The organism is Mammaliicoccus sp. K-M42, assembly GCF_022386375.1.
Taxonomy (GTDB): domain Bacteria; phylum Bacillota; class Bacilli; order Staphylococcales; family Staphylococcaceae; genus Mammaliicoccus; species Mammaliicoccus fleurettii.
Map to the genome: position 1 here is coordinate 115,344 of NZ_JAJNIS010000002.1, position 115,343 is coordinate 230,686.

104 protein-coding genes and 2 pseudogenes (2 of these 106 cut by a window edge) are annotated in these 115,343 nt (G+C 31.1%); 13 read left to right on the top strand and 93 right to left on the bottom strand.

Annotation, left to right across the window (positions count from 1 at the left end):
* The 3 genes in view from thrB to LQ668_RS01970 are tightly spaced (at most 1 nt apart) and all read right to left on the bottom strand, a layout consistent with a single transcriptional unit that may run on beyond the window.
* Positions 1 to 244, bottom strand: the 5' portion of a protein-coding gene (gene thrB, locus LQ668_RS01960; RefSeq protein ID WP_078356311.1) for a homoserine kinase. It extends 668 nt beyond the left edge of the window; only the first 244 of its 912 coding nucleotides appear in the window; the start codon lies at positions 242 to 244; its stop codon lies beyond the left edge, outside the window.
* Positions 241 to 1,305 carry a threonine synthase gene (gene thrC, locus LQ668_RS01965; protein ID WP_115337496.1) on the bottom strand — a complete coding sequence of 355 codons (1,065 nt, stop codon included), beginning with the start codon at positions 1,303 to 1,305 and terminating at the stop codon, positions 241 to 243. The genes thrB and thrC overlap by 4 nt, the downstream gene beginning before the upstream one ends.
* A gap of 1 nt (position 1,306) precedes the next feature.
* Positions 1,307 to 2,584, bottom strand: a complete 1,278-nt coding sequence (locus LQ668_RS01970; protein WP_078356309.1) for a homoserine dehydrogenase — start codon at positions 2,582 to 2,584, stop codon at positions 1,307 to 1,309.
* A 197-nt stretch (positions 2,585 to 2,781) separates the two neighbouring features.
* Here LQ668_RS01970 and LQ668_RS01975 point away from each other — a divergent pair, with 197 nt between their 5' ends.
* Complete coding sequence (locus LQ668_RS01975; RefSeq protein WP_078356308.1) at positions 2,782 to 4,155, top strand: aspartate kinase; 1,374 nt, start codon at positions 2,782 to 2,784, stop codon at positions 4,153 to 4,155.
* Between the two features lie 287 nt (positions 4,156 to 4,442).
* Here the strand turns inward: LQ668_RS01975 and LQ668_RS01980 are convergent, their stop codons facing one another.
* The 4 genes from LQ668_RS01980 to LQ668_RS01995 form a co-directional block, all read right to left on the bottom strand.
* Positions 4,443 to 5,036, bottom strand: a complete 594-nt coding sequence (locus tag LQ668_RS01980) for a hypothetical protein (RefSeq protein WP_203154089.1) — start codon at positions 5,034 to 5,036, stop codon at positions 4,443 to 4,445.
* An 81-nt stretch (positions 5,037 to 5,117) separates the two neighbouring features.
* Complete coding sequence (locus tag LQ668_RS01985; protein ID WP_107510199.1) at positions 5,118 to 5,447, bottom strand: nucleoside triphosphate pyrophosphohydrolase family protein; 330 nt, start codon at positions 5,445 to 5,447, stop codon at positions 5,118 to 5,120.
* A 4-nt stretch (positions 5,448 to 5,451) separates the two neighbouring features.
* Positions 5,452 to 6,336: an NAD(P)-dependent oxidoreductase gene (locus tag LQ668_RS01990; protein WP_239775867.1), complete on the bottom strand. Its 885-nt coding sequence runs from the start codon at positions 6,334 to 6,336 to the stop codon at positions 5,452 to 5,454.
* Positions 6,337 to 6,484: 148 nt separating this feature from the next.
* Complete coding sequence (locus tag LQ668_RS01995) at positions 6,485 to 7,024, bottom strand: N-acetylmuramoyl-L-alanine amidase (RefSeq protein WP_239775868.1); 540 nt, start codon at positions 7,022 to 7,024, stop codon at positions 6,485 to 6,487.
* A 129-nt stretch (positions 7,025 to 7,153) separates the two neighbouring features.
* On the opposite strand from LQ668_RS01995, the gene LQ668_RS02000 reads away from it, so the two are divergent.
* The gene (locus LQ668_RS02000; protein ID WP_078356375.1) at positions 7,154 to 8,077 is read left to right on the top strand and encodes a diacylglycerol/lipid kinase family protein; all 924 of its coding nucleotides are present in this window, start codon (positions 7,154 to 7,156) and stop codon (positions 8,075 to 8,077) included.
* A 141-nt stretch (positions 8,078 to 8,218) separates the two neighbouring features.
* On the opposite strand, the gene LQ668_RS02005 is transcribed toward LQ668_RS02000, so the two are convergent.
* From LQ668_RS02005 to LQ668_RS02020, 4 genes are all read right to left on the bottom strand, one after another.
* Positions 8,219 to 8,422 carry a TM2 domain-containing protein gene (locus LQ668_RS02005; RefSeq protein ID WP_078356303.1) on the bottom strand — a complete coding sequence of 68 codons (204 nt, stop codon included), beginning with the start codon at positions 8,420 to 8,422 and terminating at the stop codon, positions 8,219 to 8,221.
* Between the two features lie 185 nt (positions 8,423 to 8,607).
* Positions 8,608 to 8,817 carry a hypothetical protein gene (locus LQ668_RS02010; RefSeq protein ID WP_078356302.1) on the bottom strand — a complete coding sequence of 70 codons (210 nt, stop codon included), beginning with the start codon at positions 8,815 to 8,817 and terminating at the stop codon, positions 8,608 to 8,610.
* A gap of 196 nt (positions 8,818 to 9,013) precedes the next feature.
* Entirely contained in the window at positions 9,014 to 9,754 is a 741-nt protein-coding gene (locus LQ668_RS02015; protein ID WP_239732828.1) for a sulfite exporter TauE/SafE family protein, read from the bottom strand.
* Positions 9,755 to 9,801: 47 nt separating this feature from the next.
* On the bottom strand, positions 9,802 to 10,290 hold the full coding sequence (locus tag LQ668_RS02020) for a GNAT family N-acetyltransferase (protein WP_078356300.1): 489 nt from the start codon (positions 10,288 to 10,290) through the stop codon (positions 9,802 to 9,804).
* Between the two features lie 131 nt (positions 10,291 to 10,421).
* Here LQ668_RS02020 and LQ668_RS02025 point away from each other — a divergent pair, with 131 nt between their 5' ends.
* Both LQ668_RS02025 and LQ668_RS02030 read left to right on the top strand, forming a co-directional pair.
* Complete coding sequence (locus tag LQ668_RS02025; RefSeq protein ID WP_078356299.1) at positions 10,422 to 10,901, top strand: MepB family protein; 480 nt, start codon at positions 10,422 to 10,424, stop codon at positions 10,899 to 10,901.
* A 365-nt stretch (positions 10,902 to 11,266) separates the two neighbouring features.
* A complete protein-coding gene (locus LQ668_RS02030; RefSeq protein ID WP_239775869.1) occupies positions 11,267 to 11,830 on the top strand; it encodes an Ltp family lipoprotein in 564 nt (187 codons plus the stop codon).
* Positions 11,831 to 12,006: 176 nt separating this feature from the next.
* Here the strand turns inward: LQ668_RS02030 and glnA are convergent, their stop codons facing one another.
* The 4 genes from glnA to hflX form a co-directional block, all read right to left on the bottom strand.
* Entirely contained in the window at positions 12,007 to 13,347 is a 1,341-nt protein-coding gene (glnA, locus tag LQ668_RS02035; RefSeq protein ID WP_078356297.1) for a type I glutamate--ammonia ligase, read from the bottom strand.
* 18 nt (positions 13,348 to 13,365) lie between these two features.
* The gene (locus tag LQ668_RS02040; protein ID WP_016912283.1) at positions 13,366 to 13,722 is read right to left on the bottom strand and encodes a MerR family transcriptional regulator; all 357 of its coding nucleotides are present in this window, start codon (positions 13,720 to 13,722) and stop codon (positions 13,366 to 13,368) included.
* A gap of 87 nt (positions 13,723 to 13,809) precedes the next feature.
* Positions 13,810 to 15,057 carry a methionine gamma-lyase family protein gene (locus LQ668_RS02045; RefSeq protein ID WP_107509959.1) on the bottom strand — a complete coding sequence of 416 codons (1,248 nt, stop codon included), beginning with the start codon at positions 15,055 to 15,057 and terminating at the stop codon, positions 13,810 to 13,812.
* Between the two features lie 11 nt (positions 15,058 to 15,068).
* Positions 15,069 to 16,307, bottom strand: a complete 1,239-nt coding sequence (gene hflX, locus LQ668_RS02050) for a GTPase HflX (protein ID WP_078356295.1) — start codon at positions 16,305 to 16,307, stop codon at positions 15,069 to 15,071.
* Positions 16,308 to 16,415: 108 nt separating this feature from the next.
* Here hflX and LQ668_RS02055 point away from each other — a divergent pair, with 108 nt between their 5' ends.
* The gene (locus LQ668_RS02055; RefSeq protein ID WP_078356294.1) at positions 16,416 to 16,889 is read left to right on the top strand and encodes a glutathione peroxidase; all 474 of its coding nucleotides are present in this window, start codon (positions 16,416 to 16,418) and stop codon (positions 16,887 to 16,889) included.
* A 67-nt stretch (positions 16,890 to 16,956) separates the two neighbouring features.
* On the opposite strand, the gene hfq is transcribed toward LQ668_RS02055, so the two are convergent.
* From hfq to LQ668_RS02145, 18 genes are all read right to left on the bottom strand, one after another.
* The gene (gene hfq, locus LQ668_RS02060; RefSeq protein WP_239732829.1) at positions 16,957 to 17,184 is read right to left on the bottom strand and encodes an RNA chaperone Hfq; all 228 of its coding nucleotides are present in this window, start codon (positions 17,182 to 17,184) and stop codon (positions 16,957 to 16,959) included.
* Positions 17,185 to 17,197: 13 nt separating this feature from the next.
* Positions 17,198 to 18,127: a tRNA (adenosine(37)-N6)-dimethylallyltransferase MiaA gene (gene miaA, locus LQ668_RS02065; protein ID WP_078356292.1), complete on the bottom strand. Its 930-nt coding sequence runs from the start codon at positions 18,125 to 18,127 to the stop codon at positions 17,198 to 17,200.
* Entirely contained in the window at positions 18,120 to 19,067 is a 948-nt protein-coding gene (locus LQ668_RS02070; RefSeq protein ID WP_158079015.1) for an alpha/beta hydrolase, read from the bottom strand. Before LQ668_RS02070 ends, miaA begins: the two co-directional genes overlap by 8 nt.
* 175 nt (positions 19,068 to 19,242) lie before the next feature.
* The gene (locus LQ668_RS02075; RefSeq protein WP_078356290.1) at positions 19,243 to 20,919 is read right to left on the bottom strand and encodes a glycerol-3-phosphate dehydrogenase/oxidase; all 1,677 of its coding nucleotides are present in this window, start codon (positions 20,917 to 20,919) and stop codon (positions 19,243 to 19,245) included.
* A 116-nt stretch (positions 20,920 to 21,035) separates the two neighbouring features.
* A complete protein-coding gene (glpK, locus tag LQ668_RS02080) occupies positions 21,036 to 22,529 on the bottom strand; it encodes a glycerol kinase GlpK (protein ID WP_107509961.1) in 1,494 nt (497 codons plus the stop codon).
* 26 nt (positions 22,530 to 22,555) lie between these two features.
* A complete protein-coding gene (locus tag LQ668_RS02085) occupies positions 22,556 to 23,374 on the bottom strand; it encodes an MIP/aquaporin family protein (protein WP_078356288.1) in 819 nt (272 codons plus the stop codon).
* 196 nt (positions 23,375 to 23,570) lie between these two features.
* Positions 23,571 to 24,104, bottom strand: coding sequence for a glycerol-3-phosphate responsive antiterminator (locus LQ668_RS02090; protein ID WP_239749502.1), 534 nt, complete (start codon positions 24,102 to 24,104; stop codon positions 23,571 to 23,573).
* Positions 24,105 to 24,113: 9 nt separating this feature from the next.
* Entirely contained in the window at positions 24,114 to 26,114 is a 2,001-nt protein-coding gene (gene mutL / locus LQ668_RS02095) for a DNA mismatch repair endonuclease MutL (protein WP_107509963.1), read from the bottom strand.
* A 14-nt stretch (positions 26,115 to 26,128) separates the two neighbouring features.
* Complete coding sequence (gene mutS, locus LQ668_RS02100; protein WP_239775870.1) at positions 26,129 to 28,654, bottom strand: DNA mismatch repair protein MutS; 2,526 nt, start codon at positions 28,652 to 28,654, stop codon at positions 26,129 to 26,131.
* A 117-nt stretch (positions 28,655 to 28,771) separates the two neighbouring features.
* Complete coding sequence (locus LQ668_RS02105; RefSeq protein WP_078356284.1) at positions 28,772 to 29,203, bottom strand: YlbF/YmcA family competence regulator; 432 nt, start codon at positions 29,201 to 29,203, stop codon at positions 28,772 to 28,774.
* The gene (gene miaB / locus LQ668_RS02110) at positions 29,204 to 30,739 is read right to left on the bottom strand and encodes a tRNA (N6-isopentenyl adenosine(37)-C2)-methylthiotransferase MiaB (protein ID WP_107510019.1); all 1,536 of its coding nucleotides are present in this window, start codon (positions 30,737 to 30,739) and stop codon (positions 29,204 to 29,206) included.
* Positions 30,740 to 30,835: 96 nt separating this feature from the next.
* Positions 30,836 to 31,345 carry a GNAT family N-acetyltransferase gene (locus LQ668_RS02115; RefSeq protein WP_107510020.1) on the bottom strand — a complete coding sequence of 170 codons (510 nt, stop codon included), beginning with the start codon at positions 31,343 to 31,345 and terminating at the stop codon, positions 30,836 to 30,838.
* Positions 31,346 to 31,357: 12 nt separating this feature from the next.
* On the bottom strand, positions 31,358 to 33,202 hold the full coding sequence (locus LQ668_RS02120; protein ID WP_078356281.1) for an ABC transporter ATP-binding protein: 1,845 nt from the start codon (positions 33,200 to 33,202) through the stop codon (positions 31,358 to 31,360).
* Entirely contained in the window at positions 33,199 to 34,923 is a 1,725-nt protein-coding gene (locus tag LQ668_RS02125; RefSeq protein ID WP_107510022.1) for an ABC transporter ATP-binding protein, read from the bottom strand. Before LQ668_RS02125 ends, LQ668_RS02120 begins: the two co-directional genes overlap by 4 nt.
* A gap of 127 nt (positions 34,924 to 35,050) precedes the next feature.
* Positions 35,051 to 35,341: a thiamine-binding protein gene (locus LQ668_RS02130; protein WP_078356279.1), complete on the bottom strand. Its 291-nt coding sequence runs from the start codon at positions 35,339 to 35,341 to the stop codon at positions 35,051 to 35,053.
* 74 nt (positions 35,342 to 35,415) lie between these two features.
* Positions 35,416 to 36,282, bottom strand: coding sequence for a 2-oxoacid:ferredoxin oxidoreductase subunit beta (locus LQ668_RS02135; protein ID WP_107510023.1), 867 nt, complete (start codon positions 36,280 to 36,282; stop codon positions 35,416 to 35,418).
* The gene (locus LQ668_RS02140) at positions 36,283 to 38,040 is read right to left on the bottom strand and encodes a 2-oxoacid:acceptor oxidoreductase subunit alpha (RefSeq protein ID WP_107510024.1); all 1,758 of its coding nucleotides are present in this window, start codon (positions 38,038 to 38,040) and stop codon (positions 36,283 to 36,285) included.
* Positions 38,041 to 38,145: 105 nt separating this feature from the next.
* Positions 38,146 to 38,937, bottom strand: a complete 792-nt coding sequence (locus LQ668_RS02145) for a TIGR00282 family metallophosphoesterase (protein ID WP_078356276.1) — start codon at positions 38,935 to 38,937, stop codon at positions 38,146 to 38,148.
* 172 nt (positions 38,938 to 39,109) lie between these two features.
* Here LQ668_RS02145 and LQ668_RS02150 point away from each other — a divergent pair, with 172 nt between their 5' ends.
* On the top strand, positions 39,110 to 39,328 hold the full coding sequence (locus LQ668_RS02150; protein WP_078356275.1) for a hypothetical protein: 219 nt from the start codon (positions 39,110 to 39,112) through the stop codon (positions 39,326 to 39,328).
* Between the two features lie 63 nt (positions 39,329 to 39,391).
* On the opposite strand, the gene LQ668_RS02155 is transcribed toward LQ668_RS02150, so the two are convergent.
* The gene (locus tag LQ668_RS02155) at positions 39,392 to 41,698 is read right to left on the bottom strand and encodes a CDP-glycerol glycerophosphotransferase family protein (RefSeq protein WP_239775871.1); all 2,307 of its coding nucleotides are present in this window, start codon (positions 41,696 to 41,698) and stop codon (positions 39,392 to 39,394) included.
* A 234-nt stretch (positions 41,699 to 41,932) separates the two neighbouring features.
* Positions 41,933 to 42,094: a hypothetical protein gene (locus LQ668_RS02160; RefSeq protein WP_157946511.1), complete on the bottom strand. Its 162-nt coding sequence runs from the start codon at positions 42,092 to 42,094 to the stop codon at positions 41,933 to 41,935.
* Between the two features lie 166 nt (positions 42,095 to 42,260).
* Between LQ668_RS02160 and LQ668_RS02165 the strand changes: the two genes are divergently transcribed.
* From LQ668_RS02165 to LQ668_RS02175, 3 genes are read left to right on the top strand one after another with little or no spacing between them, the layout of a single operon-like run.
* Positions 42,261 to 42,587, top strand: a complete 327-nt coding sequence (locus tag LQ668_RS02165) for a hypothetical protein (RefSeq protein WP_239775872.1) — start codon at positions 42,261 to 42,263, stop codon at positions 42,585 to 42,587.
* Positions 42,574 to 42,984 (top strand): YolD-like family protein, encoded by a 411-nt coding sequence (locus LQ668_RS02170; protein WP_239775873.1) that lies wholly within the window; start codon positions 42,574 to 42,576, stop codon positions 42,982 to 42,984. Before LQ668_RS02165 ends, LQ668_RS02170 begins: the two co-directional genes overlap by 14 nt.
* A gap of 27 nt (positions 42,985 to 43,011) precedes the next feature.
* The gene (locus LQ668_RS02175) at positions 43,012 to 43,533 is read left to right on the top strand and encodes a GNAT family N-acetyltransferase (protein WP_239775874.1); all 522 of its coding nucleotides are present in this window, start codon (positions 43,012 to 43,014) and stop codon (positions 43,531 to 43,533) included.
* Positions 43,534 to 43,654: 121 nt separating this feature from the next.
* Here LQ668_RS02175 and LQ668_RS02180 read toward each other — a convergent pair whose 3' ends face one another.
* Both LQ668_RS02180 and LQ668_RS02185 read right to left on the bottom strand, forming a co-directional pair.
* Positions 43,655 to 45,814 (bottom strand): bifunctional glycosyltransferase/CDP-glycerol:glycerophosphate glycerophosphotransferase, encoded by a 2,160-nt coding sequence (locus LQ668_RS02180; protein ID WP_239775875.1) that lies wholly within the window; start codon positions 45,812 to 45,814, stop codon positions 43,655 to 43,657.
* Between the two features lie 25 nt (positions 45,815 to 45,839).
* On the bottom strand, positions 45,840 to 47,327 hold the full coding sequence (locus tag LQ668_RS02185; RefSeq protein WP_239775876.1) for a glycosyltransferase: 1,488 nt from the start codon (positions 47,325 to 47,327) through the stop codon (positions 45,840 to 45,842).
* A gap of 442 nt (positions 47,328 to 47,769) precedes the next feature.
* Here LQ668_RS02185 and LQ668_RS02190 point away from each other — a divergent pair, with 442 nt between their 5' ends.
* Positions 47,770 to 48,831, top strand: coding sequence for a type I restriction endonuclease (locus LQ668_RS02190; RefSeq protein ID WP_115337514.1), 1,062 nt, complete (start codon positions 47,770 to 47,772; stop codon positions 48,829 to 48,831).
* An 84-nt stretch (positions 48,832 to 48,915) separates the two neighbouring features.
* Here LQ668_RS02190 and LQ668_RS02195 read toward each other — a convergent pair whose 3' ends face one another.
* The 56 genes and pseudogenes from LQ668_RS02195 to ylqF form a co-directional block, all read right to left on the bottom strand.
* The gene (locus tag LQ668_RS02195) at positions 48,916 to 49,707 is read right to left on the bottom strand and encodes an HAD family hydrolase (RefSeq protein ID WP_239710365.1); all 792 of its coding nucleotides are present in this window, start codon (positions 49,705 to 49,707) and stop codon (positions 48,916 to 48,918) included.
* Positions 49,708 to 49,875: 168 nt separating this feature from the next.
* Positions 49,876 to 51,435, bottom strand: a complete 1,560-nt coding sequence (gene rny / locus LQ668_RS02200) for a ribonuclease Y (protein ID WP_078356186.1) — start codon at positions 51,433 to 51,435, stop codon at positions 49,876 to 49,878.
* Positions 51,436 to 51,651: 216 nt separating this feature from the next.
* A complete protein-coding gene (gene recA, locus LQ668_RS02205; RefSeq protein ID WP_237687696.1) occupies positions 51,652 to 52,692 on the bottom strand; it encodes a recombinase RecA in 1,041 nt (346 codons plus the stop codon).
* A 211-nt stretch (positions 52,693 to 52,903) separates the two neighbouring features.
* The gene (locus LQ668_RS02210) at positions 52,904 to 54,052 is read right to left on the bottom strand and encodes a CinA family nicotinamide mononucleotide deamidase-related protein (protein ID WP_239775877.1); all 1,149 of its coding nucleotides are present in this window, start codon (positions 54,050 to 54,052) and stop codon (positions 52,904 to 52,906) included.
* Between the two features lie 57 nt (positions 54,053 to 54,109).
* The gene (gene pgsA / locus LQ668_RS02215; protein ID WP_078356183.1) at positions 54,110 to 54,691 is read right to left on the bottom strand and encodes a CDP-diacylglycerol--glycerol-3-phosphate 3-phosphatidyltransferase; all 582 of its coding nucleotides are present in this window, start codon (positions 54,689 to 54,691) and stop codon (positions 54,110 to 54,112) included.
* A gap of 64 nt (positions 54,692 to 54,755) precedes the next feature.
* The gene (locus LQ668_RS02220; protein ID WP_107509944.1) at positions 54,756 to 55,151 is read right to left on the bottom strand and encodes a helix-turn-helix domain-containing protein; all 396 of its coding nucleotides are present in this window, start codon (positions 55,149 to 55,151) and stop codon (positions 54,756 to 54,758) included.
* Between the two features lie 21 nt (positions 55,152 to 55,172).
* A complete protein-coding gene (locus tag LQ668_RS02225) occupies positions 55,173 to 55,988 on the bottom strand; it encodes a YmfK family protein (protein ID WP_239710374.1) in 816 nt (271 codons plus the stop codon).
* A gap of 16 nt (positions 55,989 to 56,004) precedes the next feature.
* A complete protein-coding gene (gene ymfI, locus LQ668_RS02230) occupies positions 56,005 to 56,709 on the bottom strand; it encodes an elongation factor P 5-aminopentanone reductase (protein ID WP_203153588.1) in 705 nt (234 codons plus the stop codon).
* Positions 56,702 to 57,991: an EF-P 5-aminopentanol modification-associated protein YfmH gene (yfmH, locus tag LQ668_RS02235; protein ID WP_239775878.1), complete on the bottom strand. Its 1,290-nt coding sequence runs from the start codon at positions 57,989 to 57,991 to the stop codon at positions 56,702 to 56,704. Before yfmH ends, ymfI begins: the two co-directional genes overlap by 8 nt.
* Positions 57,984 to 59,258, bottom strand: coding sequence for an EF-P 5-aminopentanol modification-associated protein YfmF (gene yfmF / locus LQ668_RS02240; RefSeq protein WP_239775879.1), 1,275 nt, complete (start codon positions 59,256 to 59,258; stop codon positions 57,984 to 57,986). The genes yfmH and yfmF overlap by 8 nt, the downstream gene beginning before the upstream one ends.
* Positions 59,259 to 59,337: 79 nt before the next feature.
* Positions 59,338 to 60,051, bottom strand: coding sequence for a GntR family transcriptional regulator (locus tag LQ668_RS02245; RefSeq protein WP_239775880.1), 714 nt, complete (start codon positions 60,049 to 60,051; stop codon positions 59,338 to 59,340).
* Positions 60,052 to 60,060: 9 nt separating this feature from the next.
* Positions 60,061 to 62,349 carry a DNA translocase FtsK gene (locus LQ668_RS02250; protein ID WP_239775881.1) on the bottom strand — a complete coding sequence of 763 codons (2,289 nt, stop codon included), beginning with the start codon at positions 62,347 to 62,349 and terminating at the stop codon, positions 60,061 to 60,063.
* Between the two features lie 89 nt (positions 62,350 to 62,438).
* Positions 62,439 to 64,112 (bottom strand): ribonuclease J2, encoded by a 1,674-nt coding sequence (gene rnjB / locus LQ668_RS02255; protein WP_078356175.1) that lies wholly within the window; start codon positions 64,110 to 64,112, stop codon positions 62,439 to 62,441.
* A gap of 146 nt (positions 64,113 to 64,258) precedes the next feature.
* Positions 64,259 to 65,476, bottom strand: a complete 1,218-nt coding sequence (locus LQ668_RS02260) for a M16 family metallopeptidase (RefSeq protein WP_239775882.1) — start codon at positions 65,474 to 65,476, stop codon at positions 64,259 to 64,261.
* A gap of 69 nt (positions 65,477 to 65,545) precedes the next feature.
* Positions 65,546 to 67,660, bottom strand: a complete 2,115-nt coding sequence (pnp, locus tag LQ668_RS02265; RefSeq protein ID WP_107510130.1) for a polyribonucleotide nucleotidyltransferase — start codon at positions 67,658 to 67,660, stop codon at positions 65,546 to 65,548.
* 121 nt (positions 67,661 to 67,781) lie between these two features.
* Entirely contained in the window at positions 67,782 to 68,051 is a 270-nt protein-coding gene (rpsO, locus tag LQ668_RS02270; protein WP_078356172.1) for a 30S ribosomal protein S15, read from the bottom strand.
* A gap of 105 nt (positions 68,052 to 68,156) precedes the next feature.
* A complete protein-coding gene (ribF, locus tag LQ668_RS02275; RefSeq protein ID WP_239775883.1) occupies positions 68,157 to 69,110 on the bottom strand; it encodes a riboflavin biosynthesis protein RibF in 954 nt (317 codons plus the stop codon).
* 12 nt (positions 69,111 to 69,122) lie between these two features.
* Positions 69,123 to 70,034, bottom strand: a complete 912-nt coding sequence (gene truB / locus LQ668_RS02280) for a tRNA pseudouridine(55) synthase TruB (RefSeq protein WP_275583884.1) — start codon at positions 70,032 to 70,034, stop codon at positions 69,123 to 69,125.
* An 85-nt stretch (positions 70,035 to 70,119) separates the two neighbouring features.
* On the bottom strand, positions 70,120 to 70,743 hold the full coding sequence (locus LQ668_RS02285; protein ID WP_239775884.1) for a hypothetical protein: 624 nt from the start codon (positions 70,741 to 70,743) through the stop codon (positions 70,120 to 70,122).
* 4 nt (positions 70,744 to 70,747) lie between these two features.
* Positions 70,748 to 72,100 (bottom strand): sensor histidine kinase, encoded by a 1,353-nt coding sequence (locus LQ668_RS02290; protein WP_078356168.1) that lies wholly within the window; start codon positions 72,098 to 72,100, stop codon positions 70,748 to 70,750.
* A gap of 4 nt (positions 72,101 to 72,104) precedes the next feature.
* Positions 72,105 to 72,782: a response regulator transcription factor gene (locus tag LQ668_RS02295; protein WP_078356167.1), complete on the bottom strand. Its 678-nt coding sequence runs from the start codon at positions 72,780 to 72,782 to the stop codon at positions 72,105 to 72,107.
* 12 nt (positions 72,783 to 72,794) lie between these two features.
* Positions 72,795 to 74,174, bottom strand: a complete 1,380-nt coding sequence (locus tag LQ668_RS02300) for an SLC13 family permease (RefSeq protein ID WP_115337523.1) — start codon at positions 74,172 to 74,174, stop codon at positions 72,795 to 72,797.
* Positions 74,171 to 75,355, bottom strand: a complete 1,185-nt coding sequence (locus LQ668_RS02305) for a glycerate kinase family protein (RefSeq protein ID WP_115337524.1) — start codon at positions 75,353 to 75,355, stop codon at positions 74,171 to 74,173. Before LQ668_RS02305 ends, LQ668_RS02300 begins: the two co-directional genes overlap by 4 nt.
* Before the next feature lie 207 nt (positions 75,356 to 75,562).
* Complete coding sequence (gene rbfA / locus LQ668_RS02310; RefSeq protein ID WP_078356164.1) at positions 75,563 to 75,907, bottom strand: 30S ribosome-binding factor RbfA; 345 nt, start codon at positions 75,905 to 75,907, stop codon at positions 75,563 to 75,565.
* Between the two features lie 138 nt (positions 75,908 to 76,045).
* Positions 76,046 to 77,035, bottom strand: coding sequence for an alpha/beta hydrolase fold domain-containing protein (locus LQ668_RS02315; RefSeq protein ID WP_239775885.1), 990 nt, complete (start codon positions 77,033 to 77,035; stop codon positions 76,046 to 76,048).
* A gap of 77 nt (positions 77,036 to 77,112) precedes the next feature.
* Positions 77,113 to 77,679 carry a dihydrofolate reductase family protein gene (locus tag LQ668_RS02320; RefSeq protein WP_239775886.1) on the bottom strand — a complete coding sequence of 189 codons (567 nt, stop codon included), beginning with the start codon at positions 77,677 to 77,679 and terminating at the stop codon, positions 77,113 to 77,115.
* 87 nt (positions 77,680 to 77,766) lie between these two features.
* The gene (gene arsC / locus LQ668_RS02325; RefSeq protein ID WP_115337527.1) at positions 77,767 to 78,174 is read right to left on the bottom strand and encodes an arsenate reductase (thioredoxin); all 408 of its coding nucleotides are present in this window, start codon (positions 78,172 to 78,174) and stop codon (positions 77,767 to 77,769) included.
* 20 nt (positions 78,175 to 78,194) lie between these two features.
* Positions 78,195 to 79,483 (bottom strand): annotated as a pseudogene (gene arsB / locus LQ668_RS02330) (arsenite efflux transporter membrane subunit ArsB).
* Positions 79,480 to 79,801: pseudogene (locus tag LQ668_RS02335) on the bottom strand (ArsR/SmtB family transcription factor). Before LQ668_RS02335 ends, arsB begins: the two co-directional pseudogenes overlap by 4 nt.
* A 167-nt stretch (positions 79,802 to 79,968) precedes the next feature.
* Positions 79,969 to 82,068 (bottom strand): translation initiation factor IF-2, encoded by a 2,100-nt coding sequence (gene infB, locus LQ668_RS02340; protein ID WP_239775887.1) that lies wholly within the window; start codon positions 82,066 to 82,068, stop codon positions 79,969 to 79,971.
* A gap of 4 nt (positions 82,069 to 82,072) precedes the next feature.
* Positions 82,073 to 82,399 carry a ribosomal L7Ae/L30e/S12e/Gadd45 family protein gene (locus LQ668_RS02345; protein ID WP_078356157.1) on the bottom strand — a complete coding sequence of 109 codons (327 nt, stop codon included), beginning with the start codon at positions 82,397 to 82,399 and terminating at the stop codon, positions 82,073 to 82,075.
* Positions 82,396 to 82,680 carry an RNase P modulator RnpM gene (rnpM, locus tag LQ668_RS02350; RefSeq protein ID WP_078356156.1) on the bottom strand — a complete coding sequence of 95 codons (285 nt, stop codon included), beginning with the start codon at positions 82,678 to 82,680 and terminating at the stop codon, positions 82,396 to 82,398. The genes LQ668_RS02345 and rnpM overlap by 4 nt, the downstream gene beginning before the upstream one ends.
* A 16-nt stretch (positions 82,681 to 82,696) precedes the next feature.
* Positions 82,697 to 83,764, bottom strand: a complete 1,068-nt coding sequence (gene nusA, locus LQ668_RS02355; protein WP_078356155.1) for a transcription termination factor NusA — start codon at positions 83,762 to 83,764, stop codon at positions 82,697 to 82,699.
* Positions 83,765 to 83,782: 18 nt separating this feature from the next.
* A complete protein-coding gene (gene rimP / locus LQ668_RS02360) occupies positions 83,783 to 84,250 on the bottom strand; it encodes a ribosome maturation factor RimP (RefSeq protein ID WP_078356154.1) in 468 nt (155 codons plus the stop codon).
* Between the two features lie 121 nt (positions 84,251 to 84,371).
* Complete coding sequence (locus tag LQ668_RS02365; RefSeq protein ID WP_411818291.1) at positions 84,372 to 88,691, bottom strand: PolC-type DNA polymerase III; 4,320 nt, start codon at positions 88,689 to 88,691, stop codon at positions 84,372 to 84,374.
* A gap of 97 nt (positions 88,692 to 88,788) precedes the next feature.
* Positions 88,789 to 90,492, bottom strand: coding sequence for a proline--tRNA ligase (locus tag LQ668_RS02370; protein ID WP_115337530.1), 1,704 nt, complete (start codon positions 90,490 to 90,492; stop codon positions 88,789 to 88,791).
* A gap of 17 nt (positions 90,493 to 90,509) precedes the next feature.
* Positions 90,510 to 91,796: an RIP metalloprotease RseP gene (gene rseP / locus LQ668_RS02375; protein ID WP_078356151.1), complete on the bottom strand. Its 1,287-nt coding sequence runs from the start codon at positions 91,794 to 91,796 to the stop codon at positions 90,510 to 90,512.
* A 2-nt stretch (positions 91,797 to 91,798) separates the two neighbouring features.
* Positions 91,799 to 92,929, bottom strand: coding sequence for a 1-deoxy-D-xylulose-5-phosphate reductoisomerase (gene dxr / locus LQ668_RS02380; RefSeq protein ID WP_239772690.1), 1,131 nt, complete (start codon positions 92,927 to 92,929; stop codon positions 91,799 to 91,801).
* A gap of 15 nt (positions 92,930 to 92,944) precedes the next feature.
* Entirely contained in the window at positions 92,945 to 93,727 is a 783-nt protein-coding gene (locus LQ668_RS02385; protein WP_078356149.1) for a phosphatidate cytidylyltransferase, read from the bottom strand.
* Positions 93,728 to 93,738: 11 nt separating this feature from the next.
* Positions 93,739 to 94,491 carry an isoprenyl transferase gene (locus LQ668_RS02390; protein WP_078356148.1) on the bottom strand — a complete coding sequence of 251 codons (753 nt, stop codon included), beginning with the start codon at positions 94,489 to 94,491 and terminating at the stop codon, positions 93,739 to 93,741.
* Between the two features lie 140 nt (positions 94,492 to 94,631).
* Entirely contained in the window at positions 94,632 to 95,186 is a 555-nt protein-coding gene (frr, locus tag LQ668_RS02395) for a ribosome recycling factor (RefSeq protein ID WP_078356147.1), read from the bottom strand.
* A gap of 17 nt (positions 95,187 to 95,203) precedes the next feature.
* Positions 95,204 to 95,926 carry a UMP kinase gene (gene pyrH, locus LQ668_RS02400; protein ID WP_078356146.1) on the bottom strand — a complete coding sequence of 241 codons (723 nt, stop codon included), beginning with the start codon at positions 95,924 to 95,926 and terminating at the stop codon, positions 95,204 to 95,206.
* 84 nt (positions 95,927 to 96,010) lie between these two features.
* Positions 96,011 to 96,898 (bottom strand): translation elongation factor Ts, encoded by an 888-nt coding sequence (gene tsf, locus LQ668_RS02405; RefSeq protein WP_174221880.1) that lies wholly within the window; start codon positions 96,896 to 96,898, stop codon positions 96,011 to 96,013.
* 93 nt (positions 96,899 to 96,991) lie between these two features.
* Positions 96,992 to 97,768 carry a 30S ribosomal protein S2 gene (gene rpsB, locus LQ668_RS02410; protein ID WP_078356144.1) on the bottom strand — a complete coding sequence of 259 codons (777 nt, stop codon included), beginning with the start codon at positions 97,766 to 97,768 and terminating at the stop codon, positions 96,992 to 96,994.
* Positions 97,769 to 97,924: 156 nt separating this feature from the next.
* Positions 97,925 to 98,698 carry a GTP-sensing pleiotropic transcriptional regulator CodY gene (gene codY / locus LQ668_RS02415; protein WP_078356143.1) on the bottom strand — a complete coding sequence of 258 codons (774 nt, stop codon included), beginning with the start codon at positions 98,696 to 98,698 and terminating at the stop codon, positions 97,925 to 97,927.
* Between the two features lie 18 nt (positions 98,699 to 98,716).
* A complete protein-coding gene (hslU, locus tag LQ668_RS02420; RefSeq protein WP_481817218.1) occupies positions 98,717 to 100,099 on the bottom strand; it encodes an ATP-dependent protease ATPase subunit HslU in 1,383 nt (460 codons plus the stop codon).
* Between the two features lie 36 nt (positions 100,100 to 100,135).
* Positions 100,136 to 100,678: an ATP-dependent protease subunit HslV gene (hslV, locus tag LQ668_RS02425; RefSeq protein ID WP_037560086.1), complete on the bottom strand. Its 543-nt coding sequence runs from the start codon at positions 100,676 to 100,678 to the stop codon at positions 100,136 to 100,138.
* 13 nt (positions 100,679 to 100,691) lie between these two features.
* On the bottom strand, positions 100,692 to 101,570 hold the full coding sequence (xerC, locus tag LQ668_RS02430) for a tyrosine recombinase XerC (RefSeq protein WP_107509531.1): 879 nt from the start codon (positions 101,568 to 101,570) through the stop codon (positions 100,692 to 100,694).
* A 64-nt stretch (positions 101,571 to 101,634) separates the two neighbouring features.
* Positions 101,635 to 102,936, bottom strand: a complete 1,302-nt coding sequence (gene trmFO, locus LQ668_RS02435; protein ID WP_078356141.1) for an FADH(2)-oxidizing methylenetetrahydrofolate--tRNA-(uracil(54)-C(5))-methyltransferase TrmFO — start codon at positions 102,934 to 102,936, stop codon at positions 101,635 to 101,637.
* A 184-nt stretch (positions 102,937 to 103,120) separates the two neighbouring features.
* Positions 103,121 to 105,193, bottom strand: coding sequence for a type I DNA topoisomerase (topA, locus tag LQ668_RS02440; RefSeq protein ID WP_078356140.1), 2,073 nt, complete (start codon positions 105,191 to 105,193; stop codon positions 103,121 to 103,123).
* 79 nt (positions 105,194 to 105,272) lie between these two features.
* A complete protein-coding gene (gene dprA, locus LQ668_RS02445) occupies positions 105,273 to 106,172 on the bottom strand; it encodes a DNA-processing protein DprA (RefSeq protein WP_239775889.1) in 900 nt (299 codons plus the stop codon).
* Positions 106,173 to 106,440: 268 nt separating this feature from the next.
* A complete protein-coding gene (locus LQ668_RS02450) occupies positions 106,441 to 107,343 on the bottom strand; it encodes a nuclease-related domain-containing protein (protein WP_115337535.1) in 903 nt (300 codons plus the stop codon).
* Between the two features lie 178 nt (positions 107,344 to 107,521).
* A complete protein-coding gene (sucD, locus tag LQ668_RS02455; protein WP_078356137.1) occupies positions 107,522 to 108,430 on the bottom strand; it encodes a succinate--CoA ligase subunit alpha in 909 nt (302 codons plus the stop codon).
* A gap of 17 nt (positions 108,431 to 108,447) precedes the next feature.
* The gene (gene sucC, locus LQ668_RS02460) at positions 108,448 to 109,614 is read right to left on the bottom strand and encodes an ADP-forming succinate--CoA ligase subunit beta (protein WP_078356136.1); all 1,167 of its coding nucleotides are present in this window, start codon (positions 109,612 to 109,614) and stop codon (positions 108,448 to 108,450) included.
* A 103-nt stretch (positions 109,615 to 109,717) separates the two neighbouring features.
* Positions 109,718 to 110,494 carry a ribonuclease HII gene (locus LQ668_RS02465; protein WP_107510132.1) on the bottom strand — a complete coding sequence of 259 codons (777 nt, stop codon included), beginning with the start codon at positions 110,492 to 110,494 and terminating at the stop codon, positions 109,718 to 109,720.
* The gene (gene ylqF / locus LQ668_RS02470; protein ID WP_078356134.1) at positions 110,475 to 111,359 is read right to left on the bottom strand and encodes a ribosome biogenesis GTPase YlqF; all 885 of its coding nucleotides are present in this window, start codon (positions 111,357 to 111,359) and stop codon (positions 110,475 to 110,477) included. Before ylqF ends, LQ668_RS02465 begins: the two co-directional genes overlap by 20 nt.
* 72 nt (positions 111,360 to 111,431) lie before the next feature.
* On the opposite strand from ylqF, the gene LQ668_RS02475 reads away from it, so the two are divergent.
* The 3 genes from LQ668_RS02475 to LQ668_RS02485 all read left to right on the top strand — a co-directional run.
* Positions 111,432 to 112,361 (top strand): glycosyltransferase family 2 protein, encoded by a 930-nt coding sequence (locus tag LQ668_RS02475; RefSeq protein ID WP_239719571.1) that lies wholly within the window; start codon positions 111,432 to 111,434, stop codon positions 112,359 to 112,361.
* A gap of 25 nt (positions 112,362 to 112,386) precedes the next feature.
* Positions 112,387 to 114,981 (top strand): YfhO family protein, encoded by a 2,595-nt coding sequence (locus LQ668_RS02480; RefSeq protein WP_115337538.1) that lies wholly within the window; start codon positions 112,387 to 112,389, stop codon positions 114,979 to 114,981.
* Positions 114,982 to 115,135: 154 nt separating this feature from the next.
* A protein-coding gene (locus tag LQ668_RS02485) for a YfhO family protein (protein ID WP_239775890.1) crosses the window boundary here: on the top strand, positions 115,136 to 115,343 show its 5' end (the start). The gene runs 2,360 nt beyond the window's last position; the window shows 208 of its 2,568 coding nt (coding positions 1-208); the start codon lies at positions 115,136 to 115,138; its stop codon lies off the right edge, out of view.

The following is a 115,343-nucleotide window of genomic DNA, read 5'->3' on the forward strand; positions in this document are numbered from 1 at the left end:
AATTTAAAGCGGGCATACTTTTAGAAAACTTTGCTGTTGCAGTTTGAGCAATTTTTGTAATATAGTGTTGCTCATCGTTTGGTAATCCTTGTAAATGTGGACCAATGTGTTCAAAATGCCATTGTTTATCTTCTGATAGATGCGCTTCAACTTCTAAATATTTATCAAGAGCCATTCCTATAGAATCAAAGCCAACTCCTAAATTAGCTGTTGATGCTGGTACTTTAAGCTTTAATTTCTTCATTTTAATGCACGCTCGATATAATCTATAATTGCTTGTTCATCATTCTCTAATGGCGTGATTGGAGAGTCTAACAAATCGATTGCAGTATCAGGATCTTTTAATCCATTACCAGTTAATATAGCAACAACAGTTTGATTTGGCTCTAATTTACCTTGCTCATGTAACTTTAACAAACCAGCTATCGATGCATTACTTGCAGGTTCACTAAATACACCTTCTTTGCTTGTCATAAGCTTGTATGCTTTTAAGATTTCATCATCTGTCACACTATCTATTAATCCATTAGATTCATCTCTTGCCGCTTCAGCTAGTTTCCAGCTTGCTGGATTACCAATTCTAATAGCTGTAGCTACAGTTTCAGGATTTTTAATAACTTTACCTTGAACGATTGGTGAAGCTCCTTCAGCTTGGAATCCACACATTACAGGTAAACCTGATTGTTTTAAGTTATCAAATTCTTTGAAGCCTTTCCAATATGCAGTAATATTCCCTGCATTTCCAACTGGTATAGCAAATAAGTCTGGTGCTTTACCATCAAGTTGTTCAACAATTTCAAAGGCACCTGTTTTTTGTCCTTCTATTCTATATGGATTTACAGAATTAACTAAAGCAATTTCGCCTTTTTCTGCTACTTTTTTAACAATATTTAATGCTTCATCAAAATTACCTTTAATTGAAACAATTTCTGCACCATACATCACAGCTTGAGCTAATTTACCAAGCGCGATTTTACCCTCTGGAATAACCACGATCGCTTTCATTCCAGCTCTAGCAGCATATGCAGCAGCAGATGCTGAAGTATTACCTGTAGAAGCACAAATAACTATCTTCTTGCCTTCTTCTTTAGCTTTTGCAACTGCCATTACCATACCTCTATCTTTAAATGATCCAGTAGGATTAAGACCTTCAAATTTAGCAAATAAATTAATATTTAACTTATCCGACAAATAGGGTAAATGTATTAATGGTGTATTTCCTTCATTTAAAGTTAATTTAGGTGTACCTTCATTTACAGGTAAATATTCTTTATAATTGTGAATTAATCCTTGCCATCTTCCCATTCTACTTGTCTCCTTCTATTGGATAATATTTAACAATATTTATACCATTTTCTCTTAATGTCTCAATTGGTAATTCATCAATACCTCTAATAACGACTCCATAAGTATTTTCTGTACGCTGTTCTACTTTTACACTTCTATGAAACTCTATAGCTTTTTTAATCTCATCTCTTAATTCATCTTCTTCTTTGTCATTTTCAACAATTATGAAGTGGCTGCTTTTTAATGGGAATTTAACAACTTCTTCTTCAACGATTTCTTTAGTTTGCTCAGTTTTCAGTTCAAAATGCGGAGGCAAAGTATGTAAATCAGATTCAAATTGTAAGGCTACATTTAATAAATCAGAAACTACTGCACTACCTGTAGCTAGACTACCTGCTCCTTTACCATAAAACATTGTATCTCCAACTGCATCACCAATAACGTATATTGCATTATACTCATCTTCAACATGCGCCATTTGATGGCTATTTGGAAGTAATGTAGGTTTAACACTGGCTAAGACTTTACCATTTGCATATTTACCTTGCCCTATTAATTTTATTTTGTAGCCTAATCTTTCAGCAACTTTAATATCTTCTATTTCTACGTCGGAAATACCTACTCTTTCAACATCATTCAACGATATAACTCTATTAAATGATAAATAACTCGTAATCACAACTTTACGAGCTGCGTCTACACCTTCAACATCATCTGTTGGATCTGCTTCTGCATATCCTAAATCTGTTGCAAGTTGTAAAGCTTCTTCATAAGATTTTCCTTCACGAGTCATTTGACTAAGAATGAAATTAGAAGTTCCATTAAATATACCCATAAACTGATTAATGTTGTTTGCATTCAAACCGTTATTAATCGCATTTACAATTGGTATACCTCCAGCAACGCTTGCTTCATATTTTAGTGCAACTTTATTTTTTTCTGCTAAGTCTTCCAATACTCTTAAATGTACTGCTAGCAAATCTTTGTTTGCTGTAATGACATGAATACCTTTTGATAAAAATAACTTTAACCATTCAACAGTAGGTTCTATTCCACCCATTACTTCAACGACGATATCTAATTCATCGTCATTTAATATATCGTCTATATTGTCAGTTAAATGATAACTAGAAGTATTAATTGCTCTTTTCTTGCTAACAGAGTTAACAAGAATATGTTTAATATGTATAGATTTACCTATTGTGTCTTCTATTTGCTTTTTATTTTCTTCAACAATCTTTACGACGCCTGTTCCCACAGTGCCGAGACCTAATACTGCTACATTTAATACTTTCATTTTCTCACTCACCTTAAATATATTGTTCTTGTTAAAAATACAAATGTCTACTTGAAATAGACTCAACTTTATTATAGTATAAATTCATTAAAGTTTTTTGTAAAGTTTGAATAATTAGAATTAATAGTAATATTATCATTATTTCTGGCTTTGTAAAGAGCTACAATTACATTACCCCCAGTAAAAGGACTGATAAAATGAAAGTTTCAAAATTTGGCGGAAGTTCCGTCGCAAACAGTGAACAGATTAAAAAAGTATTAAACATCATCAATTCTGATGATGAAAGAAAAATTGTTGTGGTATCTGCACCCGGAAAAAGATTTAAAGAAGATGTAAAAACGACTGACTTATTAATACGCTTATACGACAAAGTAATAAATAAATTGGATTATTCAAACAAACTACGCCAAATTATCGAACGTTATGAGGAAATTGTTAAAGAGTTGGAAATGGATTATTCTATTTTAGATGAGTTGAAAAACGACTTAGTATGTTTAATAGACACATACAACAATCAACCTGAAAGATTATTAGATGCATTAAAAAGTTGTGGAGAAGATTTTAACGCCCGTATTATCGCTCAATATAATAATCAATTGGGGTTCCCCACTCGTTATTTATCACCTAAAGAAGCAGGCATTATCGTTACTGATGAACCTGGAAATGCAATGATATTAGAATCCTCATATGAACAGATTTATCAATTACGTCAATATGATGAAACACTTATTATTCCTGGATTCTTTGGCTATTCTGAAAACAATGATATCGTAACATTCCCTCGTGGTGGTTCTGATATTACAGGAGCTATTTTAGCAAGGGGTATAAAAGCTAGCCTTTATGAAAACTTCACAGATGTATCAGGTATTTTCCGTGCAAATCCAACAGTCGTTTCTCAACCGGAAGTAATTCCAGAAATTACTTACAGAGAAATGCGTGAGTTATCATATGCTGGATTTGGTGTTTTCCATGATGAAGCTTTAGAGCCATTATATAAAGATCGTATACCTGTCGTTATAAAAAACACAAATAGACCGACTGATACAGGAACATATATTGTCAGTGAACGAGATGTATCAAACTTATCTCAAATCGTATCAGGAGTGAGTTGTGATAAAGGTTTCACTATTATAAATGTTAAAAAATATTTAATGAACAGAGAAGTTGGCTTCACTAGAAAAATATTAAGTATTTTAGAAGATGAAAATATTTCTATCGAACATATACCATCTGGAATTGATAATTTGAGTATTATCATGAGAACAACACAAATACATGGAAAAGAAGAACGTGTTTTAAACAAGATTAGAGAACAAATTAAAGTTGATGAACTAACTATTGACTATGATTTAGCAATATTGATGATTGTTGGAGAAGGGATGAATAAAGCAATTGGTACAGCAGCCGGAGCAGCAGCTGCTTTAAGTAAAAATAAAATTAATCTTAACATGATTAACCAAGGATCATCAGAAATATCAATGATGTTTGGAATTGATCAACAATATTCTGATATCGCTGTTCAAGCAATATATAACGAGTATTTTGTTAAAGAAACGACTCAAATTATATAAGCTAATGATAAGAGCTTGGAGCATATTTCCTAACTCAAAAAAATAAGCATGTCACGTAACTGATTTTTAAAGTTTACAGTGATATGCTTATTTTTTTATAAAATTCCACGATTTTGTTCGTGCATGCTTGCCTAGGGTATGGTTCGAGCCTGTAGTCTCTCACGCATACTTTTCCCTCAGGCGTCAGCACTTTACAAAATCGCACTCAATATCTATTTTTTTATAAAATTGTTATAATTATCCATATAAATACAAAAAATAAAACATGACCCAAACAATGGTGCCATTTATGTATCTGATAATATAATTTGATTAACCTTTTCTTTGCCTATTACTTTTCTTAGCATAAAAAATTGATAATAGCTTAAATGTTGTATTAGTCTTTGATATTTATAAATATCGTCTTGTCTAAGTTCATGATATAGTTTATACATCATTTGGATCTCTGGACGTAAATATTTAATATCTTTTTCTAGACTATGAAAATATATTTTATAATCTTCAACTTCTATATTATGATCGTGACTAAATTGCCATTTCTCATCTTTCGTTTCATAAATATAAACTTTAATGATCTTACATTGTGCTTTTGTATCATAAACATAATATTTTTTATAATTATAAAGTTCTTCAAGGGATATTTCTTCCAGTTCATCTAATGGTGTTTTGACTACCAACTGATATTGGTGTTTTAAAAAATAATTGGATAGTATTTCCACTTCTTCTCTGCTTACCGTAATACTCATTATTTCTTTTGTATATGTGTATTCATTTAGAAATAAATCAATAGCACATTGTCCACAAACAATATATTGTAATGGGTAGTCAGACATTATCTGCTTTATTTCATCTATTGATAAATATTGTTCGTTTCCTTCCAATTCAGTTACCTCCTAAGAAAGCGTTTTCACTCCTTTTCATTTTATCAGTTTTGTAATAATTATCCAATAGATTTTTATCCTTTATTCTTTACGATTTAGTGAATCTTCTTTTGTAAAACCATTTGGGTAACGTTCTTTTAATTTTTCTATATTGGCTACACCTATTTCATTTAAATCTATATTAAGTGCTGATGCACAACAAGCTATATACCATAGCACATCTCCAAGTTCTTTTTTTAATTCTTGCACATCTAAATCATGACCATGAAACTGATGTTTTTTGATTATATCTGCAACTTCTCCCGCTTCTCCAGTTAAGCCTAAAGCACCGTTTACTAAGCTTTGTTCAGGATCATTTTTGATATCCGACATCGTTCTTAATGCAAGTTCTTGATATTTATTTAATTCCACTTTATTACCCCTTTTTAATTTGATTTTTTAACATCTGGATGACAGATTGCGTCCCATTATCATCGAATCCCGATTTACTTAGTGCATCATAAACTTCTTTAGCCTTTAGTAATCCTGGCATAAATAATTCCATTTTTTCACTTTCTTCAATCGCAATTTTCATATCTTTAATAAAATGTTTAACATAAAATCCCGGCGCATAATCTTCTTTGACCATTCTTGGTCCTAAATTAGATAATGACCAACTACCTGCCGCACCATGTTCAATTGAAGCAAATACTTTATCTATATCCAAACCTGCTTCTTCTGCGTAAATTATTGCTTCTGCTACACCTAACATGCCAGCTGCAATTGCTATTTGATTTGAAAGTTTAGTATGTTGACCATTACCACTTTTACCTTGATATACAACATTTTTACCAATCACATTGAAGATATCCTCAACTTGACTAAACGCTTCTTCATCTCCACCTACCATGATTGTTAATGTAGCATTTTTAGCGCCAATATCACCACCAGAAACAGGGGCATCTAAACTTTTAACATTATGCAATTTTGCTTCATCATATATTGTTTTGGCTAACGCTGGACTAGAAGTAGTCATATCAATAACTATACTTCCTGCCTTAGCATGATTTAAAATACCATCTTTATTTAAATAAATCGATTCTACATCTTTTGGATATCCCACTATTGAGATTATGACATCACTTTTCTCTGAGAGAACTGCAATACTTTCACACCATTTAGCACCTAACTCGACTAGTGAATCTGCTTTAGATTTCGTTCTATTAAACACGTTAACTTTATATCCATCTTGTATTAGATGTGCTGCCATAGATTTCCCCATAACACCAGTACCTACAAAACCAATTGTTTTTTTATTCATCTAAAATGCCCCCTACTTTTTTCTAATACAATCATTATACCTATTTATCAGAAAAATCTAAAATATCGAGTTTTCTACTTCCCATATAACGATTAGAGGCTGAGACAATTAATTTGTCCCAGCCTCATTATAGAAACTTTTTTACCATTTAATTCAACATGTATTGCTTGATTTGAATTATGAAATAGTCTTTTAAATCATTAATGACCCATTCATCTGGTATCCCATCAACTGTTGTCTTCCAATTAGTATGAATTTCAAAAGAACGGTGTGGACATTCTGTTTCACTGAATTCAAGATGTAATTTCACCGTGTCTCTATTTGGTTCTAAATTATAATCTATCATATCTGAAGCTATAACTCTAAACGTTTCCTGTTCATTTAATAAAAATTCTTCGTCCGTACTTGAAAGAGATTCTAACACTTCATAACCTAAATATTGTTCATTGCCTATTTGATTTGCAGTGTGCCAAGCTATATTTTCAGTATCAATTGCTTGCCATTGCCCATTTCGATCAATATAATAATGCGCAATTCCTTGCACGTATCTTTCTTCAGGTGCATTTATTAATACTTCTCGCCATTCATTTGCATTCAATTCACTTGCATCATTATGAATAACAACACCAAGTAAAGGTTCGGTTCTTTTCTGCATTTCGTAATTTATATAATCATTTTCTGATGCCATCGTTATCCTCCCCTTTTTTATATAAACTTTTATTTATTTTAACATAAATAATTAATTAACTTGAAACTGTTTATACTACGCAATAAATGGTAATGTAATACTAGGAAGATAACAGGAGGTTGTATGTATATGACGCATCATTTTCATAAAGGAATTTTATTTTATCACGAAGCAGCTGGACAGGGTAATATTTTCAAAGAACTTGGACAAGTTACTGAAAACTTAACACAGCTTTGTGATGACTTAACTATAAAATTAAGTAAAGAAGAAGGACAAATAAAATCATTTTGTAAAGAAATAGCTGAAAATAATCACGTAAGTACCTATGATGTACTTTTCATTTTAGGTGGAGATGGAACATTAAATGAACTCATAAATGGTGTTGTAGAAAATAATCTTCAAATACCAATTGGAGTCTTACCAGGAGGGACTTTTAATGATTTTACAAAAACATTAAACCTTTCTCAAAAACCAATGCAAGCTTCTCAAGATTTATTAAATAGCCAAATAAAATCATTTGATATTTTAGATGTAAATGGTACATATGCACTCAACTTTGCTGGAATCGGATTAATGGTACAAAATGCTGAGAATGTTCAATCCAACCAAAAAGAATTATTAGGCAAGTTCAGTTATGTATTTTCTACAATAAAAACAGTATCAAATCCCGAAATTTATAAATATAAATTAACAGCAGATGGAAAAGAATATTCAGGAGAAACTTCAATGATATTAGTAGCCAATGGCCAAAATGTTGGCGGCAGTAAAATACCATTAGAAGATTTATCTCCAAATGACGGTAAAATGAATATATTTATCTTCGACAATCAAAACTTTAGTATTATTAACGACTTTTTCAAAGTTAAAGATAGCATGAATTGGAATGAAATAAGTGACAGTATTACACATATTTCTTGCGAATCAGCAACTTTAGCAACAGATCCAAATGCAAAGTTAGATATAGATGGAGAAATTCTATTTGAAACACCTGTAAATATCAAATTATTAAAAGACCAAGTTAAACTACTTTATTTAGATATCAATAATCAGTAATTCAAACTATATTTATAAGCAATTTCTTGCTAAAGTGCTTATAACACAGCTATGAAACTAAGATTGATAACAAAAAAAAACAGTAGCAATTCATTAGTTCATGAATTGCTACTGTTTTTTAATTAATATTTCAAAAACTTATTAAACCTGAATATTTCCTTGCTCATCTGCTGGTTTAAGTAGCGCTAAGACAGCACTAATAATTGCTATTACTTGTGGGATTCCCGTCCAACAAAATACTAAATGTAGCAAACCAGAAATAGGTTTTTGTGCATAAAATTTATGAACACCAAAGTTACCTAATAATAAAGCTAACGCTATATATATCCATTTATTAACTAACATAATAACCCTCCTTCAACTATAAGAACATTATATAATCTATATTATATTAATACCCTAATAAAACCTAACAATATCATGTGTTAAGTGACAATTTTGTAACATACATAATTTTAAAATCTAATTTTTGGATTTCTATATAACAAAAAAAGCCACCGACTTTGTCGACAGCTTTTTATTTAATTTCCCTAGTTCCCTAAATAATCGTTAAATTCAGCTATAAATTGTTCTTTATCATTTGATGATGGATATTGTAAACCACCTAATATAACTGACTGGCTACTTACAGTAATAAAATCATAATCAATAGAATGTTTCAAAAATATATTTTTTGCATCTTCTTGATTGTATTCATTCTCTAGGTTCTCAAATACTATAATCTTCTTATCAAAAAACATGACTGCCTCCAAATAAAACTTAATATATAAAGCTTACAAAACAATATTAAGTGAATCTAGGGTTAATTGATGTAAATTAATACTCAATTTGTTTATATATATTTTAAATGTAAAATAACAAAACAAATTTAAATGTTTTTTAATGATTATGGCCGTTTATGATTTATTAATGTATTTTTCACACTAGTTGTTCACATTATTTTATAATCATAACAATACCAAAACAAATTAATAAAATATATATATACTTTATTAATACTTGTTGATTAATCTTAGTGTTAATAATATGTCCTACCCACAAAGTTATAATAAGTAATGGTAAAATCATAATGAGTAAATACAATAAAGAGCTCGACCAAAACCCAGAAACACCATGACTAAATACTATAAAACACCCCGTAATGAAAAAGTGAACTTGAGAAATATTCTTTAAATCTGTTACATGCCATTTTTTTAAAGTACCGTAAACAATAATGGGTACACCATGACTATTATATGCACTACCTAAGATACCTGAAACGAGTCCTGCTATATAATCATATAACTTCGGTATTTGTTTATTTATTTGATAGATGTTTCTATAATGATTGATTAAGTTTATGGTTCCGTACAATAAGATGAAAATACCTAATACTTTAATAATGACATCTTCATTTGCCCATTTAACGATTAATATACCAACTGGAGCACCAATAATTGAACCAACCAACAATCTTCTTACAATTGACCAATTGAGATTTCTTCTGCTCTTAATAAATACAGGAAATGCTACCAACAAACCAACAATTGCAACAATCGAAACTGATAATTTAAAATCAATACTAAAAAGTGACAATAATGGCATAGTGACTAATGCTTCACCAAAACCAAAAATACTACGCACTAATGCGCCTAATAGTATTGATACGATAACTAATATCAAAATTGTAAAATCCATAATATCCCCTTTATTAATACACTATTAAAAAAACACTATATTTCAGCTTATTTCAATAAAATTTGATAAAAGGCTAAATCCAGCCATTTATCAAATTTATAACCTACTTTTTCAAGTGTACCTATATGTTTAAAACCTTTTTGCTTATGTAAATGTATACTACCTTCATTAGATGAATCAATACCCGCAACCATTGTTTTATAGCCATCAACTTTCGCAAGTAAAATTAAATGATCTATTAATTGTGTAGCAATACCTTGCCTTCTAAATTTAGAACTTACATAAATAGAATGTTCAATCGTATATTGGTATGCTGCCCAATTTCTAAACGGACCATATGAGGCAAACCCAGCAATCTCATTATCCTTTTCATAAACTATAACAGGTAAACCAGATTCTACTTTACTATAGAACCATTTTTTTCTTTCCTCAAGATCTGTCTGTTCATAAGTATATACAGTTGTTGTATTTAAAATAGCATCATTATAAATATCTAAAATAAACTTCAAATCATCCTCAGTTGCATTTCTAATCATGACTTGACCTCCATCGCACCTCTAATTTATTTAATCATATCAATCCAACATGAAAAGTAAAGAGCTTATTATAATAAATGATATACTTATAAATATTAAAATATAACAAAATAATTAAAGGACTTGATGAGTTGTTTGAATCAATTACATTAACAGAAGAAATATTAAAGGAACTACACCTTATTGAAAATATGAAAATAGAACCATTAAATATTGAATATGAGAGTTGTCATTATCAAATAAATGATAAAACATATAGAAGTAGACGCGCAAAAAAGACACCAAATAAACAGGGTTACTTTGTAGTATTTTGGATAAAAGACGAAAATAATAAAAATAGACCTTACACATATGAAGAAACATTAGATAAACTTATCGTTACAATAATTGATGAAAGAAAAAAGGGGCAATTTGTTTTTCCTAAGGATCTATTATACAAGAAAAAAATAATTAGCAGTAACAACATAACAGGAAAAATGGCTATGAGAGTATATCCAACTTGGGAGGATAACTTAAACAAAACCGCTTCTCAAACACAAAAATGGCAAAAAGATTATTTTATAGATTTATCAGATAAAGTTGATATTAGAAGATTAACTGAATTATATTAGTAATTGTTATTCATGATGGTACCTTCAATTTGTATAGTTTATTTATGTTTTCTATAACTATATTTAGTTAAAATATTATTAAATAGCTTTAAATTTTTATTGCCTTTTTATGTAAGTAGGGTTATTATAATTATATATTTTAAGCGATAACAAACATATAACCATGTAAAAGTAGACTTTGAATATAAGAACTAACATTCATAAAAACATCAATAATTAATTATATATATTACATAGTAAAAAGAGAGAAAAACTTGTTGTTAAGACATGGGGTTCTCTCTTTTGTTTTTAAAAAACTTTATTTAAATTTAATTAATTACTCTACAGAGTATTAATATAAAAAATTATAAAGGAGAAGAAGTACGATGGGAAAATATAATAAGGATGAAGTATTATATAACGAGAAAGGAGAACGTGTAATCATCAAAGGTAAAAAGAAAAATCCTTTTCTAGTTGGTTGTTTAGGTCTAATCATATTAATTATCATTATTAGTGCTTGTGCCGCAGCATTAGGTGGTAAAAATAACGATAAATCTATGGAAGATAAAGTAGAACAAAAGCAAGATAATAAATCTAGTGATAATCAAAGTGAGTCATCTGATAAAGAAAGTAAAGATAGTCCAAAAACAACTAGGGAACAAGAAGCAGCTTTGGAAAAAGCAAAGACATATGCTAAAACATTACATATGTCTAAAAATGGTATCTATAATCAACTTACTTCATCAATAGAAGGCTTTAAACCTGAAGACGCTCAATACGCGATAGATAATTTAAAAGTCGACTATAATAAAAATGCCTTAGAAAAAGCGAAAGATTATGCTAAAACTATGAACATGTCTAACGATGCAATTTATCAGCAATTAATTTCAACTGTAGAAGGCTTTACTGCTGAAGAAGCACAATATGCAATAGATAATCTGAAAAAATAAATACTTTATAAAAACAATAGGATTTTAATAAAAACATCCTATTGTTTTTATTTATGTTTTCTATAACTATTTTAGTTTTATACATTCAAATTAGTAAATAAAATTGTTATCCAATTAATGATCGACAAAAATATAAAAAACCCCCTCAAAGCATTGAGCTTTGAGGGGTTAAGCAATTAATATTGCTTCATATATTGTTCTCTTTCCCATTCAGATACTTGGGTACGGTAGTAATCCCATTCTAATGATTTAGATTGTATGAATTGGCGATAGATATGATTTCCTAATGCTTTTTTAACAACTGGATTTTCTTTCATTGCTTTAACAGCTGTATAAAGTGTTGAAGGAAGATCTTGAACGCCTACTGATTCACGTTCTTCTCTATCCATTTCATAGATGTTTTGATCTACTGATTCTGGAGGTGTTAATTTATTTTTAATTCCATCTAATCCAGCTTCTAAAATTGTAGCTAATGCTAAATATGGATTAGCTGCTGGGTCAACTGATCGAATTTCAACACGAGTTGATAATCCGCGTGACACTGGAATTCTCACTAATGGTGAACGGTTTTGTCCACTCCATGCAATATAACATGGTGCTTCATAACCTGGAACTAAACGCTTGTATGAATTTACTAATGGGTTACATACTGCTGTAAACCCACGCGCATTTTTCAAGATACCTGCAATAAAGTGGAAAGCGTCATCTGTTAACTGCATTTCTCCATTTGGATCGAAGAAAGCATTTTCTTTACCATTGAATAAAGAAACGTTAAAGTGCATTCCGCTTCCGTTTACACCAAATAATGGTTTTGGCATGAATGTTGCATGCAAATTATGTTTACGAGCGATTGTTTTTACAACTAATTTGAATGTTTGAATGTTGTCACATGCTGTAATTGCATCAGCATATTTGAAATCTATTTCATGTTGACCTGGTGCTACTTCGTGATGACTTGCTTCGATATCAAAGCCCATATCTTCTAATTCTAATACGATATCACGACGACAGTTTTCACCTAAATCTGTTGGTGCTAAGTCAAAATAACCACCATTATCATTTAATTCTAATGTTGGTTCTCCTTTTTCATCTAATTTGAATAAGAAGAATTCTGGTTCAGGTCCTAAGTTGAAATCTGTAAATCCTAACTCTTCCATTTCAGCTAATACACGTTTTAAGTTTGTACGTGGATCACCAGGGAATGGATTACCGTCTGGACTATAAATATCACAAATTAATCGTGCTACTTTTCCTTTACCTGCTGTCCATGGGAAAATTACCCAAGTATCTAGGTCAGGACATAAATACATATCCGATTCTTCAATTCGCACGAATCCTTCAATTGAAGAACCGTCAAACATCATTTCATTGTTTAAAACTTTTTCTAATTGTGAAATTGGTACCTCTACGTTCTTGATTGTTCCTAAAATATCAGTAAATTGTAATCTTAAATAGCGTACGTTTTCTTCGTCAGCAAAACGAAAAATATCTTCCTTTGTAAATGTTTGTTTAGCCATGTGATTATCCTCCAGTTTTTATTTAAAAAATCTTGATAAATCTCCACGATTAAGTGGTCCTTCTGTTTTAGAAGTTCCTCTAATTACACGTTCTCTCATCTTCAGTTCTTCATCAGAAAGGTCATTTTGTTCTTGTAAAAGAATTTGTTTTATACCTTTCATATTAAATCCCTTTTCGATAAGATTTTTAATTTCAAGTAATCGCTCTAAGTCATTTAAAGAAAATAACCGTTGATTACCTTCAGTCCTTTTGGGTGAGACTAGTTCGTTGCTTTCGTAATATCTGATTTGTCTTGCTGTTAGCTCAGTTAACTTAATCACTACACCAATGGGAAACACGGCCATGTTTCTTCTAATTATGTCTCTAGACAGCACGACCGCCTCCTTCATTTAAGAACTTAAAATAAATTTAGCACATAAATTTTCAGAAAACAAATAAATGTTAGAAAACCTTACATAAAATTAAAGTTTAACAAGTTGACTGTTTATTAAATTTTCTACCGCTCTTTTAATTGCAATTTTAACATGTTCATATGTTAATCCACCTTGTATATATGCTTCATATGGCGCTCTAATAGGACCATCTGCAGTTAATTCAATTGATGATCCTTGTATAAATGTACCTGCTGCCATAATGACATCATCTTCATAACCTGGCATATAACTAGGCAAAGGACTAAAATGCGCATTGATTGGGGATGCATGTTGAATCGACTGACAAAATGCTATCATTTGTTCTTTTGTTTCAAAAGTAACGGACTGTATAATATCTGTTCGCTTATCTTTATAGTGTGGTGTTGTTGTCATTTTTAATTTCTGTAATAATAGTGAAGTAAATAGTGCACCTTTTAAACTTTGACTGACTACATGTGGCGCTAGAAAGAAACCTTGATACATATCTGGCAAGTTTCCTAAAGATGCACCCGCTTCTTTGCCGATTCCTGGTGCTGTTAAACGATATCCACAACGTTCGATTAATTCTCTTTTACCTGTAATGTACCCGCCTATTTTTGCTAGTCCGCCACCTGGATTTTTAATAAGCGATCCTGCCATAATATCAGCACCTATTTCAATAGGTTCTCTATCTTCAACAAATTCTCCATAACAGTTGTCTACAAATATAATCATATCCGGATATTTCTTTTTTATATGTTTTATTGCATATTCAATTTGATCGATTGTTAATGAAGGTCTAGAGCTATACCCCTTTGATCTTTGGATTGCAATAACTTTTGTACATTCATTTATGCTTTTTAACACAGAATCTATGTCTATTTCATTATCTTTTAAAGGAACTTCATTATATAAAATACCTTGCTCCAAGAAACTTCCGATTCCGTTTCCATTAACGCCAATTACTTCTAACAGCGTATCATATGGTGTACCTGTTATATATAACAACTCTTCACCATATTTAAGCTGACTATTAAGTGCTAATGTGATAGCATGTGTGCCTGAAATAATTTGAGGTCTTACTAAACTATCTTCAGCTTTAAATACCCTACTATAAACATCTTCTAAATGATCCCTACCAATATCATCATAACCATAACCAGTTGTACCTACTAAATCAGATTCAGTAATTTTCACATCATGAAACGCATCTAATACTCTCTCTTGAGCAATTAATGCATTTTGTTCTATCTTATCAAAATATGGTCTTAATTCTGTTTCTACATCTGTAATTAAATTGTTTAATTTTTGTTCCATTTTTCAACCTCTTATTTCTGTTTATATCCTTTAACAAGATATGAATTTGATGCTTCATCAAAATCCATTGTCTCAACTAAAGTATGTGTTCTTTGCCAATATAATTGATCAGCATTTGATGACGGAATCGTCATTTCATAATATTCCATTGTTTCTTCTATCATTTGTACTAATTTTTCTTTCATTATAACTTTATCTTGAACATTTTTTGCAGAAACAAAAATTGAATGTTCTGAAACAGCTAAATGCGCTCCTTGAACCATATCTTTTTTATTAAATACAACGAGCATTGGGATATGTCCCATCTCTAACTGATTGACTAATGACATAACTGTTTCATATTGCTCCATATGATGTGGATGACTTGCATCAACTACATGAATTAACAATTGAGCATATTTCGCTTCTTCTAATGTTGATTTAAAAGCTGCAATAAGTGTCGTTGGTAACTTTTGAATAAAACCAACCGTATCTGAAATTATCACATTAAATCCATTATTTATTGTAATTGCTCTTGATTTTGGATCTAGTGTTGCAAAAAGCAAATCTTGTTCAAACGTTTCGTCATTAGATAACTGATTGAACCATGAAGACTTACCAGCGTTTGTATACCCTATAAGTGCAACTTGATATGCTTGATTGTGCTGTCGTCGCTCTCTATATCTTGAGCGGTGTGAAACAATAGTTTCTAATTGATGCTTTATTTCATTCATTCTAGTCCGTATATGTCTTCTATCAGTTTCTAATTTTGTTTCACCAGGTCCTCTTGTGCCTATCCCTCCACCAAGTCGAGATAAACTTTTTCCGTGACCTGATAACCTTGGTAGCAAATAATCTAGTTGGGCTAACTCAACTTGTAATTGCCCTTCTCTACTAGATGCTCTTTGAGCGAAAATTTCTAGTATAAGCTGCGTTCTGTCGATTATTTTCGTATTAAATAACTCATCTAAATGTTTAGATTGTCCAGTTGTTAACTCGTCATTTGCAATTATGGCATTAACATTTAAGTCATTTAATTCTATATATTCAATCACTTCTTCAATTTTCCCTTTTCCAAAATAATACTGTTGGTCCGGTCTGTCTCTTTTTTGAGTGAATATTTCTATCACTTCAAGTTTACTTGTAGCCGCTAAAGATTCTAACTCATCAACTGTTGATTGAAAAGTAGCTTCATCAATTCTTTTATCTTGAAATGCTAATAAGATTACCTTCTCAGTATCATGTTTAGTAGATTTCATATCATTCTTCATTTTATCACGCTCTCTTTAATTATATTTTAACATATAAATCAGTATGCATATTGATATGACTTTTATAAATTTACGACTATAATGGAAATAAGAAAAGGAGTGATTGCAATGTCAATTTATGACTTCGAAGTTGCGAAAACAAACGGTGAGAGATATTCATTGTCTGAATATAAAGGGAAAGCAATTTTAATCGTTAATACTGCTAGTGAATGTGGTTTCACTCCACAATTTGAAGGATTAGAAGAGCTTTATCAAGATTATAAAGATAAAGGCTTTGTCGTACTTGGTTTCCCTTGTAATCAATTTGGCAATCAAGAACCTGGAGACTCATATGAAGCTTACCAAAACTGTAAATTAAACTTTGGTGTAACTTTTCCAATGCATGAAAAAATAAAAGTAAAAGGTTCTGAACAACATCCACTATATGAATACCTTACGCTTGCGAAAAAAGGTATATTAAATGGAGCTATTAAATGGAACTTTACTAAGTTTTTAGTAAACAAAGATGGTGAGGTCGTTAATCGCTTTTCTCCACAAAAAAGTCCAGATCAATTAAGAAGTTCAATAGAAGAATTATTATAAATTTAAGAGGTTCTAAGATAGTATATTAAACTACTATCTTAGAACCTCTTAATTACATCACAGGACTTTATTCATTGTCTTTATTTTCTTCGTCTTGTGTATCTACGAAAGTTGAAATAGCATGTTTGTAAATTAGATTTTCTTTCCCTTGAATATCTAAAAGTACAACATTATCGTCAAAGTTGACAATTTTGCCTTTCATTTGAAATCCATTCAGTAAAAAGACTATTAATTCAGTACCATCTGATTTGAATTTCTCCAACAATACTTCTTGAATATTTTCTTTCTCTGCCATATGACTTTCCCCTTCACTTGGATAATTGGATTACGTTGTCTGCGATTTCTGATAAAGACTGTTTATCCCGTTGAAACCAAGTAACATTCATTTTATTTTTAAACCATGTCATTTGACGTTTGGCATATCTACGTGAATTTTGCTTAATTTGTTCTTTTGAAGTTTCTATATCTATTTCTCCCTTTACAACAGGTATTAATTCTTTGTATCCAATTGCTTGCATACTTTGAGAATTTTCATACCCTTTCTCAACAAGATTAGACACTTCTCTTAATAATCCTCGCTGCAACATCATGTCTACACGCATATTAATTCTTTCATATAATATTTCGCGCGACATTTCTATCCCAATTAATATTGTACTATATTTTCCAGAAAATGTCTGGCTTTTCTTTCGTTCACTTAAAGTTTTTTTTGTTTTTAAGTAATATTCAATTGACCTTTCAACTCTTTTGCGATTGTTTGGATGCACTGTTGACGCAGTTTCTGGATCAATTTGATAAAGATAGTCATGCAATTCATTATTTTTGAAATTAGATAATTTATTTAATTTATTATTTATAATTTCCATTTTTTCAGAACTTATTTCTTCTTCTTCAAGCTGATAATCATATAATACTGACTGAACATATAGCCCAGTTCCACCAACTAATATAGGTAACTTACCTCTATTATGAATATCCTCAACTACTTTTGTAAAATCTTGTTTAAACTTGTAGACAGAATAAGGTTCATCGGGTTCATAAACATCAATTAAATGATGGACTACACCCTCTTTTTCTTCTTCTGTAACTTTGGCAGTACCAATGTCCAAGCCTTTATATATTTGAAAAGCATCACCATTTATAATTTCACCATTTAAAGCTTTAGCCAATCTAATACTTAATTCAGTTTTCCCTACAGCAGTTGGTCCAACTATTGCAATTAATGGTTTATCATTCATTTGAAGATTCCTCTTTTTCTAATTGTTTAATTTGTAAATTCAACCAATTATATAAATGTTCATAAACGGCGTATTGATTCGTTTCAAATAAAACTTCATGACGTTTATTCTTATATAGTTGCACTGTGACATGTTTAACACCTGAACGTTTATAAATAGATGCTAATTGTTTAATACCTTGTCCAAAACCACCAAAATGATCTTCTTTACCTGATACAAGTAATATAGGCATATTTTTATTTTGCACCTTTATGAAATTTGATTTTTTAGTTTGGACTGTAGCTCTAACTGTCTCTAAAAGGATTTTGTGTGATACTGGAAATCCTGCAAATTTATCTTGCTCATATAGTTCACGGTTCTCATCACTTTGACTAATCCAATTATTATCTTTGTTTAAATCTTTATGTTGACGGTTAGTAGTTTTGAATGCAATATTGTTAATAAATTTAGACTTAGTACGACTTCCCAAAAATAAATTCACTACTTTTAGAGCGTATAAGTTCATTTTGCCGCGTAAATTCGAATAAACTACAGTACCAGATAAGATTAATATATCAACATCATCTGGGTAATCATGTACGAATTTTCTTGCAATTAGTGAACCCATTGAATGACCTAGTAATATATAAGGTAAATCAGGATTCAATTCATTTTTAAATGTATCTCTTATTTCTTTAGTATCATCAACTAAATCTTGTAATGAATTGAAATGACCTCTCGTTGATTCTTCAATGTTAATACCATGTCCACGATGATTATGACGAATAACATGAAAGCCTCTTTTACATAAATACTCAACTATAGCGTCATATCTATCTTTATGCTCAGCTACACCGTGCAATATATGTATAATGCCTATAGGTTTTTCATCTGTTTTATCTATGGTAACTTCTAACGTCTGTTCTGTTGACAGAGTAATTCTATGATTAAAACGTCTCAAAGACATACGCCTCCCTTTTGAATCATTATATCAAATTCTATACTGCTTAAAAATATATTACCTGCTTTCTCTGATAAATAAAAAAGCTGAGACAATTAAATGTCTCAGCCTCATTTTTTTATGCGCATGCTTTTCCCGAAGGAGTCAGCGCAAAAAAATACCAAATATTAACAAATTATTTTATGATTGCTGGTTGATCGTTTGGATTAACCGCTTCTTTAATAGCTTGTTCTAATTCATCTTTATATAAACGTTTACTGTCATTATCATAATTTAATACTTTTGCCATTACTTCAACAATAGCATCTTTATGTTCTAATACGTAACTAATATCAAAGTATAAACGTCCTGAACGACGTACTAAGAAGTCTGTTGGTTTATGAACCATTTCTTTTTGAATACTATAAATCACTTCTGCGTATACTTCGATTGGCAAGTTTACATCCGCAACTTGTGTAGCGTGAGCAATTTCAAATACTTCGTCAACGTTTGAACCATATTTTCTAGCTAAATAACGTGCAGCATCTTCAGAAAGGTTGTAGTTTTTAGCTTCTTTAACTTTGCTTTCTACAAATGATTCATAATTTTTACTACCACCAACGTTACCACCAGAAATGTAAGTTTCTTTAGTGTTACAAGGTTTAAATGTTAATTTGTAATCTTCTTTAAGACGTTTACTTAATAAGTCAACAATGTCTTGAGCCATGTGACGGTAACCTGTTAATTTACCACCTGCAATTGTAAGTAATCCTGAGTCACCTTCCCATATTTCATCTTTACGAGATATTTCTGAAGGATCTTTACCTTTTTCAAAGATTAATGGTCTTACACCAGCCCATGTAGATTCTATATCTTTATCTTCAACTTTAACTGTTGGGAACATATAGTGAATCGCATCTATTAAATATTGACGGTCTTCTTCTGTAACTTTAGGTGATGATTTATCATTGTCATATATTGTATCAGTTGTACCAACATATGCTTTTCCGTCTCTAGGAATAGCAAAAATCATTCTGCCATCATTTTCAGTATCAAAGTAAACAGCTTGTTGTAATGGGAATTTACTTTGGTCGATGACAATATGAACACCTTTAGTTAATCTAAGTTGTTTATTGTTTGTTGAGTAATCTTTCCCTCTTACTTCATCTACCCATGGACCTGCTGCATTAATAACTCTTTTACCTTTAATTTCAAAAATTTCATTCTGTAATAAGTCAGTAGCTTCTATACCAGCAACTTTGTTCTTTTTGTTGTATAAAAATTTGTTTGATTTTGCATAGTTAATAATATCAGCACCGAATTCACGTGCACGTTTCATAACTTCAATTGTTAAACGAGCGTCGTCTGTACGGTATTCAACATAATAGCCACCCGCTTTTAAGCCATCTTGCTTAACTAGAGGTTCTTTGTTAATAGTTTCATCTCTATTTAACATTGTACGACGTTCTGATTTTTTAACTCCTGCTAAGAAATCATATACTTTTAAGCCGATAGAAGTTGTGAAAGGTCCCATACTTCCACCTTTATGCAATGGTAATAACATCCATTCTGGTGTTGTTACATGTGGTCCATTTTCATAAACAATTGCTCTTTCTTTTCCTGTTTCAGCAACTACGCCTACTTGGAATTGTTTTAAATAACGTAATCCACCGTGGACTAGTTTAGTACTTCTTGAACTTGTACCTTGAGCAAAGTCTTGCATTTCTACTAATGCTACTTTCATTCCACGTTGAGATGCATCTAATGCAATACCTGCACCAGTAATACCTCCACCTATAACGACTACATCATATTCTGTATTCTTAAGTTGATCTTTAACCTGGTTGCGGTTTAACGCTGATAATTGTTGCATAATCATTTCCTCCTATAAAATGTAAAAAAATGAGAGACTCATCCCTACAATAAATTGTACGAACAAAGCCTCTCACGTCTCTACGGAATATTAACTTACCTTAATGATAACACAACTTAATCTAATTTAAAAGCTTGAGTGGCTTTTACTGCAGTTTTCCAACCTTTGTAAAGTTTTTCTCTTTCTTCTTCTTCAAGTTCAGGTTTGAATTCTGTTTCTAATTTCCATCTTTGTTGTATTTCATCTTTTGATTTCCAGAAACCTACCGCTAATCCAGCTAAGTAAGCAGCACCTAGTGCAGTAGTTTCATTTACTTCAGGTCTTTCAACCGGTGTGTTTACAATATCTGCTTGGAATTGCATTAAGAAATTATTCTTAACTGCTCCGCCATCAACTCTTAATGTCTCAACATTAATACCAGAGTCTTTTTCCATTGCTTCTAACACATCTCTTGTTTGATAACATAATGACTCTAATGTTGCTCTAATGAAGTGTTCTTTTTCAGTACCACGTGTTAATCCGAAAATGGCACCCCTAGCATCAGCATCCCAATATGGTGTACCTAAACCAACGAATGCTGGTACAACATAAACGCCTTCAGTAGATTTAACACGTTTTGCGTATTCTTCTGAAGCTGGAGCAGATTTAATCATTCTTAATCCGTCTCTTAACCATTGGATTGCAGATCCAGATACAAAGATACTACCTTCAAGTGCATAGTTTACTTTTCCATCTAAACCATATGCTAATGTTGTAAGTAATCCACTATCAGATTTCACTGCTTTTTCACCTGTGTTCATTAACATGAAACCACCAGTACCATAAGTGTTCTTAACATCTCCACTTTCGAAACAAGCTTGGCCAAATAATGCAGCTTGTTGGTCACCAGCTACTCCAGCAATCGCAATTTTTTCACCGAAGAAATGATGTTCTTGTGTATAACCATAAACTTCACTTGATGGTTTAACTTCAGGTAACATTGATTTTGGAACATCAAGATATTCTAATAATTCTTCATCCCATTTTAAGTCGTAAATATTATACATTAATGTTCTACTTGCATTTGAATAGTCTGTTACATGCGTTTCTCCAGTAAATTTCCAAATTAACCATGTATCAATTGTACCGAATAGTAAATCACCGTTTTCAGCTTTTTCTCTAGCACCTTCAACATTATCTAGAATCCATTTTACTTTTGTACCTGAGAAGTAAGGATCTAATAACAAACCTGTTTTCTCTTTAAATATTGGTTCTAAATCTTTAGATTTCAAATCTGCACATATGTCTTGTGTTTGTCTAGATTGCCAAACAATTGCATGGTATACAGGACGACCAGTATTTTTATCCCAAACAACTGCTGTTTCCCTTTGGTTAGTAATTCCAATACCTTCAATTTGGTTAGGACTAACGTTATTTTCATTCAACACACTAGAAATAACTGCTAGAACAGATGTCCAAATTTCGTTTGCATCATGTTCAACCCAACCGCCTTTTGGAAAGTATTGCTTAAATTCACGTTGGCTAACAAATTTGATAGTTCCCTCTTTATCAAATAGTATAGCTCTTGAACTTGTTGTACCTTGGTCAATTGATAAAATGTATTTTTCCATATTAAACACTCCTATAAATTTGTTTGTTACAGAATTTCAGAAACTTCACCTTTTAGTAATGCTTTATTCAATACAATACCGAATAATACGACAACAACTGTAAAGATGAGTGAGAAAATAACTAAACCATTAACAACCCCGTTAAATAAAATGTTGTACAATGCTGCACCAAGCATACCACCAGCAATAGGTCCTAAAATTGGAACAACTGCATATTTCCAGTTTGAACTTCCTTTACCTGGAATTGGTAATAACATATGCATAATACGTGGACCAATGTCACGAGCTGGGTTAATTGCATAACCAGTCGCACCACCTAAACTTAAACCAATCGCTACGATTAATAAACCTACGATAAGTGGATTTAAACCGTCAGTAAATTTATTAGCTCCTATAAACAATAATCCCATAACTAAGATCATAGTTCCAATAATCTCACTTAAGAAGTTGGCAACATAGTTTGGATATGAAGGTCCAGTAGAGAATACTGCTAATTTCGCACCTTGATCTTCAGTTTTTTTCCAATGTGGTAAATATGTAGCCCATACAAGTGCTGCACCAATCATGGCACCGATCATTTGAGCAATGATGAATGGAACAACTTTAGACCATGGGAATGATCCGTCAATTGCAAACCCAAGTGTTACTGCAGGATTTAAATGTGCTCCCGAAACATTACCAGCTGCATAAACACCTAGCATAACAGCAAGCCCCCAACCTAACGAAATAACGATCCAATCTGCACCTTTACCTAACGCACCTTTAAGGTTAACGTTAGCACATACACCGCCACCAAATAATATCAAAATGGCTGTACCAATTACTTCCGCTAAAAATTCACTCATATTAAACACCCTCCTAATATTTTTCGTGCTAATACATAAAAATCCCTCTACGAACTTACAACTATACCTATTATTCGCATAATTAATTATACAAATTTATCGCATAGTGTTTTTGTCATAGAGGGTCTCATTTACTCATCTCATATATTAACTTAATTAGAAGTATAATACTATATGAAAACGTTGTCAAATCAATTTACCAAATTGATGTATCACTAGACGTGATATATTGGGCACCGCTTTCAATAGCAAGTTCAATTTCTTCTTCCGTATTTATTAATCCACCGGCAATTATACGTTTACCTGTTTGGTCACTGATTTCTTTAATTACTTTAGTTGCAACACCTGGCAGAACTTCTACTAAGTCTGGATCCGACTGTTTAATCAATTCAATGCTTCTACTCAAGGCGGTACTATCTAAGATAAACACTCGTAATATCGTTAAAGTATTTAACTTTTTCGCACGTCTTATAATTTTTGATTTAGTTGAAATAATGCCATGTGGTTTATATTGTTGTATAACATATTCAACAGCAGCTTCATCATTAGATAAACCTTTTATAAGATCTATATGCAACATAACTTCTGTATCATGTTTTTTTATTTGTTCTAAAATCCCTTGCAAATGACCTATATGAGTATCTAATAATACGCAACGATCATAGTCCATCTTAAAGAATTTTTCCATATCTTTCATAGATCGAATAGCCGGTAATATATGTTTATTCATCTTATCCTCCTACATGACTCTTTTAAATAATTTTTCTAACTCATAAGTTGTTAATTCAATAATAATTGGTCTACCATGTGGACAAGTAAATGGATCAGTTGTATCTCTTAATTCATCAATCAAGTGACTCATCTCATGATTTCTTAAGTAGTGATTAGCTTTAATTGATTTTTTACAACTCATCATAATAGCCGCATCTTCACGCAATTTTTTAATATCTACTTTTTCATGTTTTAATACATAATCAATCATATCCTTAATGATTTCTTCTGCTTCAATATGTGGCAACCAAACGGGATATTCACTAACCATATAATCATGATGTCCAATTGGTTCTAAGAATATGCCCGCTTCTTCTAAAGGATGCAAATATTTTTCAATAATCATATGTTCGTCTCTTGAAAAGTTAAATGTTAATGGCAACAATAAACTTTGAGTTTCATTCGTTACTTCCCCAATTTTTTCTTTAAAGAATTCATATTTTATACGTTCTTGAGCGGCGTGTTGGTCAATCATAAACATTCCTGTATCATTTTGAGCAATAATATATGTTCCATGCACTTGACCAACTACTTCCATATAAGGAACTCGCGGTGTACTTGATTTAGTTTCTTCAATTTGACTTTGTTCATCATTGTCATTTGTATTTTCTATATTAATAGCGTGTTCGTATTCGTTATTATTAATTTCTGTTTTTTCAATTTCAGCTTGCTCATCCTCATGTTGAATATACGAATGTTCTGTGTTTGTATCTATATCTTCATTTATAAATGAATGGTTATCTTTTTTATCTTTAAATTGCCATTGCTGTGAGTTAGTACTATTCGTTAAATTTTGTTTGTAATTATTTTCAAACGTTTTATTGAATTCATTTGTTTCATCTATCGTGTCATTATCAATTTGACTTTGTTGTTTCACTTGTTCCTGACTACGTTTAGCTTCAAAATCTAACTTCTGCTGTTCAAAAATCTCTTTTTGTGATTTTTTAGGCATATGGTTATCTAAAGAAGTGCCTGGTATTAGAGACATTCCTCTAAAGGCTTCTTTAATTTTGTTATTAATTAAATCATAAAGTAATTGTTCTTTTGAAAGTCTTACTTCTAGTTTAGTCGGATGTACGTTTACATCTACTAATATAGGATCCATTTCAATATTAATATAGACAATAGGATATCTGCCGATTGGTAAAAGTGTATGATAACCTTCGATGATAGCTTTATTTAGAACAAAATTCTTAATGTATCTACCATTAATAAAAATAGAAATATAATGTCTATTACTTCTCGTATGTTCAGGTTTGCAGACGTAACCTTTCATTACATAATCATCTGTTTCACCTTTGATTTCCACTAAATCTTTAGCTATTTTCATGCCATAAATTTCTGCCATCACTTCGTTCGTTTTACCAGATCCATTAGTTGACAGCACTGTTTTATCATCAGATACGAGATTAAATGAAATATTCGGATGGCTCATCGCCATTCTATTTACGATATCTGTAATCTTACCTAATTCTGTATATAGACTTTTAACATATTTCAACCTTGCTGGCGTATTATAAAATAAATCTTTCACAAGTATGTCTGTACCTTTTTTAGCTTTTGCCGGTTGTTGTTTAATAATTTCACCGTTTTCAACTTGTACTTCATGTCCAAGCATACCATCAGTACATGTCTTCATAGTCACTCTACTTACAGATGAAATACTCGCTAATGCTTCACCTCTAAAGCCTAAAGTACGTATGTGAAATAGGTCATAGTCATTATTTATTTTGCTTGTTGCGTGTCTTCCAAATGCTTTATTAATGTCTTCTTCTTCTATACCAGTTCCATTATCTACAACTCTAATTGATTGTATGCCTGATTCCTTTATAGTTATATCTATTTGAGTTGCTTGTGCATCTACTGCATTTTCCAATAATTCTTTCACGACAGAAGCAGGTCTTTCTACAACTTCTCCAGCGGCAATTTTATTGGCTAAAGATAATTCAAGCTCTTTAATTTTTCCCAATGCACTCACACTTTCTATTTAAGTTGATTTTGTAATTCTTGAATTTTTGTTAATGCTTCTATAGGCGTTATATTCATCAAATCTATTGATTTAATTTTCTTCTCGATTTCAGACGGGCTATGTTCTTCAAACAATTGGAATGCAGGTTGGTCAAATTTTTCAACTTTACGTTCTACTTTTGTATGAGATTCTAATTCCTGAAGAATAGTATGTGCTCTTTCTATAATTTCATCAGGCAAATCAGTTAATTTTGCAACATGTATACCATAACTTTGGTCAACCGCGCCTTCTTTAACTTTATGCAAGAAAATGAGTTCTCCTTGGTATTCTTGTGCTGCAACGTGAATATTTTTAAGTCCAGATAAAGTTTCATCAAGATGTGTAAGTTCATGATAGTGTGTAGAAAATAATGTCTTTGCCTTTGTATGATGATGTACATACTCAATCATAGATTGCGCTAATGCCAATCCATCAAATGTTGATGTACCTCTACCAATTTCATCAAAAATAATTAAACTGTCTTCTGTTGCACCAACCATTGCTTTTTCCGCTTCTAACATTTCAACCATAAATGTACTTTTACCTGATACTAAATCATCTGCAGCACCAATTCTTGTAAATATTTGATCAAATATAGGTAATTGCGCGTAATCTGCAGGTACATATGCACCCATTTGAGCCATAATGCTTATAATCGCAATTTGTCGCATATAAGTACTTTTACCAGACATATTTGGGCCAGTTATTAAGTATATAAACCCTTCTTGATCTAAATAGCAGTCATTAGGCACATAATCATTATGATCCATTACTCTCTCAACAACTGGATGACGAGATGATTTTAATGATAAAGTTTTGTCTTCACTAAATATTGGTCTTGTGTAACGATTTTTTTGTGCTATTTCAGCAAAACTTTGTAGACAATCTAACTCTGATAACAATTTCGCTTGTGTTTGTAATTGTTCAGTAAATGCCTTAACTTTCTGTCTTAATTCAAGGAATAACTGATATTCTAATGCTATCGCTTTATCCTCTGCACCTAAAATAATAGATTCTTTTTCTTTAAGTTCTTCCGTAATAAATCTTTCAGCATTTGATAATGTCTGTTTACGTTGATAACCGAGTGCATCAGTATCTATGTTATTTAAATTAGCTCTAGTAATTTCTATATAATATCCGAAAACTTTATTAAAGCTTACTTTTAATGATTTCACACCGGTTCTTTCTCTTTCTTTCAACTGTAACTCTGCAATCCATTGTTTACCATTTGTAGATGCTTCTTTATATTGATCAAGTGTTTCATGGTATCCTTTTTTAAATATTCCACCTTCTTTTACTGAGATTGGCGGATCTTCAACTAAGCTTTCTTCAAGTAAATGTTCTAAATCTCTTAACGGTTTAAGCTCTTTAAATCTTTCAATTGAATTTGAATCTAGTCTTTCTATAATTTCCTTAATATACGGAATTTGTTTTATTGAATAATTTAATTGAATTAAGTCTTTAGCATTCACATTACCATAACTTACTCTTCCAACTAGTCTTTCTATATCATATACCATATTCAAGTAACTTCTTAACTCATCACGTTCAATAAATCCGTTGACCAATAGTTCAACAGCATCTAATCTTTGTTCAATATCTCGTTGTTTAATTAATGGTCTATCAATCCATTGTTTTAATCTTCTTGCTCCCATTGGCGTTTTTGTATCATCCATTAACCATAAAAGTGTTCCTTTTTTTGATTTAAGTCTAATACTTTCAGTTAATTCAAGATTTCTTTTAGCATAAAAATCCATTTTCATATAATCTAGTGCTCTATACACCACAACTTCTTCTATATGAGGCATATCTCTTTTACCATTATCATGGATATAATTTAATAAATAATTTAATGATTTCTTTTGAGCTTGAGAAGTATTAGTTACAACTTCGTAATCACGTTCATCATAACTATCTACAACAGTGATTGTTTCAGTTATAAGTTGAATTTGTTTATACAAATTATTTGGCAAAATTTTATTCACTATAATTTCATTCGGATGAATCGTTGTAATTTCGTTAATCAAAGTTGTTTCATCAATGAATGAAGTTACCTTTAACTCTCCTGTCGTTACATCACAATAACTTAAATGAAACTCCCCATCTTCTTTAATAAAACTTAAAATATAATTATTAGCTTTTTCATCCATTCCTTTTTGGTCCATAACAGTACCCGGTGTAATTACTTGTACAACTTCTCTACGAACCATACCTTTAGTTTGAGTCGGATCTTCCATTTGCTCACAAATTGCTACTTTATAACCTTTAGATATTAATTTTTCTATATATCCTGAAGCAGAATGATAAGGTACACCACACATAGGAATTGGATCTTTTTTAGCATCTCTTCTAGTTAAAGTAATTTCTAAAACTCTAGATGCTTCAACTGCATCATCATAGAACATTTCATAAAAGTCACCTAATCTAAAAAATAATAATGTATCTTGGTATTGTGATTTTATCTTTAAATATTGAGCCATCATTGGCGTTGGTTTAGACATCTATTTTCACGTTCCTTTTTTTAACTTTCGATTTATCTATTTTATCAAAATTTCTAACAATAAACGAGTAAAAAAAAATCATTAGCCTACGCATTGGCAGACTAATGATTATGTTTATTAATGTGAACAACTGCTCGTATTTGGTGCATTATTCACTGCAGCACCTGTTTCACCAGTAAGCTGATTCCCACCTGTTGATTCAATAATTTCATTTGTAACAGTATGACTAATTGAATGAGACACCATTTGTAACAGTTCATTTACTTCTACTTGAGCTTCTTTAAATTCACTTACTATTGGCATTTCATCTAATTCTTTTTCTATATTTTCTATTTTAGCTTCAACCATTGCTAATGCTTTTTCTTTACCATAGTTTTGGAAATTGACAGCTTGTTTTTGTAATGATTTTAAACTTGCCATTTTTTCTCTTACAGTTTGATTCTCATGTATTTGAGCTTCAGCGCGTTTAAAGAAATCTACTTCTTCTGTTTCAGACATCATTTTACCTAATTTTCTTGCTTGATCAAGAATATCTTCTTTTGTATACATTTAATGTACCACCTTTTCTTTAGATACAATCTCTATAAATTCACCATTTAATGAATATTGCTTAGCTTCAGTTATTTTAACTTTTACTATTTTTCCTATTACATCTTTTGAACCTTTAAAGTTAACTAATTTATTTTTTTCAGTATATCCAGCTAATACTTCATCATCTCTTTTACTAGAACCTTCGCATAATACATATACTTCTTGTCCTTCGTATGGTTTCAATGATTTAGCTGTATACTCTCCAACCACTTTATTTAATCTTTGAAGTCTTGCTTTTTTCTCTTTGTCAGGAACATTATCCTTCATTTTAGCTGCTGGCGTACCTTCTCTAGGTGAATATACATACGTATATGCATGTTCAAATCCAACTTCATGATAAAGTTTAATCGTTTCCAAAAATTGTTCTTCTGTCTCATTAGGATAGCCAACAATGATGTCAGTTGTCAATGCAACATCTGGTATTGCTGCTCTAATCTTTTGAACTAGCTCAAGATAACTTTCACGAGTATATTTACGACCCATAATTTTTAGTACTTGATTATTACCAGATTGAACAGGTAAATGTATGTGAGGTACGATATTTCCACCATTTTTAATCACTTCAATTAATCGATCATCAAAATCCCATGGATGACTCGTTGTAAAGCGAACTCTTGGTATGTCAATTTTAGTCATATCATTTAATAAATCACCTAGACCATAATTTAATCCTTCAATATCTTTACCATATGCATTTACGTTTTGACCTAATAGACATATTTCTTGATAACCTTGTCGTGCTAAATCTCTAACTTCAGCAATAATTTCTTCTGGCATACGACTTCTTTCTTTACCACGTGTGAATGGTACGATGCAATACGTACAGAACTTATCACATCCATACATTATATTTACCCATGCTTTTATTCTACCATTTCTAACTTTAGGTAAATTTTCAATAACATCTCCTTCTTTTGACCACACTTCAACTACCATTGCTTTAGACATATACGCTTCTTCTAAAATTTCTGGCAATCTATGAATATTATGTGTACCGAAAATCATATCAACATTTTGGTATGATTTGAGAATTTTATTTACAACTGATTCTTCTTGAGACATACATCCACATACACCAATTAAACAGTCTGGTCTTTCTTGTTTAAGATGCTTTAAATTACCAATCTCACTAAATACTTTGTTTTCAGCATTTTCTCTTATTGCACAAGTATTAAGTAAAATCACATCTGCATCATCAACAGAATGAGTTGGTGCATATCCTAACGCTTGGAATATTCCCGCCATAACTTCTGTATCATGTTCATTCATTTGACAACCATAAGTTCTAATATAGAATTTACGACCTTTCCCCATCCCTCTATGTCGCTCATCTATTTTAAAATCATCATGATATTCAATTTGTGATTTACCTCTTTGTTTAGCTTCCTTTAAGTTTGGAGGTTGATAAACATGTTCGAAGTATTTGCTATAATCTTTTTCTAAATTAGGTTCTGTCTTCGCATTAGCACCATGTTTTCTTTGCTCTTCATTCAATGTCAAAACCCTTTCTGCCCATATATTTACATCTTTATATTATATTAGAGTTCAACACAAAGTGCAAAAAAGTTTAAATATTTTCACAGTTAACATTTATTCAAGATTAATCCAAAATCTTTTTGTAATTTCGTTGTCATCTGATATAAAAGGTTCTGCTTCAACACCATTGTTATGAATAATAACCTTTTGACTTGCTAAATTATTTTCATCACATGTTATGAGCGCTTTTTCAACTGATTCTTCACGTAATTCTATCAGTGCATACTCTAACAATTTTGTTGCATACCCTTTACCTCTTTCACTTTTTCTTACCCCATAACCAACATGTCCACCTTTATTTTCCAAGAATTCATTTAGTGCATATCTAATATTTACAGCACCTACAATATGCTGATTATCTATTAAGACAAATGTTTTTGCTTTTACAAAGTCTTTGTTAATTGGATTAATTGCTTCTTTTTGCATCATTAACATGTCTTTGAATCCACCATGGTGTTTTACATCAGTTGACCATGGAACCACACTTTCTTCATTTTCATACCATTCACTTATATACTCTGTAAACATGCTTTCGATATCTGTATTTATTTCTCTAAATTCCATAAATTCACCTCTTTAATGCAGTTCTTTAATTTGTTCTTCGTCATTCGCATTTAGCATATGATAATAAATGCCTTGTTGCTCTATTAAAGCTTGTTGTGTACCTGATTCAATAAGTTCTCCGTTTGCCAATACAAATACTAAATCTGCTTTTTTAACAGTATTCAACCTATGGGCAATAATAATACTCGTTCTACCGATCATTAAAGTTTCTAAAGCTTCTTGAATTTTTATTTCTGTCACTGTATCTATACTACTTGTCGCTTCATCTAACAGTAAGATTTTAGGGTCTTGTAACAAACATCTTGCTATTGATACAAGTTGTCTTTCCCCTTGTGACAATGAGCCGGATTCCCCTTTTAAAACAGTTTCATAACCACTCTCAAGCTCTTTAATAAATTCGTGTGCATTTGCTTTTTTAGAAGCCTCAATTACTTGTTCATAAGTTGCGTTTGGTGTGCCATACATAATATTATCTTTTATCGTTCCATCGAATAAATATGGGTCTTGTAACACAACACCTATTTCTTTCCTTAAAGACTTTCGCGTCATTTTATTGATTGGAATATCATCTATAAGAATTTTTCCACTTTGTACATCATAATAATGTAATATAAGTTGAACAATTGTTGTTTTACCAGCTCCAGTAGCACCAACTAATGCTACCGATTCACCATTATTTATTTTAAAGGACAAGTCTTTGATTGTTGGATTTTTTTGAGTCTTATCATACTTGAATACAACATTTTCGAATTCAATAGTACCTTTTATATCTTCGTAATCTGATGCATCGTCTTCATCTTTTTCAACTGGTTCATTCATAATATCAAATACACGTTCAGCACCGGCAATAGCTGATAATACAGTATTAAATTGGTTTGCTAAATCTGATAAAGGTCGTGTGAATTGTCTCGCATATTCTGCAAAAATAACTATAACACCGACTGTTACCCCAGCTGCATTATTTAAAGCTAAAATACCACCAATTCCTGCTACGATAGCAAAACTTAAATTATTTAAGTAGTTCATTACTTTTGGTATCATGCCACCAATTGTTGTTGACCAGAAACTATATTCTTTTACATTTCTTGCTTTTTCATTGAATGTTTCCATTACATATTTTTCTTGAGAAAATGCTTTAACCACTGTTTGACCGTTCACAATTTCTTCAATATAGCCATTCATAATACCGAGTTGTTTTTGCCTTAAAGCATATAATACACTCGTACGTGCTGTAATCCATCTTAAACTCACGAACATGATTGGAATGATCGTCATAGTTAATAGTGTGAGTAACGGACTTAAATAGAGCATTATTGAAAGTGTACCTATTAATGTCACTACACTAGAAGTAAATTGAATGAACGATGAATTTAAAACTTGTGATACATTTTCAATATCATTTTGCATTCGACTCATTAATTCGCCATGTTGCTTCTTATCATAATATGATACTGGCAACTTTTGAAAATGTTTAAAAAGTTGATCTCTTAATAAATAGACTGTACGTTGTGCAATGCTCACCATCATAAATGATCCAATATATGAAGTTATGGATAATGATACATAAACAATCAGTATGATTACAATATATTGAGGGAGACCACTTAAATCTTTAGGTATAACTTTTGTATCGATTATACGACCGATTAAAAATGGTCCAATTAGACTCAATATTGAAGCACATACAATCATAAATATTACGATTATCAATTGAATTCGCTTTTCATCAATTAAATTCCAAATATTAAGTAATGTTCCTTTAGTATCACGTGCTCTTTTTTTCTTTTTCGGATTCTTTTTTGAAAAATCTGCAGCTTTGAAAACAGGCTGATGACCATAAGGTTGTTTTATACTCATGATGAACTCACCGCACTTTCTTGACTATTGGCGATTTCTTTATAAAGTCTTGATGTTGCTAATAGAGACTCATGTGTATCTATTGCTTCAATCCGTCCATCTACAAGTAACATAATTCGATCAGCGGTCTTAGCTGTTGAAATCTTTTGAGTCACTATTAACTTCGTTGTATCTTCATCTTCTAATGCATCCCATAAAGCCGATTCTGTCTTAATGTCTAATGCTGAAGTAGAATCATCTAAGATTAATAACCCCGGCTTTCTTACGAGAGCTCTAGCGATTGACAGTCTTTGTTTTTGACCACCTGATAAAGTTACACCTTGCTGACCAATTAAAGTGTCATACTGATTATCAAAACGCTCAATAGATTGATGAATTTGTGCTTTTTCAGATGACATTTCTAATTCTTCTATTTCTGCAGACGGATCTCCAAACTGCAAATTCTCATATATTGTTCCTGAAAATAAAAGTGCTTTTTGAGGTACATAACCAATAGCATCTCTTAAAGCTTCTATATCCCAGTCATTCACATTTTTGTTATTTAATAATATTTCGCCAGATGTTGCTTTGTACATTTTAGGTATTAAACTTAATAATGTTGACTTGCCTGAACCAGTAGCACCCATAATCGCAAAAGTTTCTTTAGGTTTAACATCAAAACTAATATTTTCTAATACAGGATTATGTGCATTTGGATATGTAAATGAAACATCTTTAAATGAAATACTATAAGCATAATTTGAAGAATGGTTTACTTCGTCATTTATCACTCGTTCATCTGATTCTGTAATTAGCACTTCTTCAATGCGGTCACTTGAAGCTTTCATTCTACTTAATGTCATAATTAAAAATGCTAACATACCAAAGCCACCTTGCATTCTCATTCCATAATTTAAAATGGCAACGAGCTTACCTATTTCTAATGTAGATTGATTTACCATATCTGAACCAAACCAAATAACAGCTAAAATACTACCATTTATAATCAGTAATAATGATGGATTGATAAGTTCCATAAGTCTTAATGCATATGTATAATTGTGTCTAATATCTTTAATTTTTTCTTTAAACTGACTTGTTTCCTGTTCACTCGTTTGACTTGCTTTAATCAATCTAACTGCTTCCAAATTTTGTTGGAAAAATCTATTCATTTCATCAAACTTTCTTTGAATTTTAGTGAATAGTTTAGATCCCGTTCGAGCAATTATAAAAATAATTATAAAAATAATTGGTGTACCTATAACTAAGTAAATCGCTAACCTAGGTTCAACAACAAAGCTCATTATTATACTACCAATAATCATCAATGGTGCTCTTAACATAATTCTAATTGACATATAAACTGCTTGATCACAATTGTTTACATCACTTGTTAATCTAGTGATTAAGCTAGACGTTTTAAATTTTTCTAAGGTTGCTAAAGAAAAAGTTTGTATCTTGCTAAATTGGGCAGTCCTTAAATCATAAGCAAATGCTTGACTGACATGACCTGCTACGAAGCTATTCCACACACCAGAAACTAGTGCAGCTAAACCTGTTACAAGCATAATTGCTAAATATAAATAAACGTGATTTAAATCATCCTTCAAAATACCGTTATCTATAATTTCAGATATAAAAATTGGTTGAACTAATTCTACTGCTAGCTCTACTAACATTAATATTAAACCTAATGCGAATAGCCATTTATACGGTTTAATAAATTTAAGTACTGTCTTCAATTTGCTCGTCCCCTTTATTTCATAAAACGAAATATTTCTATAACATTCTCCTTTTTATTTTAACTTCTACTTAACTTTAATTATGATTCATTTTCATACAATTAAAAATAATATTAAAAAAAGTGGTTTATTCTTTATATTTTTCTGTTAAAGATTCCATAGTTATACCTTCTGGAACATGATAAAACTTTATTTGAGAAATAATACTTTCACATTCAAGTTCAGCCATTCTTTCATTTATTTGCTCTATTAAAATCAAACAAGCATTCATTTCTCCTTCAATTGTCGTTTCTAAAGGATGAACTTCATATTTCAATCCAGATTGGTCGATTACTTTAATTGCCTCATCAACTAATGGTATAACTTCTGTTTCATTATGTTTGGGAATAATTTGAATGCTCATTAACGTATTTGTCATTTTATGTTCTCCCTTCAATTTAGAAAAAAAGCCCATAGATAAATCTATGAGCTTAAAGTGTGACTATTATACAATTATTTAAATTGAGAAACAAGTTCATCAAATTGATTTTTTTCAAGTTTTAATGATTTTTTAACAAGAGGTTCTTCATCAAATTGCTCTATTTGAGATTCATATGATGGTGTTTCTTTATCTTGATAAATAATACCTGTAATCATAGATTCTGTATCAAGCACTGTTTGCATAGCTTGAGCTTTATTTGAATTATCGTAATCTTCAATATCAGCAAGTTTCGTTAAATTCTCTTTAAACCAATCATACGTGTTAATTTTGTTGTATGTCACACATGGTGAGAATACATTAACAAAAGAAAATCCTTTATGATTAATCGCTTCTTCAATGATATTTGTTAATTCTTTAATATCACTTGAGAAACTTTGTGCTACAAAAGTCGCACCTGATGAAATAGCAAGTTCTAAAGGCGCTACATTTTGTTCAATGTTTCCTTTCGGAGTTGATTTAGTAACAAAACCCTTTGCAGAACTTGGCGATGTTTGTCCTTTAGTTAATCCATAAATTTGATTATCCATTACAATATAAGTCATATCCATGTTTCTTCTTAAGGCATGAATCGTATGGCCCATACCGATTGCAAAGCCATCACCATCTCCTCCAGATGCTATAACTGTTAGGTCTTTATTAGCCATTTTAACGCCTTGAGCTAACGGTAATGAACGACCGTGTATAGAATGGACACCATATGAATTTACATATCCACTTAATCGTCCAGAACAACCGATACCTGTAATAAGTGCAACTTCTTCTGGTTCTAGCCCTACATTAGCTGCAGCCTTTTGAATTGCGGCTTGTACTGAGAAATCTCCACATCCTGGGCACCAGTTTGGTTTAACATTATTTCTAAAATCTTTGAATGTTGCCAATTATATCAACTCCTTCAAATTGCTTACTATTTCTAATGCTTTATCTTCAATTTCATGTGGTAAGAATGGTGTACCATCATATTTTGTTTGGTTTATGATTTTATTTTGATGATTTATATTCATTTTAATAATATTAGATAGTTGACCTTGATAATTATGTTCAGCTACTACTACTTTTTTAGCTTTATTGAATGCTTCTTGTACAACGTCTGAAGGAAATGGATGTAATTGTCTTATTTGAATATGATTTACTTTAGCGCCTTGATGATCCAATCTAGAAATCGCCTCATCAATTGCTCCAGCAGTTGATATAAATCCTACATAAAGAATATCCGCTTCATCATATTTTTCATTTGATTCAACTGGCTCATCGATTAGCAATTGAGCAGTTTTTCGCATACGTTTATCCATTTGCTTTTGTCTATTTTCAGCACTTTCAGAAGGCTTACCTTCTTCATTATGTTCTACACCTGTAACATGGTGGATTCCACCTTTAGTTCCAGGTAATACACGAGGTGAAACACCTGAATCAGTTAATGCATAACGCTTAAAGTATGCTTTATCTTCTTGTGCTTCTAAATCACCTTCAACTAATGCTCCACGACGAATTTCAACTTTATCATAATCTAAAGATTCAACTGTTTGTTTACCTAATGACAATTGTAAATCTGATAATAAAATTACTGGACATTGATATTCTTCAGCTAAGTTAAATGCTTCTATCGTTAAATAGAATGCATCACTTGCACTTGTTGGCGCTAACACAATTTTAGGAATATCACCATGTGTACCATAAATCATTTGCATTAAATCAGACTGTTCTTGTTTAGTTGGTAAACCTGTTGATGGACCACCACGTTGTGTATTAACTATAACAAGTGGTGTTTCAGTCATACCTGATAAACCAATAGATTCCATCATCAATGATAATCCTGGTCCTGCTGATGATGTAAATGAACGTACGCCAGCATAGTTAGAACCAATCGCCATAGTACATGCTGCAATTTCATCTTCAGTTTGGATAACAGCACCACCTAAAGCAGGTAAGCGATCTATCATGTATTCCATAATTTCAGAAGCTGGTGTAATTGGATAAGCTGCCATAAATCTAACACCTGCTGCAACTGCACCTAAACCAATTGCATCATTACCTATCATGAATAAATGACCTTCTGAATCAATAGGTTCTAATGTATGTTCGCTATTTAAACTTTCCATTTCTTCTTTCATTAAGCGATAGCCTTCATTTAAAGCTTGTATATTTAAATCTACAACACTCTCGCCTTTTTTACCGAACAAATCTTTAATTAATGATTCAAATACTTTTGTATCTAAATTCATAACTGCACATGTTGCACCTACAGCAACCATATTTTTCATTAAAGCAGTTCCTAGTTCTTTAGCTACACCTGTAAACGGAAGACTTACTAATTGAGCTTTACTATCTTCAGGATTTTGTGGTTTAGCTTTTTCATCAGCAATTATTATACTTCCTTCAAGCATTTCACCATAATTTACATCTATTGTTTCTTGGTCGAATGCAATCAATATATCTAAATCGTCACTTATAGCTCTAACTGGCTTCGACGATACTCTAATTTTATTGTTCGTATGACCGCCTTTAATTCTACTTGAAAAATGACGGTATCCGTATAAATAATATCCTTGGCGGTTCATAGCAGTTGCAAAAATTTCACCTGTTGATTCAATTCCTTCACCTTGCTGTCCGCCAACTTTCCATGAAATTTGTGATTTCATTTTATGGCCTCCCCATGTAATATCTCAATTTATATCATAACAAAAAAAGCCCTTTAATCCTATGAAATTAAAGGGCTTTAGTAAAAATCAGTCTAATGGACGATACTATTCAAATGGATGATCATCGTTAATTAAAACTCTTTGAATTTTTTTAGCCTTACCTTCTGCATTGAGATCAATAATTACACCAGACAATACTTTTCTACCTTCATCTGGCAAATTATGACGTTGTGGCAAGCTTGTTATAAATCTTTCTATAACTTCTTCTTTTTTAATGCCAAGAATACCATCATAGTATCCTGTCATTCCTACGTCCGTAATATATGCTGTACCACCATTTAACACGCGCTCATCAGAAGTTTGAATGTGTGTATGTGTTCCAACCATAGCACTCACTCGCCCATTCAAATACCAACCCATTGCATTCTTTTCAGACGTTGTTTCAGCGTGAAAGTCTACAAATATATATGGTGTTATTTTCGATGCTTGTTCAATTAGTTCATCTGCTTTTTTAAATGGGCAATCTATTGCTGGCATGAATGAACGGCCTTGTAAATTAATAATTGCAATATCTTTATCATTTACTTTAATAATTCTCATACCTATTCCAGGTGCTTCTTCAGGAAAATTTGCAGGTCGTACCATTCTGTTAGCTTGACCTATAAAATCGTATATTTCCCTTTGACCATATGTATGGTTTCCCATTGTTAAAAAGTCAGCACCCATACGTAATATTTCTTTATATAATTTTTCTGTTAATCCTTTGCCGTGAGCAGCATTTTCTGCATTCACAATGGTTAAAGTTGGTTTATAACTTGCTTTAATTTTTGGTAAATAATTTTCTAATTGCTCTCTTCCTAATTTACCTACAATATCACCTATAAATAAAATTCTCAATATTGACATCCTCTCTATACACTATATATTCTAATTCAAAACAAAAATTTTTAAAAGAGATGATTAATATTTTTTTATTAGGGTATTTATAAAATGGACGCTATATAGACATGATTGAAATATGATTGTTTTGTTAACGTTACAAAATCTTACTAGGAGTGTTTATTTAAACATGGGAATTGAAATTCAACCAGAAAAATTTGCAGAATTAGTGGTTAGTGCAAATCCGTCCGTAGAAGAAAATGCAGAAGATATTGCGAAAGACTGTTTAGAATTATACGTTACAGCATTTAAGCTTGCTGAAAAGTATGGTAATTGTGGTGTTAATTCACAAGAAACATCTAACGTCTTAAAAGAAGCTTTAGAATTAGAACTGAACTTAACACATTAATTAATTATAAAATATTAATCCAAAATAACATCTCTACAATAATTGTAGAGATGTTATTTTGGATTATTTCATTATAAAGTTTACAATATTTTCTGTTGTTCCGATTTTGTCTGCATCTAATAGTCTATTCGTAATATTGTAGTAATCAATTTCTTTGTTCTCTAATAACTGTCTTGCTAAAATGCGTTCATCATTACTTGCAATTTCAATATTTACAAGTTCAAATATATCGAAATAAAAACCGATTTGTTGTGAATAATCTTCCGTATCTTCTTGTAATAAGAATATTGGTTTATTCAAATGTGCAAAGTCGAAAATTGTTGAGGAATAATCTGTAATCATAGCTTCTGAAATCAAGTATATTTCTTGAATATCTACAAATTCATTATAAAAACAATGGATTCGTTCACTCAATTCACTATATATCCGTCTTAAATGAGCTTCATTAGGATGTAATTTAACTATAATTTCATATTCTTCCGGCAAATGTTCAAGTAAAATGATCAGATTAATTTTTGATAATATTTCTCGTTTCTCTTTTCGCCATGTAGGACAGAATAATATAAATTTCTTATCTTTATTTTTAGTAAAGAAGTACTTAGAACGAACGCGATCGCTTTCTTCTTCATTACTTTGTATTAAATATTCATTTCTAGGTGCACCAAGCTCAAGTACTTGTAAGTTTTTATTCTCTTTAAGATCAAATGAGGACTCCAATAGGATTGTATTTATAGCCGAAGAAGTAAGTAAATAATCCCACTTTTTCATTCTCGGTCTAAATGCTTGAACTTGTTCTTTTCTTTCAATTTCATCCCCTAAATCATTCAACATTCTTTTTAAAGGGAAACCATGCCATGTTTGTATAAATATTTGTTCTTTATGCTTAAATACTCTATCTAAAGTATTTCCATTCACTATTACATATTTACATTCTCTAAATGTTCGATTATAAATTTCACTACCGAATCTTATAGGAACTAAATTATAACTTCTAACCTCCATATCTACCAATGCATTTCTAGAACTTACGTATACCTCTTTTTCAGGAAAATGTTTTTTAATATAAATTCCTAAATACTTAGGATCTCCACTAAAATTATTACCATGAAACGACTCGATAAACACTTTGTTATGCGAAGGTTTAATTTGATCATATATTTGTTTCATTTTATCTATTTTTCTTTTTTCATATTTCTCTTTAGCAAAATTAAACACTTTTTCATTATTTAAGACTGCTCTTAATAATGGCTTTGTTTTATATTGCTCGTATAAATCTCTACCATATTCAAGCTTTGACTTCTTCCCATTATTGCTCTTTGAAACTTTTGTATTAACTGAACCTCTTTTAAGTTCATTCATACACCCAATTGATGACTCAATGAAATCATTCGCATAATCTCTATCTATAAACGTATCTTTCATCAATGCTACATCTGCAGCTCTTTGTTCTTTAGTATATTTATGATCAATAAAGTCAAGTAGTCGTTTGCAATCGTCTTGTATATTTTTTTCTAAAAATTCAATCGCATGATATTTTTGATAAATTCTTTGAAGAACACCATCTTCACCAGCGTAAATAAAAGCTTTATTTCCTTCAGCAATTGCTTCTAATATAGAATATCCCAACGTTTCATATGGTGAAGAAGAAATATAAATATAATTCTTCGGTTCTCTCTCATTAATATGTATATTATCTTCTAAATGATAATACTGAATTAAGTTCTTATACAATATTTCAGACGGACCATACCCTTTTATATATAACTGAATATCGTCATGCCCTTCAATGTTAACAATTCGATTCATCAATTTTATTACATATGAAATGTCTTTAATATTATCTTCAAAACGAGCTTTAATTAACAAGTTTCTTTTTGTTACACTTGCTTCTTCATTTAATTCAATATGTGATGCATCTACATATTGGTTGAAAACATTCGTAACTTTAAAGCGTTTCATAAAATCATTTTTAACATCCATTGTACTTACTCTAAATGCATCGATAGAGTCCATCGCTAAATCTTGACCATCATTTATATAAGCTAATGGCGCATGAATCTCACCTACAATTTTAATACGATAATCTATCGATTTAATTTCTCTTGCTAAATAAAAGAAAGTTTCTCTCGTCAAAATAACTAAATCAGCTCCGACTAAGTCATGAGCATCCTCAAATAGTTTGAAATTCAAATTTTTATCAAATAATTGTTCATTGATCATGATGTTAAACTTTGCAGTTTTATCAAATTCTTTAAAATTATAATACGTAACCTCATGATTAGATTTAATAAAAGATTTGATTAAGTTGATGTTGCTTCTTGATGTTCCACCTTTTGCAAAAAGATTGAACCCTAGAATTTTGATATTCATTCAATCTCGCCCCTCTTTTAATTGGAGTTAACAATTTAATTTTTTCTCTATATTAACACTAATTTAATATTTAATCTATATATAACAACAATTTATGACATAATTGATAAAAATTTTATTTTATTCTAATTAACACAAAAAAGGAGATAACCTGAGTTCAAGTTATCTCCTTTATATAAACTTTAATGTTACGTTTTTTTATCCCTAGTTAGCAGCCTTAAAAGATTACATATCCTATTCTTTAACAGGTATTAAATCAATTAATACATTCATTATATAGCTTACTATCCCTATAGTAATCGCTATCAGCAAATCTTGAACAATAAAGCAATAAACTAGAATTCCTATTAAGTGACTTATGATTAAATTCATAAATATATATTTTAAAGTCATCATTTATCATTGCCCCTTCAACATCAATATACCACGTTTTCATTAATCGTTTATTTTTTAAGTATTAATTTTTATTTAAGATGATTTAATATTTTTTCCACTTAACACTTTACAAATGCGAACACTTGTTCGTATAATGAAGATAATAATTCTACGAGAGGTGTTAATTATGAATAAGTATATAAACTTAATGATTAATAAATTTGAATCTTATATTTACATGTTAGATAGCATTGATCCAACTAATGACACCGCAAAATTTTTAAACGACAAAGTTATTTATAAAGAAATAAACAATGTTTGTCATTATCTTAAGTCATTTAATAGTCGAACAGAAAAGTTCATCTTATATTCAGATTATTTAGAGTTACTATGCACAGTTTATGATGACGTACAGTCTTCACATACTCAAAGAAATACTATGATTGTTGCATTAAACAACGCGATTCATCGCTTAAATAAAATAAATAAGGAACTTGCATATGAAAGTCATTAATCCGAGTATGCCTGAACCATACAAATATGAATCTGATTATCGAAAAATACCAAATAAATATCTTCAACAAAACATACCTAAAGGCCGTGGTATGATTAAATGGGCACCATTTGCGACAATGCCACAACAATACGAAACGATTAGACAGTTTATAAGAGATCAAACAAAGGTTGATAAACCTATATTAGAGGACACTGCATTAAACGATTTAAATCATGTTTTAGCAGAGAAGATATTCTATAATCCAAAAGCATCAATTAAATATTGGGATAATGGTTATTTTAAAGAAGTAGATTGTGAAATAAATAAATTTGATAGTGAACGAAATAAGTTAGAAGTGCTTAAAAATAATGAGTTGCTAAAGCTAAATATGGATTGCATTGTAGAGATAGAATAAGCGTTAATAAGGGGGGGATTTTCTACTATGATAAATGTAGCGAAAATAACAAATGAGAATCAAAAAGCACTTAAACTGCCCAATGAAAAGTTTGAATTATACGGGAAATTAATCGTTACAAGAGCAAATAATTTATGGAATTATCATGAAATTTTAACTGAAACTGAAACAATGGTTTTTCCAGATGAAAATTATCAACTAGACATAATCAATAAAAAAGGATTTGCACTTGGTGCTTTTGAAAATGATGAATGTGTAGGTTTAGCAATTTTCGAAAATAATTGGAATAAATATCTATATCTAAGTGATTTAAAAGTGGCTTCATCACATCGCAGAAAAAATATTGCTACAATGTTGTTAGATGCAGCAATATCAGAAGCAAAGACAAAAGAAATATATGGACTATATACAATTGCGCAAGACAATAACTTAAGCGCTAATCGCTTTTATTTACGTTATGGATTTGAAATAGGCGGATTAAATACGAAAGACTATAGTTTCACTAACCAAGAAGGTAAATATGATATATATTATTATTTAGATTTTTAAAATATAAATAAGCATATCACTAGAACTGATTACTACAGTTTTACAGTGATATGCTTATTTTTATAAGAACAACCAAAAAGTACAAATCAAATTTGTTTAACACATATAAATGTCTTGAACACTATTTTGTATTGTTAAATATATAATCACCTATATATTTAGATGATTCTCCTTTTTCTAAAGAACAGAATTTCTCATAAAACTTTTCTATCTTATCTTTATATTTTTCTTTATGTTCGTCAATATTTTTTAACTCTTCTGCTAATTTAAACTCATCTGTTATAATTTCACCTGGTAAGTCAGTCATATAATTCATATAGAATCCTCTTAAACCTTTATCATACTTTTCAATATCATAAGCAAAAAAGAATTGAGGTTTCTTAAGAATACCAAAGTCAAACATAACCGAAGAGTAGTCTGTAATTAAAGCATCGGATATTAAGTATAATTCAGAAATATCATTATAATTAGATACATCAATAGCAAAGTCTTCATATCCATTTAAATCTAGAGCATTAGAAATCAAATAATGCATTCTAAGTAATATGACATATTCGTCACCTAACTCTTTTTGTAAATTTTCTAGATTAATTTTTAAATCAAATAGATACTTTCCTTTTTTGACAAATTCATCATCTCTCCATGTAGGAGCGTACATAATGATTTTTTTTCCTTCTGGTAAATTCAAATCTTTTTTTATTTGTTCGATATATTCTTGATCATTACTTCTATTAACTAATACATCATTTCTAGGATAACCAATTTCCATCGTTCTTTCTTCATCCATCCAGAAAGCAGTTTTAAAAATATTTGTTGAATATCTGTTTGGAGAAACTAAATAATCCCATCTTGATGTTTCAGCATAAAAATTCTTTTTGTAATTAGACGTAGTTGTACCTGGCATTCTAACAACTTTCATATCGTTAGCTAATCTTTTTAATGGTGTACCGTGCCAAGTTTGAATATATATTTGATTTTCTTTCTTGTTTAAATAAAGAGGTAATCTAGCATTGGTAACCCAAAACTTTGCTTTAGAGTATGCATCGTAATATTCTTTAGATCCTTTTTTAACTTTCTCAGCATTTCCGATAATTACATTTTGTTCAGGTTTGACAAATACCCAAATATAATTTAATTGAGGATAGTTTCTTTGCATATATTCATATATATACTTAGGACTATCACTATAATTTTTGCCACCAAATGATTCAAATACAATTGTGTTTGAATCTACGCCTTCTTCTTTATCAAACAATTGATACTTAGAACGATTTTTCAATTTATTATTTTGTAATATATTTTTCACATGTCTACTTACATATCTAAGATTATTAACATACTTTGCATTTTCGATCGCATTCATAGATAAAAATAGTATCTCTAAGTTGTACAAAATTTTAGAGTCTTTCATTAAGTCCCACTTTAAAGATTTAACAACCTTAACTAATGGTTTCTCAAGGGTATTGTATCTCAACTCAATATCTTTTAAAGATGGATCGAAGCCATTTATGATTTCTTTTTTCATTTTATTAGTTAAGAAATGAATTACTTTTTTATTATCAGTTCTTTCAATAGAATCGAAATAGCTATTAACATAGTCTTCAAATGTTAATATAAATTCTTGGTCAGTAAGAGTATTTCCTTCAAATGGATCGTATACTTCACCTCTATAATAAAATGGAAAATCAAATATTCTGGCAAATCTTTCAACATACTTCATATAATCAAGTACAAATGAAGCATCAGTGTATATTTTTAAATTCTCATTAAATCTAATGTTATGAGCTTGAATAATTGCATTTTTAAATAAAATATTACAAACAGTATTCTTTCTTAAAAATGAATTAGGATTAGAATTTTGAGTTAAATATTCAACTCTTACTTTATCTTTATTAACGTATTGTGGTTTATTCATAGTGAATTTGTGTATAGGTGCTACTAATCCATCCAATCCGTTAACTTTAGATAAATAATACTCAACTGAATAACTTGCTAGTTGGTCGTCTGCGTCTAAAAACATAACATATTGTGTATTTACATGTTCTAAAGCAATATTTCTAGCATGTGCATGACCTGAATTATTTTCTAATGTAATAAAGTTAATGTGTTTATCATAGGTATTAATCGACTCTTTAACTAAATTAGCTGATGAGTCAGTTGAACCATCATCGACAATAATCAAATCAAAGTTTTGATTTCTTTGACTTTTTATACTTTCTATACAATCTAATATATGATCTTTATTATTATAAAATGTAATAATAATCGATAATTTATTCATTTTTTCTCCCCATTTTTTCAAACTTTTAATATTTTAATTCATCTAGTAAGTTTTTATAATTATTAATTGCAGATTCTAGACTAAATCTATTATTCAATTTTACATCTTTCAAAGGTATATTTCTAGCATTTTCCATAGCTGTTGCAAGTTCGTCAATATTGTCTTTTTCTACTAGAATGCCATTTTTATTATTTTCTATTAATTCACTTGAACCATATTTAATATTGTAAGATAAAACTGGACATCCATTATTTAAACTTTCCATTATAGTAAGTCCAAAACCTTCAAATTTACTAGTTAAAATAGAAGCAATTGAATTTTCGAAAACTTTTTCAGGATTACTAGTGTACCCTTTAAATTCTACATATTCATTTAAATTCAATTCTTTCACTAGTATTTTTAATGAGTTCAACACTCCATCTTCATCTTTACCATATATAAGTAATTTTGATTCATTACCTTTACTTATATATTTGCTAAAAGCTTTAATAATATGATCAATTTGCTTTTCCTTTGAAATTCTACCAACGTAACAAAATTGATTGTTTTTCTCGTTAATTTCATGAGATTTCATTTTCTCAACAAAATGAGGAATCACTTTTATTTTTTCATTTTCTATATCAAAGTCTTTTTGAATATCTTTTTTTTGATAGTCAGTAAGAACCACATATCTATCGATTATATTATAATTATTTAAAGCTAACTTATAGGAGGATCTAATTCCATTTTCAAGTAAATGAGTACTATGGAGTACTAATACTCTTTTTAATTTTTTATCACATTCTATTAAGGGTTTATCCAATAGCCTAGCATCATTAAACACTATTGAATCATCTTCAAGAACATTATTGAAATAATAAGTAAACATCTCTTTTTCATTACTAAAAAATTTAACTGGTCTACCTTCATGGTAAAGCGTTATATATAAAACTTTATTTTTTTCAATATCAGAGTAATGCTTTTTTAGGTACATATCCCCTACATTATTATAAAATTCTTCGTATAGTTTAGTATATTTAGTTGCTGAATAGTTAGTAATTCTATGAAGTATACCATTTCTTGTATACTCTCTTCTTTCTAACTTTTTACTTGATATAGGTGACATAAAATCTTCAAACTGTAAAACTTTGGTACCTTCATAAAATTTTCTATATAACACATATTCACCTTTATTATAGTATCTGACAATGTTTTCGTTAATTTGTTCTCTTAAATTTGCTATAGCAAATTCAGTTTCCTTATTTTTTTTATTAAAAATTGTTGGTTTAGAATACTTTTCAAGCAATTTGTTGTTAGATAGCCATTCATAAATGTTTTTTATTTCTAAAGAATCACTTATGATATTTCTTTCCTTAAAGTCATCATAAACATTTAAATAATCAGGATCATAATTAGTAGTGTGTATAATAGACTTTTGATTTAAATTATCTTCTAAAAACTTGATTCTGTACAATAAAGATTTAGTACGACCACCATGTATCTTTGGTAGTGTCGATGTAATAGTATGTAACATTAAAAATCCCCCCAGTTTATTGCCTTACATTAATAAAAAAGTCTCACTCTAATGAGTGAGACTATGTGCTTAATTTATTGAATATGAATTAATTTATATTATATTTATTTAAACATAATATACTCAAAATGTCAATTATCGTTAAGTGTTCAATAACTGACTTTAGTTAGCACTTTGAATACACTTTAGTCCTTTATTATTAGGAATTCAGCTTAAAATAGTAATATTCAACATATTATCCTAGTTATTGTTAAATTTAATTCACAAATGAATAACAGTCTAAAAGTCAATTTGACACAAATTTATATAATATAAATTATTTTGAAACTGAACTGTATAAACAAATTATAATGATCTTTTAATATTTAGTTAAAATCTCACTTTTTGTGTATAATATATATGGGTTTAAAAATTTATTAACAGTTAAAGGGGAATAATAAATATGGAAAATTTCGTTAAGGGGATTGAAGAATTATCTAAAAGAATAAACACTTTAAAAGAACAAGTTAACACAGAAGAAGCTACAAAAACTGCATTAATTCTTCCATTTTTTCAAAAGTTAGGTTACGACATATTTAATCCAATGGAATTTACGCCAGAATATATTGCTGATGTTGGAATCAAAAAAGGTGAAAAAGTCGACTATGCAATTATGAATGATAACCAACCTACTATACTAATTGAATGTAAGTCGGTAAATGAAAAATTATCAAACCACGATTCACAATTATTTAGATATTATGGAACAAGCAAATCTAAATTTGGTATTTTGACAAATGGGATCGAGTATAGATTTTTTACTGATTTAGAAGAAACAAATAAAATGGATTCAAAACCATTTTTAGTCTTTGATATTTTAAATTTAAAGGAAAATCATATAAAAGAAATCTATAAATTTTCAAAAGAAATGTTTGATATAGACAATATTTCAAGCTCAGCATATGAATTAAAATATGTGAATTTAATAAAAAACTTCTTGAACCAAGAGTTAGAAAACCCTTCTGATGAATTTGTGAAATTTGTTTTAACTAGTGTTTATGATGGGGTTAAAACAAAAACGATCATTGATAGATTTACACCAACCTTAAAAAATACATTTAATTTGATGATTAATGAAAAAGTAACTGACAAATTAAATGCTGCATTAAATAATAGTACAGAAAATAAAGTCGAAGTTAAAAATGTAGAAAATCTAACAAAAGTTACTAAAACAGAAGATTTAATTGTAACAACTCCAGAGGAATTAGAATCATATGCAATTATTAAAGTTATTTCATCAGACACAATTGATACACAACGAGTTCATTATAGAGATAATAGGAGCTATTTTAATATACTCATAGATAACAGTATTAGAAAATGGTTGACTAGAATCTATTTTACTAAAAATAGAAATTATATAATTTTAAATGATGACCATAAAACTACTTTAGAATTCAATGAGCCAATTGATTTATTAAAATATAAAGATGAAATAAGTAAGGTAATAGAAAAATTTATTTAAATAACTTAATATAAAAAAGCTTATAACCAGTGCATTATAGGCTTTTTTTAATACAAATACAATTTTTATGTAAATTATTTAGATTTAAACTAATAATTCCAAAGTTTTAATAACCCCACTTTTATTATTATTTACTGAAATTAGATTTGCTGCTTCTTTTAGTTCTGGATACGCGTTATCCATTGCTACTTTATACTTAGCTGATTTAAATAAGTCGATATCGTTTAAACCATCTCCAAAAGCAATTGTTTCAGATGGGTCTATATTTAAAATACTTTGTATTCTATTTATAGTCGTTCCTTTATTAACACCTAATGCTGTAATATCAATCCAATAATGTTCAGAAGCAACTATATAAACCTCATTTTTAAAGTAACCAATTTGTTCGGCTGTATTCTTACATTTCCCTTTAATATCATGAACTGTAATCTTTAAGAAATCACTTTTTATTTCTACAAAATCTTTTATGTATTTCACATTTTGATATGATCCATGCACAAATTTACGTTCTTCTTCAGAAGTAGATTCTAAAACATAAGCAACTTCTTCTGTACAAGCTATAATAGTTTGTTCTTCATCTATTTCTTTTAACGATTCAATAATATTTAAGCCTAAATTATTATTGATAGTAGCTGTATATAGAAATTCTCCATTATACTTTATACGCGTAGCACTATCTCCAATGATAAAAGTATCGTTACTCAAATCTCCTACAATATTTTCGACTCTTTCGCATTGTTTCCCAGTACAAAATACAAATCTAATATCTTTAGAATCCAGATTTTCCTTTAATGCTTTAAATGCTTCTCTATTAAAATCACTATTACTATCTAAAAAAGTCCCATCCATATCTGTTACAACTAATTTAATATCCAATTTAATACCCCCTTTTTATACGGTTTAATTATATTGTAGCGATATAATTAAGAATGTACAAATGATTTTGTTAATATTAATATCCCGCTATTATAAAGTGCCACCCATTTATAGATAACAAAAAACCCTCTAACCGTTGTGGTTAAAGGGTTTTAAATCTAAGGGCAACTATTTAGCGTATTCGGTTGCTCTCATCTCGCGGACAACTGTCACTTTAATATGCCCTGGATATTGTAATTCACCTTCTATTTGATCTTTAATATCTCTTGCTATCCTATGTGCTTTCAAGTCGTCAATATCTTCAGGAGAAACAATTACTCTAATCTCTCTACCTGCTTGTATTGCAAAGGCTTTTTCTACACCTTGATAACCTTCTGATATTTCTTCTAATCTTTCTAAACGTTTTACATAATTTTCTAAAGTTTCACGTCTAGCTCCTGGTCTTGCAGCACTTAATGCATCTGCTGCTGCTACCAATATAGAAATGACTGATGTTGGATCTACATCCCCATGATGTGAGTGTATTGCATTTATGACTGTATCATGTTCATGATATTTCTTTGCAAGTTCTACCCCTATTTCAACATGGCTACCTTCAACTTCGTGATCAATAGCTTTCCCAATATCATGTAATAAACCTGCTCGTTTTGCTAAAGTGACATCTTCACCTAATTCAGCTGCTAACATTCCTGAAAGTTGTGCAACTTCTACAGAGTGTTTCAGTACACTTTGGCCATAACTTGTACGATATTTCATTCGTCCTAAAATTTTAACCAATTCTGGATGTAAGTTATGAATACCTAATTCAAAGGTAGCTTGTTCACCTGATTCTCTCATCAGTTCATCAACTTCTCTTCTCGCTTTTTCAACCATATCTTCAATTCTACCTGGATGGATACGTCCATCAGATACTAAATTTGTTAAAGCTGTCTTAGCGATTTCTCTACGAATTGGGTCAAATCCAGATAAAATTACTGCTTCTGGTGTATCGTCTATTATTAAATCTACACCTGTCAATGTTTCTAAAGTACGTATATTTCGACCTTCACGACCGATAATACGACCTTTCATTTCATCGTTAGGTAGATTAACAACTGATACAGTTGACTCAGAAGTATGATCTGCAGCTAATCTTTGCACTGTTGTTGCTAACAGTTCTTTAGCTTTCTTATCTACATTTGTTTTTAGTTCGCGTTCTTTGTCTTTTACAAGTACAGCAATATCATGTGACAGTTCTTCTTCAACTTGTGAAAATTGCTCTTTACGAGCTTCTTCACGTGTTAGTCCGGAGATGCGTTCTAGTTCTTGTTCATGTTTCGTTATTATTTCTTGAACATTACTCTCTTTTGCATCTACCTGTTGTTGTCGCTCTTCAATTTTAGCTTCTTTGTTTTCTAGAATTTCATCTTTTTTGTCTAAAAGATCAGATTTGCGCTCTAAGTTCTCTTCTTTTTGAAGTAGTCTTGCTTCTTGCTTTTGTAGGTCACTTCTTCTCTCTCGTATTTCACTATCAAGATGATCTCTAATTTGTTGATTTTCTTCTTTTGCTTCAATCAACTTTTCTTTCTTTAGGCTCTCAGCTTCTTTATTAGCCTCACTTATTATATAGTGAGCAGACTGACGGGCTTGATCTTGCTTTTTCGTTAAGCTATTATGTGCGAAAAAGTATCCTACAACAACACCTAGAATAACTCCTAGCAAAATGAGTAAGAGGGTTAATAAGTCCACATAAACACCTCCTTCTATCTAGGTTCTATGTCTTATATATACAAAAATATGATTAAATGGAACATTGGAATCATACAACTCAATTGTACGTTTAAATTTGTACAAGTGTCAAGGACATGTACTTTATTTTTAATACTCTTTTATAAAAAAACATTCTACAAATCTACTTTAAAAAAAGTGATTCATAGAATGTTTAAATTTATAGATAAACACAGTTTAGTCTAATAAAGTTTCTTGTCCTGGACTTCCTGTCTTTTCAGCTTTGTCTTCCTTTTTAGCTTTATCTTCTTTTTTAGCTTCTTCTTTCTTCTTACCATTGAAGCCTAATTCATCTCTTAAAAGACCATCAATTTCTTCAATAATTGCTGGATTTTCTTTTAAATAAGATTTAACATTTTCTTTACCTTGACCCATACGTTCTCCATTGTATGAATACCAAGCACCAGATTTATCAACAAAATCATATTCAACAGCTAAGTCTATTAACTCACCTTCACGAGAAATACCTTCACCATACATGATATCTACTTCTGCTACTCTAAATGGTGGTGCAACTTTATTTTTAACAACTTTAATTTTAGTACGGTTACCTACAACTTCTTGTCCTTGTTTCAATTGTTCAGCACGACGTACTTCTAAACGGACAGAACTATAGAATTTAAGTGCACGTCCACCAGGTGTAACTTCTGGGTTACCAAACATAACGCCAACTTTTTCACGAATTTGGTTTATAAATACTGCAGTTGTATTAGATTTAGAAATTGCTCCTGATAATTTACGCAAAGCTTGACTCATCAATCTTGCTTGTAAACCAACATGAGTATCTCCCATTTCGCCTTCAATTTCTGCTTTAGGTGTTAAAGCAGCAACTGAGTCAATAATTACGATATCCACAGCACCACTTCGTACAAAAGCTTCAGCTATTTCTAATCCTTGCTCACCATGGTCAGGTTGAGATAAGTATAGGTTATCAATATCTACGCCTAAGTTCTTAGCATAAACAGGATCTAATGCGTGTTCAGCATCAATGAAAGCAGCTACGCCACCTTGTCGTTGTGCTTCGGCAATAGCATGTAAAGCTACTGTCGTTTTACCAGAACTTTCTGGTCCATATATCTCTATGATACGTCCTTTAGGATATCCACCAACACCTAGTGCTTTATCAAGTGTGATAGATCCACTAGAAACTGCAGATACTTCTCTACTTGTATTATCCCCTAGCTTCATTACTGCCCCTTTACCAAAGGATTTTTCCATATTCTTAATTACTGTATCGAGTGCTTTCTGACGGTCGTTCACGCGATAACCTCCTATATATATAAAATGAATTTACTTGTTTAATTAGCTATTATTACTATATCTGGTTTCGTTCTAAATTGCAAGCATAAAGCGAATATTTGTTCGTGTTTTTGTGTTCGTTTTTTGAAAATATGCGAACATAGGTACCGATATTATTAAATTATGAATCTCATCGTAATAAGTTTAAATATTCAATAAGTGCTATATTGCTTATTCTATCACGTCTTCCAGCATAGGATTGGCTTAACGAAGAAATAATTTTTTTGTTTTTTTGCTTATGCGAAATATAAACTGTAGACTCTTTATCATCTTGCAATAATAAGATGATGCTTTCTACTTTAAATACTTCTTTTAACTTTTTAGTGATTTCTTCACTCGTATCATTTTGTGCAATATTAAGTACACTGTCTGACCAATCATTTTTAACTGTATAAGCTTTTAAGTACTCTTCACTTTTCTCACTAAGCTTTAACCTTGAATATAGTACTCCATCAGTTATGCCGTCATAAATTACAAAAGGTTGATCTAATTCATTAAATACCCCTTCTTCAATTGACAAATCATCACTGCCATAATAGTACTTACCAATTCTACTTAGAATTTCTTCTTTTACAGGCTTGATTAATTCGAGCGCTTTTTGTTTCGTTTCTGTATTTGCAGTTATTCTTAATGAAACTTCATGTTGACCTGCTAAAGGAGCTATTGTAGGATTCGTTTGATTATCTATTATATCCATCAATTCTGTTTCTAGACTTGATTCACCTATTCCAGTAAACTTTAATGACTCAGAGAAAATCACACGCGCTTCATTTAAGAAATATGGTATAAGATATTGATTGACCATAGGCTGAAGTTCTTTTGGTGGACCTGGTAACAACACAATTTTTTTGTCATCTAACTCCAAATACATGCCTGGAGCCATACCGACATCATTATTTAATACATCACTACCTTCAATAACAAGCGCTTGCTGTTTATTATTAGGCGTAATAGTGCGATTTTCATTTTTAAAATATCGCTCTATATGATCCATGGCTTGTTGATTTGTTTCAAGACCTCTCTCTAACACTTGTGCTACTGTTTGTTTCGTCAAATCATCCTTAGTTGGTCCTAATCCTCCAGTGAGAATAACAACATCATGGTTAAATAATTCTTCTTTAAAAGTTCTTTCTAATCTTTCCGGATTGTCACCAACTGCAACATGTCTCACAACACTAGCACCAAGTTCGTTTAATACTTTTGAGATAAATTGAGCATTGGTATTCGCAATTTGTCCTAATAATATTTCAGTACCAACACTTAATATGCTCACTTTCATATATGTTCCTCCTAAAGAAAAACCTACAAACTCAATGTTGTAGGTTGATTGTCATTATTATTTTGATCCTTTAAATACATCTCTACCATTATAAAAATACTCTATTCCAGATAAAATAGTAAAGAATGTAGCCACATACATTAGCCATTGCCCTAAATTAATTTGCCATAAAGTAGAGAAAGGTTCTTGTAGTAAAATAAATACAATAGCTACCATAGTAACCGCCGTTTTAATTTTACCTAATTGACCTGCTGCACTTACAAATCCTTGTTCTATTTGCAATAATCGTAACCCCGTTACTGCAAATTCTCTTGCTATAATAATGATTGCGATAACTGAAGATACTTTATCTAGTTCTACTAATGCAATTAATGCACTAGCTACTAATAATTTATCAGCTAATGGGTCTAAAAATTTCCCCATGTTTGTTACAAGTTCCCATTTTCTAGCTAAATAGCCGTCAAACCAATCTGTAACAGAAGCTAAAATAAAGATAATACCTGCTATAAATTGTTCTACTCGCATTTCTTGACCGAACAAAAAGCTCATTTGTCCCATATTAAAATCAACAAGTAAAAATAATACAAAAATAGGTATTAAAATAACACGTAATACCGTTAACTGATTAGGAATATTCATATTCTTTCTCCTTCTTTTCATACAAACACATAATAATACTATTATAAATCAATCGCTTATATAATTAAATGATAATTATTAATAATACCCAAGCAATAAGACATACGCCAAAGAAAGTAACCATTTGAGTAATTAACTTAGCGACCATTTTATTCTCAGATATTTCTGTTTGGCTTCTTTTCTCTTGTGTTAATAAACGAAAAGCTTCTTTTGCAGATGGCGTTGTTTTAGGCAATTCACTTTGATGTTTATCAATTAATTCTGCAGGACTTACATTAATTGCAGATGCATACTTAGTGATGAATCCTCTAGCGTAATCAGGATTTGGTAATTTTTCGAATTCATTTTTTTCAATCATCACTAAAAATGGTCTCTGTATCTTAGTCTTTTTTTCAAGTTCAACTAATGTCATGCCTAACTGTTCTCTTTTATTCCTTAATGTTTCCCCAATATATTTCAAAATATATTCACCTCAGCAAAATTATTCAAAGAAACCAAATCCATCTCCAAATGCCATATTGTCATTTGTAAATAAATCATTTTTATTCAATTGTTCGTATGTAATTTCTTGATCTTCAGTTTCTCTCAATTCAATAATATAATCAAAATCTTCAAGACTATATTCAGAGCGCTGCACAAATAAATCAGGATGTTCAACGACTTTAATAGTTGGTAAACTCATGACTTCTCTAACCAACTGTTTATGCTTTTCATCTGTCTGTTTAGATGTTACAGCACCATCAATTATATAAACGTTCTCGTCGCCATACTCACCTTTTAAGAGAGAGCTTCTCACAGTTTGTTTAATCAGAGTTGAACTAATAAACAACCATTTCTTATGTGCACAGACACTTGCTGCTACTACTGACTCTGTCTTACCAACTCTCGGCATACCACGTACACCAATCAATTTATGTCTATTTTCTTTAAAAAGTTCAGCCATAAAATCAACTAACAAACCTAAATCTTTTCTTTCAAATCTAAATGTCTTTTTATCATCAACATCTCGTTTAATATACCTACCATGTCTTACTGCCAATCTATCTCTTAAACCAGGTGTACGTAATTTCTTTATGGAAATATCATCAATTTCTTTCACAATATTTTCGAAGCGTTTAACTTTATTCATATCATCTGTTTTAATGAGCAAACCTCTTCTGCCTTGGTCTACACCATTAATCGTAATAATATTAATACCTAAAATACCTAATAGACTAGATATATCCCCTAATAATCCTGCTCTATTTACTTGAATATCATATTCTAAGTACCATTCTTTTTTAATTACTTCTTCCATAATATCCACCCCAATATTAAATATACCATCCTCCGTTAATTCGAAGTACTTGGCCAGTTACACTTTGAGATAGCGGGTTTAGTAAATAAGCTACAGTCGCACTAATCTCTCCAGTCGTAACAAAGCGACCTTGTGGTATTTCTTCTTTTAACTGTGTTTGAGTAATTGCATCAAGTTCATCTGTCATTTTACCATGAACAACGCCTGGAGTTATAGCATTAACTGTAATTGATGTTAAAGCTAACTCTTTAGCTAATGACTTTACAAAACCTAATTGTGCAGCTTTCATAGTTGAGTAAATCGTTTCGTAACTTGCACCTGTTTCTCCCCAAATTGAAGATACAACAATAACTCTTCCATTTTCACTTTTTCTCAGTCTATCTACAAATAATTGTACTACCTTAATTAAAGAAAAGACATTTATATGGTATTGTACATCAATTTCTTGATCAGTAAAATCTTGAATAGATCCAAATGACGATTGTCCAGCTACGTATATCAACTGATCTATATGTCCTACTGATTCTAATTCACTTATGTCATTCCTGATTGCAAGATCAAACTGTAGAAAACTAACTGCTTGTCCTTCGTATCTTTGTTTAAGTAGATTTAAATCCGAACTATTATAATGTAGTATGACTTCATTACCAAGTGATAAACATTCGTCTACTATTGAAAGTCCAATATCGCCACTTCCACCTATTATAAGCGTTCTAGCCATTTTGTTTCACCAAACGACTTTCAACTATATTGTCAAAATCAATTAATGATTTCAATGTTTGCTGAACACTATCAACAGTTACTGATTCTAATATATCAATCAGTTCAAATAGCTCAACACCTTCAAAATAAAACTTCGTATATTGATTTGCAATATATTCTGGCGAATTCAAACTTGAAATAATTTCGCCTAATGTTTGTTTTCGGACTCTTTCTAATTCGTCTTTATTAAAACCTGCATTAATATAATTATTTAATTCTCTAAATAAAGCATCTTTAAATACTTTATGGTTATCTGTTGTTACAGCTAGAATTAAGTAACTATATGTCATTTCATTAGCAAATTGATAACCAAATGTATCATCAATAATGCCTTCTTCAAGAAGTCCTTGATAAAAATCTGTCTGTTCTCCAAACATCAGTTCTAAAGCAATCATCATTTCCATATCATTTTTAACTCTATTTTTGTCTGAAATTGTATTAGGCTCAAATTTAAAAGCTAGCATAGACTTCTCTTGTATTATATCCATTTTTGTTTCAATGTAAGGCGTATGCACAGATGTAGGTTCTTCTATAGGTTTTCTTGTAATAGGCGGCATTTCTTTCATATTTCTTGCAGCCTCATGTTTCCGCACTAATTCTATTGTGTCTTCTGGACTTACATCTCCAACAATAATTAACACCATATTCGCAGGATGGTAAAACGTTTCATAAGATAAATATAAGTCTTCAGCAGTTATTTTATAAATGCTGTCCACTGAACCAGCAATATCTACTTGAACTGGATGATTATGATAAAGTGCTCCTAAAGTTTGAAACATTAATTTATAATTCGGCTGTTCTTGATACATTTTAATTTCTTCAGCTATAATACCTTTTTCTTTCTCAACAGTCTTCTCTGTAAAATAAGGACTCTCTATCATTTTTAATAGTCTTATAATATTGTTATTTATATTACCAGTCGCGCTAAATAAATAACTCGTTCTGTCGAAAGTCGTAAAGGCATTAACTTGTGCATCATTTTCGGCAAAGCTAGTAAACACATCGCCTTCTTCTTTTTCAAAAAGTTTATGTTCTAGAAAATGTGCCACACCATCAGGAACTGAGACAAATGCTTCTTTCCCGTGTGGTTTAAATGTATGGTCAAGTGAACCAAAATTAGTCGTATATGTTACAAAAGTTTTAGAAAAACCTACCTTAGGAATAACAACCACTTTTAATCCATTGTCTAAAGTTTCTTCATAAACTGTTTCATCAATCTGTTCGTAATATTGATTACTCATTATTTTCACCTTCAGTCAGTATATATATTGTATCCAATTGTCCAAGTTGAGCAATATTTTTAATGTCATCTATCGTAATTGATTCTATTTCTTTAATCCAATCATCATGATTATATACTGATTGATAACGTGCATGTGTATGTAATAAATCAATCATTTGTCGTTGCTTATCAAACGTCTCTCGTGCATGAGATATAAGAACTTTTTTAGCTAATTCTAACTTTTGCTCGTCGAAGTTCCCTTCCTCTAAATCTTTATAAATGTCCAATATCGTGTCTTTAGCTAATTGAACTTTATCTTTGGAAATTCCACCAACAATATATAAAAAGCCATTTCTAGCATCAATTTGAGAATGAATAGAATATGCTAAACTTTGTTTTTCTCGAACTTCGCTAAATAATATTGAGGATGCATCTCCACCTAATAACATATTCAATACTAAAAATGAATAATATTCTTTAGAATGGAATGCAATTGGGAATCTATATCCCATATTTAACTTAGCTTGATCAATTTTAGTATAATCCACTATTTCTTTTACTTCTTCAATGACTTTTAATGATGAAGTTTCAATTTCTAAATGACTATTGTGATCAAAACTAAAATAATCTTTACAAAGTGCTTTAACTTCATCTAATTCAACGTTTCCAATAATATATGTAGAAATTGCGTTTTCATGAAGTAAATCATGATATGTATCAACTAATGATTCTGGAGTCACATTATCAATGTCTTCAAGACGACCAGATGCTAAATATTTATATGGTTCATCCTCAAACATATGATTCATGAACTGAATAAATGCTCGTTGCGACTTGTTATCTTCTATTGCAGTTAATTTTTTATGTAAAAGTGATTTTTCTTGCCTTGTATATTTTTCATTGAACTTTCCATTTTCAATTAATGGATTAAATATTACTTCGTGTAATAATTGAACAGCATTTTCAAATAAGGATAACTCACTTCTTAAGTATTTTTCATTCACTATTTCAATACCAATCGTCATAATATGATTATTTGCTTGTTTATTTACATAACTAAATAAATGTGCACCGTATAAATCAGCGAGTAGATTATTCATCTCTCTATCTGTTTGATACTTTTTAGTTATTCTTGTTATTAACTTACTTAAAATTGACCTAGATGTAATCGTAGCACTATTTAAAGGCGCTACAAATTTAAAAACTATCGTAGTTGTTTTAAACTTTTCTGTTGGTATGACATAAACATCGTTTGATGCTAATTGTATATGTTCTGTAGTAATCATCAAATACACCTCTCTTATATGTATATATATATACAGAAACAAAGCAACAATTGTTACTTTGTTTTCCTCAATATATTTATTATATCCTATTTCTTGTAATTCGAAACTTTACAAGACTACTTTTGAAATAATTTAAAGAATAAAGAACCGGTGTACCATGTTCATTATAATGTATCTGTGTTAATAACATCATAGCATCGTCTGGTTCAGAGTTAAGTATTTCACTTATATAAGGTTCATAGCTTATAGATTCTATAGATGTATTTGCATGCGTAATTTTAAACTCTACTTTACTTTCTATTGCTGATAGTATTGAAGAATTCGAACGATAGTCACTACATGCAAATAAATCAGTAGCAATTTTATCTAAACAATATACAACTGGTTCTCCATCAGCAGTTCGCAATCTTTCAATTACAGATATCATGGCATCTTTTTCTAAATTAAGAACTTCTATATCTTTTGAAGTAGCAACTTCTTCATCTAAACTGATAAATTCTGTACCCGCCACTTCTCCATTCTTTTCTATCATTTTAGTAATACTTAACAATTCATCTAAAGGATAATAGTAAGGTTGAGTCGGTTTAACAACTGTGACATCCCCAGATTTTTGCGATAGGATTTGTTCAGTGACAAGTTCATGTATAGCTTTTTCAATTTCTTCATAATTTACTTTCAACAATCTTTTGATTTCGAACTCATTAGGTATCGTTTCACCAGGTTTAATTTCTCCTAATTGAATTTGATCTAATATCCAGTTCTTTACAAAATTTGTAGTTGCATCTGTAGACATAATATCCCCCTATTCCTCTTGATAAATATCAATCAATACTTGTCTAGGTTTACTACCTGATTGTGGTCCAATAACACCATTGTTTTCTAAATCGTCCATTAATCTAGATGCTCTATTATAACCTATTCTAAATCTTCGTTGTAACAAACTAGCACTTGCTTTTTGTTCTTCAACAACAAATAAATATGCTTCTTTATATAGTGCATCTTCACTTTCCATTTCACTCGCTTCAGTAGGTTCATCAGGTTCCATTTCTTTCACATAATTAGCAGTTTGTTCTCCAACTACATGCTGAACGACTGTCTCTACTTCACCATCTGATAAGAATGCACCTTGTATTCTTGTTGGTTTTGATGAATCTCTTGATAAGAATAGCATATCTCCTCTACCAAGTAGTTTTTCAGCACCACCACCATCTAGTATCGTTCTAGAATCTGTTGCAGAACTTACTGCAAAGGCAATTCTCGATGGTATATTTGCTTTAATACTACCTGTAATAACATCTACAGAAGGTCTTTGCGTCGCGATTATTAAATGTATACCTGCTGCTCTAGCTAACTGAGCTATTCGCATAATTGATGACTCCACATCTTTCCCTGCAACCATCATTAAATCTGCAAGTTCATCAACAATAACTACGATATATGGTAATTGTGCTTGCTTTTCTTCCATTTCTTGATTCGTACGTTCAATAAATTGATTATATCCTTCTATATTTCTCGCACCTACATGTTGGAATAAGTCATATCTTTTTTCCATCTCTGATACAACTTTTTGTAATGCTTGATTTGCCTTTTGAGGGTTTGTGACTACCGGCGTTAATAAATGCGGCACACCGTTATAAACATTTAATTCTACCATTTTAGGGTCAATCAGCATTAGTTTCACTTCATGTGGTTTAGCATTCATTAAAATACTCGTAATAATACCATTAATACAAACTGATTTACCACTACCAGTTGCACCAGCTACAAGTAAATGAGGTAATTTATTTAACTCTGCTGTAATTGGCTCACCAGAAATATCTCTACCAAGTGCTACTTCAAGTTTATTTGTCGTAGGTTTCGCTTCGCTTAACACTTCTTTTAATGTAACCATTGAAATGTGTTCGTTTGGCACTTCAATTCCAACAGCTGATTTACCTGGAATAGGCGCTTCAATTCTTATGTCTTTAGCTGCTAAATTAAGTGCGATGTCATTACTTAAATTGACTATTTTGTTAACTTTCACACCTTGAGCTGGCTGAACTTCATATTGAGTAACAGCTGGACCAATTCTAATTTGTGTTACTTTAGCATCTACATTAAAGTTTCTTAATGTTGCTTCTAGTAACTTGCCTTTTTCTTGAACAGTCTTTTTTGAAACCGATTGAGATTGAGGTGGATCATTTAAAATATCTAATGATGGTAATTTATAATTTAAATTCTCCGTTTCATCTATAGTTGATTCATTGATTTCACTTTCGACAGGTTCAGTATTTTGTGGTGATTGCTTCGGCTGTTGCTTTCTTTTAGCTTCTAATTTTTCTTGTGATTCATAAATTGGAATATCTTCATTCACTGGTTCTTGTTCAACTGTTGAAAATTCATTAGTAGGTTCTAGTTCTTTTAAGTTCGATACATCTTTTGGTTGATTTTTTTGACGCTTTTCTTTTTCTAATTGTTTAGCTCTTGCTTTTTCTTCACGTTTTTTTTCTAAATTAGTCATTTTTGATTTAGTTTTGCTTTGAGCAATATCAAAAGTTGATTTCGTTATGTCACGATGTCTTTTCTTAGAAATTAAAATAACACTAGATATTAATATAAGTATTGTTAGTAAACTATAACCAAAAACAGATATTAGTTTACTCAAAACATTAAAAGCATAATAACCTATGTATCCACCACCATTAAAGTAAAATGAATTTCTTTCTAAACTTGAGTACGTTTCACTTATTGTCATTTTAAAAGTATCAAAAGACTTATCTTTAAAATATAAAATCAATTGCATAACAAAAATTAGTGCAATTTGAAATATAAGTAGACCATTTAGTCTTCTTGTAAATTTCAATTTACCGTTTATTGTAATTAGCAGTGATATAACCGCAATGAGAATATATGTGAAGTACTTAGAGTAACCGAATAAAAAATGAAAGAAGCTATCTATCATTAATCCTATAAATCCTAATTGAAAAACTCCTAGCACTAATAAAAACAGCACTATCATTTGAATGACATATTTTAAAGTATTATCCTTTTGCTTTTTCTTACCACGTGTTGTTTTTCTTTTACTAGTTGCTGGCTTCTTCTTTTGTACCATCTTGAAATAGCCTCCTTATCTATAATGCAAAAAATAAGCCCATGATTGGGCTTATTTGACTGTTAATAAGTCTTCCATAAAACAATCCATTAGATTTCAGAAATAATAGGAATAATCATCGGGCGACGCTTCGTTTGTTCATATAAATATTTGCCGAGTTTATCACGCATATTTTGTTTCATTTCAGACCATTCAATTTTCTTTTGGAGTAATCCTTCTTCAACAATTTCACGTACTTTTTCTGAAGCATCATTTAATAATTCTTCACTTTCTCTTACATATACAAATCCACGTGATTGAATTTCAGGTCCTCCAACAATTTTTCTGTTCTTAGGATCTAATGTTACTACAGCTATAAATATGCCATCTTCAGCTAATAAGTGTCTATCTCTTAAGACAATATTACCTACATCTCCGACACCAATTCCGTCTATTAATACATTCCCTGCTGTTACTTTTTCATTGGCAAGCATTTTTTCACCATCAAAATTAACAACGTCACCTTTTTCAAGTAAGAAAATCTTCTCAGGATTCACACCAGTTTCAGCAGCCAATTTCGCATGTGCAATTTGCATTTTAAATTCACCTTGTACAGGAATAAAGTATTCCGGTTTCATTAAATTAAGCATCATTTTAAGTTCTTCCATACAACCATGACTTGAAGCATGCGTCTTTTTATTATTAGGCATGATATGTGCACCAGCTTTAACAAGCTCATTTAAAGTTTGTCCAATAATAACTTCCATATTTGCAGAGGCAGTAGTAGAAATGTAAACATTATCCCCTTCTAAAATATTCATAATTGGATGTCTTTGTTGAGCCATTTGTCCTAGTGCTTCAATTGGTTCACCTTGCATACCAGTTGCAATGATAATCATTTCGTTCTTAGGATACTTACTAATATCGTGAACAGGAACTAATAAGTTTTCTGGTATATTAAAATAACCTAGTTTACGTGCTACGTTAAATGAACTTTCTAATGAACGTCCTAAGAATGAAACTTTACGATTTAATTTGCTTGCTGCGTTTAATACTTGTTGTATACGGATAAAGTTAGATGCATAACAAGATACAATGATTCGACCATTTGCTTTAGCAAATTCATCTACTATATGACTTTCAATAACATTTTCCGGAACATTATATCCAGGCTTTTCTGCTTCTGTTGAATCACTAATTAGTGCAAATACACCATTTTGACCAATTTCAGTCATTTTAGCAATATCTGGTGCATATGCCCCTTGTAAACTTTGATCGAATTTAAATTCACCAGTATATACGATAGATCCGTAAGATGTATGTATACATACACCTAAACTATCTGGGATTGAATGTGTTGTATTAAAGAACGTTACATTAACATTTTTAAATCTCATTACTGAATCTTTATTTACTGTATAGTAACGTACTTTTTTATTTATTTTTCTAGCTTTCATATGGTCTTTTACTAAAGCAATCGTTAATCTAGAACCATAAACAGGTGCATCTAGTTTTTCAAGTATATAACTTACTGCACCAATTGAATCTTCATGTCCATGTGATAAGAAGATACCTTTAAGCTTTTCTTTATTTTCAATTACATATTGTATATCTGGTATAACAACGTCTACGCCTAACATTTCATCTTCTGGAAACATTAAACCAGCGTCTAACATGAACATTTCTTCATCCACTTCAACGATATACATATTTTTTGCGATTTCTCCAACACCACCAAGTGGTATGATACGAATTTTATCATTTTTCTTTTTAATTAAACTCAAAATTGTTCCTCCTAAATGTAGTCCCGTCCATAATATATTTATTTAATCATACCATTTATATAATCGTTTACACAAGCACATACAACAGACTTATACATAATTAAAATAAAGGAAGAGAATATTTTTACTTCTTATTACGATATATATTATTTCTCTGTAAGTATAAATTCAGAATAAGACGCTTCAAGTAATATTTTTGTAGCTGTTTTAATATCTTTTAACTGAATTTGATTGATTTCTTTTTCAAATTTATCGTTTGAAATAAGTTCGTTATGAAACATGATTGAACGCGCATTTCTTGTCATTTTATTTTGATTAGATTCAGAAGCCATTAAGAAACTTGTTATAATATGACTTTTTGCATCGTCTAGTTCTTCTTGCGTAATGCCATCTTTGAGTAAGTTTTCAAGAACTTCTGTAATCAACTTGCTTGAAGCATCTACGTTCTCTTTATCTGTTGCAACATAGATTGTCAACAAGCCATCGTTCGTAAAGCTTTGGAAATCCGAATAAACATTATAGCAAAGACCGTGTTCTTCTCTAAGCACTTGGAATAATTTTGAACTCATCGTTTCACCTAATATTGTATTTAATATATTAGTAGAATAATAGTGCTCATCATTATAGCTAGGTGCGACGTAGCTTCTCATAAAGTGCGTTTGTTCAAGTTCATTTTTATAGTAAGTTTCTTTCTTTTCAATAAACTGCATTTTTTGTTGATCTTCATCAATAGCAATACTCTGCTCATCTGTTAATCGTTCGATTATTTCTTCTTTTAAAGATTCACTGTACGCACCAGCAACAGAAACGATTAATCGATTACTTTGATAAAATTTTTCATGAAAATCGACTAAAGTCTTTCTATCAATTTCATTAACACTTTGTGGTGTACCTAAAATCATTCTACCTAATGGTTGGTCTTTATAGATTTCATTTTCTAATTTATCCAATAACCATTCTTCAGGTGTATCTTCAATCATTTTAATTTCTTCAAGGATTACTTTTTTCTCGCGCGTAATTTCTTCTTCTATAAATAAAGGATTCTTAACCATGTCCAATAATAAATCTGTTGCTTTTTTTTCAAATCTTTTTAAAGTTTTACAGAAGTAACAAGTATAAAGCTTAGTTGTGTATGCATTATTATATCCACCAATTTTATCAAATTCAGTTGATAATTGCTGTCTTGAATACTGTTTACTTCCTTTAAAAAGCATATGTTCCATAAAATGGGCAATACCTTCAGGATAATCTCCTTCATTAGCTGTACCAGTCTTTACATATACACCAATACTAATTGTTTCACTATTAGGAACATCTTCAAATATTAATGTTGTACCATTTTTTAATGTTTTTAATTCTGTCATTCTATCACCTCATAATAAAAATAGGGACACGTGAATGTCCCTATTTAAAGCATTTATTTAATTATATTACTATTTTTGTTCTTTTTCTTCATCCAATAACACTTTACGTGAAGCATTTACACGTCCTTGACGGTCAATTTCAGTAACTTTCACTAAGAATTGATCACCAATTTTTGCTACATCTTCAACTTTGTTAACTCTTTCGTTTGAAAATTGAGAGATATGAACTAGTGCATCTTTACCTGGGAATATTTCAACAAATGCACCAAATTTCTCGATACGTTTAACTGTACCCATATAAATAGCGCCGACTTCCGCTTCTCTTACGATATCTTCAATGATTTTACGTGCACGATCAATCATTTCTTTATCTTTAGACCCGATAAATACTGTACCATCTTGTTCAATGTCTAATTTAACACCTGTTTCATCAATGATTTCATTGATTTTTTTACCTCCAGGTCCAATAACATCTCTTATTTTGGCTGATTTAATATGCATGATTTCTATTTTAGGAGCATATTGACTTAATTCTTCTCTAGGCTCTCTTAACGTTTCTAACATGTGGTTTAAGATATATAGTCTACCAATTCTAGCTTGTTCAAGTGCTTCTTTTAAAATTTGCTCACTTAAACCGTCAATCTTGATATCCATTTGAATTGCAGTAATACCTTTTTCAGTACCTGCAACTTTAAAGTCCATATCACCTAAGGCATCTTCCATACCTTGAATATCTGATAAAATTGTATAATTATCATCTTTAGTAATTAACCCCATTGCGATACCTGCAACTGGCGCTTTAATTGGTACACCAGCATCCATTAATGCTAATGTTGATCCACAAATTGAAGCTTGTGAAGATGAACCATTAGATTCAAGTACTTCAGATACAACTCTTATTGTATAAGGGAATTCTTTTTCATCTGGAATTACTTGTAATAAAGCACGTTCTCCTAATGCACCGTGTCCAATTTCACGACGACCTGGTCCTCTTACTGGGCCAGTTTCACCAACTGAGAAGTTAGGGAAATTATAGTGATGCATGTAACGTTTTTGTTCTTCAGTACCAAGTCCATCAATAATTTGATGTTCTCCAAGCGCACCTAAAGTAGCAACTGAAAATGCTTGTGTTTGTCCACGCGTAAACAATCCAGAGCCATGCGCTCTTGGTAATAGACCAACCTCTGATGCTAATGGTCTAATTTCTTCAGGATTACGTCCATCAGGTCTAATTTTATCTTCTGTAATTAAGCGACGAACTTCGTCCTTAACAAGTGTATCTAAAATTTTACTTACAGACTTTAGAACTTGTTCGTTATCAGGATCTTCTTCATTATCGAAATGTTGAAGCACTTCATCTTTAACAGCAGATATATTAATATCACGTTGTTGTTTTTCTTCAGTTCTTATTGCAGCGTTTATGTCTAAAGCTTCAGCTTTTGTACGAACTGACTCTTCAAATGAAGCTTCAATTTCTACTGGAATAAATTCTGCTTTTACAGGTTGAATTTCTTCAATAATTGCTTCTTGGAATTCAACAAGTCTTTGTATTTCTTTATGTCCGAACAAGATTCCATTTAACATCATTTCTTCAGTTACTTCTTTAGCACCTGCTTCAACCATGTTTACTGCATCTTTATGTCCTGCTACTTGTAAATCCAATAAAGAAACTTCTTTTTGCTCTACATTTGGATTTATAACATACTCACCATCTACTAAACCTACATTTACACCTGCAATAGGTCTTTCAAATGGGATATCAGAAACAGATAATGCCATTGAAGAACCAATCATTGCTGCCATTTCTGGAGAACAATTTGAATCTACACTCATGACAATTGATATTACTTGAACATCATGTTTATAGCCTTTAGGAAATAGAGGTCTAATTGGTCTATCAATTAATCGACTTGTTAAAGTAGCATCTTCACCAGGTCTACCTTCACGTTTATTAAATCCACCAGGAATTTTACCTGCTGCATACATTTTTTCTTCGTAATTTACCATTAATGGGAAAAAGTCTACATTTCTAGGTTCTTTAGATGCAGTTGCTGTTGATAATACAACTGTATCCCCATATCTTACTAATACTGCACCATTAGCTTGTTTTGCTAATTGGCCTGTTTCAATTATTAATGGACTGCCTGCCCATTCTGTCTTAAAGACTTTTTTCTCTTGAGACATTTATGAATCTCCTCTCATACAATTAATCTCTTATATCATACCATTATATACTTATTTTTTATATTTATTTATAAAAAAAATCGAAAGAAATCTGATCGATTTCCTTCGATTGATATTGTGATTAACGACGTAATCCTAATGATTTAATTAAATCACGGTAACGTTGAACATCATTGTCACGTAAATATGTTAATAAATGTTTACGACGACCAACCATTTTTAATAATCCACGACGTGAATGATGGTCTTTCTTATGTGTACGTAAATGTTCGTTTAAAGTAGTAATTTCTTCAGTTAAAACTGCGATTTGTACTTCTGGAGAACCCGTATCTGTTTCGTGTACGCGGTATTCTTTAATTAGTTCGTTTTTTCTTTCTTGTGAAATTGCCATTGTCAATTTCCCTCCTATTATTGTATTCACCGTAAACCTGAGCGAATCGTCGGAGTGTCGATTAGCCAAGGAATAGGCACTTAAACTATTATACATAAAAGCATATTATCTTTCAAGCAATAATAACGATTTCGCTTCTTCTTTATCTTTTGTGATTTGACTTACGAGTGCATCAATTCCATCAAACTTTTGTTCTGGTCGAATAAAGTGATGCCAATAAACTTCAACACGCTCTCCGTAAATACTTTCATCAAAATCAAATATATTTACTTCAATGCTTATTTGAGAAACAGAAGGGTCATGGAATGTCGGTTTAACACCAACATTACATACACCTTTATACGTTTTATCTCTAGATTTAATGAGTATAGTAACTGCGTATACACCTTTTCTAGGTAAAACGTAATCATCAACTGGTTCTACATTAGCCGTTGGAAATCCAATTGTTCTACCTCTTTTTTCACCTTGTACAACCATTCCTTTAATAACATAAGGTCTACCAAGTGCCAAATTACATGCTTCAATTTCACCAAGTTCAAGTGAAGCTCTTATATCCGTTGTAGAAATTTTATCATCGTCTTGCAAAGTTTGTTTAGATACTACATGTACGCTAAAAGGATAATCATTCTCTTGTAAAGAAGACATATTACCTTTTCCATATTTACCAAAACTAAAATCATATCCTGCAATAACAGCTTTCACATGATTTTGTATGAAATACTGATCTATAAAATCATCTGCAGATACATTTGCAAAAGTTGAAGAAAAGTTTACTACGAAACAATAATCGACGCCTAATTTTTCTATTGATTCTATTTTGTCAGCAATAGGTGTTAAATAAGTTGTTCGCTTCTTCTCGGGATTTAATACTACTGAAGGGTGTGGATCAAATGTCATAACTGCTTTCTTTAAATGTTGTTCTTTAGCTACTTTAATCATTTTTTGAAGTACTTTTTGATGCCCTAAATGTATGCCATCAAAAAATCCTATTGCTAAAGCAATATTTTCATTTACAAATTGTGTTGATTTTATTGGGTGTGTAATTTCTATAACTTCCATCAAAATACTCCTTTAAAGAAAAACTTTTTTCGGCTTATATAATGCACTGTTTTTTTCGTATGTATCCATTATAGCTATGGCTTTTTCTTCATACCAAACAACAAATATACCATCATGTTTATGTTCGTCTATTAAATGTTTTTCTATTTTTTGTCCGTTTTGAATTCTTTTAACGATGTCTTCATCGTTTATCGTTATTTTTTCTAAACCATTCAATCCATATTCTAATGGAAGAAGCACATTTTGTAACTTATCTTGCTCAACTATTTCTTTTAAATCATCCAATTTAACAGCTTGGTCGAGTGAAAATCCACCACTTTTTAATCTGATCAAATGAGACATATGTGCTGGAAAGCCTAATAACTCACCCACTTGGGTTGCTAAAGTTCTAATATAAGTCCCTTTACCACATTCTACTTCGATTTCAAATTTGCAGATTTGGTCAACATATGAAATTTCTGAAGTTAGTTCTATGCTATTAATAAAGACTTTACGAACAGGTCTTTCAACTTCAATATTTTGTCGTGCGTATTCATATAATTTTTTGCCGTTTACTTTCACAGCAGAGTACATAGGTGGTATTTGTTCAATCTCACCAACTAATTTATTCAATGTAGATCTTATATCTTCGGTACTCCATGTATGCTCATTTACAATTTTCTGTTCTACTAATTCACCTGTTTGATCTTCAGTAGTCGTACTAAACCCAATCGTAACTTCTGCTTTATATTTTTTGCCACTTTCCATAACATAGTCACTTACACGTGTTGCTTTACCAATACAGATAGGTAATACACCACTCACTTCCGGATCCAATGTTCCCGTATGACCAACTTTTTTTGTCTTTAATATTTTACGAAGTTTAAACACAACATCATGGCTTGTCATGCCTACTTCTTTATGAATTGCTAATATGCCATCCAACTTTACGACCTCCAAAACATGCTTCATTTCAATATAAGTTTACATGAAAATGCAATTAAAAAGAAGAAATAACTGATAATCTACTTTAATCGTCTTCGTAGTCATCATTATCATAGTCATCATCATCTTCATAATAATACTGTTCTTTCTTAGCATTTTCCTCATTATAGTCAGTTTGAGGGCGTTCTATATTAAACCAAGATACTGAATTAACCTTACCATTTAACGCATTAACAGAAACCATTGCACCTTCATCATGATCTACATGCTGAGTGACTGTATAAGTAGCTGGTTTAGATTTCTCGTTTTTTTTAATATCTACAAATGTTCCACCAACTTCATTCATAACAATCTGTTTAGCTCTTTTTTCAGTTATAAATGTTTGCTTCTCTTTTTCTTTTTTAGGTTTCTGCTTTTTTGCGACTTGTTTAGAAATTGATTGTGATGTAACATTTTTAATTGTTTCATCTTTTCTATCAATTTCTAAACTATAATTTTTATCTTTATCTTTAATCACTACATAAAACATTCGATCATCCTTAGATTGAGTTAATTTAATTAACTCGCCTTTATACCTTTCTGACACCAAAGTTTTCGCATGATTTTTATCCATCAATTGTTCTGTTGACCTGAAATAAATAATAGTAATTAAAGTAATTAGAAGTATTGCCACAATAACGATAAGAACAGGCTTAATTAGTTTTTTCACATTTTCACACCTTTCTCACTTTTAAAATAAATTCTGATCCAATACCTAATTTACTATTAACTTGTATATCGATTTGGTTTTTAGATGCCAGTTCTTTTGCTATGGATAAACCTAATCCAGATCCACCAGACTGGCGAGATCTCGCTTTATCAATTCTATAAAACCTCGTGAATATTTTATCAATATCTTCTTCAGGGATACCAGGACCATAATCTTTAATTTTAATTTCTATATATTTATTTTTACTTATTAAAAATAGATCTATTTCTGATTGACTATATTTGTACGCATTATCTAAGAAAATTGTTATTAACTGATTAAAACTTTCTTTATTAATTTTACCAATTAAAACATTTTCATTTGTGTGTACATTAATTTTTCTTTTATATACTTGTGAAAGTTTTTTAGTTAAATTCGAAACTTGTGAAACAATATCAACATTTGAAAAAACAATATCATGAAATGTACGTTCTATTTTAGCCAAATCTAACATTTGTTCAGTTAAATATTTTAACCTTTTAGCTTCTTCATTTATTGTATCTATTCCCTCATCTAATAAATCGGGTCTTGTTTTGCCAAATCTTTTTAACATTTCGCTATAAGAAGTCATAACAGTAATTGGCGTTTTTAATTCATGAGAAGCATTAAGTATAAATGCTTGTTGCTTTTCGTCATGGTCTTTTAAATTAAGCATCATTTCATTGAAAGTATTTGAAAGTTCTTTCAATTCTTTCATATCGTTATTATTTATATTTATTTTACTGTAATGTTTTGTTTCTCTCGTTTTATTCATTTGTTCAATAAGCTCATTGATAGGCTTCAAAATAATTTGCGTAATGATTCGATTCAATAGAAATATCACGATTAGTATAATGAATGTTGAAACAATTAATATCCACTTTAATATTGAAAAAGTTTCGTACTTAAAATCAATATTTTCAAATATTTGAAGATTATTTACTTCACCATTTTTCAAAATAATCGGTAAAGATACCATTGCAAAATGATTTCCATTTTTATCAACCACTTTTTTATATTGTCTATTTTTGTATGATTCTGCTAAATTCTTATATTTAATATCAGTTGATATTTGCACAATATTTTTATTTTTTGGATTTACTACAGTAATATATCCATCTGAGAGTAAATAAGATTGAAGAACTGCCTCCGTATTTACATCACTATCTGAAGTGTTTTGGAATTCTTTCATTATATTTATTCCCCTGCTTTCTAACTGAGTCACTTCAGATTCTAGTGAAATCTTTTGGTAGACAAAGTAAACAAATAAATTAATGCAAATAACAACAATAACTATCATAACAGTGGTATAGAGTTGTATTTTCGTCCCAAGTTTCATTGATTTAATCCTTTATCATATATCCAATACCTCTTACGCTAGATATTAAGGATATTTCATTTTGATCTAGTTTTTTTCTTAAATATCTTACATAAACATCGATGACATTTGTATCACCATAATATTCGTATCCCCAAACTTTTTCAATAATCTGTTCTCTAGTCAAGGCTTGGTTTTTATTCTCAACAAAATATAACAATAAATCATATTCTTTCTGCGTTAAGTTTATTAATACTTTATCCATGTATACTTCTCGACTTAATGGATGAATAACTATATGTTTAAAGTGAATTTCACTATTATTCTCATTTGTGACTTCATTATTTTGTTTTAAATGAACTCTAATTCTAGCTAGCAGTTCTTCTATTTCAAATGGTTTTGTCATATAATCATTTGCCCCAGAATCTAAGCCACTTACTTTATCCATAACTGCATCTCTTGCAGTTAACATAATTATTTTAATGTTATTATCTACTTCTCGAATCCTTCTCAGAACCTCTAACCCGTTTAATTCAGGAATCATAACGTCTAATAAGACTAGGTCAAAGTCTTTTGATTCAAATAAATCTAAAGCTCGCTTACCAGTATTCGCAATACTAATTTCGTAATTTGCATACTCTAACTCTATTTGTATAACTCTTGCAATTTTCACTTCATCTTCGACTATTAATATTTTTTTCATTTTAGTACTCCTTTATCTAAGCGATAAGCCAGTAAATTGCCACCAAAAATAATAACATGCAATCATCATTAACATATATATTGGCATCAAAATACTGCTAATTTTTGCTAAATCTTTATTTTCAAAAGGCTTATTTTCTTGCTCATAAAATAAAAGTAGTGCTTTCGAACTTACTGGAAAAGTAACACAATAGTTAGTTCCAATCAAAGTTATAAAAACGACCGCAACTGGATTTAAATTAAACATATCACTAAACAATAAAAATAATGGAACAAACACGACAGCTCTAGTAGTATGACTTGTTACATATAAATGTGACGTTACAGTTATTATAACAATAATCAATAATATAACTTGTACATTTATATTTTCGAATCGAGATAGATAACCAAATAAATGTTCTTGTATATATTGAACAACTTTATATGAAACGAGTAATTTTCCAAGTGATGTTGCTCCAGCTACAAAAAATATTAAACTCCATGAAATACTTTGTAATCCTTCTTTCCATGATATGACACCTACATTAGGCGTTACTATAACAATACTCATAACAATTGTTATAAATGCAATATCAAATCCATGTATTGATTCTGTTATCCACAAACTAATAGTAATTAACAAATATAACAAAGTCTTTTGCTCTTTAACACTAAATGCTGAACGATTTCTTTTTAAATAGTTTAAAGTTGTTTGGGTATTGATTTCATTTGTATTAAAATTCATTTTATTTATAATAATTAAGCTTATAATGCCTATCATGATGCCAAAAGGCCCACCCCATAAAAGAAATTCAACATAAGAAATATTTTCATTTGTTTGACCTTTTAACAATCCAATACCTACAATATGACTACCAGCACCTATTAATGTCAGGTTTGCACCCATTAAAATAAGTACAGGTATCAATAATGCAAAATATTTTTGATTGTCTTGAAATCTAATAGCAAAAGCTTTATATATAGGCAACATAGCTGCAGCTCTCCCAGAAGTCGATGGAACCAATATTGATATTACTTGAACTATTATAAATAGAAATAAATTCATTTTATTTTTTGTACGACATTTATCATTTATCCAATAAATTAATCTATCTAACAAACCACTTTTCTCAACAGCAGCTCCAATAATAAATGCCCCAATCATGAGCCACACAACTTGTTCATTTAAAGATTCAAATAATACTTTTTCTGGTAATCCAAGTACAATACCTATTATTAATGCCATAAATGCAGAAAGTCCTGCAGGCATGTTCGTTAATAGAAACAATCCTAAAGATAATACAAATACTATTAAACTAAGTTGTCCTAAATAAGGTAAATCAGTACTTAAAAATACTATTATAGAAAACACAAAATAAATACACAGATATATTAATTGTTTATTACTCATTGTACAGCATCTTTTATTTTATACATTTGATTGCCTAAATTTATACCAATCAAAATATGTCTCAATGCATTTTCAGAACAATTTTCTAACCATTTATCTGCGTCTAAAATTGAATTTTCTAATGTCGTTGGTTCCGGAATAATACTACTAAACGCATCAATACCACTTTGATAATTTATCTTTGCATTATGCCCGATTGTACCTGCAAATGCGATGACAGGTTTTCCATGTATTTTTGCTATTCTCGCAACTTCTGATGGAATTTTTCCATTAGGTGTTTGAAAGTCAATACATCCTTCTGCAGTAATTACTAAATCTGCATTTTTTATAGCATCAGAAATTTCAATATACTTCATGATGATTTCAAATCTAGGGTATAAACGCGCATTAAGAAATCCATATAATCCAGCACCTAAACCACCCGAAGCACCACCACCACTCATTAATGAAACATCCTTGTTTTTAAAGCTTTTTATGAGTCTTGCAAGGTGTTCTAGATTATTAGACAACTTTTCAACATCACGAGGAGATGCACCTTTTTGTGGCCCATACACTCTTGCTACTCCTTTATTACCACATAATAAATTTGTCCAATTTACTGCTACATCTATATTTACTAAGTGAATTCTAGCATCTATATATCTCATATCAACACCATGAATTCGATCGATTTCACCGCCGCCATTTATGAATATTTCATTACCGTGTTTATTTAAGAATTTAACACCTAATGCTTGCGCCATCCCAACGCCACCATCAGAAGTTCCTGAATCCCCACATCCAATTAAAATTCGTTCAGCACCGCTATCTAATGCTTTAATTATAGTTTCACCTACGCCAAATGTAGTTGTATTTATTGGATTTCTCATATCCTTAGGTACTTGTCTTAACCCTGCAATTGCTGCCATTTCTATCACTGCTGTTTTAATACCATTTTCTACAAAAATTCCAAAAAAAGATTCTGTAGGTATACCAACTGGCCCCATCACATGAGTCTTGATTTTGCTTCCTTCTTTCAATTTTATAATCGTATCTACAAAACCTTCACCGCCATCTACCATCGGAATAGTTGTTACTTGATGTGAAGAATCTACTTTTTTTATACCCTTTGTAATTGAATGACCCACTTCCTCTGCACTTAAACTTTCTTTAAATCCTGAAGGTACAACAACAATTCTCATTTTTATTTCCCCCTTATTTATTCTTTGCTATTTTTTAACTTGATTTAACTATACCTTTGCAAAGTTCATAAATAATTAGAGAAAAATTAAAACTTGATTAAAAAGAAAAAACGAAGCTAGGACAAATTAATTGTCTTAGCTTCGCTTTATTCTATTTGCAGTAGATGATTGGTCCACTACATATAAATTCAATCAAATATTCAAACTTTAGTCATTACGATTTAAATCTTGAATCATACGTTCTATCTTATTACCATAATCGATTGATTCATCATATTTAAAATGTAATTCAGGTAGAATACGTAATTTCATACGACTTCCAATCTCAGATTTAATGAAACCTTTACCTTTTTCTAAACCTTTAAATGTATCTTCTTTTTCTTTATCTGTTCCTAATACTGTTAAATAAACAGTAGCATGAGATAAATCACCAGGAAGTTCTACATCTGTAATCGTTAAAAATCCAACTCTTGGATCTTTAAGTTTATTGTTTATAATATCCATTAATTCTTTTTTCATTTGTTCGCCAACGCGTTCAGAACGAATACTCATTTCTTTCACCTCTTAATATTCAAATCTCTATTTATACATTATTAAATTATAACACATGCTTGTTGGCTTAAAAAGACAATCATATCAAAGTTTAGGTAGTTTAAATATTATGATAAATGCGACATTATTTAAACATCATTAATCCTTCTTATCTTTATAAGCATTGATCGTATTATAAATAATACTTCTTGCTTCTTTAGCTTCTGGTATAGGCTCTAATGGAAACACATGATTTTGATTTATATACTCATGATATGCCACGTTATTATTAAATGCTTGTAACTTGTCATTAAACAATTGAATATCCGGTAATAAAATTTCTCTAGAACCTACGAATAATGTAATTGGTGGTAAATCTTGCAAGTCTCCATAAGTTGGTGATAATAGATGATGTTTTTTATCAGTATGTCCACTCCATAATTCACCGACAAATTTTAATGATTCAACTGTTAACATTGGATCACTTTCTTGAAGGAATTCAGTAATATTTTCATTATCCATATTAATATCAATCCATGGAGAAATTAAAAAGACATGAAGCGGTTGTTTAATCTCTTGTTCTTTCAATAACTGAACTAAACCTGTCGCTAATCCACCACCAGCAGAATCACCAATTATCACTATGTCATCGTAGGTTTCAATCATTCTACGATACAAATCAATAATAAGTTCATAAGACCTTAAAAACATTTCATTTGGAGCTTTAGGATATATTGGCAACTCAACAGTAGCATCTACTTTCGTCACTAATTCTTCTAAAAAATAATGATGAAAAATAGACGGTTGATGAATATATGCAGCACCATGTAGGTATAATATACCAATATTTGATTTTGCTTTCACATTATAATTAATTACTTTCATTTCATCAATAAAATAATCATCCATTTCAGTCTTTGGCTTATACATTTTAGGAAGTTGATATTCTTCCTTATTAACTTTATACAACGCATTAACAAAATCACATTTAGAATCATAATCGTCATAACTAGGACGTTGCGTTTTTGAAGCAATAATCCATTCAGCAATTTGACTTCTCATACTTCTTTTAGAAAGTTTCTTGATTACAACTTGGCTAAGTGCTAAAGTACCTCCGACAGTAGCTACACCTTTAAATAATGTTTTCATATCTATCTACCCCATATTTCTTAATACAAATATATTCCCGTTTTTTGGTAGAAGTACACATAAGAAATTACATTTTGTTATTCATCATTTCTATAAATCAACTGTATTACACCTGAATGAAATGTTCTAGTATTGATGAGTTTTAGTTCTTGTCTATCTTCAATATCTATAAATAGCGGTTTTCCTTTTCCGAGAACGATGGGATGTACTGATAATCTAAATTCATCAACTAAGCCGTAATTTACAAATGATGTAATTAAGCTTGATCCACCGTACAACCAAATATCTTTTCCAGGTACTCTTTTTATTTCATTTACCCTTGTAACAATATCATCTCTAATAATATTTACATGATAATCATCAAAATTTAACTTTTTGGAAAAGACATATTTTTCTTTAGAATGTACCTTACTCCACATCGCTTTATCATCTTCAGAATCCGATAAACTTGGTTGAAAATCTCCCCACATTTCATAACTTTTTCTACCATAGAAAATAGTATCTATTTGATCTAGAAAATCATCGAAATTCATTTCAGGATCCATAATACACCAATCAATTTCACCATTTTCACCTTCTATAAATCCATCAAGCGTAACAGCTAAATCTAGAATAATTTTCCTACTATTGTCTTTTTCTATCATAGTCTAACCTCCCAAATGGTCTTTCTCTCATCATACAGGATAAAATAAAACCTTCATATATATCCAATTATATGAAGATTTTTATGTTTATTTATTTGTCGTTTCTTCTTTAAATATTTTGATTTTCAATCCTATTTCATCTCTAACTCGTTGGAATTCAGACCATTCTTTTCCTGCTGGATCGTCAAAACCCCAATGTTCTTTTTGTACATGTGCTGGAATTGTTGTGCAGTTTTGATCTGCATGACTGCATAAAGTCACAACTAAATCAGCTTGGTTAAATATATTTGTATGAATTAAATCAGAAGTTTGGTCAGTAATATCAATGTTAACTTCTTTCATTGCATCTATTGCTTTTGGATTTACGCCATGTGTTTCTATACCAGCTGAATATACATTCCATTCGTCACCTAGTAATTGCTTACCCCATCCTTCAGCAATTTGACTTCTACATGAATTACCTGTGCATATAAAGTAAATTATTTTTTTATTCAAATATAAATGCCTATTTTTCTTTAAAATATTATCAACGTTATATATAAGCCTAATAATGTAATAAATAGTACTGGGATTGTAATGATTATACCTGTTTTAAAATATTTTCCCCATGGTATTTTTACGCCTTTTTGAGAAAGTACGTGTAACCATAGCAAAGTAGCTAATGAACCTATAGGTGTTATTTTAGGTCCTAAATCTGAACCTATAACATTAACATATATCATGCCTTCTTTTAATGTCCCAATTACATTTGATTGATCTATTGCTAATGCATCAATTAGAACGGTGGGCATGTTATTCATAATAGACGATAGAAATGCTGCGATAAATCCCATTCCCATAATACTTGCAAACAGGCCATGTTGAGAAATTGATGTAAGGATATCTCCTAGGATTGTTGTAATACCTGCGTTTTAAGTCCAAACACTACGAGGTACATTCCTATTGAGAATATTACAATATTCCATGGCGCACCTTTAATTACTGCTTTTGTATTTACAGCTTTTGATTTTCGTGCAAGTAATATAAATATTATTGCAATTATACCAGCAATAATCGATACAGGTATATGAACAAATTCGCTAATTAAATATCCTATTAATAATATCGCTAACACTACCCAAGAAATATAAAAGAGTCTTTCATCTTTAATTGCAGTTCTAGGATTTTTAATATGACTTGCATCAAAAGTTCTTGGAATTGATGATTTGAACAACAACCATAATACAAGAATACTTGCAACTAAAGAAAATATGTTAGGAATAATCATACGCGTGAAGTATTCTACAAAGCCAATATTAAAATAATCGGCTGAAACGATATTAACTAAATTACTTACGATTAATGGTAGTGAAGTCGTATCTGCTATAAATCCACTCGCAATGATAAACGGGAATATAATCTTTTTATTAAACTCTAAATTACGGACCATCGCTAATACAATCGGTGTTAATATAAGTGCAGCCCCATCGTTAGCGAAAAATGCTGCAACAACAGAACCTAATAACATAATATATATAAACATTTTCAATCCATTACCATTAGATGCTTTTACCATATGTATAGCTGACCATTCAAAGAAGCCAATTTCATCTAGAATAAGAGAAATTAGAATAACTGCCACAAATGTTAATGTTGCATTCCATACAATGCCGGTCACTTCTATTACATCAGAAAAACTAACCACTCCCGTTATAATGGAGATGATAGCTCCTATTAGTGCTGTTATACCGATATCCAAACCTTTAGGTTGCCATATAACAAATATTAGAGTTATTACAAAAATCAATATCGCTAATATAGTCATGCTTTGCACACTCCTGGCTCCATAGAGTTACAAATACAAGATTCACTATTGTGATAAATAGCTTTGAAGTTGATTGTTTAATTCATTAAATAATTCTGTATTTAAGCGATACATTCTTTTATTACCTTCTTTTCTAGTAAAGATCAAATTACTGTTAACAAGAGACTTCATATGATGGCTTAAAGTTGGTTAAGAAAACTGAAAATGTTCTAATAAATCACAAGCACAAAGTTCACCACATGATAGTAAATCTATAATTTCTAAACGATTTGAGTCAGATATTGTCTTTAATAATGTTGATAGTGCTTTATAATCCATAAACTCTCCCCATTCCTCTTAATAGATTAGCATCTATATAGATTTTAGATTAAAATCAAGTCAAAACGCACGAAGACTTCAGAGATATCGGGCGATTCAGCTCATATCCAATAAAAAAATGAGGCTGGGACAAATTAATTGTCTCAGCCTCAACTTAATATTAAATATTATTTTCTTTCGATTTCAACCATTTTGAAAGCTTCAAATATGTCGCCTTCTTTAATATCGTTGAATTTCTCAATTGTGATACCACATTCGTATCCTGTTGCTACTTCTTTAGCGTCATCTTTGAAACGTTTTAATGTATCTAATTCACCTTCAAAGATAACGATACCGTCACGTATTATACGGACACTTGAATCTCTCGTAATTTTACCTTCAGTTACGTAACTACCTGCAATTGTACCTACTTTAGATACTTTGAAAGTTTGACGCACTTCTGCTTGTCCAATTACTTGTTCTTCATATTCAGGATCTAATAATCCTTTCATTGCTGATTCAATTTCTTCGATTACTTTATAAATAATACGGTGTAATCTCATATCTACGTTTTCTTCTTCAGCGGCACGTTTTGCACCTGCATCAGGTCTTACGTTAAATCCAATTATTATACCGTTTGATGCTGCTGCAAGTGTAACGTCTGATGCATTGATAGCACCAACTGCTGTATGAATTATACGTACGTTAACACCTTCTACATCAATTTTCATTAATGATGCTGCTAAAGCTTCTACTGAACCTTGTACATCACCTTTAATAATAATATTTAAGTCTTTCATTTCACCTTGTTTCATTTGTTCAAACAAGTTATCTAAAGAAACACTCTTACTATCTTGACGTTGTTTTAGAATATTTTCTTGTTGACGTCTTTCACCGATTTGACGAGCTTCTTTTTCGTTTTTAAATACTACAAAACGATCTCCAGCTTGAGGTACATCATGTAAACCAGTAATTTCAACAGGCGTAGATGGGCCAGCTGTTTTAATACGTTTACCTAAATCACTTACCATAGCACGTACACGACCATATGTGTTACCTACTACTAATGAATCTCCAACTTCTAAAGTACCATTTTGTACTAATAGAGACGCTGCAGGTCCACGTGATTTATCTAACTCTGCTTCAATAACTGTACCAACTGCTGCACGGTCAGTTTTGGCTTTTAATTCTTCGACTTCAGAAACAAGTCCGATCATTTCTAGTAAATCGTCGATTCCATCACCTTGAATTGCAGATAGTTGAACAAAGATTGTATCGCCACCCCAATCTTCAGGGTATAAACCATACTCTCCTAATTCTTGCATAACACGATCAGGATTTGCTGTTGGTTTGTCAACTTTGTTTACAGCTACAATAATAGGTACTTCAGCAGCTTTTGCATGGTTAATCGCTTCAATTGTTTGAGGCATAACACCATCATCAGCAGCTACTACAAGTACTGTAATATCAGTTACTTGAGCTCCACGTGCTCTCATTGTTGTAAATGCAGCATGTCCTGGAGTATCTAAGAAAGTAATTTTTTTGTTATTATTTTCTATTTGATAAGCACCAATATGTTGAGTAATACCGCCAGCTTCTCCAGCTGTTACACGAGTATGACGAATTGAGTCTAATAGCGTTGTTTTACCGTGGTCAACGTGTCCCATGATTGTAACAACTGCTGGTCTTTCAATTAAACTTTCATCATTTTCGTCTTCAGTTTCAAAGTAATTTTCTAAGTCAGTTTCATCAACATGAATTTCTAACTCTGCTTCGATTTCATAATCAGCACAGATCAAATCAACTGTTTCAGTATCTAAACCTTGGTTAATATTAGCTACTACACCAAGTAAGAATAATTTTTTAATAATTTCAGAAGCATCTTTATTAATTTTATCAGCTAATTCACCAACAGTGATGCCTTCTTCATAAGTAATTAAAGATGGTGATTCTTGAACTACTTCTTTAGGTTGTTGTTGTTGCTGTTGTTGATTATTTTGCTTTTTGTTATTTTGCTTCTTATTTTTATTATTCTTTTGTTGATTATTATTTGGTTTGTTGTTGTTTGGTTTGTTATTTGTTTTGCTAGTATTTGCGTGAGTAGTTGGTTGTTCTTTTTTAGCTGTTTCTTGCTTTTTGAATGCTTTATCTAAAATTTTAATGTCGTTCTCCTCTAATGCTTGCATGTGATTTGATACTTCTATATTATTTTTCTTTAACTCATCAATTATATCTTTACTCTTTAAATTGATTTCTTTTGCATACTCATATATTCTTTTTTTACTCATATACTCACTCCTCATGAAAATCATGAATCATCGTTTTTAGCTTTTTGCTAAATCCAATGTCAGTTATGCCCAACACCACTCTGCTTTCTTTTCCAATTGCGTAGCCTAATTCAAAGCGTGTAGCAAAAGTTAAAAGTGTTACATGATAAGTTGCACATTTATTTTTTATTGTTTTTGTAACATTTGCTGCAGCATCTTCTGATAGTATGACAAGTTTTACGTTGCCTCTTCTCATTTCACTTATAACAATTTCTTCCCCTGTTTTAATCTTTCTAGCTCTTGTTGCTAGACCGAGAAGGTTCAAAATTTGGTCTTTCTTATCTATACTCATTTAGGTATACGCTCACGATATATTAAACGAATAATTTCTTTATATACAGGTTCGAGTGTTTCTTTATCGCTGCCGAAATATCGTTCTAATTTACCTTGTTGCTGTGCAGTTTCAACAACGTCTAGATCTTTAGAAACATATGCGCCACGTCCTGGTGCTTTACCAGTTGCGTCAGCTTTAATTTCGTCAGCTTTATTTTTAACTACTCGAATCATATCATTTTTTGGTTTCATTTCATTTGAAAGTATACATTTACGCATTGGTATCTTTTTCTGTTTCATGATAAAAGCACCTACCTTATGATTCTTCAGTTGAAATAATGCCTGCTTCTTTTGCATCAGTTTCTGATTTGATGTCAATCTTCCAACCAGTTAATTTTGCTGCAAGACGAGCATTTTGACCACGTTTACCAATCGCTAATGACAATTGATAATCTGGTACAACTACAGTAGTTGATTGATTAGCTTCATCAACAATAACTTCTACAACTTGAGAAGGGCTCAATGCATTTCTTACAAATACTTTTGGATCTTCATCCCATTCGACAATATCGATTTTTTCTCCGCCTAGTTCATTAACTACAGCTTCAACACGAACACCTTTAGCACCAACACAAGCACCAACTGCATCGATATCTCCGTTTTCAGAAGTAACACTTATTTTAGAACGGTCACCCGCTTCACGTGCTACTGATTTAACAATAACTGTACCATCATAAATTTCAGGTACTTCTTGCTCAAACAAACGTTTTAATAAGCCAGGATGTGTACGTGAAACAAAGATTTGAGGTCCTTTAGTAGTTTGCTCAACTTTATTTACATAAACTTTAATACGTTCATTTGGTAAGTATTGTTCATTTGGACTTCTTTCAGCTTCTGAAAGAACTGCTTCAGTACGACCTAAATTAACATATACATAACGATGATCGACTCTATCAATAACACCTGTTACGATATCATCTTCTTTATCAATAAATTCATCATAAAGAATGCCTCGTTCTGCGTCTCTTAAACGTTGCATTACTGCTTGTTTAGCAGCTTGTGCACCAACACGGCCAAAATCTTTAGGTGTAACATCTTCTTCAAAGACATCACCAATTTCGTATGCTGGGTTCGTTAAAAGAGCTGTATCTAAAGCTACTTGGTCTCTATAATCTTCAACATCTTCGACAACGTCTTTTCTAGAAATAACTCTATAAGTTCCTTCGTCAAGATTTAATTCTATTCTAACATTTTTAGCACTGTCATAATTTTTTTTATAAGCAGTAATCAATGCTGCTTCAATTGCATCTATTAATACCTCACGTGGTATTCTTTTTTCCTTCTCAAGGTATTCAATTGCAAGTAATAATTCATTACCTTTCACAATGTATCCTCCTTTATATTATAAAATTACTGATCGACGTGCTTTTGCTATTTTTTTGCGAGGCAACGTGACATTTTTAGTTCTTGTTTTTATTTTCACTTCAAGCAAAATCGATTCTTCAGTAACTTCTTTTAAAACACCTAACCATTCTTTATCCCCTTCAATAGGTTCATATAATGAAATAAATACAGGTTGATCAATTGCATTCAGATAGTCTTTTTCTTTTTTTAATGGACGTTCCGCTCCTGGAGATGATACATCCATGAAATACGGTTCTTTAATTGGATCTTCTTTGTCCATAACTTCACTAATCTTTTCAGAGGCAATTGTGCAGTCGTTTAAATCAACGCCACCGTCTTTATCAATTGCAATACGTAGATAATAGTCTGGTCCTTCTTTAACATATTCGACATCTACAAGTTCATAATTTAATTCTTCAAGTATTGGTTGAATGATTTCCTCAACGTTTGCTGCAACTTTACTCATAATGACCTCCCTCTTAATACAAACAGAAAAGAGCGGGAAATGTCCCACTCTTTCAACGTCAGAGTATTATTTTAAGCAATAATAGTATATCACATAATGGCGCTATGCTCAAGGATATACGTTACAAATCAAAAATAGAAAGCTGAGCTTTATCTGGCATATTTGGAAGTGAACCAAGTTCATCCAAATAATCTATGATTTTTTGCGAAACTCCAGCCTTTTTATTAAGATCTTCTTTAGCTAAAAATGGCCCTTCTTGTCTCGTTTCAACGATACGTTTAGCTACATTCTCACCCAGTCCTGGAACTGCGATAAATGGAGGGATTAAAGTGTCACCTTCAATTTTGAATTCAAATGCATCACTTTTTTCTAAACTTACCGGTAATAATTTAAATCCACGATGAGCCATTTCATTCGCAATTTCTAATACTGTTAATACATCTTTTTCTTTTTTAGCTAATTCATGGAATCTACTGTAATACTCTTTAATTGCAGATTTAATAGATTCTTTATCTTTAGTCATGACTTTTAAATCAAAGTCTGTTGCACGTACTGTAAAGTAACTTGCGTAATAATACAATGGATAGTGAACTTTGAAGTAAGCAATTCTTAATGCCATTAATACGTATGCTGCAGCATGTGCTTTAGGGAACATGTATTTAATTTTCTTACATGAATCTAAATACCAATCCGGCACTTCATTTTCTTTCATTGCTTCTTCAAATTCATCAGTTAAACCTTTACCTTTACGTACCGCTTCCATGATTTTAAAGGCAAGTGAAGGTTCTAAACCGTTATACATTAAATAAACCATAATATCATCACGACAACCAATAACACTTGATAAGTCACACGTACCAGTTTTGATTAATTCTTGCGCGTTTCCTAACCATACGTCCGTACCATGTGATAATCCTGATATTTGAACGAGTTCTGAAAACGTCGTTGGTTTAGTATCTTCAAGCATTTGTCTTACGAAACCAGTACCAAATTCTGGTACACCGAATGTTCCAGTCTTACATAAAATATCTTCTTCTGTAACACCTAATGATTCTGGTGTACTAAATATTTTCATAGTTTCTTTATCATCTACTGGAATAGTCTTTGGATCAATTCCTGATAAATCTTGAAGCATTCTGATCATAGTAGGATCATCATGTCCTAAAATATCAAGCTTCAGAATATTATCGTGAATTGAATGGAAATCAAAGTGAGTCGTTTTCCATGCAGATTTCTGATCATCTGCTGGAAATTGTATCGGTGTAAAGTCGTATATATCCATGTAATCAGGTACAACAATAATACCACCTGGATGTTGTCCGGTTGTTCGTTTAACACCGGTACAGCCTTTCACCAATCTATCAACTTCAGCTGCACGCTTATGAATACCTTGATCATTCAAATATCCTTTCACATAACCGAATGCTGTTTTTTCAGCTACAGTACCAATTGTTCCTGCTCTAAATACTTTATCTTCACCGAAAAGTTCTTTCGTATAATTATGTGCAATAGGTTGATACTCACCACTAAAGTTCAAGTCAATATCTGGTACTTTATCACCTTTAAAGCCTAAGAATGTTTCGAAAGGAATATCTTGTCCTTCTTTTATCATATCTACATGACATTTTTCACATTGTTTATCAGGCAAGTCAAATCCAGAACCGACAGAACCATCATTAAAGAAGTGACTTTCTTTACAAGATGGACAGATGTAGTGAGGTGGCAATGGATTAACCTCTGTAATTTCGGTCATTGTAGCAACAAAACTAGAACCGACAGAACCACGTGATCCTACTAAATATCCATCATTAAGAGATTTCTTAACCAATCTTTGTGAAATTAAATAAATAACTGCAAATCCATTACCAATAATACTTTCAAGTTCTTTTTCTAGTCTATCAATAACAATTTGAGGCAGTTCTTCACCGTATAAATTTTTAGCATTAACATAACTCATTTCACGAATTTCTTCGTTTGCACCTTCCATGTTAGGCGTATATAATTCATCCCTAATTGGAACGACTGTTTCTAGTCGGTCAGCAAGTTCGTTTGTATTTTTTACTACGATTTCATATGCTTTTTCTTCACCTAAAAAGTGGAATTCATCTAACATTTCATCTGTCGTTCTAAAGTGTGCTTTTGGTAACGTTTGTCTATTAAGTGGATTACCAGGTTGAGCTGCAATCAGTATTTTTCTAGCTACAGCATCATGCTCATTTAAATAATGTGCATTTCCTGTTGCGATAACTGGGATATCCAGTTTTTCACCAACGCTCAATATACGAGAATAAATTTCTTCCATTGTTTCATTGTCTTTAATAAGTTCTCTATCAATTAAATCTTGATATAAACTCTTAGGTTGAACTTCTATATAATCATAATATTTGGCAACTTTTTCAACTTCATCTTGGTCTTTCTGCATGACAGTTGTAAATACTTCACCTTCATCACATGCGCTTCCAACTAGAATACCTTCACGGTGCTTATTTAACAATGAACGTGGTATACGCGGCGTACGATAGTAGTAATCAACTAATGATGCACTTACAATTTTAAATAGATTTTTTAATCCTACTTGATTTTGAACAATCAATGTAACATGAGACGGTCTTGCTCGTTTATAAGCTTCATCGTTAGATAAATGTTCATTAATTTGATTGTGATTATGTACACCTAATTCTTCTAATTGTTTCAGCATTTTAATGAATATATGAGCTGTAGTTTCAGCATCATATATCGCTCTATGGTGTTGAGTAAGTTCTACTCCATATTTTTTCGCTAAGAAATTCAAGCCATGCTTACCATATTCAGTATTAACTGTACGAGATAATTCTAATGTATCGATTACAGCATTTGTAGTAGCACCAATACCTATTCTTTCAAAGCCCGTGTCTATAAAGCCCATATCGAATGAAGCGTTATGTGCAATATATATTGCATCTCCAACCCACTCATGAAATTCACTTAATACTGTTTTAATATCCGGCTGTCCTTGTAACATTTCATCCGTGATACCTGTTAAGTTTTTAATTATTTCTGATAAACGTACACCCGGATCAGAAAAGCGTTCGAAAGTATCAATGACTTCTCCATTCCTTACTTTTACAGCTGCTAATTCTATGATTTGGTCATATTGACTTGATAGTCCTGTTGTCTCCACGTCAAATACGATATATGTAGCTGTTTTAAGAGGTATATCCTGTGGTTTATATGCAATTGGAACACCATCATCCACTAACATACCTTCCATTCCATAAATCATTTTAATATCATTTTTCATAGCAGCAGCATGAGCATCAGGATACCCTTGTACACCGTTATGATCAGTTATCGCAATAGCTTTATGTCCCCACTTTGCAGCTTGTTCAACATACTTTCCAATATGACTAATACCATCCATTTGACTCATTGATGTATGCAGATGAAATTCTACCCTTTTATCTGGGGCTTTATCTAGTTTCGGTGATTTCTTAATTTCGTGAATATCAGTCATCATCATTACTAAATCACGAATAAATTGGTCTTGTTCAATTCTTCCTTGTGCTCTAACCCAAGTCCCAACTTTTAAAGCTTTAAAATGTTCTAAATCATCTTTACCTTTTCTAGTGAACATTTTAAGAATCAGTGAATCCGTATAGTCAGTAATTTTAAGTGTAACAATATGTCTACCACTTTTTAATTCTTTCATTTCAATATCAAAAATAACACCTTCTAGTGCTACTTTGTATTCTTCTTCTATAATTTCTTCAATTTTACGGATTGAATCAACTGGAATATCTTTACCAATTTGACAACGTGACACTGCATTTTCATTATCACCAGATTCAGCTTTTTCTTTTTTCATTTTTTCCATTTTCTCAGATGCAATTCGAGCTGCTTCTTCATCTTCTTGTTGTATATGAGCTTCGAATGACTCTAGCTCTCTCTTCATTTGTTCTTCATTATCCATTGTTTCAAAAATGACACGATTTATTTGAAAACCACATTTTTGCAATGCTTTAACTAATGAACCGTTAACCCTTTTATCAAAATAGTCGCGCTCAATATCATTATTAACTTGAACTTTCACTACTTCTTCAGCAAAAATAATTGGTTTTTGTTTTAATTGATGTTTAACTTTATCACTTAAATCCGTACCATCGATACAATGTGGCATATATTTTAGAATATGCTCATCTAATTGTTCTTTATTAGCCACTTCAATTGTCCAATCAACTTCTGCAATACTTTGAAATGCAGATTTTAGTTGATTCGTAAAAACAAGATACATTTCGCTTGATAAGTATTGCGGTAATTTGATGTAGAAATGCCACAATCTTTTAGCTTGAGATACATCAATTCTTGTTAATTCACCTTGTTCAACAATACTATTATCAAGTTCATCTGTAATGTTCATCTGTGTGAGAAGCGTTTGGAATTTCTCTTTCCCTGTCATTGACACTTATACGACCACCTTCATCAAAATGAAAAAGAGGCTAATCTAAAAATAGCCTCTTTAAATATCTTATATTATATCAGAATTAATTGTTTTTATCAGTCTATTTCACTGCATTGTAAAATGATGATAATACATCATTTAATTCATCAATATGCACTTCTTGACTTTCTGAATTATCGCGACATTTTACCTCAACGATTCCTTCAGCTGCTTTTTTACCGACCATAACACGTACTGGCAAGCCAATTAAATCTGCATCGTTAAATTTAACCCCAGCACTTTCTTTACGATCATCATATAACACGTCATATTGATTTTTCAATTGACTATAAAGTTGTTCTGCAAGTTCTTTTTGATCATCTTTTTTAGGATTAATTGCAATTAAATGCACTTCATAAGGCGAGATTGCTTTTGGCCAAATAATCCCTTTATCATCATGATGTTGCTCTATAACAGCTGCTAATGTTCTTGAAATACCAACACCATAGCAACCCATAATTAAAGGTTTCGCTTTTCCTTGTTCATCTAAGAATGTAGCATTCATACTTTCAGAATATTTCGTTCCAAGTTTAAATACTTGTCCAACTTCAATACCTTCAGCAAATTTAGCTTTTCCTAAATTGTCAGGTAATGCTTCACCTTCTAAAATAAATCTAAAATCGCCATATGCTTCAATTTTAAAATCTCTGTCCACATTAGCATTTAAATAATGGAAGCCATTATCATTTGCTCCAACTGCTAAATTATTGATATCTTGAACAAAATTATCAGCATATATCTTAATTTGATCTACATTTACAGGTCCTAAACTACCAGGCTTTGCATTTAAAATATTTTCAATCTCATTATCATTAGCCATCTCGATATTTTCAGTTTTGAAATAAGATTTTAATTTAACATCATTTACTTCATGATGTCCTCTAATAAGTATCATGACATATTCATCTTCAACTTTTATGATCATAGATTTAATAATTTTATCAACTGTTACATTTAAGAAATCAGCTAAAGCTTGAGCTGTTGTAACATTTGGCGTTTCAATCTTTTCTAAATCTTTCAAAGAAGTATGTTCATGATTTGGAGTATAAGCCACTTCTGCTTTTTCTATATTTGCAGCAAAATCACTCGTTTCACTATAAACTATTGTATCTTCACCAATTTCTGCTAGCGCCATAAATTCATGTGTATGGTCTCCACCAATAGCACCTGAGTCTGCTAATACAGGTCTAAAGTTCAAACCAACTCTTGTGAAAATTTTATGATAAGCGTTATACATATCATGATAAGTCTCATCTAAAGAAGATTCATCAGCATGGAAAGAATACGCATCTTTCATAATAAATTCACGGCCACGTAATAGTCCGAATCTTGGACGCTGCTCATCTCTAAATTTAGTTTGTATTTGGAATAATGTTATTGGTAATCGTTTGTATGATTTTAATTCATCTCGTACAAGTGAAGTCACAACTTCTTCATGAGTAGGACCAAGACTAAAATCACGTTTGTTACGATCTTGTAGTCTCATTAGTTCAGGACCATAAGCATCCCATCTACCTGATTCTTTCCATAATTCTGCTTGTTGTAATACAGGCATTAATACTTCAACACCATCAATGACTTCCATTTCTTCACGAACGATTTGTTCAATTTTATTAAGTACACGCTTAGCTGTTGGTAAATAACTATAAATACCACGAGCATTTTGTTTAATCATACCTGACTTTAATAAAAGTTTATGACTAATAGATTCCGCTTCTGCAGGAACTTCTCTTAATGTTGGTATAAATATTTTAGACTGTTTCATAAGTTTCCTCCTATAAATTACATGAAGTAACGTTGAATATCATTCCATGTAACCATAATCATTACAAATATTAAAAATACAGCACCAATTGAAAGCATAACCATTTCTGCTTTCTTATTAATTGGTCTTCTAAATATCATTTCATAAATTACAAATAATAGTCTACCACCATCTAAAGCTGGAATTGGTAATAAATTCATAATACCTAAATTCACACTTAACAATGCAGTGAAGCCCATTAATGTTTCAAAACCTTGTTTCACCACTGTATCAACATTACTATATATACCAACTGGACCATTTAACATATCAAACGAGAAACCACCCGTAAAGATACTGCCAATTAAACTTAGTACAGCTTGGAAGATTACTTGACCAGCTACGATAGTCTTTTCAATTCCAGCTAATAATGGTCCAAATACTGTATGTTCTGTCGGTTGTGCTACACCAATAATGTATCTTGTTTCATATTTACCTTTACTTACTTCTTGTGTATCTTTCTTAGCCGCAACTTTGAAAGTCTTTTCTTTTCCATCTCGATCCACTTTTATTTCGACGGGTTCTGTTTTCTTCTCTTTAAAAATAGGCTGTATATCAGTGAATTCATTTATTTTTTTACCATCAACTGATTTAATTTCATCGCCTTTTTTAATACCTGCTGTTTGTGCTGGAGCACCATCTTGTAAATCTCCAAATACTGGATCATTTGTTGGTACGCCATTCCAATAAGCTAGTCCTACGAATATTACAAGTGCAAGAATAAAGTTAAACAGTGGCCCTGCAAATAAAGTAAGAAATCTTTGATAAGGCTTTTTAGACATTAATTGTCTATCCTTTGGTGCGATTTGAATTAAGTCTCCACCTTGAACAAAATAAGCCTCTCTCGCTAATTTGAAATGGTGTCTTTCATCATCACTGGCAGTAATGCCTTCGATGTAGATTTCATCTTCAAAATCACTATCTTTAATTTCTAAATGCTCAATTTGTTGAAATTTATGTTGATCATCCATAATTACATGTGTTATTTCATTATGGTCATTCAATTTAATTGCAATATGCATACCAGGTGTTAAAGGATTTTGTTCTAAACCATCGCCTGCCATTCTGACATATCCACCAACTGGCAGTAATCTAATTGTATAAAGTGTTTCATTTTTCTTATATGAGTAAATTTTCGGCCCCATACCTATAGCAAATTCCGGACACATAATACCAGCTCTTTTTGCAAAAAACATGTGTCCATACTCATGTACAGTAACTAAAAGACCAAAGACAAAGATAAATGCTAAAATTGTATAAATCACGCTTACACCCCGTAATCCTTAGATTTATAAGCTGCATCAATTTCTAGAATTGTTTCTAAATCTGGATGCTCTATAACTTCATGTTCTTTCATTGCTTCCTCAATCATATCTTCAATTTTTAAAAATGATATTTCATTATTCAAAAATTTGTGAACCGCCACTTCATTTACAGCATTTAATACAACAGGCATCGTGCCCCCAATTTTAATAGCTTCATAAGCAAAGTGTATACATTTAAATCGATTAAAATCCATTTCCTTAAAGTTCAATTGTCCTATTTGAGCTAAATTGAGTCTTTCAGCATCTCTAAATGCTCGTTTTGGGTATGTAAATGCATACTGTATTGGTGTTCTCATATCTGGAGTACCTAACTGTGCAATTACACTTGTGTCGTTAAATTCAACCATAGAATGAATAATACTCTCTTTATGTAAAACTGTTTCAATTTGATCAATATTCAAATCAAATAACCATTTAGCTTCAATCACTTCTAATCCTTTATTCATCATAGTTGCAGAATCAATCGTAATTTTTTGACCCATTGACCAATTAGGATGATTTAAAGCATCTTCAAGTGTTACATTTTTCAAATCTGCTCGTTTTAAGTCTCTAAATGAACCTCCACTAGCAGTGATAATTAACTTGTTTATATCTTTTTGGTGTTCACCATTTAAACATTGAAAAATTGCTGAGTGCTCAGAATCTACGGGCAATATCTTTACATTTTTTTCTTTAGCTTTTTCCATTACAAGCTCACCAGCGACTACTAATGTTTCTTTATTAGCTAAAGCAATATCTTTACCTGCATCAATTGCAGCCATAGTAGGTCGTAATCCAATACTTCCTAATATAGAATTCAATAGCAAATCAGCGTTAGAATATGTCGCAACAGCTAATAATCCCTCTTCGCCATGTACGAGATCTACATCTAGATGTTTAAGTTTATCCATGTCTTCTTCATGTTGTACAGATACGAGCTCTGGATGAAATTCTTCTATTATATTTTGAGCATATGCAATATTTTTCCCTACTGATAATGCCACTAAATTAAACTGTGAGTTGTGTTCTCTTATAACATCTAATGCTTGTTGTCCCACTGACCCACTTGCTCCTAAAATAGCAATATTCTTCATAGATTTCACCCCAATTTACAATTGAAATAAGAAAAGATTTAACAATGGTAACACAAAGATAAAACTATCAAACCTGTCTAGTATACCACCGTGTCCTGGCATTATATTCCCTGAATCTTTAACACCAAAATGTCTTTTTAATCCTGATTCTACAAGGTCACCTAATTGACCAAACATACTTAATAGCATTGTTAATGGAATTAATAACCATAATGATACATCCATATTAAATGATTGTCCAAAAATAACCGCTACTATTAAGCTCGAGAAAATACCACCAATAAAACCTTCTATCGTCTTATTAGGACTAATTAATGGCCATAATTTATGCTTACCAAATAATCTACCAAATATATATGCACCAGTATCAGTTAACCACACTAATAGTAATGCAAATAAGATAAATTGTAAGCCATGTTCTCTCGTTTCATAAAAATACATAAAACCTATACCAATATATGTAACTGACATAACGCAAAAAGATGCATCCATGAAGTTAAATCTATTTTTAGACATGACTGTATAACTCAACATTAAGAAACTCATAATGATTAATAATTGTAACTGTATACGTATATCGTTATTAATCAGTTCTTGAGGTAATAAAATAATGCATAGTGAAATAACAGACAAAAAACCTGGTATAGAAACAATCGATAAATTATTCATATTTAAAATTTCTTTTAATGCAATAATCGCAAGTAGATACGCTAATGCGATGACAGGTAATCCCCCATATATTACGATTGGAAGAAATACAGCCATTGCAACGATTGCAGATATTGTTCTCGTCTTCATTTTTATCTCCTTTACAGCCCACCAAATCTACGTTGTCTCGACTGATAAATTTTCAAACAGTCTATTAAAGATTGTTCATCAAAATCTGGCCACAATGTTTTAGTAAAGATAAATTCACTATATGATGATTGCCAAATTAAGAAATTACTCAATCTTTCTTCTCCTGAAGTACGTATAAGCAATTCAGGATCTGGTATATCAGAAGTAAATAAATGTTTTTTCAAATTATCTTCACATACTTCATCAATAGATAAATGACCCTGTTCGACTTCATGATAAAGTTCTTTAACTGCATTTAGAATTTCAGCTCTACCACCATAATTCAATGCAAATACAAGATTTAATCCTGTATTATCTTTAGTTTTTTCGATAGCTTCTTCAATAGCATTTTTAGTATGCTTCGGCAAAGCCTCTGTAAAACCAATTGTCGTAACTTTAACATTTTTCTCGATGAGTTCAGGCAAGAACGTTTTAAGGAAATCAACAGGAAGTTTCATTAAATATTTCACTTCATCTTTTGGTCTTGACCAATTTTCCGTAGAAAAAGCGTATAGAGTCAAATATTTCACACCTAAATCATTTGCTTTACGTGTGATTTTTTTAACTGTTTGCATACCCTCATAGTGCCCTTTAACTCGAGGCATTTTTCTATTCTTAGCCCATCTACCGTTACCATCCATAATTATTGCTATATGTTCAGGGACTGTTAATTCAATGTCTTGATTATTTATTTGTTGTTTTTGCTTTATAAACTTTTTTATCATAGCGTCCTCCATCAAACAAACGCGAATTTATATGTATAATTAATTAAACATATCGTAATACATTTTATCACAAAAAGAACGGTTCTGTGTACATAAAGAAAAAAACCGTACCAAAGTCTGATTTGGTACAGTTCTTATCTTTAAACTTCCAAAATGTCATTTTCTTTTTGTGCAGTTAAATCATCTATCTGTTTGATGAAATCGTTCGTAATATCTTGAACTTCATCTGTTTGACTTCTTAAGTCATCTTCAGTAATATCGCCATTCTTTTCTTGTTTCTTCAAATCTTCATTTGAGTCACGACGAACGTTACGAATTGCTACTTTAGCACTTTCTGCTTCTTTTTTAGCTTCTTTCACTAATTCTTTTCTACGTTCTTCTGTTAATGCTGGTACTGAAATTCTAATGATTGTACCATCACTTGTTGGATTAACACCAAGATTTGCTGCATTAATCGCTTTAAGAACATCTTCAACTGAAGATTTATCGTAAGGTTGCACGACAAGTAAACGAGCTTCTGGTACAGAAATACCAGCTAATTGTTGAATTGGTGTTGGTACACCATAATACTCAACATTAACTCTTTCTAAAAGATTCGCATTTGCATGACCAGTTCTTATTGAAGCTAAATCTCTACTAAAACTTTCAATTGTTTTTGTCATTTTTGACTTTGTTTCTTGAATAACATCTGCCATGGAATTACACCTCATGTTTATTTTGTAATAATCGTACCGATTTCTTCACCTTGAACAGCACGTTTAATATTTCCTTCTTCCATAATTGAGAATACAACAAGTGGGATATCATTGTCCATACAGAACGATGAAGCTGTTGAATCCATTACTTGTAATCCTTCTTGTAACATTTGAATATATGTTAATCTTTCATATTTTTCTGCATTAGGATCTACTTTCGGGTCAGCAGAATAAACGCCATCTACGTTATTTTTACCCATTAAGATAACATCAGCTTCTACTTCAGCTGCTCTTAAAGCTGCAGTTGTATCTGTAGAGAAATATGGATTACCAATTCCTGCTGCAAATATAACCACTCTATTTTTCTCTAAGTGACGAATTGCGCGTCTTCTAATATATGGTTCTGCAACTTGTTTCATTTCAATTGAAGTTAATACACGAGTATCACATTCTAATTGTTCTAAACTATCTTGTAATGCTAAAGCATTCATTACTGTGGCTAACATGCCCATATAATCTGCAGTACCACGATCCATACCTAAATCGCTTCCTGTTTTACCTCTCCAAATGTTTCCGCCACCAACGATAACTGCAACTTCACAGTCCATTTGAGCAACTTCCGACACTTGTTGTGCTATACTTTTTATCACTACTGGGTTGATACCAAAGCCTGAATCACCGGCTAAAGCTTCTCCGCTTAGTTTTAGAACGACGCGATTATATTTAGAATTCTTAGTCATCTTGATCCCTCTCTATGCTTATAATTAGGTCTTTATATATAACGAAAGAAGACACAAGACGTGTCTTCTTTCTAAAAAGCAAACTTAGTTGCCTTTCATTTGTCCTTTTACTTCATCAGCAAAGTTATCAGAACGTTTCTCGATACCTTCCCCAACTTCGTAACGAACGAAATCTACAAGCACGCCACCTTCTGTTTTTAAGAATTCAGCAACAGTTTGGTCTGGATTTTTAACGAATGCTTGGTCTACAGCACAGATTTCTTCTAAATATTTACGCATTCTACCTTCAACCATTTTTTCAACGATATTTTCAGGTTTACCTTCATTTAAAGCTTGTTGTTTAAGAATTTCTTTTTCGTGAGCTAATTCTTCTTCTGAAACTTGGTCACGAGAAACAAATTTAGGATTTAATGCAGCAATGTGCATAGCAACGTCTTTAGCTGCATCAGCATTAGTTGAACCTTCAACAACAGTTAACACACCGATACGTCCAGCCATGTGTAAGTACTCACCGAATGAATCGTTGTCAGTTTTAGTTTTTAAAGTGAATCTACGTAATGTTAATTTTTCACCAATAGTAGAAATTGCTTCGTTCATTCTTTCGTCAACAGTTTGTCCATTTGCTAATTTAGAAGCATTTAATTCTTCAACATCAGCTGGTTTAACTTCAAGAATATGATCTGCCATTTCTTTAACTAAGTTTTGGAAACCTTCGTTACGAGCAACGAAATCTGTTTCTGCGTTTAATTCAAGAATTACAGCATCGTTACCTTTAGAAGCAACATAAGTTGTACCTTCAGCAGCAATACGGTCTGCTTTTTTAGCAGCTTTAGCAATACCTTTTTCACGTAAGTAATCTACCGCTTTGTCGATGTCACCATCAGTTTCTGTTAAAGCTTTTTTACAGTCCATCATACCTGCGCCAGTTTTTTCACGTAGTTCTTTGACAAGTTTAGCTGAAATAGCCATAATCTAATTCCTCCATTTATATAAGTAATAAGTTGTTTATAGTAAATCTTTCTAAAAAAAGGTGATAAGTTATAGAACCTTATCACCTTTTTGAAATTATGCTTCAGTAGTTTCAGTTGATTCTTCTTTAGGTGCTTGTTCTGTTTCTTTTAAGTCGATGTTTTGCTCTTCAGCTACATCTTCATTTGAAACGCCTTGTTGACCTTCTAAAATAGCGTCAGCCATTTTACCAGTTAACAATTTAACAGCACGAATAGCATCATCGTTTGCAGGGATAACATAATCGATTTCATCTGGATCACAGTTTGTATCAACAATACCAACGATTGGAATGTGTAATTTACGTGCTTCAGCAATCGCGTTACGCTCTTTACGAGGGTCAACTACGAATAATGCTTGAGGCATTGATTTCATATCACGAATACCGCCTAAGAATTTGATTAAACGGTTGTATTCTTTTTTAAGTTCTACAACTTCTTTTTTAGGTAGTACATCAAATGTACCGTCTTCTTCCATTTTTTCGATTTCAGAAATACGTTTTACTCGTTTAGAAATTGTTTTGTAGTTAGTTAAGATACCACCTAACCATCTTTGGTTAATGTAGTAATGTCCAGCACGTTCAGCTTCTTCTTTAACTGACTCTTGTGCTTGTTTTTTAGTACCTACGAATAATACTTTACCGCCTTCTTCTGAAACAGATTTAATAAAGTTGTATGCTTCGTCAACTTTTTTAACTGTTTTTTGTAAGTCGATAATATAGATACCGTTTCTTTCTGTGAAAATATATTTTTTCATTTTTGGGTTCCAACGGCGTGTTTGGTGACCGAAGTGAACACCTGCTTCAAGCAATTGTTTCATTGAGATAACTGCCATGATAATTCCTCCTAATTGGTTTTATTCCGCCATATACACTTTTTATAGAAACAACATGATATGTTGCACCACTCTATAATTTACGTGAATATGTGTGAATTTGGTTTTTATAGCCGTTGTTAAATATATCACATCTTATACTGTTCATCAAGTATTTTATTTATTTAAACCTAATTCATCTAAGAAACGTTCTTTTTTGATTCGAATGAATGTACCTTTCATCCCTAAAGAACGTGATTCAATAACGCCAGCACTTTCTAATTTTCTTAATGCATTTACTATTACAGATCTTGTAATACCAACTCTATCAGCAACTTTTGAAGCTACTAATAAACCTTCAGGTGCACCAAGTTCTTCGAAGATATGTTCAATTGCTTCTCTTTCTGAATAAGAAAGTGAATTAATTGCCATAGTAATAGCTGCTTTATCTCTTGCTTCTTGTTCAATTTCGTTATGTTTTTCTCTTAAAATTTCCATTCCGATTACAGTTGCTGCATATTCACCAAGAACAAGGTCATTGTCATTAAAGTCTTGAGAAACACGACCAACTACTAATGTTCCTAAACGTTCACCGCCACCTAAAATAGGGAAGATTGTTGTTTGGCTATCTACGAATAGTTCTTTGTTTTCTGGTGGAAATACAGTTAGAACGTTCTCAATATCAATGTTAGACATTGTTTGTTCAACATGCATTAATTGATCAGTATATTCTTTAGGTATGTGTCTGTCTTCTAACATTTTAATAATACGCTCGTTACTTAATAATTCATTTAAGCTTGAACCTAGAATTTTACCTCTTCTTGACACAATAAATACATTTGTAACTGTTACATCACTTATAGTTTTTGCCATATCTTTAAAATCTACAGCAATACCTTTATGCTTTTGTAGTAATGTATTTAATTCTCTTGTTTTTGTTAATAAACTCATTTAATTTTTTCTCCTTTTTTATAGAATAAATGCACTTAAATCTTTATTTGTTGCAATCGATTCTAATTTTTGATTAACGTATTCTGGTGTAATATCTACTACTGCATTTGGCATATTTGAAGCTTCGAAAGAAAGATCTTCTAACATTTTTTCAAGTATTGTATGCAGTCTTCTTGCGCCAATATTATCTGTTTCTTGGTTCACTTGAAAAGCAATTTCAGCTAATCTATTGATAGCTTCATCAGTAAAGTTGATTGTTACTAATTCAGTTTGTAACATCGCTTTGTACTGTTCAAGTAATGATTGTTTTGGTTCTTTTAAAATTTTAACAAAATCTTCAGTAGTCAAACTGTCTAATTCAACACGAATTGGAAATCTACCTTGTAGTTCAGGTATTAAATCACTAGGTTTAGACATATGGAATGCCCCAGCCCCAATAAATAAAATATGCTCTGTATTGATAGAACCATATTTTGTTTGTACTACGCTACCTTCTACTATAGGAAGAATATCCCTTTGAACGCCTTGTCTTGAAACATCTTGCCCACCATTATTATTACTAACTGCTATTTTGTCTATTTCATCAATAAACACCATGCCCATTTGTTCAGTTAACTGGATGGCTTCTTCATTTACTGATTCTTGATCAATTAATTCGTTAGCAATTTCATCAGTTAAAATTTTTCTTGCAGTTTTAACTGGTAGTTTACGTTCTATTTTTTTCTTAGGCATCATTTGACTTAACATATCTTGCATTTGTGGATTATTTTCCATGCCCATCATGCCTAAAGATTGTTGCTCTTGTTCTACTTTGATTTTAACAATTTCTTCTTCTAATTCACCGTTAGATAATTGATTCTTTATATCTTCACGTTTCGTTTTAATTTCTTCAGTTGGTGCTTCTTCAACTTCTTCTTGTTGGTTAAAGTTTGGAAATTGGCCGCCAAATAAAGATTCAAGTGGGTTGTTACCATTACTTTGTGCTTTTTTCTTCATACTTGGTACAAGTAATTTAATTAATTTTTCATTCGCTTTCTTAGTAGCGTCATCATGTACTTCTTTTTTCTTTTCCTCTTTGACTATACGACGACCTACTTCAACTAAATCTCGAATCATACTTTCAACATCGCGTCCTACGTAACCTACTTCAGTAAATTTCGTAGCTTCGACTTTTACAAACGGTGCTCCAACTAACTTAGCCATTCTTCTAGCTATTTCAGTCTTACCTACACCAGTAGGGCCAATCATAAGAATATTTTTAGGTATAATTTCACTTCTTAGTTGATCGTCTAACAAACTACGTCTATAACGGTTTCTTAGTGCAATAGCAACTTTACGTTTTGCATCTTGTTGACCAATGATATGATTATTTAATCGATCAACAATGTCGTGCGGTGTCATTTTCAATTGATTTTGTGACAACCTTAAACCCTCCATTTATATTTCTTCTACTTTTATTTCATGATTTGTAAACACACAAATATCTGCAGCAGTATTCAATGAAGCTTCCGCTATCTCTTTAGCTGATAAATGTGGTGCATATGACTTAAGCGCTCTTCCAGCACTTAATGCATAGTTACCGCCAGAACCAATAGCGATTATACCATCATCTGGTTCGATAACTTCGCCTGTACCACTTACAACTAATAAATCTGTCTCATTCATAACGATTAACATCGCTTCAAGTTGGCGTAGCATTTTATCTCCTCGCCATTCTTGAGCAAGCTCTACAGCAGCTCTCGTCAAATTCCCACTGTATTCTTGTAATTTGACTTCGAACTTTTCAAATAATGTAAAAGCATCTGCAACACTACCAGCAAAGCCAGCGACTACTTTATCATGATACAGTCTTCTAACTTTTCTTGCAGTTTGTTTCATGATGACTTGTTCACCTAATGTAACTTGGCCATCACCTGCCATTGCAGAATGTCCATTATGTCTAATAGCAAAAATTGTTGTTGCATGTAATGATGAACTCATTATAAATTCTCCTTTACGCACGTGGATGTGCAGATAGATATACTTTTCTTAACTGATCTTTCGTTACGTGTGTATATTGACTAGTCGTCGATAAACTTTCATGTCCTAATAAACTTTGAACACTTCTCATATCAGCACCTTGATTTAATAAATGTGTAGCAAATGTATGTCTCAATTTATGAGGATGAATATGATATACCCCTTGAGTTCGCTTCACTATTTCATTTAGTGCATAGCGCACACCTCGTTCAGTAATCGCTTGACCTCTCATATTTACAATTAAATAGTCATGATCAATATTTAATTGATTTCTGAAGCTTTCAAGATAATCCGTAATAGCACTTTGACAATATTCACCAAAAGGAACAATACGTTCTTTATTTCCTTTTCCTAAAACTTTTACAAATGAATAATTTAAGTCTATATCATTTATCTTTATATGCACTAACTCCGACACACGTATGCCTGTTGCATATAGCAACTCTAAAATTACTCTATCTCTAATATTTGTTTTCTTACCATCATCTAACGTTTTAAATAGCTTTTCCATTTCTTCTTCATAGAAAAAACTTGGTAAATGATGTTCTTTTTTAGGATGTACGAGCTGAACAAATGGATTTTGTATTTCACCATCTACGCTCATCCAATATTGGTATAAAGATCTTAGTGTCGAAATTTTTCGTGATACACTTGTTCGCTTATGTCCCTTATCATATAAAAAAGCAAGGTATCTCCTTGCATCTTTATACTCAAAAGAATCTAAAGATAAATGTTCGGATTGTAAAAATGCGTTAAACTCGTTTAAATCTAGCTGATATGCATTTAAAGTATGATTAGAAAATTGCTTTTCATACGTTAGCATATCAATAAACTGCTGTTCAATTGTATGCATCATTACTTATTCCTCCCAATTTATCTGAATTGTATCACAATTATAATAAATCTTAAAATATTTACTATAGCATTACTTTAAATGAGTTTAAGTGCTTAAGAGCGCGATTAGCTAATGTCTCGTAACGTACTTTTTTATCTTTAATTCGTTTTTCTAATGAAGGTAATAATCCAAAGTTCGCATTCATAGGCTGGAAATTTTTCTTATTAGCATGTGTTATATAATACGCCATACTTCCAATAATAGTTTCTCTTGGGAATTTAATAGGCTCTAAATCAGAAACTAATTTACTCGCATTAATACCCGCAATTAATCCACTTGCTGCACTTTCTACATACCCTTCAACACCTGTCATCTGTCCTGCAAAGAATAAATCATTTCTAGAGTTTAATTGATATGTTTCTTTTAAAGCGTTTGGTGAATTAATGAATGTATTTCTGTGCATAACACCATAACGCACGATATCTACATTTTCTAATCCTGGAATTAATGAAATAACTTCTTTTTGAGCACCCCATTTTAAATGAGTTTGGAAACCTACAATATTATATAAAGTACCTGCAGCGTCATCTTGTCTCAATTGAACAACTGCATATGGTCTTTTACCAGTTTTCGGATCTTCTAAACCTACAGGCTTCATTGGACCAAATAATAAAGTTTTCTTCCCTCTTTCAGCCATCACTTCAAAAGGCATACATCCTTCAAAATAAATTTCTTTTTCAAATTCTTTTAAAGGAACAACATCTGCTTTAATTAAAGCATTATAAAATGTATCAAATTCTTCTTCTGTCATAGGACAATTTAAGTAAGCTGCATCACCTTTATCATAACGTGATTTCAAATACACTTTATCCATATTGATTGATTCTTTATCAATAATTGGTGCAGCTGCATCATAAAAATACAATTGCTCCTCACCAGTTATATCCATAATTTGCTTCGTTAAACTTTCTGTTGTTAAAGGACCAGTTGCAATTATTGTTGGACCTTCTGGTATCTCAGTAATTTCTTCGTTTTTCACAGTTATATTAGAATGATTTTTTAATGTATCTGTAATGTATCCTGCAAAATCATGTCTATCTACTGCAAGTGCCCCTCCCGCAGGAACACGAGCATTATCTGCAGCTTTGATAATAAGTGAATCAAGTTGTCTCATTTCTTCTTTTAAAACACCTACTGCATTTGTTAACTGATTACCACGTAGAGAATTCGAACATACTAGTTCAGCGAATTGATCTGTATGATGTGCAGGTGTTTGCTTAACCGGTCTCATCTCATATAAATTAACATGTATTCCCCTCTTGGCTATTTGATAAGCCGCTTCGGAACCAGCCAACCCAGCTCCTATAACGTTAATTGAAGTCATTTTATATGCCTCCTTGATTTTCCAATTTTTGCTCCACATTGAATTGTATAACAAATCTGAATTTAATCAAATGATAAAGTAATAATAATTTTTAAAATTTAGTGACGTTTTACCTTTAAATCATTAAAACAAAAAACAAGTGCAAAAAGTTATCCTTAAAAATAACTTTTTGCACTTTATATTTCTATTTTTGTTCTTGTTCTTTATAATCACAATTTGGACACACTACTTGAGCTGACTTTCCTTTTTTACGCTCAACTAATACAGTTTCACATTTAGGACATGAACGATCTAACGGTTTATCCCATGATGTGTAATCACATTCAGGATATCTAGAACAACCGAAGAATATTCTATTTTTTTTAGATTTACGTTCTACAACTTCGCCCTCTTTACATTTAGGGCACTTCACGCCGATTGTTTTAATGATTGCTTTTGTATTTCTACAATCTGGGAAGTTGGAACATGCCATAAACTTACCATATCGGCCCATTTTATAAACCATTGGAGAACCACATAATTCACAATCTTCACCAGCTGGTTCATCTTTAATTTCGATTTTTTCCATTTCTTCTTCTGCTCTAGCTACATCTATTTTGAAATTCTCATAAAACATATCTATTACTTTCTTCCACTCAATTTCACCATCAGCTACTTTATCTAGAAGTGTTTCCATATTAACAGTAAAGTCTACATCTATGATTTCAGGGAAGTACTCTTTAACAGATTCATGAACGATTTCTCCTAGTTCAGTTGGAACAAATCTTTTTTGATCGACTTTTACATAATTTCTCTTTTGTATTGTGTCGATTGTTGGTGCATAAGTCGACGGTCTACCAATTTTAAGTTCTTCTAAAGTCTTAACTAAACGTGCCTCAGTGTATCGAGGTGGTGGTTGAGTAAAGTGCTGTTTTGGATCAATTTTCTCAGCAGTTACAAGGTCACCTTTTTCTAACGGTGGTAACTTGCCTTCTTTTTCTTCATCCGTATCATCTTTAGTTTCAACATAAACTTTCATGAAACCTTTAAATTTGATAGTTTGACCATTTGCTCTGAATTTCAAATCACCTTGCGTAATATCAGCTGCAACAGTATCTGCGATTGCTGGAGCCATTTGACTAGCCATGAAACGTTCCCAAATCAATTTATACAAACGATATTGATCTCTAGATAAGAATGCTTTCATTTGATCAGGAGTACGTTCAACGCCTGTTGGTCTCACAGCTTCGTGGGCATCTTGTGCGCCTTGTTTACCTTTTGTTTCTTTTGATTTTGATAAATATTCTTTACCATATTGATTCTCAATAAATGTCGCAGCTTCTGCTTTTGCACTGTCAGCAATACGTGTAGAGTCTGTTCTCATATAAGTAATTAAACCAACTGTACCTTGGCGTTTCAAATCGATACCTTCGTATAATTGTTGTGCAAGCATCATTGTTTTTCTCGCTTTAAAATTCAATTTACGAGAAGCTTCTTGTTGTAAAGAAGAAGTGGTAAATGATTTAGCTGGATATCTCAGTTTTTCTTTTTTAGTTACTTGAGTGACTTCGAATTTATCTCCATCTAATTGAGTTGTTATTTTTTTAACATCATTTTCAGTTTTTAATTTAACTGGTTTACTTTTTTCATGTAAAAACTTCGCACTAAATGATTTTGTTTTATGTTTAAATAAACCTTCAATTGTCCAATACTCTTCAGGCTTGAAATTATTAATTTCATTTTCACGATCTATAACTAGTCTTAATGCTACAGATTGTACACGACCAGCTGATAAACCTTTTTTAACTTTTTTCCATAAAACAGGAGAAATATTATAACCAACTAATCTATCTAAAATTCGACGTGCTTGTTGAGCATCTACTAATTCATGCTCGATTTCTCTAGGATGCTTAAAACTATCTTTTACTGCATCTTTTGTAATTTCATTAAATACTACTCTTGATTTTTCATTTTTATCTATATCTAATATATGTGCTAAATGCCACGCAATCGCTTCGCCTTCACGGTCCGGGTCACTTGCAAGATAAACGTTCTTTGCTTTTTTAGCATAACGTTTTAAATCTTTGACGACTGGTCCTTTACCGCGAATAGTTATATATCTAGGTTCATAATTATTTTCAACATCAACGCCCATTTGACTACGAGGTAAATCTCTTACATGCCCCATAGATGCAACGACTTTATATTTTTTTCCTAAATATTTTTCAATGGTTTTTGCTTTTGCAGGCGATTCAACAATGACAAGATTTTCTGCCAAAGTAAGTCCCCCTTGCTTTTCTATTGATTACAAGTGTAAATGATAAACTGATAAATTCAGCTTTGTCAATTAAAACATTTTATAAAATTAGTTTTTGTTCACTAAATGTACAATAATCTTCTATAATATCTTGAGCATTTTGTACAAGCTTTGCACCTTCTTTAATTCTGTTATTACCACCCTTACTTAACGTCTGAAAAATCGTCCCCGGGCAACAATAAACATTTCGATTTTGTTCCAAAGCTAAATCGATTGTTATTAAAGATCCACTACGTTCATCAGCTTCTGTAACAAGTACACCTTGAGACAATCCACTTATAAGACGATTCCTTTCTGGAAAACGCCACTTTTGAACTTTTGTAGTCGGGTAATACTCAGATATAACAAGATGATATTTTCTCATTAATTCATTTATATATTTTGTAGCGTTTGGATAATGATAATCTAAACCAAAAGCAGCAACACCTATTGTTTGACCACCATATTCAATTGTTTTTAAGTGCGCAAAATAATCTGCACCCATAGCCATACCAGAGACAATTGCTATTTTTGTATTTATTAGCTTTGTAATAATAGCATTACATATTTGTTCAGAATAAGTTGTAGCCTTCCTTGAACCGACTATAGCTAATTTCTTCTCATTATTCAATATTGACATATCACCGATGCCAAATAAAACTAAAGGATAATCATAAATTTCTTTCAATAGCCTTGGATAATTTTCATCATCACTAAATAATAATTTAATGTTTCTTATATGCATTGCTTTGAGAATTTTATCAATATCGCTACTCACATATTTAGTATACATTTCTAACATATTGTTATAATTTAATCCACTTTTATAAATAAAATTTGAAAACTCTCTTCGATAAGCTACAAAACTTAAGGTTGAATCATATCGAAGCATTTTATGAATATGATTTGTCGTGTAACCTGCATAAATTAGTTTCAAAATCGTTTGTTGATAATTATTCATAATAGTTATGCTCCTTACAATGTTAATTTAATAATTGTTAGAAGAAGAAAGTGTTAACGAGCTTGTTTTATGAGTCTTGCACGTTAGAATTTCTAACGTGCTTGTTTACTATTTCTTGCTCGTTAGAGCTGATTTTTATAGCTTTTTTGTGTGATCCTTCACTTTTAAAACCTTAATTTGTGCCCTAACGTGCTTATTTTGTGAGTCTTGCTCGTTAGAATTTCTAACGTGCTTGTTTACTATTTCTTCCTCGTTATCAACTCTCCCTCTAACTTCTTTCTATGTTTTTTAAATAATATCTCTTATATCTTTGTCCTTCACATTCTAAATACTCATTACATATCCTCCTTACTGAATATACATTTTCTGCTTCACACCATTGAATTGCCTCTTGTAAGGTAAACCCTTCTTCCCCTTTTATAACTGCTAATTCCATTATGTTGAAATAATAAACCGTCCTTCGTTTGAAAGTATTCTTGCATTGTATGCATATCGTATACTTCTTATTTTTTTCAATTGAAATAGTATAAAGCTTTTTGCAATTTGGACATTTAATACCTTTCTTTATAAGTGAAAAATCAAGTTTAATTCTCTGTTTAAATTTATGTGAAAAAAATTGTTGTTTTTGCATGATTTGCTTAAGAATCAACTTGTCCCTAGTAATCTGTTTTGATTGAAATAATTTTGGGAATTTATGAAATTCTGATTTCAAAAGTACTTGTGAGCGTTTTGGAATTGAAGATTTTGCTGTAAATGTTGAATTTGAGAATATTAAATATTCATTTATTGGAAGATTAATATCTAATTCGAGAAGAATTTGTTGGAGATTTATTTTTCCTTTTTTTAGTTGTATAAACGGTGAGGGATAACGATTATGATGAGCACTTTGTATATATTGATCAAAAAATTCAAAGTCCCCGTAATAATGTTTTACTTCTAAAATACTAATTTGATTATTATGTACTATTAAAAAGTCAATTTGGAATGGATTCGTAGCTATAAATTCAAGATTATGCTTATAAACGATATCTCCATGAAGTTTTAAATGGTTATCAACAATACGTTCACCTTCATAACCATGTATCTTATTTATTATTTCATAGTTGCTATTATTAGCTTCAAATCTTGATTGTAAAGCATTGTAATATAAAAAATCTGAGTTAAAATTCATCTTTCACTCCTATTTTGTAAATATTTTACATATATTATATTATATGAATTTAATTTAGTCCATAAAAAATAAGAGGTGAGAGACAAATTAATTGTCCCTTTCCTCTCAAAATTAAAACACCAAATAAGCACAGTGTTTACTACTCGTAAAAACACTGCACTTATTCTTATAAACTAAATTATTTGATTGTTAAACATTTTTCATATAAACCGTCTTCTTTTTTAATACGGTTGATTAATGTTTCAGCAATAACAGATGGTGTATCTGCAGTATCTACGCCACAGTCATTAAGTGTTTTGATTTTTTCAGATGCAGTACCTTTACCGCCTGAAATAATCGCACCAGCATGACCCATACGTTTTCCTGGAGGTGCTGTTTGACCACCGATGAAACCAACAACAGGTTTAGTCATATTAGCTTTGATCCATTCAGCAGCTTCTTCTTCTGCTGTACCGCCAATTTCACCAATCATAACAACAGCATATGTGTCGTCATCTTCATTGAATGCTTTTAATACATCAATAAAGTCTGTACCGTTTACAGGGTCGCCACCAATACCTACTGCTGTCGTTTGACCGATACCAGCTTGAGTTAATTGATGTACTGCTTCATAAGTTAAAGTACCAGAACGTGATACTACACCTACATGACCTTTTTTGTGAATGTAGCCTGGCATAATACCAATTTTACATTCGTCAGCTGTAATAACACCTGGACAGTTTGGTCCTACTAAACGCGTTTTTTTGCCTTCTAAATATCTCTTAACTTTTATCATATCAATAACTGGAATATGTTCAGTTATACAAATCGCTAAATCTAATTCAGCGTCTGCACATTCAACAATTGCATCTGCTGCAAATGGAGCTGGAACATATATTACTGATACAGTAGCGCCAGTTTCTGCAACTGCTTCTTCTATTGTATTGAATACTGGTACGCCTTCAACTACTTGGCCACCTTTACCAGGTGTTACCCCAGCAACGATTTGAGTACCATAATCTAGCATTTGTTTCGTATGGAAAAGTGCTGTTGCACCAGTAATACCTTGAACTAATACTTTTGTATTTTTATCGATGTATACACTCACGTAACTCTCCGCCTTTCTTATCGTTCTTGAACTAATTTAACAATTTTTTGAGCACCATCAGCCATGATTGATGCAGGTTCGATTGCTAAACCAGATTCTTTTAAGATTTGTTTGCCTTGTTCTACATTAGTACCTTCTAGTCTAACAACTAAAGGCATATCTAATGAAACTTCTTTGACAGCTGCTACAATACCTTCTGCAATAACATCACATTTCATAATTCCACCGAAGATATTTACAAATATACCTTCTACTTGTGAATCACCTAAAATGATTTTGAATGCTTCAGTAACTTTTTCTTTAGTAGCGCCGCCCCCCACGTCAAGGAAGTTAGCCGGATTACCGCCGAAGTGATTAATTGTATCCATCGTAGCCATAGCTAAACCAGCTCCGTTTACCATACAACCAATATTTCCATCTAAAGCAATATATGATAAATCATATTTAGAAGCTTCGATTTCTTTCTCGTCTTCTTCTTCTAAGTCACGCATTTCAACGATATCTTTATGTCTGAATAAAGCATTATCATCGAAGTTTACTTTTGCATCAAGTGCTAAAACTTCACCTTCACCAGTTGTAACTAATGGGTTAATTTCAACAATTGAACAGTCTTTTTCTACAAACACATTATATAAAGACATCATTAATTTAACAGCTTTATTCACTGATTCTTTAGGGATGTTAATATTAAATGCAATTCTTCTAGCTTGATAAGGCATTAATCCAGTTACAGGATCAATTACTTCTTTGAAGATTTTTTCAGGAGTTGCTGCTGCAACTTCTTCAATTTCAGTTCCGCCTTCTTCTGAAGCCATTAAAGTAATTCTATCTGTTGCTCTATCAATAACAAAACCAATGTAATATTCTTTTTGAATATCGCATCCTTCTTCAACTAAAAGACGTTTAACTTCTTTGCCTTCTGGACCTGTTTGGTGTGTAACAAGTACTTTACCTAATAATTCTTTAGCGTACTCACGAACTTCATCAATTGATTTAGCAATTTTAACTCCGCCAGCTTTACCACGGCCACCAGCATGGATTTGTGCTTTAACTACATAAACATTTGAATCTAATTCTTTTGCTTTTTCTACTGCTTCAGCAGGTGAAAAAGCCACTGAACCATTAGGTACAGCTACGCCCATAGAGCGAAAAATCTCTTTACCTTGATACTCATGGATATTCATTCTCCATCCTCCTATTACATACAATATGTTTGCTTACTTCTCAATTATAGAAAATGTAAGCGTTATTGTAAACAAGGAGAGTCTATTTTTAAGAATTGTTAGACTAATATTTCACTTTTGATTTGATTGGCTCAAAAGATTTCCTATGAATAGGCGTTATTCCGTAATTTTCAATACCTTCTAAATGAGCTTTAGTACCATAACCTTTATTTTTATCAAAATCATATCCTGGATATTCTGAATTCAACTTTACCATCAATCTATCTCGGTACTCTTTTGCAATTACACTTGCTGCAGAGATAGAAACACTATTCAGATCACCTTTAATAATTGATGTTTGGGGAATACCATTATCTAGCTTCATAGCATCTATCAATAAATGGTCTGGCTTGTAATCCAATTGGTCAATCGCTCTTTGCATAGCAACTTTAGTAGCTTCATATATGTTTAATTGATCGATTTCTTCAACTGTAGCTATTCCAATACCTACTGATAATGCTTTATTATAAATTTCTTGTTCAAAAAACACTCTTTTACTTTGTGATAATGCTTTAGAATCTGTAATACCTAAATAATGATGGCCTCGTTCTAAAATGACTGCACTTGCTACAACAGGACCAGCTAATGGACCTCGACCTACTTCGTCTATTCCACATATCAGTGCTTCTTCTTTATCAGCTAATATTTGATTCTCATATTGATTCATTTTAATATATTTCAGATTAAGATCTTCTATTTTTTCTAATTGTTTTAATCTTTTTTTAAAAGCGGTTTGAACCCCTTTTCTTTCATCTTCGTAATAAATCGATCCTTTTATTTCATCAATTGATTCATAAAGATTAATCTCAGATGTAATATCTTTAATGCTCTTTTGTTTCATAAAGTCCATCCTTCATTTCTTCATAAATATCGAAGCAATAGTTGCCTATTTTAGCATTTCTTAAGTCTCTAATAATCAATTCTGTTACTGATTCATAATCTATTTCATTTCCTCGTTTCAACATACCTCTTCTTCTACCAATTTGATCGAATAAATCTACAACTTCATCTTCTTCATTTAATTCTATTTGATAAAATTGTTTTAGCTTTTCAGGATCATTATCAATTAAGAAGTTCAATCCATATATCGCAACTTCGTCTAAATGAACGATGCTATCTTTTATTGCACCAGTTAAACTAAGTTTTTTTCCTATCGTTTGGTCTTCAAACTTCGGCCATAAAATACCTGGTGTATCTAATAGTTCTAATTCTTTTCCAACTTTAATCCATTGTTGTTTTTTTGTTACACCTGGCGTATTTCCAGTTTTAGCAATAGATTTTTTGGCTAATTTATTAATAAGGGTTGATTTTCCAACATTAGGAATCCCTACAATCATGGCTCTAATCGCTCTTGGGCGAAGTCCTTTACTCTTTTCTCTATCAAATTTCTCTTTAGTTGCAGCTTGTGCAGCCTTCATAAGCTCACCTAAATGTTTACCATGTTTAGAATCAATTTGTACTGGATAAAATCCTTGATTCTTGAAATATTGCATCCATTTATCTGTTTCACTTTGTTTAGACATATCTTTTTTATTGAGTATTACAACTCTCGGTTTTTGCTTAACGATATCATCAATCATTGGATTTCTAGAAGATAACGGTATTCGAGCATCTACAAGCTCAAAAACTACATCTACCATCTTTAATTGTTCAGTTACTTCTCTACGTGCTTTAGCCATATGGCCAGGGAACCATTGAATTGTCATTTATATTTATCCTTTCTTATCTTAAACTTATGAAATATGATATATTTACCATATCTATATAGGAGGTTTGTTATGTTCTTATCAATTATAGTTCCTCTTTATAATGAGGAAACTAACATCTCTATTTTACATGAAAAAGTCTCGAACGTCTTTTTAAATTTGTCACATCAATTTGAATTAATATTTATTAATGATGGATCTACTGATCACTCTCTTCAAGTCTTGAAATCTTTATCCGAAAAAGATGCGCGAGTTAAATATGTTTCTTTCTCTAATAACTTTGGAAAAGAGTCAGCTATGTATTGTGGATTGGAGCATTCTATTGGAGATGCCATTATTATTATGGATTCTGATTTGCAGCATCCTCCTGAAATAATTCCAAAATTGATTCAATTACACGAAGAAGGCTTTAGCCAAGTCGTCGCTTTAAGAAATCGTAAAAATGAATCATTTATTAAAAAAATTCCTGCTAAAGTATTTTATAAACTATCTCAATATATGATTGATGTTAAATTAAAAAGTGGTGAAGGCGACTTTCGTTTAATATCGAAAGAAGTTGCAAATTCAATTTTAAAAATGACTGAATATAATAGGTTTTCAAAAGGAATATTTGAGTGGGTTGGTTTTAGTAAGACAACAATAACTTTTGACCATCAAGAAAGAAATGATGGTTATTCAAAATTTTCCATATTTAAATTAATAGATTATGCAATAGATGGCATAATTAGTTTTAATAACAAACCGCTTCGATTATGCTTTTATTTCGGTGGCTTTACGATGTTTATATGCCTGTTATATATTTTTATAACATTTATTAATATCCTCTTACATGGTATTGAAGAACCTGGTTATTTTACAATAATTTCAGCTATTTTATTCTTAGGAGGACTTCAATTATTTAGTTTAGGTGTAATCGGAGAATATATTGGTCGTATATATTACGAAACAAAAGATAGACCGAAATATATAATAGAACAATCAAATTTAAAAAAACATGAATAATTAAATAATGATATAGGTGAATGAGATGGTAAACAAATTCAAAAATTACATAAATAACAAGGTTAAAATTAAATATATTTTCCTATTCATTATTTTAGCAATATTAGGTCATAGTTATGTGCTTTTCAGATATTTTAAAGATGGTGTTATCTTCACAGGTCCTAATGATGGCATTGAACAAATGCTCCCTATTCAAATGTATTTATATGAACATTGGACGAGTGGTTCATTCTTCTATTCAACTGATTTAGGACTCGGTGGAGATATGTTTATGGATTTTGCATATTATTTTTCTACAAATATTTTATTTATAATAAACGTAATTTTGATTTGGTTAGGCTCATTCATTTTTAATTTTAATACTGAACAAATGATTTTTTGGGCACAAAACGCAATATTTATATCTATCGTAAAATCATTTTTAATCATGACTTTTACATTTCTACTATTTAAAAAACTTGGATTAAATCACATATCCTCTATTGTTGTGTCATTTTTATTTGCTGTATCTCCTATTTATTTTAGATTTACAGTTTACTGGCCATTTTTTAGCGATGTATTTATGCTTTTACCTCTTTTAATTCTAAGTATTGAAAGATTTTTAAAAGATAAAAAAATAGGTTTGGTCATTATTGTTGTTGCAATTACTTTTATTAATAATTTCTACTTTGCATACTACCAGTTATTAACAGGACTAATTTACTTTTTATATCGATTTATATTCACTCATAAAGATGATATTGTTCCTAGAATCCAGCAATTAACGTTATTAATTATTGCCAGTGTTCTTGGTTTAGGTAGTAGTTTGTTTGTATTTTTCCATTCTGCTCATAGTTTTATAGGTAATAATAGAGAAGTATATCAAGGTAGAATACCATTACTTTCAGATTTTACGAAGCACGACAATATTTTTTATGACAACTATTTATTCGTTGTACTATTTATTACGATACAAGCATTACTTACATTTAAATTATATAAACATTATTATTATCGTCTATTCAGTATATTTACGATAATGTTAATCGTCTTTAGCTTTATACCATACGTCGATAGTGTATTTAATGGTTTTTCTGCTCCACAAAAAAGATGGCATTACTTATTAACATTTTTCTCTAGTGGTTTAATTGGTTTTTATGTTTATTATTTTAAAACAATTCCACTTAAACATTATATTTTAACTACTTTACCAACTTTTGTTGTTATATTTGCAAGTTATTTCATAACTAAAGATTATGTCATATGGATATGGATGGTTCCGATTTTATTCATTAGTGGTTTGCTTGTTTTAACTTTAAATGTAACACGTAAGCTACCAATTATAATTTATGCATTGTTGATTTTGTTATTATCTTTTCTTGTATCAAAAGAGCATAGTAAAAATCAAATCTATCATGATGACCACGAAAGAAGAGCAAATGATTTTTATATACAAGCAAGCACATTTGATAGTGGCCTTCAACGTAAGCATATATCGAAATTAAAAAATCAAACTGATGATGATGAAAGAATTGGATGGAGAGTATTAACACAAGATAATACGCCGATGTACCAACATTTTAAAGGTATGAGTTTATATTCAAGTATTTTTGATGGTCAATTAAATCAATATTTATTTAGCGATGTAAAAGTAAATTTACAAGACGAATCTTTAAGTCGCTATAGCAATATGCAAGGCAGATCGAATCTATATAGTTTATGGTCTACTAAATACATTATGAAAAAGAGTTATCAAAAAGAAACACCTGCAAACTTTAAAATCAAAAGCGATGATGGCAAATATCAAATATTAGAAAATGAGGAAATGTTACCTGCTGTTAAAGTTACAAATCAATATTTTGATAAGAAACAGATAAGTAATCCATTAGATTTAGAACATGCCATGATTAAAGGTGTTGCTACTTCTGACTCTTCAAAAGAGTATGCACAATTAAACAAGACACAAAATTTATTAAATCAAACAAAAATTACAGAACGAGATGCTAACTATAATAATAATACTTTAACAGTTCCAAATAACGGTGATGGTATAACAATAAATATACCTAAAAAAGTAGCAAGTAAGTACGAAGACATGTATTTAATGATGCATTTAGAACGGAAATTACCTCAATCCAATTTTACAATTCAAATTAATGATTATGAAAATAATCGTCTGTTTGAAGACTCTAAATATAGAATGAATCAAGATGATTTGTTGTACCGTATTCCAGTACCGAAAGACGGTAAAATTTTTATAGGATTAACAAATGGCAAATATAACTTAAAATTACAAGGGTTGTATGGCGAGAATTACAATGCATTGAAACAAGCTGATAAGCGCAAACAATACACTTATCTAGAAGAAAATGGCAAAATAGATATACATTTAAAAGCACACCATAAAGGAACGGCGGTTATCAATATCCCTTATAGAAATGGTATGAGAGCTAAAGTTGATGGAGAGAAAACACCTGTTCAAAAGGTAAACCATATTATGACTGCTGTTGATGTCGATAAACAAGATAAACATATAGAATTGTCATATACGCCACCCTATTTTAAAACAATGATCATCATTTCAATCCTATTCATAGGACTGAGCATAATATTCACAAGAAAAGTTAATCGAAAGCCATAATTCAACTTATTATTTTAGAGGTTGAGACAATTTAAAAGTCTCATCCTCTTTTCTTTATTAATAATTTATTACTGTTAAAGTTTAACAATCCATATAATTGGGAATAATTAACTAATTATACAACAACATATTAAAAGGATAAAAGGTACCAATTATGTTAAAGAAATTTAAACACATCCTATACATATTACTTCTATCAGTTATTATTTCAATCCTATATTACATACCAACCATTTATAGATTTATACACTTTGGTGATTTATATACAAGTGTTGGCGACGGTTTAAAACAAATGATACCTTTTCAAATGTTTCTAATAGAGCATGCTAAACAATTTACAATGTTTTATGACATTGGATTTG

What these genes read in the sequence shown, in the direction of transcription:
- sucC (WP_078356136.1), bottom strand. Translation starts at nt 109,614, where the DNA reads ATGAATATCCATGAGTATCAAGGTAAAGAGATTTTTCGCTCTATGGGC.
- frr (WP_078356147.1), bottom strand. Translation starts at nt 95,186, where the DNA reads ATGGCAGATGTTATTCAAGAAACAAAGTCAAAAATGACAAAAACAATT.
- glpK (WP_107509961.1), bottom strand. Translation starts at nt 22,529, where the DNA reads ATGGAAAAATACATTTTATCAATTGACCAAGGTACAACAAGTTCAAGA.
- LQ668_RS02140 (WP_107510024.1), bottom strand. Translation starts at nt 38,040, where the DNA reads ATGAAATCACAAATTTCATGGAAAGTTGGCGGACAGCAAGGTGAAGGA.
- LQ668_RS02020 (WP_078356300.1), bottom strand. Translation starts at nt 10,290, where the DNA reads ATGATTAGAAATGCAACTGAGGATGATTTGAAGTTTATTTTAGATATT.
- LQ668_RS01995 (WP_239775868.1), bottom strand. Translation starts at nt 7,024, where the DNA reads ATGGCATCAGAAAATGATTATATAAATTACGAAATGCAGAAAAGAACC.
- LQ668_RS02315 (WP_239775885.1), bottom strand. Translation starts at nt 77,035, where the DNA reads ATGAAAACATTATTTAAAGGTGTAGCTACTGTCGGAGGTACTTTAGCA.
- yfmH (WP_239775878.1), bottom strand. Translation starts at nt 57,991, where the DNA reads ATGAGTAATCAATATTACGAACAGATTGATGAAACAGTTTATGAAGAA.
- LQ668_RS02465 (WP_107510132.1), bottom strand. Translation starts at nt 110,494, where the DNA reads ATGAAACAAAAGAGCATTAAAGATATTACATCTGAGATTAATCTTTAT.
- ymfI (WP_203153588.1), bottom strand. Translation starts at nt 56,709, where the DNA reads ATGGCTAGAACGCTTATAATAGGTGGAAGTGGCGATATTGGACTTTCA.
- rpsO (WP_078356172.1), bottom strand. Translation starts at nt 68,051, where the DNA reads ATGGCAATTTCACAAGAAAGAAAAAACGAACTAATTAAAGAATACCGC.
- LQ668_RS02055 (WP_078356294.1), top strand. Translation starts at nt 16,416, where the DNA reads ATGTCAATTTATGACTTCGAAGTTGCGAAAACAAACGGTGAGAGATAT.
- LQ668_RS02010 (WP_078356302.1), bottom strand. Translation starts at nt 8,817, where the DNA reads ATGTTTTTTGATAAGAAGATTATAGTATTTGAGAACCTAGAGAATGAA.
- LQ668_RS02305 (WP_115337524.1), bottom strand. Translation starts at nt 75,355, where the DNA reads ATGAGAATTGTTGTTGTACCTTCAGGATTTAAAGAAAGTTTAAGTGCA.
- LQ668_RS01970 (WP_078356309.1), bottom strand. Translation starts at nt 2,584, where the DNA reads ATGAAAGTATTAAATGTAGCAGTATTAGGTCTCGGCACTGTGGGAACA.
- LQ668_RS02480 (WP_115337538.1), top strand. Translation starts at nt 112,387, where the DNA reads ATGGTAAACAAATTCAAAAATTACATAAATAACAAGGTTAAAATTAAA.
- trmFO (WP_078356141.1), bottom strand. Translation starts at nt 102,936, where the DNA reads ATGACTTCAATTAACGTTATAGGAGCTGGGTTGGCTGGTTCCGAAGCG.
- LQ668_RS02260 (WP_239775882.1), bottom strand. Translation starts at nt 65,476, where the DNA reads ATGACAGAATTAAAAACATTAAAAAATGGTACAACATTAATATTTGAA.
- hflX (WP_078356295.1), bottom strand. Translation starts at nt 16,307, where the DNA reads ATGAAGAATGATATGAAATCTACTAAACATGATACTGAGAAGGTAATC.
- hslV (WP_037560086.1), bottom strand. Translation starts at nt 100,678, where the DNA reads ATGAGTTCATCATTACATGCAACAACAATTTTTGCTATTAGACATAAT.
- LQ668_RS02150 (WP_078356275.1), top strand. Translation starts at nt 39,110, where the DNA reads ATGGGAATTGAAATTCAACCAGAAAAATTTGCAGAATTAGTGGTTAGT.
- LQ668_RS02130 (WP_078356279.1), bottom strand. Translation starts at nt 35,341, where the DNA reads ATGACAAATACGTTAATGAGCATTCAAATTATTCCCAAACATAATGAA.
- yfmF (WP_239775879.1), bottom strand. Translation starts at nt 59,258, where the DNA reads ATGATTACTACAGAACATATACAATTAGCATCAAACGATGTTTATGTC.
- xerC (WP_107509531.1), bottom strand. Translation starts at nt 101,570, where the DNA reads ATGCATACAATTGAACAGCAGTTTATTGATATGCTAACGTATGAAAAG.
- LQ668_RS02370 (WP_115337530.1), bottom strand. Translation starts at nt 90,492, where the DNA reads ATGAAACAGTCTAAAATATTTATACCAACATTAAGAGAAGTTCCTGCA.
- ylqF (WP_078356134.1), bottom strand. Translation starts at nt 111,359, where the DNA reads ATGACAATTCAATGGTTCCCTGGCCATATGGCTAAAGCACGTAGAGAA.
- LQ668_RS02090 (WP_239749502.1), bottom strand. Translation starts at nt 24,104, where the DNA reads ATGAATAAACATATATTACCGGCTATTCGATCTATGAAAGATATGGAA.
- LQ668_RS02290 (WP_078356168.1), bottom strand. Translation starts at nt 72,100, where the DNA reads ATGAAACTTGGGACGAAAATACAACTCTATACCACTGTTATGATAGTT.
- LQ668_RS02300 (WP_115337523.1), bottom strand. Translation starts at nt 74,174, where the DNA reads ATGAGTAATAAACAATTAATATATCTGTGTATTTATTTTGTGTTTTCT.
- rbfA (WP_078356164.1), bottom strand. Translation starts at nt 75,907, where the DNA reads ATGAGTATTCGTTCTGAACGCGTTGGCGAACAAATGAAAAAAGAATTA.
- LQ668_RS02320 (WP_239775886.1), bottom strand. Translation starts at nt 77,679, where the DNA reads ATGATAGAAAAAGACAATAGTAGGAAAATTATTCTAGATTTAGCTGTT.
- LQ668_RS02075 (WP_078356290.1), bottom strand. Translation starts at nt 20,919, where the DNA reads ATGCAACAATTATCAGCGTTAAACCGCAACCAGGTTAAAGATCAACTT.
- LQ668_RS02250 (WP_239775881.1), bottom strand. Translation starts at nt 62,349, where the DNA reads ATGGTACAAAAGAAGAAGCCAGCAACTAGTAAAAGAAAAACAACACGT.
- LQ668_RS02245 (WP_239775880.1), bottom strand. Translation starts at nt 60,051, where the DNA reads ATGTCTACAGATGCAACTACAAATTTTGTAAAGAACTGGATATTAGAT.
- LQ668_RS02155 (WP_239775871.1), bottom strand. Translation starts at nt 41,698, where the DNA reads ATGAATATCAAAATTCTAGGGTTCAATCTTTTTGCAAAAGGTGGAACA.
- miaA (WP_078356292.1), bottom strand. Translation starts at nt 18,127, where the DNA reads ATGAATGATAAACCATTAATTGCAATAGTTGGACCAACTGCTGTAGGG.
- rnpM (WP_078356156.1), bottom strand. Translation starts at nt 82,680, where the DNA reads ATGAAACAGAAAAAGATACCAATGCGTAAATGTATACTTTCAAATGAA.
- pyrH (WP_078356146.1), bottom strand. Translation starts at nt 95,926, where the DNA reads ATGACTAAGAATTCTAAATATAATCGCGTCGTTCTAAAACTAAGCGGA.
- LQ668_RS02450 (WP_115337535.1), bottom strand. Translation starts at nt 107,343, where the DNA reads ATGAATTTTAACTCAGATTTTTTATATTACAATGCTTTACAATCAAGA.
- ribF (WP_239775883.1), bottom strand. Translation starts at nt 69,110, where the DNA reads ATGGAAGTTATAGAAATTACACACCCAATAAAATCAACACAATTTGTA.
- LQ668_RS02345 (WP_078356157.1), bottom strand. Translation starts at nt 82,399, where the DNA reads ATGAGTATAGATAAGAAAGACCAAATTTTGAACCTTCTCGGTCTAGCA.
- recA (WP_237687696.1), bottom strand. Translation starts at nt 52,692, where the DNA reads ATGGAAAAATCCTTTGGTAAAGGGGCAGTAATGAAGCTAGGGGATAAT.
- thrC (WP_115337496.1), bottom strand. Translation starts at nt 1,305, where the DNA reads ATGGGAAGATGGCAAGGATTAATTCACAATTATAAAGAATATTTACCT.
- glnA (WP_078356297.1), bottom strand. Translation starts at nt 13,347, where the DNA reads ATGGCTAAACAAACATTTACAAAGGAAGATATTTTTCGTTTTGCTGAC.
- dxr (WP_239772690.1), bottom strand. Translation starts at nt 92,929, where the DNA reads ATGAAGAATATTGCTATTTTAGGAGCAAGTGGGTCAGTGGGACAACAA.
- LQ668_RS01975 (WP_078356308.1), top strand. Translation starts at nt 2,782, where the DNA reads ATGAAAGTTTCAAAATTTGGCGGAAGTTCCGTCGCAAACAGTGAACAG.
- LQ668_RS02175 (WP_239775874.1), top strand. Translation starts at nt 43,012, where the DNA reads ATGATAAATGTAGCGAAAATAACAAATGAGAATCAAAAAGCACTTAAA.
- LQ668_RS02160 (WP_157946511.1), bottom strand. Translation starts at nt 42,094, where the DNA reads ATGATGACTTTAAAATATATATTTATGAATTTAATCATAAGTCACTTA.
- hslU (WP_481817218.1), bottom strand. Translation starts at nt 100,099, where the DNA reads ATGACACCGCACGACATTGTTGATCGATTAAATAATCATATCATTGGT.
- LQ668_RS02475 (WP_239719571.1), top strand. Translation starts at nt 111,432, where the DNA reads ATGTTCTTATCAATTATAGTTCCTCTTTATAATGAGGAAACTAACATC.
- LQ668_RS02030 (WP_239775869.1), top strand. Translation starts at nt 11,267, where the DNA reads ATGGGAAAATATAATAAGGATGAAGTATTATATAACGAGAAAGGAGAA.
- LQ668_RS02295 (WP_078356167.1), bottom strand. Translation starts at nt 72,782, where the DNA reads ATGAAAAAAATATTAATAGTCGAAGATGAAGTGAAAATTGCAAGAGTT.
- LQ668_RS02390 (WP_078356148.1), bottom strand. Translation starts at nt 94,491, where the DNA reads ATGATAAAAAAGTTTATAAAGCAAAAACAACAAATAAATAATCAAGAC.
- rpsB (WP_078356144.1), bottom strand. Translation starts at nt 97,768, where the DNA reads ATGGCAGTTATCTCAATGAAACAATTGCTTGAAGCAGGTGTTCACTTC.
- dprA (WP_239775889.1), bottom strand. Translation starts at nt 106,172, where the DNA reads ATGAATAATTATCAACAAACGATTTTGAAACTAATTTATGCAGGTTAC.
- LQ668_RS02385 (WP_078356149.1), bottom strand. Translation starts at nt 93,727, where the DNA reads ATGAAGACGAGAACAATATCTGCAATCGTTGCAATGGCTGTATTTCTT.
- LQ668_RS02210 (WP_239775877.1), bottom strand. Translation starts at nt 54,052, where the DNA reads ATGAAAGTGAGCATATTAAGTGTTGGTACTGAAATATTATTAGGACAA.
- infB (WP_239775887.1), bottom strand. Translation starts at nt 82,068, where the DNA reads ATGAGTAAAAAAAGAATATATGAGTATGCAAAAGAAATCAATTTAAAG.
- LQ668_RS02085 (WP_078356288.1), bottom strand. Translation starts at nt 23,374, where the DNA reads ATGAGTGAATTTTTAGCGGAAGTAATTGGTACAGCCATTTTGATATTA.
- pgsA (WP_078356183.1), bottom strand. Translation starts at nt 54,691, where the DNA reads ATGAATATTCCTAATCAGTTAACGGTATTACGTGTTATTTTAATACCT.
- pnp (WP_107510130.1), bottom strand. Translation starts at nt 67,660, where the DNA reads ATGTCTCAAGAGAAAAAAGTCTTTAAGACAGAATGGGCAGGCAGTCCA.
- LQ668_RS02005 (WP_078356303.1), bottom strand. Translation starts at nt 8,422, where the DNA reads ATGTTAGTTAATAAATGGATATATATAGCGTTAGCTTTATTATTAGGT.
- LQ668_RS02105 (WP_078356284.1), bottom strand. Translation starts at nt 29,203, where the DNA reads ATGTATACAAAAGAAGATATTCTTGATCAAGCAAGAAAATTAGGTAAA.
- rimP (WP_078356154.1), bottom strand. Translation starts at nt 84,250, where the DNA reads ATGAGTAAAGTTGCAGCAAACGTTGAGGAAATCATTCAACCAATACTT.
- LQ668_RS02185 (WP_239775876.1), bottom strand. Translation starts at nt 47,327, where the DNA reads ATGTTACATACTATTACATCGACACTACCAAAGATACATGGTGGTCGT.
- codY (WP_078356143.1), bottom strand. Translation starts at nt 98,698, where the DNA reads ATGAGTTTATTAACAAAAACAAGAGAATTAAATACATTACTACAAAAG.
- LQ668_RS02115 (WP_107510020.1), bottom strand. Translation starts at nt 31,345, where the DNA reads ATGGAATTTAGAGAAATAAATACAGATATCGAAAGCATGTTTACAGAG.
- LQ668_RS02225 (WP_239710374.1), bottom strand. Translation starts at nt 55,988, where the DNA reads ATGGAAGAAGTAATTAAAAAAGAATGGTACTTAGAATATGATATTCAA.
- LQ668_RS02180 (WP_239775875.1), bottom strand. Translation starts at nt 45,814, where the DNA reads ATGAATAAATTATCGATTATTATTACATTTTATAATAATAAAGATCAT.
- LQ668_RS02170 (WP_239775873.1), top strand. Translation starts at nt 42,574, where the DNA reads ATGAAAGTCATTAATCCGAGTATGCCTGAACCATACAAATATGAATCT.
- LQ668_RS02000 (WP_078356375.1), top strand. Translation starts at nt 7,154, where the DNA reads ATGACGCATCATTTTCATAAAGGAATTTTATTTTATCACGAAGCAGCT.
- LQ668_RS02015 (WP_239732828.1), bottom strand. Translation starts at nt 9,754, where the DNA reads ATGGATTTTACAATTTTGATATTAGTTATCGTATCAATACTATTAGGC.
- hfq (WP_239732829.1), bottom strand. Translation starts at nt 17,184, where the DNA reads ATGGCAGAGAAAGAAAATATTCAAGAAGTATTGTTGGAGAAATTCAAA.
- LQ668_RS02165 (WP_239775872.1), top strand. Translation starts at nt 42,261, where the DNA reads ATGAATAAGTATATAAACTTAATGATTAATAAATTTGAATCTTATATT.
- mutS (WP_239775870.1), bottom strand. Translation starts at nt 28,654, where the DNA reads ATGTCTAAACCAACGCCAATGATGGCTCAATATTTAAAGATAAAATCA.
- LQ668_RS02120 (WP_078356281.1), bottom strand. Translation starts at nt 33,202, where the DNA reads ATGAGTATAAAACAACCTTATGGTCATCAGCCTGTTTTCAAAGCTGCA.
- LQ668_RS02190 (WP_115337514.1), top strand. Translation starts at nt 47,770, where the DNA reads ATGGAAAATTTCGTTAAGGGGATTGAAGAATTATCTAAAAGAATAAAC.
- LQ668_RS02045 (WP_107509959.1), bottom strand. Translation starts at nt 15,057, where the DNA reads ATGGAACAAAAATTAAACAATTTAATTACAGATGTAGAAACAGAATTA.
- LQ668_RS01990 (WP_239775867.1), bottom strand. Translation starts at nt 6,336, where the DNA reads ATGAATAAAAAAACAATTGGTTTTGTAGGTACTGGTGTTATGGGGAAA.